This window comes from Pseudomonas sp. GOM7 (genome assembly GCF_026723825.1).
Taxonomy (GTDB): domain Bacteria; phylum Pseudomonadota; class Gammaproteobacteria; order Pseudomonadales; family Pseudomonadaceae; genus Aquipseudomonas.
In genome coordinates, this window is the sequence record NZ_CP113519.1 from 286,063 (window position 1) to 397,267 (window position 111,205).

Genomic DNA, 111,205 nt, shown 5'->3' on the forward strand with positions numbered 1-111,205 from the left:
CGCCTGATCGGCCGTGTATCGATGGACATGCTCACCGTCGACCTCACCGACCTGCCGCAGGCCGGCCTGGGCAGCCGGGTCGAGCTATGGGGCAAGCAGGTGCTGGCCAGTGAGGTGGCCATGGCGGCGGGCAGCATTCCCTACCAGATTTTCTGCAACCTGCGCCGGGCGCCGCTGCACTATGTCGGGGGTTGAGCCCGCCTTCTGTAGGGGAGTCTGCACGCTGCTGTTGTAAATTCCGAACGCTATGCCATGATACGGACACTTTTTCCGTATCCACCTCTTGAGGGAGGGCAACCACATTGGACGTCGGCGTTCGCCTGCAATCGATTCGTAAGCTCAAAGGTCTATCCCAGCGTGAACTCGCCAAGCGTGCGGGCGTCACCAACAGCACCATCTCGATGATCGAGAAGAACAGCGTCAGCCCCTCCATCAGTTCGCTGAAGAAGGTGCTCAGTGGTATCCCCATGTCGCTGGTGGAGTTCTTCTCCCTCGATCTGGAGCAGGAGAACCAGACCCAGGTGGTCTACCGTGCGGCCGAGCTGACCGACATCTGCAGTGGCGCCATCACCATGAAGCTGATCGGCAAGGCCCATCCCAGCCGCGCCATCGCCTTCCTCGACGAAACCTACCCGGCCGGTGCCGACACTGGCGACGACATGTATGCCCACGAAGGCGAAGAAGCCGGCATGCTGGTCGAAGGCCGCCTGGAGCTGACCGTCGGCAACGAGGTGTTCGTGCTGGAGCCGGGCGACAGCTACTACTTCGAGAGCAGCAAGCCACATCGCTTTCGCAATCCCTTCGACGTGCCCGCGCGGCTGATCAGCGCCACCTCGCCGGCGAATTTTTAAAGGCAGCTACAAGCCACAAGCTTCAATCTGCAAGTAGCAGCACTGGGGCGACCCGTTTCGCTAGCGGCTTGAGACTTATGGCTGCTTTCCTGCGACAAATGTGTTGTTTCAGCCAGGCTGGCTAATCGTTATACTGTCGCCCGCTCGCGAAACCGTGGCCGCGGGCGTGACTAGCCACGAAGAGGGTGTACCGTGAATCTGATGAAGAACATGCTGGCAGCTCCGGCTGTCGTATTGGCCCTGTGGGCAGTGACTGCTCAGGCCACGACCGATGAAGCCATTGCCGAACGCCTCAAGCCGGTCGGTGAAGTGTGCGTCATGGGTGAGGAATGCAAGGGCGTGGAAACCGTCGCCGCATCTGCCGGTGGTGGTGCGCGCAGCGCCGATGACATCATCGCCAAGCACTGCAACGCCTGCCATGGCTCCGGCGTGCTGGGCGCACCGAAGATCGGTGACACCGCTGCCTGGAAAGACCGCGCCGACCACCAGGGCGGCCTCGACGGCATCCTGGCCAAGGCCATCTCCGGCATCAACGCCATGCCGCCGAAAGGCACCTGTGCCGATTGCTCGGAAGACGAGCTGCGCGCCGCGATCAAGAAGATGTCTGGCCTGTAAGCCCGACGCTTCCACGAAGAGCCGCCCCAGAGGCGGCTTTTTTCTGCGCGTCGTTCGGGCAGTGTGCGAGTTGATTGTTTAGCCAGTTGCAATCCGAAGGTTTGAAAAACCCGATTTAACGCACGTCAAACCCTGTGCGACGCTGCCAAGCCATGATCTCCCTGGCCTGCCAAGTCCATGTTCCGCTCTACCGCGCCCCGGCGCGCAGGCGTCTGTTGCAGCGGCTCAACCCGCTGCTGAGCATCATCCTCGCCTTCTGGGCCTTGTGGCACTGCCGCCACGCGCGCCCGCCGGACGCCGTCCCCGCCCGCTGAGAACCGATGGCTGCGCCATGTCCGCAGCCGCTGCTATCACCTTGTCTGCCTGTGCAACCCGTTCGCGAAGCGAGCGGGCCGTGCGGACACCGAGCGCCCCACTGGCGCAAGCGAGCGCAACATGACGACTTTCGCTGCTGTGCAGGAAGCCCAGGATTTCCTGGCCAGCAATCCCGATATCGAACTGATCGAGCTGTTCATCCTCGACGCCAATGGCGTGCCGCGCGGCAAGCTGCTGCACCGCGAGGAGCTATTGGCGCTGTACCAGAGCGGCCGGCCGCTGCCGAGCACCATGCTCGGCCTGAGCATCCAGGGTGAGGATGTCGAGGACACTGGCCTGGTCTGGGAGGTGGGCGACATCGACTGCCGCGCCTACCCGCTGCCCGGCAGCCTGGTGCGCCTGCCCTGGCGGCAGATGCCCACCGCCGCCGTGCAGGTGTCCATGCACCCGAGCGAAGGCCTGCCGGCCACCCCGGCCGATCCTCGCCAGTTGCTGATCCGGGTGATCGAGCAGCTCGAAGACGATGGTTACTACCCAGTGATGGCCTGCGAGCTGGAGTTCTACCTGCTCGACCAGAAGCGCGATGCCCAGGGCCGCCCGCAGCCGGCGCTGGATGCCGACGGCGGCCGCCCACGGCAGACCCAGGTCTACGGCCTGCGTGAGCTGGAGCAGATCGAACCCTTCCTGCGCGATCTCTATGCCGCCTGCAAGGCGCAGGGCATTCCGGCGCGCACGGCGATTTCCGAATACGCTCCCGGCCAGGTGGAAATCACCCTGGAGCATGGCCGGGCGCTGGCGGCGATGGATCAGGCGGTGCGCTACAAGCGCCTGGTCAAGGGCGTGGCCCATGCCCATGGCATGCAGGCCTGCTTTATGGCCAAACCTTTCGACCACCTGGCCGGCACTGGCATGCACATGCATGTCAGCCTGGCCGATGGGCAGGGCAACAATCTGTTCGCCAGTGAAGATCCCGCCGGTACGCCGCTGCTGCGCCAGGCTGTGGGCGGCATGCTCGCCTGCCTGCTCGACTCGCTGCTGTTGTTCTGCCCCAACGCCAATTCCTACCGCCGTTTCCAGGCCAACAGCTATGCGCCGCTGGCGCCCACCTGGGGTGTGGATAACCGTACCGTCAGCCTGCGCGTGCCCGGTGGCCCGGCGAACACCCGGCATGTCGAGCACCGCATCTGCGGTGCCGATGCCAACCCCTATCTCGCTGCCGCTGCGATCCTCGCCGGCATTCACCGGGGCATTCGCGAAGGCCTCGACCCCGGCGCACCGGTGGAGGGCAATGGCTATGCCCAGGCCACGGAACATCTGCCGACCCAGTGGTCGGCGGCGATCCAGGCGCTGGAAGATTCAGGCTGGGCGCGCGAAGCCTTTGGCGCCGAGTTCCTCAAGGTTTATCTCGCGGTCAAGCGCGCCGAATACCGCCAGTTCATGGGCGAAGTCGGCGAGCAGGACTGGCGCTGGTATCTGAGTAACGCCTGACATTCGTAGGGCGCCGCGGGGCTGTCTAGGCCGTGCGCACCGACCCCATTTGTGGTGCGCACGGCGCACCCTACGGCGGCAACCGCCACAAGGATTTTGCAATGAACATGATCGAGCAACCCGTCAAACCCGCCGCCGAGCGTGCGCCGTCCTACTACGCGGCCTCGCTCAACTTCGAGAGCGACTACCCGACGCTGCAGGGCAGCGTGACCGTCGACGTGGCCATCATCGGTGGTGGTTTCACCGGTATCGCCACGGCGGTGGAGCTGGCCGAGCGTGGCCTCAAGGTGGCCGTGGTGGAAACCCACAAGGTCGGCTGGGGTGCCAGTGGGCGCAACGGCGGCCAGGTCACCGGCAGCCTCTCCGGCGACGAAGCCATGCGCAAGCAGATGCGCAACACCCTGGGCGAGGAGGTGGACGACTTCATCTGGCACCTGCGCTGGCGCGGCCACGAAATCATCAAGAACCGCGTGGCCAGGTACGGCATCGCCTGTGACCTCAAGCACGGCCACCTGCATACGGCGATGAAGCCCAGCCACATGGACGAGCTCAAGGCCTCCTTTGAGGAAGCGCTGCGTCGTGGCATGGAGGGCGAGGTGAGCCTGCTCGACGCCGCCGGGGTGCGTGCGCAACTGGGCAGCGAGCTGTACTGCGGCGCGCTGAAGAACACCCGCAACATGCACCTGCACCCGCTCAACCTGTGCCTCGGCGAAGCCAGGGCGGCCGAGAGCCTGGGCGTGCTGATCTACGAGCACTCCGAGGTGCTGGATATCGTCCATGGCCCGCGCCCAGCGGTGGTCACCACCGGCGGGCGCATCGAGGCCAAGCAGGTGCTGCTGGCCGGCGACGTCTATCACAAGCTGGAGCGGCGCAAACTCAAGGGCCTGATCTTCCCGGCCATGGGCGGTATCGTCACCACCGCGCCGCTGGGCGCCGAACTGATCGAGGCAATCAACCCCTTCGATCTGGCGGTCTACGACTGCCGCTTCGTGCTCGATTACTACCGCCTTACCGGCGACGGCCGCCTGCTGTTCGGCGGTGGCGCCAACTACTCTGGGCGTGATTCACGGGACATCGCCGGCGAGCTGCGCCCGTGCATCGAGTGCACCTTCCCGCAGCTCAAGGGCGTGCCGATCGACTTCCAGTGGAGCTGCGCCATGGGCATCGTGATGAACCGCATCCCGCAACTGGGCAAGCTGTCGAGCAACGTCTGGTACTGCCAGGGCTACTCCGGCCACGGCGTGGCGACCAGCCATATCATGGGCGAGATCATGGCCAAGGCGATCACTGGCGATCTGGAGCAGTTCGACACCTTTGCCGCCTGCAAGCACATCAAGGTGCCGCTGGGCGACCAGCTCGGCAACCCGATGCTGGCGGCGGGCATGTGGTACTACCAGATGCTGGAGAAGCTGCGCTGAGAAGGGGCGTAGCCTGGGGCGAGCGCAGCGATACCCGGAGCAGCGTGACGGGTATCGCGTGACTCTCCCCATCCTGCGGGTGTGACCTCACTTGTGCGCTTTCGCGCCGCAAGGGCCATTCTATGCGGAGGGTCACCATGCAACCATGACGCTGACGATGCAGTCCAAGCCGCAATTGCCAGGGATGTCCTGAGGAGCGCCAGATGCCGTACACCTGTACCCTCGAGCAAGCCGTCGACTGCGTACTGAGCGAAATCGACGGGCCCATCCACCTCGGCTTGCCGCTGGGGCTGGGCAAGCCCAATCGCTGGGTCAACGCGCTCTATGCGCGGGTGCGGCAGATGCCCGAGCGGCAACTGACCATCTATACGGCGCTGTGCCTGGCGCGTCCGCGCGCTGGTCAGGAGCTGCAGCAACGCTTTCTCGAGCCCTTCGTCGAGCGGGTCTTCGGTGATTACCCCGAGCTGAATTTTCTCGCCGATCTGCACGGCGACAAGCTGCCGGCCAATGTCAGGGTCGAGCAGTTCTTCTTCCAGCCGGGCAGCCTGCTGGAGTGCGAGCCGGCGCAGCAGGATTACATCAGCAGCAACTACAGCCACGTCGCCCGTGACCTGAATGCCAAGGGGTTGAACGTGGTGGCCCAGCTCGTTGCTGCCGATGCTGGGCAGCCCGAGCACTTCAGCCTGAGCTGCAACCCGGACGTGAGCCTCGACCTGCTGCCCCTGCTGGAACGCCGTCGCGCCGCCGGCGAAACCATCCTCAGCGTGGCCCAGATCCACAGTGACCTGCCGTACATGGCGGGCGATGCCGAGGTGCCGCGCGAGACGTTCGACATTCACATAGTCGAGGACGAGCGCACCACGCTGTTCTCCACACCGAACATGCCGGTGTCGCTGCAGGATCATTGCATCGGCCTGCTGGCCAGCACCCTGGTGCGCGATGGCGGCACCCTGCAAATCGGCATTGGTTCGATGGGGGATGCCCTGGCGGCGGCGTTGATGGCGCGGCAGCAGGACAACAGCGGCTATCGCGCCCTGTTACAGGATCTTGGTGCGGAACACTGGGCGCAGGCGATCACCGCCAATGGCGGCCTGCAACCCCTCGACCAGGGCCTGTACGGCTGCAGCGAAATGTTCGTCAACGGCCTGCTGGCCCTGGCCGAGGCCGGTCTGGTGCGGCGCCAGGTCTACGCGGATCTGCGCCTGCAACGTCTGGCCGACAGCGGTGCGCTGGACGAGCAGGGCCGCCTGCGCAGTGTGCAGGCCTTGCTCGATATCGGGCTGCCGGCGCAACTGAGGGCGGACGACCTGCACTGGTTGCGCGGCAGCGGCCTGCTGCAAGGCGATGTGCAGTGGCAGGACGGCTACCTGCACTGGCCAGATGGCAGCCGCGTGGCGGCGGATTTGCGCGACCCGCAGACGCAGGCGCGCCTGCAAGCCTGCCTCGGCAGCGCCGGCGCCGGGGTGGTGTTACATGGTGGTTTCTTCCTCGGCCCGGCAAGCTTCTATCAGCGCTTGCGTGAGCTTGATGACGCCGAGCGCCAACGCTTCGCCATGACCGGCATCCGCTACATCAACGAGCTGTACGGCGAGGAGGCGCTCAAGCGCCTGCAGCGTCGCGATGCCCGCTTCATCAACACCGTGTTCACCATGACCCTGCTCGGTGCCGGCGTGGCCGACCAGTTGGAGGACGGCCGGGTGCTCAGCGGTGTCGGTGGGCAGTACAACTTCGTTGCCCAGGCCCACGCGCTGGAGGATGCGCGCTCGATCCTGCTGCTGCGCAGTTGGCGCGAGTCAGGCGGTGAGCTCAGCTCCAACATCGTCTGGGAGTATGGCCACGCCACCATTCCCCGACACCTGCGCGACATGGTGGTGACCGAGTATGGCATCGCCGACCTGCGCGGCAAGACCGATGCCCAGGTGATCGAGGCACTGCTGAACATCAGCGACTCGCGCTTCCAGCCGCAGTTGATCGAGCAGGCCAAACAGGCCGGCAAGCTGCCTGAGGATTTTTGCCTGGACGAGCGCTTCACCCACAACCTGCCCGAGCGTCTGGAGCAACTGCGCGAACGGCATGGGGCATTGTTGGATGAATATCCTCTGGGCTGCGACTTCAGCCCCGTGGAGCAGGATCTGCTGCGCGCCCTCAACTGGCTCAAGAGCAAACTGCGCCTGAGCGAGGTGCTGGAGCTGGGCAAGGCCACCCTCGATGCCCCGGAGCCGGCGGCCTTCGCCGAGCATCTGCGGCGCATGAGCCTGGAGGCACCGGAAGGTGTGCGCGAGACCCTGTATCAGCGCTTGCTGTTGGCGGGTTTGCAGGCGACCAGCGGGAGCTGGGCCGGCTGACGCTGTTCCCCTGGCCCGGCATTCTGCAGGGCCGATGCAAACCGGGTGGCGGCTCGATCCCGGCATGTGTTCATATCCAGACCTGTTTCAGCACAAGGAAACCCGGATGATCACCTGCTACCTGCGCTACATCATCGACCCCTACAAGCTCAATGCATTCGAGCATTACGCCAAGTTGTGGATTCCCCTGGTGGCAAAGTTCGGCGGCACGCACCACGGTTACTTCCTGCCATCGGAGGGGGCCAACAACGTGGCCCTGGCGCTGTTCAGCTTCCCCAGCCTGGCCGACTACGAGCGCTATCGGCAGGACTCCTTCGCCGATGCCGAATGCCAGGCGGCCTTCCAGTACGCCGAGGAAACCCGCTGTGTGATCAGCTACGAGCGCAGCTTCATGCGCCCGGTGCTTGGCTGAACCGCGTTATCCCACCCGTCGCCACACGCTGGCCAGCCAGGGCTGTTGTTCGCGGGGCAGGCCGGCGGGGCGGTAGTAGTGCTCCAGCTCGACGAAACCGGCAGCGGTGAGCCGGGTGCGCCAGCGTTCGAGGTCGTGATAGCTGCCGTAGCGCGGGCCGTTCCAGCCCTCCTGGTTGTCGCCGCGCGGGTTGGAGCTGAACAGCACGCCGCCGGGTTTCAGCGCCGTGTGCAACTGGCCGAGCACGCGCGGCAGCTCCTGATCCGGCACGTGGAACAGGCTGGCATTGGCGAAAATGCCGTCGAAATGCACAGCCGGCAGCTCCAGTTCGAGAAAACTCTGCTGCCATACCTGGCAGCCGCTGTCGGCACGCGCCATGGCGACGAACTCGGCGCAGCCATCCAGACCGATGGCTTCGTGGCCGAGGCCACTGAAGGTGCGCAGGTCACGCCCCGGCCCGCAGCCGAAATCGAGGATGCGCCAGGGCGTGGCCCCCTCGATATGGCGCAGCAGCGCGGCGATGTTCTGGCTCACGTCATGGTTGCGGGTGCCCTCGCGAAAGTCCTCGGCGCTGCCCTGGTAATGGGCCAGGGTGAGGGCGCTGATCTGGGCGAGTTGCTCAGGGCTCAGGGGCATGGTGGTGTTCCGGCAAAAAGAGACATTAAACCCCTTCACTGCGCCTCAGGGTAGGCCAGGCGTAGGGTGGATCGCGCTCTATCGATCCACCACGGTTCATGAACCGTCATCTCCACGGAGATGACAGATTCCACCGCATATCGGTGCAATCTGTGCAACAGCCTGTTCGTTCGTTTGCTCCGGGCCTGGGCTTTGCCTTAGATTGCCCGGCTCACCTCGACCGGAACCCACCGGTCACGCTTCCGAGATATCTGTCGTGTCCGCTGCCCCTGCCTCCGTATACCGCCTGCCCGGCTTCCTGCCATTTCTCATCGCTCGCATCGTGGTGGTCTTCGCCGTGCAGATCCAGGCCATCGTGGTGGCCTGGCAGGTCTATGACCTGACCCGCGATCCACTGTCGCTGGCCTATGTTGGCCTGGCGCAGTTCATCCCCATGTTGCTGCTGTTGATGCCGGCCGGCGACCTGATCGACCGCTACGACCGCAAGCTAATCCTCATGCTTAGCTGGTTGGTCGAGGGCCTGTGTGCCGGGGCGCTGCTGTGGTTGTCGTTGAGTGGAGCGCCGGTCACCTGGTACTACGCAGTGCTGGTGCTCTACGGCTGCGGGCGTGCCTTCACCGGGCCGGCGCTGTCCAGTCTGCTGCCACAGATCGTGCCGCGCGAGCGGCTGGCGGCGGCCATTGCTGCCAACAGCATGATCATGCGTGGTGCGACCATCTCCGGGCCGGTGATCGGTGGTGGCCTGTATGCCATCGGTGGCGGCGGGCTGACCTACTCGGTGTGCCTGGTCTGCTTCCTCGCCGGCTGCATGCTGCTACAGCGCGTGCCGGTGCTCTATGCCGAGAAGATGCAGGCCCTGGAGTCCAGCGCCTGGGCGCGCTTCACCGCTGGCATTCACTTCATCCGCACGCGGCCGATCATCCTCGGCACCATCTCGCTGGATCTGTTCGCCGTGCTGCTCGGCGGCGTGGTGGCGTTGCTGCCGATCTACGCCCAGGAGGTGCTGGAAGTCGGCCCGACCGGCCTTGGCCTGCTGCGCAGCGCCATGGCCATCGGTGAGGTGTCCGTGGGTCTGTACCTGAGCATGAAGCCGTTCAACCGCCATGTCGGCCTGGTGATGTTCGGCGCAGTGGCGCTGTTCGGTGTGGCCAACCTGGTGTTCGCCCTGTCCAGCCTGTTCTGGCTGTCGTTCGCCGCGCTGGTGGTGGCCGGTGGCGCAGACATGGTGAGCATGTATATCCGCTCATCCTTGGTGCAGTTCTCCACGCCGGACGCCATGCGTGGCCGGGTCAATGCGGTGAACATGCTGTTTATCGGCTCTTCCAACGAACTGGGCGAATTCCGCGCTGGCACCAGCGCCGCCTGGTTCGGCGTGGTGCCGGCGGCGCTGATCGGCTGCGCCTGCACCCTGACGGTGACGGGTGGCTGGATGCTCGGTTTCAAGAGCCTGCGCAAGGTGGATCGCTTCGAGGATGCTTCGCCGGACAAACCATAGTCGCACGGGGCAGGCGGAACAAAAGCATGTAGAATCGGCGCGCAGTCGAGCCAGGTTATGTACGAATACTGCCTGCTCAGCGGTGATGCCTCTTTGCCAACGGCCTGGCCCGCCAGCCCGATTTAGCGCTCGTCAACGCGAGCGCGATGCCGGTGCGATCCTCGCCCGTCCTTGCAGGGCCGCCGCCGATTTCGCCTGACCGTCGCTCGACGAGTTTCGTATAGCTGCCGCGTGGGCGTCATGCCTCGGGCCTTGACCGTGCGATTGCGTGCATATCCAGCGAGCGCCAGGCTTGGCGTTCTTGCGACCACCAGAGAAGACCGGATGACGAGAAACATGATCGCGCACCGCCTTGGCCTGTTATTGATAATGCTTATTGCCAGTGTTCTTTCTAGTCTTTGCCAGGCTCAGCAGGTCGTTGACGTTCTGGGCCGCAGTGTGGAAATGACGCTGCCGGCCAAGCGCGTGGTGCTGGGCTTCAATTTCGAGGATTACATGGCCGTTGGTGGCGAGACGGCGTTCGATGCGGTGGTGGGTATTTCCCGTGGTGCCTGGGAGCGCAAGGTGCCGGAGAACTGGAAGCGACACGTCGCTCAGCGCCCGTCCATCGCGCAACTGGCGGATGTCGGCGAGGTGGAGACGCAGAGTTTCTCGGTCGAGAAGGTGCTGAGCCTCAATCCCGATCTGCTGTTGCTCACCGTCTGGCAATACCAGGCCCTGCCTGATGAGATCGCCCGGCTGGAGAAGGCCGGCGTCCCAGTGCTGGTCATCGATTACAACGCGCAGACGCTGGAGCGACATGTCGCCTCCACCCTGCTGCTGGGCGAAATCACCGGCCAGCAGGCCCGCGCCCGCGAACTGGCCGATCTCTACACCGCCGCCATCGAGGATATCCACAGCCGTATCGCCGCCGCCCATAAGCCCAAGCCGCGCATCTACATCGAGTTCGGCAACAAGGGGCCGGCCGAATACTCCTTCACTTACGGCAAGAACATGTGGGGCGCCATGGCTACCGCTGCCGGTGGTGACAATATCGCCGCGCCCTATGTGGAGTGGTGGGGGCCGATCAACCCCGAGCAGGTATTGGTGGCGCGCCCCGAGGTGATCATCATTTCCGGGCGTGAAGACAACACTAACCCCAGCGCTCTGAGCATGGGGCCGGGCGTCGATCCGGCGGTGGCACGCAAGCAACTGCAGGCGTTCGCCAGCCGTCCCGGCTGGGCGGAACTGCCGGCCATCCGCGAGGGTCGGTTGTATGGTGTCTACCAGGGCGCGTCGCGCAGCCTGGGTGACTTCGCCCTTATTCAGTTCATCGCCAAGCAGCTATACCCGGATCTGTTCGCTGACCTCGACCCGGTGGCCAACTACATGAACTACTTCCGCAAATACCTGCCCATCGCGCCGGAAGGCACCTATGCCATCGGCGTCAACGACTAAGCCCTGCCCATGAGCCTTTCGCAACTCGAAACCAGCGCCATTGCCGAGCACCGCTTGCGTGAGCGCAAGCGCTGGCGCAATTGCCTGTTGTTCGCCTTCTTGTGTGGCGCCTGCCTGGTGCTGGATATCGCCACCGGTCCCTCCATGCTCTCGCCTTGGGATGTGCTGCGTTCGTTGCTGAACATCGGTGAGCGCCAGGCGATGACCGATACCATCGTCCACGACCTGCGCTTGCCGGTGGCGCTCATGGCGCTCGCCGTTGGCGCCGCCTTGGGGGCAGGGGGCTCGCAGATGCAAACCCTGCTCAACAACCCCATGGCCAGCCCCTACACGCTTGGCATGGCGGCCGCTGCTGGTTTCGGCGCCGCGCTGAGCCTGGCCTTCGGCAGCTTCGGGCTGGGGCCGTTGATCGGCGTGCCGCTGGGCGCCTTCGCCTGCTCCATGCTCGCGGTGGCCTTTCTGTTCGCCCTGGCCACGCTGCGCCATGCCGGTAGCCACACCATCATCCTCGGCGGCATTGCCATGCTCTTTCTGTTCCAATCGCTGCTGTCGCTGGTGCAGTTCTTGTCATCGCCAGAGCTCTCGCAGCAGATCCTGTTCTGGTTGTTCGGCAATCTGGGCAAGGCCACCTGGACGACCCTGAGCATCACCGCCGGGGCCACCCTGGTCTGCTGCGCGATCCTCATGGGGGATGCCTGGAAGCTGGCGGCCCTGAGCCTGGGAGAAAGCCGCGCGGTGAGCCTCGGTGTGAACATTCGTTGGCTGCGTCTGAAGATCCTGCTGCTGGTGGCGATCATGACTGCCACGGCCACCAGCTTCGTCGGCGTGATCGGTTTCGTCGGGCTGGTAGCGCCGCATATCGCGCGCATGCTGGTGGGAGAGGATCAGCGCTTTCTGCTGCCGCTTTCTGCCATCTGTGGTGCCTTCATGTTGTCGGCCGCATCGGTTCTGTCCAAATCCATCGTTCCGGGCGCGCTGTTTCCCATCGGCATCGTCACCGCCATCGTCGGCGTGCCATTCCTGCTTTGGCTGATCTTCGCACCGCAGCGAGGCCACGCATGATCCAGCTCGACAGCCTCAGCCTCAACCGCTCTGGGCGCCGTATTCTGCATGGCCTCAGCGCCACCTTGCAGGCGGGCTCCATCCATGTGTTGCTTGGCCCCAACGGCACGGGCAAGACCACCCTGCTGCGCGCCCTGGCTGGCGATCTGCCGTTGGCCGCTGGCTGCATCGAGCACGGCGGGCAGCGCCTCGCCGCCAATGCGCCGCGCCGTGTACTCGATGCCTGGCGGCGTGCGTTCGCCTACATGCCGCAGGATTGCAGCACCGAAGTGACGTTGTCCGTACTCGAAGTGGTGGTGCTGGGCAATCTCGGGCGGATCGGTCTGCGCCTCGATGATGCCGTGCTCGAACGTGCCATGGAGAAGCTTGCTCAGGTCGGCATCGCTCACCTGGCCGGGCGCAGCATCGGCTCGCTCAGCGGTGGCCAGCGGCAGATGGCCTTCTTCGCTCAGGTGCTGATGCGCGAACCCAAGGTGATGCTGCTCGACGAGCCGGTCAGCGCACTCGACCTGCGTCACCAGATCGCCTTGCTCGACCGTGTGCGCCACGAGACTCGTGCGCGCAATCTGGTCACGGTGGTGGTGCTGCATGACCTCAACCTGGCCTGTCAGTACGCCGACAACCTGCTGGTACTGGTCGACGGCACACTGGCCGCCAGCGGCCACCCGCAGAGCATCGTCAATCCAGAATTGCTGCAAAGCACCTATGGCGTGGAGGTGGACATCCTGCATGACCGCCAGGGGCGCCCGGTGGTGCAGCCGCTCGGTGGTCAGGCGAACAGTGCACGGGAAGCGCTCGCCGCACAGCTCTGAGATCAGGCTGCGCCTTCGACGAGCCGAATGAGTGCCGCATCGTCACCCGTAGCGCCTGGCCCCGCACGGTATTGCTCTGCGCCGTAGCCCGGATGAAATCCGGGGGCTTTTTCTGTACGAGGCGTAGGGGGAATGACAAGAATGAAACCGAAACTTTCATTCGCATGAACTGCGCTGATCAATACATGGAGTGGGCATCGATGCCGAGGCATGGGCCGCCTGCTCAGAAAAACAGGGACATCCCCATCCTGCCAATCAGAAACAACAGCAGGATCAGGAAAAAGATACGGATGAACCCGCTGCCATAGCGCAGAGCCAGGAAAACGCCGGTCAGCGATCCTGCGATGTTGCACAGCCCCACGATGCCTCCTGCCAGCCACAATACGTTGCCTGATGGCGCGAAGAACAGTAGCGCCGCGCTGAACGTACCCAGATTGACGAGCTTGGCGGAGGCCGAGGCGTTCAGGAAATCGAAGCCGAAATATTTGACGAACACGAAGAGCAACAGGCTGCCGCTGCCTGGGCCGAATACGCCATCGTAGAAGCCGAGCAGCGCGCCGAAGAATATGCCTAGCAATACTTCTCGCTTGCCGTATCGCAGGTTAGTTTGTAGCTGGCCAAAGTCCTTCTTGGCGAAGGTATAGATGGCCATGGCGATCAAAACCACGAAGACGGCATATTCCATCAGCGCCTTGGGGATCAGCGAGACGGAGAACGCCCCCAGGAAAGAAAATACGAAAGCAGAGAGCATCGTTGGGAGCAGCAGTCTCCAGACGATCTTTATCCTTCTCAGGTAGCTTGAGATGGAAGAGATATTTCCCAACAGAACCGCCAGCTTGTTCGTGCCGAACACGGTGGCGAGGCTGTGTTGAGGCAGCGCATGCAGCAGTGCAGGCACCTGTACCAGGCCGCCGCCGCCGACCGCCGCATCGATCAAACCACCGCAGAAAGCAAAGAAGCCCAGGCTAAAGACGACATGTTCAATGCCCATGGAGCATGTACCGGCTCTGGTATGTTCGTGTGGCGATCATGAGGGCGTTGTGCGTTCTACGGCGGCACTGCTGTGACCATTCCGGTTGGTTGTACATGCGCAATGGCCACATGTTTTCGTGCTTCCTTTCAGTGGGTCAGTTCGCGATAAAGGCTCTGGAAAGCTCTGCCTACACGCTGGTTGTAATCCAGCATCACGCTCTTGAGTTCCGGTATGTCGAAGCCTATCCCCAGGGTACGGGCATAAGCCTGAGCGGCGGCCAATGCATGCAGCCCATGGCGATTCTCTACTTCGCCTGAGTGCCCCATGACGTAGCCCTTGGCATTGCGTAGTGCCTGTTTATCGAGGCCCAAGGAGGGATTGCACGACAAAAGTTTTTCTTCGATGTATTGGGCAACGAAGTTGTACTCTCGCCCGTTCCACAATTCCGAGGCAATCGAGGTCATCATGGCGGTCATGATGGATTGCCTGTGCTCGACAGAGTCCAAGGCGGATTTATGTTCCGCTATACCCACCTTGTAGAGAAACGTGGAAAACGCATTGCACTCGTCGACGACGAACTGACGCTCTACCCAGCGCGAAGCTCCCAACGCATCGGTCATGTAGTGATACATGCCATCGTGGCCTTCATGGCCCAGTCCGAAATCGTCTTTCGCCACCTCGTGCATGTGCGACATGACGTTGCTGTAACTGGTCTTTAGCTCCGCGGGGATGGAAACAGCATCTGCGGCCAGACGCATGATGATCTTTGCGGACACCAAACTGGTGGTCTTGTGAGTTTCATTCCAGCCGTTGAAGAACTTCAGAACGCCAGCATCCACTGCCTTCTTCGCCAGAAACGCCTTGAAACACCGCTCTGCCCAGCCTTGTGCTTCCTGGGTGGTGTCATGGCAAAGCACTTCATGCATTGCTTGCTGGAGGCTGGCTACGTCCTCGATATGGGCGGGAATGGGGGCTCTACGCGAATTGCTGCTGAGCAGGCGGCCAGGTATTTTCAAGGCGCTGATATGCTTGGGCAGGGCCTCGATGAATGCTTCGCCAAATTGCTGCATGGATATACATTGCCGAGAAACTACGGAATGGCTTTTCAGTAAGGGGACGGTCATTGTTTCACCTTTATCCTTAAAGGGGTGACTATTCAATGCGTTGGCTGTGCCAACCACCTGATGGCGGTGGTTTGGCGAACGCTAAGTTGCTTGAGTGCCCCGATCAAGTAACTTATATTCAGTCGTTCATTCACTTTAAATGAGCGATGTTGCAATGGAATTGGCACAGCTAAAGATGTTTAAAGTGGTCGCCGAGCAGGGCAGTATCGTGCAAGCATCAAAAGTGCTGCACTGCGTCCCATCCAATATTACGAATCGGTTGAAACTCCTGGAGCAGGAGTTGGGGGTGGCGCTGTTCATCCGCCATGGGCGAGGTTTGGTCGTCAGTCCGTCGGGTGAGTTGTTCCTAGCTTATGCCAACAAGATACTGGCATTTTGCCAAGAGGCGCGGAGAGCGCTCGATCCTGACGCACCGCCTTCTGGCGTATTGAAAATTGGCGCTATCGAATCGGCTGCAACAGGGCGGCTACCCGCCTTGTTATCCAGGTATCACCACCTTTATCCCGATGTTCAGATGCAATTCAGCACTGGCACCTGGTCGCAATTGATCAGCGATGTGGCCGGGCATGAGCTGGATGGTGCAATCATCGCAGTCAACTCCGGGCATCCCGACATCGTGCAAATAGAGGTGTACAAGGAACCTCTGGTAATAATTGCCTCGCCCTCCGTCGGCGAAATACGTGCACCACAGGATCTGAAGCAGGTGAACATCTTCATGTGGCCCGAGGGGTGCCCCTACCGGCGCGCACTCGAAGTTTGGCTGAGCGAACATGACGTGTCCGCCTCTATCACCAGCATCGCCAGCTATGGAACCATCCTCGGTTGTGTCAGTGCGGGTGCCGGGGTATCCCTGGTGCCGGTTGGAGTCTTCGAGCAGTTCAAGAGAATCGGCAATATCAGTGGTTACACCTTCAGCCAGTTATCGCCGGTACAGAATTATTTCGTCTGGAACAAACATGTGGGCTTCCATCGAGCCAAGGATGCTTTTGCTGAGTTGTTGAGGAATGAATTCAAGGGGCTGTGACTCGGCTACGTGTTGCAGGAGCGCGCGAGGCAAGACAGAGGTGCTCAGATATTGTCTGCATTCTTTGCTGCTGATGCATAGGCGTTCTTACCGTAGGGTGCGCTGCGCGCACCGAAATTCTGAAACTATTTAGGCCGTAAGGACAGTAAATAAATTTGTCCCCGTTTCCGATTAAGCTAACGGGCGGACAAAAGCGCAGCTTTTGGACGTCCAGCGAACGAGGTGAGCGTCAGTTGAGCGACTTGTTAGAGCCGAACGCCTTGGGCTCATATTTTGATTTGTCTTCTTGCTTATATAGCTTGTCAACTGGAAGATTGTCGAAGAGCTCATATTCTGTGACCAAAGGTTTGAATTTTTCTACCCCGTACCTTGCAAGGCAGTTATAGAAGAGAACTAGAAGCTCGTAGTCGGAAAGCTGTGCCCTTACGATGTTTGCATACTGCTTTTTATCTTTAATATCAGAGTCGCTGATGTATTTAAAAATTGTATATAAGGACCTGAAGTAATGGCCGAGTTCTTTGTGCCATTTACTCCAGAAATGATCATATGCATCTTCAAATCTCTTGGCTTCTTCTTTGTCTTTATAACACGTTTCTTGATAATAAAGTGTGCCAGTGAGTTTTTCGTAGAAGAATTTAAAGCAATCGCGTCCCTCGGTTAAGAGTTCGGTTCCATCCTCGTTCTTTTTCTTTAGGTCAATTGAGGCTGTTAAGTCGACATGTAATCTAATCATTTCAAACAATATATTTTCAAAGTGCTGCTGTTTGAATTCATTTTTCTGCTGTGCAATGGTCAGGATTAGCCCGCCTAGTGCAAGGCCGTTGAATAGAGATGTTAGAATGCCGAAGCTATCCCCAAATACGCCAGACTTTGAAACGGAGAACTCCTCTATGGGCCAGATAAATCCTAAAAGAGAGGCAAGAAATCCGAGAAATACGAGTGTAATTGCGCCAAAAACTAGCCATGGATTTGAGAAGTTCATTGCGTTGGCTCTAACTATTAATTAGCGACCATGTATGTCGCGTTTCCGTGCGACACCTATCGCACAACCTTCCTTGTCGCCCTGCAAGTCCTTGTTTCGATTGAGGAGGGTGCGTGAAACGCGACAGCCCCTGGAGAGAAACACGACAGAGATGACGGCAAGCCCAATCTGCTGGATCACTGCATCAGCAGAACCAAGCCAGAAACCTATTCCATCCACCGCTACCCTGTCCACGCTTCGTGGGCAGAATGCCATCTTGATCGTTTTCTCGCGCCAGAGTCGGCAGTCCAGACCTTCCCAAACCCACCCACAAAATCTGTTAACACCACTGTGGATAACCTTTGCAAAAGCGCTCCACGCCTAGCATTCAAGCGGGTCTAGGCAAGCCGTTCAGTTTTTGCCCAATGACGCTTTGCTGGCGTTATTGCCAGGCGGAATATCGCTTTTAATCAATCACTTGGCGCGGGTTTTCAACAGCGGCGCTGGGCGAGGTCTGGTTTCCGGGAGTCGTGCACAGAATCTGGGGAAAGCGTTGTGGATAAGGTCTGGGAAAACCTCTTGGAGCCAGGCGGGGTAAGGGTTGCGCGGGGCTGGTGGTTTTTCGTGCGATGTCGCTCGGCTTCATCTTCTATAGCTAAATTGGCCGGCTGATCGTAGGGCGAACCGGAACGCCAACCGCTGTAGGGCGGCCTCAGGAGCGCCTGCGAACAGCCCGCCGGGCCATGCCGAGTTCGGCACCACGACTCACGGCCAACACTCCCCCCAACGGCGTACTGCTCCGTACGCGCAGCTTGCCATCGCTTGGTGGGTTACGCGGCGTATCGAGTTGGTACGTGGCTTGTTAGTGCGTTGCCCATGCGCCGCCCACCCTACGGGTGCCACGTCCATGCAGCGTAGCGGCCCTGTCGCCGCTGAAGCGCCTCCCACAGGGCTGATCCCTCTGCATCAATACGATTTCTTTACGCCCCGGCAGCGGGGCGGCAATCGAATTTTTACGGCCAGCCTTTCGACAATGCTCGCGAGCGGATTCCCCGCATCGTGGAGCTTTGTAGATGAACGCAATCGATGGTGTGTCGCTGATCCTGGTGGTCGGCCTCTTCGCCTATCTGCTGGTGGCGCTGCTCACCGCAGGGCGTGGTTGAGGAGGCGGCCATGCACGACTACGACTGGCTGCTGCTGGCGGCCTTTTCCCTGCTGGTGCTGGCACCGGCACCCTTTCTCGGGCGCTACTTCTATCGCGTGATGGAGGGCCAGCGCACCTGGCTCAGCCCTGTGCTGCAGCCGCTGGAGCGCCTGTGCTACCGCGGGGCTGGCGTCGACCCTGAGCGAGAGCAAAGCTGGCGCGGCTACACCCTGGCGCTGCTGGTCTTCAGCCTGGTGTGCCTGCTGGGGCTGATGAGCATTCTGCTGCTGCAGGGCGCCTTGCCGCTCAACCCGCAGCAGCTCGCCGGACTGAGCCTGCCGCTGGCGTTCAACACGGCGGTGAGCTTCGTCACCAACACCAACTGGCAGGCCTACAGCGGCGAGGCGCAGCTCAGTTATTTCAGCCAGATGCTCGGCCTTGGCGTGCAGAATTTCGTCAGCCCGGCAGTGGGTTTGGCGGTGCTGGTGGTGCTGTGCCGGGGTTTGGCGCGGCAGTCCAGCGACCGCCTGGGCAACTTCTGGGTCGATATCACCCGCGCTGTGCTCTACGGCCTGTTGCCGCTGTGCTTAGTGCTGGCCGTGCTGCTGGTGTGGCAGGGCGTGCCGCAGAATTTCAGCGACTACCTCTCGGCCACTACCCTGCAGGGCGGCGAGCAGAGCCTGCCGATGGGGCCGGCGGCCAGCCAGATCGCCATCAAGCAGCTAGGCACCAACGGCGGCGGCTTTTTCGGCGTCAACTCGGCGCATCCGTTCGAGAACCCCACGGCGCTGAGCAACCTGCTGGAGCTGGCGTCGATCCTGCTGATCCCGGCGGCGCTGGTGTTCACCTTCGGCCATTACGTGCGTGACCTGCGCCAGAGCCGGGCGATCCTGGCCAGCATGCTGCTGCTGTTCGTCATCGGCCTGGGCGTGTGCGCCTGGGCGGAGCTGCAGCCGAACCCGGCGCTGGCCGGGCTGCCCATCGAGCAGGTGGGCTCGCTGGAGGGCAAGGAAGCGCGCTTCGGCAGCTTCGCTTCGGTGCTCTGGGCGACCACCACCACGGCGGCGTCCAACGGTTCGGTGAACGCCATGCACGACAGCTTCAGCGCCCTTGGTGGGCTGGTGCCGCTGGTCAACATGCTGCTCGGCGAGATCGTCTTCGGCGGCGTTGGCGCCGGCCTCTACGGCATGCTGCTGTTCGTGCTGATCGCGGTGTTCCTCGCCGGCCTGATGATCGGTCGCACCCCGGCCTACCTGGGCAAGAAGCTGGAAGCCCGCGAAGTGCGCCTGATGGTCGCCACACTGCTGGTGATGCCGCTCGGCGTGCTGGTGTTCGGCGCCCTGGCGGTGAGTTTCGCCGGCCCGGCGGCCTCCATCGGCAATCCCGGCCCGCACGGTTTCAGCCAGGCGCTGTACGCCTACGGCTCGGCCACCGGCAACAACGGCTCGGCCTTCGCCGGCTTCACCGCCGACACGCCCTACCACGACCTGATGCTCGGCCTGGCCATGCTGCTCGGGCGCTTCGGCTACATCCTGCCGGTGCTGGCGATTGCCGGCAGCCTGGCGGCCAAGCGCGCTGCGCCGCAGGGGCAGAACAGCTTCCCCACCCATGGGCCGCTGTTCGTCGTGCTGCTGACCCTGACCATCCTCCTGGTGGGTGGCCTGACCTTCATGCCGGCGCTGGCCCTGGGCCCGCTGGCCGAACACCTGGCGTTCTGAAGGAGAAACCGTGATGAATGCCCCCGTAACGGCGCAACGCAGCGCCCAATCGTCCAGCAGCCAGCCGCAGACCGGCCTCGGCGCGCTGTGGCGCCCGGCCCTCAAGCAGGCCTTCGTCAAGCTCGACCCGCGCCAGCTGGTGCGTTCGCCGGTGATGCTGGTGGTGGAGCTGACGGCGCTGGTCACCAGCGTGCTGTGCTTCGTCCCCAACCCTGCGGTCAGCACCGCCCTGGGCGTGCAGATCGCTCTGTGGCTGTGGTTCACCGTGCTCTTCGCCAACTTCGCCGAGGCCCTGGCCGAGGGCCGTGGCAAGGCCCGCGCCGACAGCCTCAAGTCCGGTAGCCAGGGCTTGATGGCGAACAAACAGGTCGGCGCGCAGTTCCAGTCCGTACCGGCCAGCAGCCTGCGCAAGGGCGATGTGGTGCGAGTCGAGGCCGGCGAGCTGATCCCCGGCGACGGCGAGGTGATCGAGGGCGTCGCAGCGGTCAACGAGGCGGCGATTACCGGCGAGTCCGCACCGGTGATTCGTGAGTCCGGCGGCGACCGCTCGGCGGTCACGGGCAATACCCGGCTGGTGTCGGACTGGCTGCTGGTGCGCATCAGCGCCAACCCCGGCGAGTCCACCCTCGACCGCATGATCGCCCTGGTCGAAGGCGCGCGCCGGCAGAAGACGCCCAACGAGGTGGCGCTGGATATCCTGCTGATCGGCCTGACTCTGATCTTCCTGCTGGTGGTGGCCACGCTGCAGCCGTTCGCCCGCTTCGCCGGTGGCGACCTGCCGCTGATCTACCTGGCGGCGCTGCTGGTGACGCTGATCCCCACGACCATCGGCGGCCTGCTCTCGGCCATCGGCATCGCCGGCATGGATCGCCTGGTGCGCCTCAACGTCATCGCCAAGTCCGGCCGCGCCGTGGAGGCCGCCGGCGACGTGCACACCCTGCTGCTGGACAAGACCGGCACCATCACCTTCGGCAACCGCCGCTGCAGCGCCATGCTCAAGGCGCCGGGCGTCACCACGCTGGAGCTGGCCGAGGCGGCGCTGCTGGCCTCGCAGGGTGACGACACGCCCGAGGGCAAGTCCATCGTTGAATACCTGGCGGCGCTGCACCCGATAGAGGTGCCCGAGCGCAGCGGCATGACCCTGATCGCCTTCAGCGCCGAGACGCGGCTGTCCGGCGCCGACGTGAAGGGCGTGGCCTACCGCAAGGGCGCGGTGGACGCCGTGCTGGCCTACCTCGGCCTGGGCCGTGATGAGCTGCCGGCGCCGCTGGCGCGCGAGGTGGAGAAGATCGCCCAGAGCGGTGGTACGCCGCTGCTGGTGGCCGGGGACGGGCGCCTGCTCGGTGCCATCCACCTCAAGGACGTGGTCAAGCCGGGCATCCGCGAGCGTTTCGCCGAGCTGCGCGCCATGGGCATCCGCACCGTGATGGTCACCGGCGACAACCCGCTGACCGCCGCCGCCATCGCTGCCGAAGCGGGTGTCGACGACGTGATCGCCGAGGCCACGCCGGAGAAGAAGCTCTCGCGTATCCGCGCCGAACAGGCCGAAGGCAAGCTGGTGGCGATGTGCGGCGACGGCGCCAACGACGCCCCGGCGCTGGCCCAGGCCGACGTCGGCCTGGCCATGAACGACGGCACCCAGGCCGCCCGCGAGGCCGCCAACCTGGTGGATCTGGACAGCGACCCGACCAAGCTGATCGACGTGGTGCAGGTGGGCAAGGAGCTGCTGGTGACGCGCGGCGCGCTGACCACCTTCTCGGTGGCCAACGACGTGGCCAAGTACTTCGCCATCCTCCCGGCGCTGTTCGCCGGCATCTACCCGCAGCTTGGCGCGCTCAACCTGATGCAGTTGCACAGCCCGCAGAGCGCGATCCTCTCGGCCATCGTGTTCAACGCCCTGATCATCGTCGCGCTGATCCCGCTGGCGCTGCGCGGCGTACGCATCCAGGCGCTGGACGCCGGCCAGTTGTTGCGGCGCAACCTGCTGATCTACGGCCTCGGCGGGCTAGTCGCGCCATTCGTCGGGATCAAGCTGCTCGACCTGTTGCTGGTGGGGTTGGGCTGGGTGTAAGCGCGTTGTTTCGCCCACATGCGGTCTGCTCCCTCTCCCATTTATTGGGGGCACGCCTAGTGGAGAGGGCTGGGGAGAGGGTAGGGCAGGCCACTCGGTATTACCGGATAGACCCTCTCCCCCGGCCCCTCTCCCGCAAGCGGGAGAGGGGAGACAAGCGACGTAGCCCGGATGCAATCCGGGGCCACACGAATCAGGAGATTCAACATGCTCGACCATATCCGTCCCGCCATCGTCACCCTGGCGTTGATGACCTTGCTCACCGGCGTGGCTTACCCGCTGGCCGTCACCGGCGTGGCCCGGGTGGCCTTCCCCGAGCAGGCCGCCGGCAGCCTGGTGCGTGACGACGCCGGCCAGGTGCGTGGCAGCCGCCTGATCGCTCAGGCCTTCACGGGCGATCAGTGGTTCCAGCCGCGCCCTTCGGCCGGCGATTACGCCACCGTGGCCAGCGCTGCCAGCAACCTGTCAGCCGGTAATCCGAAACTGTTCGCCCGCATCGAGCAGGCCAGCGCCGGGCTTACCGGCCAGGCGCCCGTGCCGATGCAACTGGTGACCACCTCGGGCAGCGGCCTCGACCCGCACCTGTCACCCGATGCCGCCGCCTGGCAGATCCCGCGCATCGCCCAGGCCCGTGGCCTGAACGAGGCCGAGTTGCTGCGCCTGGTCGAGGCGCATACCGAGCGCCCGCTGTTCGGCCCGGCGGTGGTCAATGTGCTGGCTCTGAACCTGGCACTGGCCGACAATCCATCCACTTCTTCCCAGTGACGAGTGCTCGATGAACGACAGCCTGCGCGCCGAAGCGCTGCTCGCCGACCTGCCCCGCGAAGGGCGCGGGCGGCTCAAGGTGTTTCTCGGTGCGGCGCCGGGCGTGGGCAAGACCTACGCCATGCTCCAGGCCGCCCATGCGCAACTGCACCAGGGCGTGGCGTTGCGCGCCGGGGTGGTGGAAAGCCACGGCCGCAGCGAGACCGAGGCGCTGCTGGTGGGGCTGCCGCAGCAGCCGCCACTGCGCCTGCCCTATCGCGGCCTGGAGTTGAGCGAGATGGATCTCGACGGGCTGCTGGCCGACCCGCCGAAGCTGGCGCTGGTAGACGAGCTGGCGCACAGCAACGCCCCCGGCAGCCGCCACGCCAAGCGCTGGCAGGACGTGCAGGAACTGCTCACCGCCGGCATCGACGTCTACACCACGGTCAACGTCCAGCACCTGGAAAGCCTCAACGACCGCATCCGCGACATCACCGGCGTGCAGGTGCGCGAGACGGTGCCGGACTGGGTGCTGCAGGAAGCCTACGAAATCCAGCTAGTCGACCTGCCGCCGCGCGAGCTGCTCGAACGCCTGCGCGACGGCAAGGTGTACATGCCCGAGCAGGCGCGCGCAGCCATCGACGCCTTCTTCTCGCCCACCAACCTCACCGCGTTGCGCGAGCTGGCCATGCAGACCGCCGCCGCACGGGTCGACGCCGACCTCGACCAGCGCTACCGCCAGCTCGGCCAGGCTGCGCCCAGCGTGCTCGGCCGCCTGCTGGTGGGGGTGGACGGCGATGGCGAGGCCGAGCGTCTGGTGCGCCACGCCTGCCGGGTCGCCGAGCGCCGTCATCTGCCCTGGTCGGTGGTGCACGTGGACAGCCGCCGGGCCATGGACGAGGAGCAACGCGGGCGTCTGCAAGCGGCGCTGCGCCTGGGCGAGCGCCTCGGCGGCGAGGTGGTGACGCTGCACGGCGACTCGGTGGCGTGCACGCTGCTCGACCATGCCCGTGAGCGCCGTGCCAGCCTGATCCTGGTCGGCAGCAGCACGCCGCGTTTGCGTCGGCGCTGGTTCGGTCGCGGCCTTGGCGAGCGTCTTCTGGCCGCCGGTGCCGGGCTGGAGGTGAGTGTGCTGGATGCCAAGGACGGCCAGCCGAAAGCGCGGCGGCGCCCGCGTATCGCGCCGCGCTGGCGCGACTACCTGCTGGCCGCACTGGCCAGTGCCCTGGCTTCGCTGCTCTGCCTCGGCCTGGCCCAGGTGCTGGAGCTGCCGAACATCTCCCTGGTGTTTCTCGTCGCCGTGCTGCTGGTGGCGGTGCGCAGCAGCCTCGGCCCGGCGTTGCTGTGTGCCGGGCTGTCGTTCCTCAGCTACGACTTTCTGTTTATCTCACCGACCTGGACGCTGCAGATTCATCGCCACGAGGACGTGCTGACCCTGCTGTTCTTCCTGCTGATGGCGGCGCTGACCGGCAACCTGGCCAGCCGCCAGCGTCGCCAGGTGCAGGCGTTGCGCCAGGTGCAGGGCGAGACCACGGCGCTGCTGGAGCTGTCACGCAGGCTTACCGCCGCCGCCGACCGCCAGGCCGTGCTGGCGGTGGCCGAGCAGCAACTGGGCGGCTGGGCGGGCATGCAACTGACCCTGTTGTCGCGCGATGCCGAGGGCCAGTGGCGCCATGAAGGCGCTGCCGAGGTCGAACTGTTCGATGCCGAACGCGCTGCCGCCGACTGGGCCTGGCAGCACGAGCAGCCCGCTGGCCTCGGCACCGACACCCTGCCCGGCAGTCGCTGGTGGTGGTGGCCGCTTTGTGGCGAGGAGGGGCCGTTGTTGCTGATCGGCCTGCAGAGCGCCGACGGCGCGCCGCTGGCGGACGAGCGCCGGCGCCTGGTCGCCGCCCTGGGCCAACCGCTGGCGCAGGCCCTGGCCCGTGCGCAACTGGCCGAGGAGCTGGAGGCCGCGCGCCTGCACGGGCAGACCGAGGAACTGCGCAGCGCGCTGCTGGCCTCGGTATCGCATGACCTGCGCACGCCGCTGACCGCCATGCGCGGCGCCATCGACAGCCTGCTGGCGCTGGGTGATGCCATCCCCGCGGCGGATCGCACCGAGCTGCTGGAGGGCACCCGCGACGAAGCCGAGCGCCTCGACCGCTATATCCAGAACCTGCTCGACATGACCCGCCTCGGCCACGGCGGACTCAAGCTGGCGCGCGACTGGGTGGCGCCCAGCGACATCGTCGCCAGCGCCCTGCAACGCCTGCGCGCGGTGCTCGCGCCGCTGCGGGTCGAGTGCCTGCTGCCGCCGGAGCCACCGCTGCTGCGTGTGCATGCGGCGCTGATCGAGCAGGCGCTGGTCAACGTGCTGGAGAACGCCGCGCGCTTCTCGCCGCCCGGTGGCCGCCTGCGCGTGGCGCTGGAATACGACGAACAGGAGCTGCGCTTCGTCGTCGCCGACCAGGGCCCTGGCATTCCCGAGGCGGAACGGGCGAAGATCTTCGACATGTTCTACACCGCTGCGCGGGGCGATCGCGGCGGCCAGGGCACCGGCCTGGGCCTGGCCATCTGCCAAGGCATGGTTGGCGCTCACGGCGGTCGCGTCACGGTCGGCGAGGGCCTCGATGGCCGTGGCGCCAGCCTGACCCTGCACCTGCCGCTGACCGCGCAACCGCAAGCCGCCGAGGAAGACTGATGAGCCAGGGGCCGAGCATTCTGCTGATCGACGATGAGGCGCAGATCCGCAAGTTCCTGCGTATCGCCCTCAGCGCCCAGGGCTACCGGGTGCTGGAGGCGGCCAACGGCGAAGACGGCCTGGCCCAGGCGGCGTTGCATAACCCCGATCTCGTCGTGCTCGACCTCGGCCTGCCCGACCTCGATGGCCAGCAGGTGCTGCGCGGCCTGCGCGAATGGAGCCAGGTGCCGGTGCTGGTGCTCTCGGTGCGCGCCAGCGAGGGCGAAAAGGTGCTGGCGTTGGACGGCGGCGCCAATGACTACGTGACCAAGCCGTTCGGCATCCAGGAATTCCTCGCCCGGGTGCGCGTGCTGCTGCGCCAGGGCCAGGGCCGCGAAGCGCTGCCGGCGAGCATCGCCTGTGGCGCGCTGAGCATCGACCTGGCCTATCGCCGGGTCAGCCTCGACGGCGCCGAAATCGCCCTGACGCCCAAGGAATACGCGGTGCTGGCGCTGCTCGCCCAGCACCTCGGGCGGGTGGTGACCCAGCAACAGTTGCTGCGTGATATCTGGGGCCCCAGCCATGTCGGCGACAGCCATTACCTGCGCGTGGTGGTCGGCCACCTGCGGCAGAAGCTCGGCGACGACCCGGCCGCGCCGCGCTATCTGATCACCGAGGCCGGTGTCGGTTATCGCCTGCGCGACTCGCAATAAACCACGCACCTGACGGATATCCTCGGCACTGAGCGGATAGAGCGACAGGTTCGTCCGGCGGAAGATCGATCCAACGCAAGCAATCGTTGGAGTCGCCGCCATGCAAGGTCGTTACATTCAAGTTCCCGCGAAGGATGGCCAGTTCGCCGCCTATCTGGCCGTTTCGGTCGACGGCAAAGGGCCGGGCGTCGTGCTCTGCCAGGAGATCTTCGGGGTCAACGAGGCCATGCGCGTGGTGGCCGATCACCTGGCCGAGGAAGGCTACACCGTACTGGTGCCGGATCTGTACTGGCGTCAGCAGGCGGGTGTCGAGCTAGGCTACACCCCGGAAGACTTCGACAAGGCCCTGGCGCTGTACCAGGCCTTCGACGAGCACCTCGGCGTGGCCGATATCGACGCCAGCCTGAGCTTCCTCAAGACCCTGCCCGAATGCAGTGCGGCCGGGCTCGGCGTGGTCGGCTACTGCCTCGGTGGCAAGCTCGCCTACCTGGCCGGCTGTCGCCTGCCGCAGGTGGCTTGCGCCGTGGGCTACTACGGGGTCGGCATCGAGAATGCCCTGCACGAGCTGGAAGGGCTGCAGGGCCGCCTGGTGCTGCACCTCGCCGAGCTCGATGGCTTCTGCCCGGCGCCGGCTCGCGAGGCCATCGTCGCGGCGCTGGCGCAGCGCCCGGGCACCGAGGCCTACGTCTACCCCGGGGTCGATCACGCCTTCGCTCGCCCGGCCGGGCACCACTACCACAAGCCTTCGGCGCTGCTGGCCCACGAGCGCAGCATCGCCGCGCTGCGCCGCACCATCGGCCCGGACTACAACCTCTCCGACCTGTGGGAGGAACACATCCGCCACGAGTTCGACACCCGCGACGTGCCGGCGACCATGGCCACCATGGTGCCCGAGCCCTATGTCAACCATATCCCCACCATGACCGGCGGCGTGGGTTACCGCGAGCTGGCGCGCTTTTACCGCTACCACTTCGTCCACGGCAACCCCAAGGACATGGCGCTGACGCCGATCTCGCGCACCATCGGCGCCTCGCAGATCGTCGACGAATTCATCATGAGCTTCACCCATGACCAGGAGATCGACTGGCTGCTGCCCGGCGTTGCGCCCACCGGTCGCTTCGTCGAGATCCCCATGCTCGGGGTGGTCAAGTTCCGTGGGCCGAAGCTGTATCACGAGCACATCTACTGGGATCAGGCCAGCGTGCTGGTGCAGATCGGTCTGCTCGATCCCGAAGGCCTGCCGGTGGCCGGTGCCGAAACCGCGCACAAGCTGCTCGACGAGAGCCTGCCGTCCAACACCCTGATGCCGAGCTGGGCGACCAGCGCCGGCAAGCCGATCGAGGGCTGAGCCATGAGTCTGCACAGTCTCGACGGCAAGGTCGCCGTGATCAGCGGCGGCGCCACCCTGATCGGCCGCGCGGTGGCCGAGGCGCTGCTCGCCGCCGGTGCCCGCGTAGCCATTCTCGACATCGACCCGCAGGGCGCCGCCGTGGCCGATGAGCTGGGCAATGGCGCGCTGTTCATCGCCCTGGACCTGACCGACGACGCCGCCGTGGCGGCGGCCATCGACCGCATTCACGGGCAGTTCGGCCAGGTCGATCTGCTGGTCAACCTGGCTTGCACCTACCTCGACGACGGCCTGGCCTCGACCCGCGCCGACTGGCTGCGCGCCCTGGACATCAACCTGGTGTCGGCGGTGATGCTGACCCAGGCGCTGTGCGCCGACCTGCAGGCGCGTCGTGGCGCGGTGGTCAACTTCACCTCGATCTCCGCGCAGTGCGCGCAGACCGGGCGCTGGATCTACCCGGTGTCCAAGGCAGCCATGCTGCAACTGACCCGCAGCATGGCGATGGACCTGGCGCCGCTGGGCATCCGCGTCAACTCGGTATCGCCGGGCTGGACCTGGTCGCGGGTGATCGCCGAGGTCAGTGGCGGCGACCGCGCCCATGCCGACCGCGTGGCCGCCGATTTCCACCTGCTCGGGCGCCTGGGCGAGCCGGCGGAGGTGGCCCAGGTGGTCGCCTTCCTCTGCTCGCCGGCGGCCAGCTTCGTCACCGGCGCCGACTACGCGGTGGACGGTGGTTACTCGGTGATGGGCCCGGAACGCAACCAGCCGGCCATCCCGCGTCTCGCCGAACGGGAGTGAGCCTCATGAGCAATCCCTTCTGGCGCCTTTTCAACGGTTTCACCCCCACCCGCCACTCGACTCTCCGGAGGACTCCCATGCGTCGAATCGCCATCGTCGGGGCCGGCCAGGCCGGCCTGCAACTGGGCATCGGCCTGCTCGCCCAGGGCTATCACGTCACCCTCACCACCAATCGCACAGGCGAGCAGGTGCGCAGCGGCAAGGTGATGTCCAGCCAATGCATGTTCAACAACGCCCTGCAGACCGAGCGCGACCTCGGCCTGAACTTCTGGGAGGAGCAATGCCCAGCGGTGGAAGGCATCGGCCTGAGCGTGCCCAACCCCGAGCGTCCGGGCGAGAAGCTGATCGACTGGAGCGCGCGCCTGGATCGTTATGCCCAGGCCGTCGACCAGCGCCTGAAGATGCCGGCCTGGATGGACGAGTTCGAGCGCCGTGGCGGCGAACTGATCATCCAGGACGTCGGCCTGCCCGAGCTGGAGCAACTGACCCAGAGCCATGACCTGACCCTGCTGGCCGCCGGCAAGGGCGAGGTGGTCAACCTGTTCGCCCGCGACACCGAGCGCACCGTGTTCCAGCAGCCGCAACGCGCTCTGGCGCTGACCTACGTGAAGGGCATGACGCCCAAGTCGCCCTATTCGCGGGTGGCCTTCAACCTCATTCCTGGCGTCGGCGAGTACTTCGTGTTCCCCGCCCTGACCCTCAGCGGGCCGTGCGAGATCATGGTCTTCGAGGGCGTGCCCGGTGGCCCCATGGACTGCTGGCAGGACGTCACCTCGCCCGAGCAGCACCTCGAACGCAGCCTAGAGATCGTCCAGCGCTACGCCCCCTGGGAAGCCGAGCGCTGCCGCAATCTGGAACTGACCGATGCCGGTGGCGTGCTCGCCGGGCGCTTCACCCCGATGGTGCGCAAGCCGGTGCTGCGCCTGCCGTCCGGGCGCACGGTGTTCGGCATGGCCGACGCCCTGGTGGTCAATGACCCGATCACCGGCCAGGGCTCCAACAACGCCGCCAAGTGCAGCAAGGTCTACCTCGACGCCATCCTCGCCCAGGGCGACGCCGCCTTCACCCCGGAGTGGATGCAGCAGACCTTCGAGCGCTACTGGGACTACGCCTGCCAGGTGGTCAAGTGGACCAACAGCCTGCTCACCCCACCGCCACCGCACATCCTCGAACTGCTGGGTGCCGCCAGCCAGTCGCAGGCCATCGCCGCGCAGATCGCCAACGCCTTCGACGACCCGCGCCGCTTCGCGCCCTGGTGGTTCGACGCCGCGCAGTGCCAGGACTTCATCCAGAGCCATATGAGCCGTGCCGCCTGATCAGGAGACCGCCATGACCGATTCCACGCTTATCGCAGTCGAGGGTGTCGAGCCGCGCAGCCTGCGCAACCTGCTCGGCCAGTTCGCCACCGGGGTGACGGTGATCACCACCCGCACCGCCGACGGGCGCCGGGTGGGCATGACCGCCAACTCCTTCTCCTCGGTATCGCTCGACCCGCCGCTGGTGCTCTGGAGCCTGGCGCGCACGGCGCCGAGCCTGCCGGACTTCCTCGCCGCCAGCCACTTCGCCATCAACGTGCTGGGCAGCGACCAGCATGGCCTGTCCGGGCACTTCGCTCGACCTGCAGCGGACAAGTTCGCCGGCATCGATTGCGAGGAAGGGCCGGCTGGCGTGCCCCTGCTCAATGGCGCCATCGCCACCCTGGTGTGCCGTAACGGCACGCAGTACGAGGGCGGCGACCACCTGATCTTCCTCGGTGAGATCGAGCACTACCGACACAGCGGCGGAGAACCGCTGGTCTTCCATGCCGGGCAGTACCGGGTCGCCGTCGCGCATCCTGCCACCGCCCTCTGAGCCTGCCGCCAAAACGACAAATACAGGAGCCTTGCATGTCTCAGATCCGCTACCTGCCGCTGGCCTTGGCACTCGCCACCAGCGGCGCCCAGGCCTACGACCTTCCCGTGGTCAACCTGGGGCTGACCAGCTTTCTCGACGGTGGCCTGCCGGCTGGCCCCGGTTGGTACTTGCAGCAGTACTACCAGCGCTACAGCGCCGACCGCCTGCGTGATCGCAACGGTGATCGCATCGGTCTGCCGAAGACTGAACTCGACTATCAGGTAGCGGTGACTCAAGTGAGTTACCTATCCAATCTGCGCCTGGGCAACGCTAGTCTCGGTCTCAACGCCGTACTGCCGATCGTCACCAAGATGGATGTGGATGACGGCCTGAATAACGCCGCGCTGAAGGCACAGGATGGTATGGGCGATCTGCTGGTCGGGCCGTTCATCCAGTTCGACCCGATCATGGGCCCGGACGGCCCGCGCTTCGTGCACCGCATCGAGTGGCAGGTGAACCTGCCGACCGGCGAGTACAGCGACAAGCGCGACATCAACCCAGGCAACAACGCGGTGTCGTTCAACCCCTACTGGGCGGCGACCTACTGGTTCAACCCCAAGTGGTCGGCCTCGGTGCGTGCGCACTACCTGTACAACTTCCGCAATGACGACCCCAGCTATGCCTTCGGCGACGTGTCCGACATCCAGGCCGGGCAGGCGCTGCACGCCAACTTCGCCACCGAGTACGCGGTCACTCCGCAACTGCGCCTGGGCCTCAACGGCTACTGGCTCAAGCAGATCAGCGATACCAAGGTCGACGGCCACGAGGTCTCCGGCCGCCGCGAGAAGGTCTGGGCCATTGGCCCGGGGGCGATGTACAGCTTTTCTCAGGAGGATCACCTGGTGGTCAACGCCTACTTCGAGCAGGACGTGGAAAACCGCCCGGATGGCAGCCGCCTGCAGGTGCGTTACATCCACCACTTCTGATCCCGCTTGCATCGATTGCCTGCCGGCGCCCCTCCGGCAGGCCTTTTCTGCTGCGCCGTGCTGGCGCCTGTGATTGTCCGCTACCGGCCGCGACTCGGGCGTGCCGAGGCTGGCCGGTGGCCCGAACCGGAGAGCCGCGATGGACGACCATCCGCTGATTTGCCGCACCGACCTCCAGGGGCGGATCACTTTCTGCACCCCGGCTTTTGCCGAATACCACGGCTACCGGGTCGACGAACTGCTGCAACGACCCTTCGCCCTGCTGCGCCATGCCGACATGCCGCCGGCACTGTTCGCCCACCTCTGGCGCACCCTTGGCCAGCAGCACACCTGGCTCGGCCCGCTGTGCAACCGCCATCGTGACGGGCAGGCGCTTTGGCTGGAGCTGTATATCAAACCGGTGCATGGCGCACAGGGCATCAGCGGTTATGGCGCGTTGTACCAACCGCTGGACGAGGCCGCGCAACGGCGTGCCGAACGGGGCCTGGCGCGGGTGCGCCGTGGGCGGACACCGGGGCGCGCCCTGCGTGGCTGGTTGCACGGCGCCTGGCCCTGGCTGGCGGCTTCGACCGGTTTGCTGGCAGGCGCGTCGCTGTTGTCCATGGGCTGGGCCGAACAGGGCCTGGCACTGGGCTGCGTATTGGGCGCGGGGCTGATCTCGCAGCGGCGCCAGGCGCGGCGTGTGCAGAGCCTGCTGGAAGGTGGCCGAGTGCTATGCAGCGATCCCTGGCTGTCCGGTTTCTCGACGATGAACCCCTGGCCGGGCGTCTGGCCCTGGCCCTGCGCAGCGAGGCGCGACGCTTGCAGACGGCGCTGCTGCGCATTGGCGCCGCCGGTGGTCAGCTCGAACAGCGCGCCGCCGAGGTCGCCAGCCTGATCCGTCACGAGGCGGCGCGCCTCGATGTGCAGCGCGACAGCAACCACCAGGCTGCCACTGCTCTGCACGAGCTGGCGGCGACCATCCAGGAGGTGACCGGCAACGTGCATGGCGCCAGCCAGGGCACCGCCGATGCCAGTGCGCAGACCATCCACAGTCGGCAGCTCGCCACGCGTGCGCAGGCGGCCCTGAGCCAGCTCGACGCTGCCGTGGCGGGCGCGGCCACGGCAGCGCAGCAGGTGGGCGCGGCGGTCACGGACATCAGCGACTTCACCCGCCTGATCGCCGAGATCGCCGAGCAGACCAACCTGCTCGCGCTCAATGCCGCCATCGAGGCGGCGCGCGCTGGCGAGGCCGGGCGCGGCTTCGGCGTGGTGGCCGACGAGGTGCGCCAACTCGCATCACGCACCCAGGTGGCGACGGCGCAGATCCGCCCGCTGCTGGAGCGCCTGCAACAGGCGGCCGAGCGCAATGGCGAACAGGCCGGGCGCTGCCAGGCGCTGGCGCAGGACACCGGCGGCCAGTTGCGCGAGATGCTGCATGGGTTGGAAGACGTCGATGAACGCCTGCAAGGGGTCAACGCCCTGGGCCAGCAGATCGCCGTGGCCATGCAGGAGCAGGAACAGGTCATCGGCCTGCTCGACGAGCAGGTGCAGGGCGCCGTCGCCGACGTTGCGCAGAGTGCGGACAGGATCCGCGAGGTCGAGCGCCTGGGTGCCAGCCTGCATGAGCAGGCGGCAGCATTGATCCAGTTGGCGCGCTATTTCGATCGTTGAGGTGGCCTGTAGGAGCTTGCGGGCGATCCGCCGATGCCCTGATCGCCGGCAAGCCGGCTCCCCACGCACGTGGCGCAGGTGCCAGTCTTACCCGATCAGCGTCGGGCGCCGGCGCTTTGCAGGAACTTCTCGCTGTACAGGCGGGTGTCGCCCAGCCCCGCCTCGTCGAGCCAACTGCGCACCGCTTCGACCATCGGCGGCGGGCCGCACAGGTACATGTCGAAGGGCTGGGCGGCCAGCGCGCTGCGGTCGAAGTGCTCGGGGATGTAGCCACGCAGGCCTTCCCAAGCCGGTGAGGGCTGGCTGACCACGGGCAGATAGTCGAAGTCGGCGATGCGCCCGCGGTAGCTCTCCAGACGCTCGCGTTCGCATAGGTCGGCGTCCTGGTTCACGCCGTAGAACAGCCGCACGGGTTGGCCGCAGCCGCCGTGCTCGGCCATCTCGTCGAGCATGCCGAGGAACGCCGACAGCCCCGTGCCGCCGGCCACCAGCAGCAGCGGCCGTTCGATCTGGCGCAGGTAGAAGCTGCCCAGGGGCAGTTCCAGCTCCAGGTGCTGGCCGACCTGGCAACGCTCGCGCAGGAAGTTGCTCATCACCCCGTCGGGCAGCAGGCGAATGAGGAACTGCAGGTGGTTCTGCGCGTTGGGCCGGTTGGCGAAGGAGTAGGCGCGCCATTGATCGGTGCCCGGCACTTTCAGGCGCGCGTACTGGCCCGGTAGAAAGCGTAGGGTGCCGCCCTGGGTGAGGGCGTCGAGGTGGAGGATGGCGGTGCTCGGCGACACCTGTTCGAGCGCCGTGACCACGGCCTCGACCCGCTCCAGCGAGTTGGCGTGACAGAGGCTGGAGTCGAGGTCGAAGTAGAAGGCGGCATCGGACTGCACGCGAGTCTGGCAGGCGAGCATCTTGCGCTGCGCCAGGTCACGTTCGCTGAGGGCTTCCTCGTCGACGTAGTCCTGCTGGTAGCGGCCCGCTTCGCAGCGGCCCTGGCAGGTGCCGCAGACGCCTTCGCGGCAGTCCAGCGGCAGGCTGATGCCCTGGCGCAAGGCGGCGTCGAGCAGCAGTTCACCGGGTTTGACCCCGATGAACAGCGTCTTGCCGTCGGCGAAGCTGAGCGCGACGTTATGGCTCATGGCGTGCCTCCTAGAGGTGGTAGAAGTCGAGCACGGAGTTGATGGTGTCGTTGAGCAGCAAGACGTGCTTGCGGCTGATGCGGAAGTCGCCTTCGCCCAGCTCGCGCAGGTGGTAGGTGGCCTGGCCGTAGAACTGCTCGGAAACGCCGTGGCGGGTGTACAGGGTGTTCCAGCCGACCTTCGCCTCGAGCTGGCCGTCGTCGAGCCGGCGCAGGCGCAGGTTGCTGATCTGGTGCAGGGTGCGCGGCAGCGGCGTGGAGGCCGCCGACTTGCCGGTGCGCAGGCGGAACACGCGATCCTCCAGGCCCGAGCGGTCGGCGTAGTAGATGTACGACAGGCCCTGCTGCGGGTCCTGTACGTACTCGTGCTCGCTGATCCACTGCGGCAGGTGGTACTCGCTGTTCTCATCGAACAGGGCGATGTAGGCGTCCCAGTCCTGGGCATCGCAGAGGGCGGCTTTGCGGTAGAGGAACTGCTCCACCGCGTAGTGCAGGTTCGGGTTCATGCGGACACCTCGGCAGGTTGCAGGGCTTTGTGCGCCAGGCCGTCGAGCAGGCGTTGCTGCCAGGCGCGGTGCTGGTTGACGTAGAGGCCTTCGTGGGTGAATTCGGTGCCGGTGAGCACCGGCTGGATGCCCAGGGCCTCGCTGTTTGGCGTCGGCCCTTCGGCCCACAGATGGTGGCCACGGGAGATGTCGCTCCAGCGCTCCAGGCGCGCCTGGAATCCGCGCTGGGCCTCGCGGAACTCCACCAGGTCGTCCGGCGTGCCCATGCCCGAGACGTTGAAGAAATCCTCGAACTGACGGATGCGGCTGGTGCGGTCGGCGGCGGATTCGCCCTTGACGCCGATGCACTGGCTGATGATCTCGGTCTTGTTCCAGGCCACCGGGCGCACGATGCGCAGTTGCGAGCTGATCTGATCCATGAAGAACAGGCTGGGGTAGATGTTCAGGTTGCGCAGGCGGTGCATCATCCACTCGGCGCGGGCCTGGCCGTATTCGGCCACCAGGCGCGGCATCACGCTGGCGTAGCCGGGGCGCACGGTGGGGTTGGGCATGTCGCTGAACAGGACGCTGTGGCCGTGCTTGAAGGAGAACCAGCCGTCGTCGGTCTCGGCATCGCCGGCGCCCAGCTTGCTGTAGTCCAGGGTGCTGCTGGCGCCGCCTTTCTCGGCGTTGACCTGCTGGCGGTGCTGCACGGTGGACACGTAGTTGTAGTGCACGGTGCTGACGTGATAACCGTCCAGGCCGTTCTCGTTCTGCAGCTTCCAGTTGCCGTCGTAGGTGTAGGTGGACTTGCCCGGCAGCACTTCCAACTCGCCGCTGGGCGACTGCGCCACCATCATGTCGAAGAACACCTTGGCATCGCCCAGGTAGTCTTCCAGCGAGTCGCTGCCCTGGGTGTCCAGGCTGACGAAGACGAAGCCCTTGTAGCTCTGGATGCGCGCCTTCTTCAGGCCTCGGGTGGCCTTGTCGAAGCCTTCCGGGTACTCGCCCGGCGCCTTGACCTTCACCAGGCGCCCGTCGCTCTTGTAGCACCAGGCATGGAAGGGGCAGGTGAAGGTGGACTGGTTGCCCTTGCCGACGCGGGTGAGGGTGGCGCCGCGGTGCTGGCAGGCGTTGATCAGCGCGTGCAGCTCGCCATTGCCGTCACGAGTGATGATCAGCGGCTGGCGCCCGGCACGCATGGTGATGAAGTCGTTCGGCTGGGCGATCTCGCTTTCGTGGCAGGCATAGATCCACACCTTCTCGAAGATCAGCTCCATCTCCAGGTCGAACAGCTCGGGTTCGGTGAACAGGTCGCGGGCGACCCGGTAAACGCCCTCGGCAGGGCGGAAGTCGAGGCAGCCACGAATGTAGTCCTGCCATTGGGAAACGCTGCGCATGCTCATCAGGGGTGTCCTCTGTAGGGGAGACTCGCCCCGATTGAAGCCCCGCGCCGGTTCGCGAACTATCCGCTGAATCGTGAAGTGCTATCCGTTTTTTCTGGAACGCGGTCGATAGTTGCCTGCAGCGGGGAAGAACTGCAGGAAATGGATAGTTCTAGCCGGCGCGTGCGTGGAGACTGCTACTCGACCCCTGTTCGAGGAGCTTCGTCATGACCCTCATGGCCGCCGCCCTGCATGCCGCTCACTGCAACCCCGACGCCGCCCAGGCCTGGATGGCCTCGATCTGCGGGCCGCACGAACTGGAGGTGCGGCGCCCGGCGCGGCTGAGCTTCGAGCACGATGGCCTGCGCCTGCCGGGCCTGGGCACGGTGCTCGGGCGCGTGGCCTATGGCACCGACGTGACCATCGGCGTGGGCACGCTCAGCCGTCTGGATGGCTACAGCATCAGCCTGCCGATCAGTGGCCGGCAGATGCTGCATGGGCCACAGGGCAGCCTGCGTTCCGACCGGCGCCAAGGGCTGGTCGTATCGCCGAGCGTGCCCCAGGCCCTGGAGCTGGCCGGCAATTGCCGCAAATGGCAGGTTGTGTTCCGCCGCGAGGCCGTGCAGCAGGTGGCCGAGCAGTGGTTGCAGCGCCCCGTGTCGGGCGCGGTGGAGTTCGCCCCGCGCATGGATCTGAACGACCCGCAGGTGGCCGCCTGGTGGCAGATGGTGGCGCAGCTCTGCCGCGATTTCGCCGCCGGGCGCCTGCTGTTCGCCCAGGGTGCGCTGGCGCATGAGTTGGAGACGTTGCTGATCCGTGGCCTGCTGCTGGCGCAGCCGAACGATCTGTCGCCGCTGCTCGCGGCGCAGGGCTCGGACGAACGCCCGGCCTATCTGCAGCGTGCCTGTCGCTACATCGCCGAACATGCCCGTGATGAGATTGGCCTGGGCGATCTGGAGGCCGCCGCCGGGGTATCGCGGCAGCGCCTCTACGACGCCTTTCACCGCCACCTGGGCAACACGCCCATGGGCTACCTGCGCCAGCAGCGCCTGCTGGCCGTGCGCGCCGCACTGCTGGCGCCACGGCCAGCGGCCAGTGTTTCGGCGGCGGCGCTGGAGTGGGGGTTTTCACACCTCGGCCGCTTCGCCGCCGATTACCGCAAGGCCTTCGGTGAAAGTCCCTCGAAGACGTTGGAGAACGCTCGTCGTTAGGTGCGGATTTATCCGCGATAGGGATGGGCACCGATGCTCGGATGAGTGCACCGCGCAACATCCCTGTAGGAGCCCGCTTGCGGGCGATCCTTCCAGGCCACTGATCGCCGGCAAGCCGGCTCCTACAACTGCCCCTACCTGCGCTTTATCAGCCGTTGCGGTAACGCAGGGTGGCCGACGGCAGCTCGCCGTAGCGCCGCTTGTACTCCTGGGCGAAGCGGCCGAGGTGGGCGAAGCCCCATTTGAAGGCGACTTCGGTGACCGAACTCTGCTGCTCCTGGGTCAGCTCCTGGTGTACCCGCTCCAGGCGCAGGTCGCGCAGGTAGGCCATCGGGCTGGTATTGCGGAAGTTGCGAAAGCCGGCATACAGGGTGCGTACGCTGACGCCGGCCTGCTCGGCCAGGCACTCGATGCTCAGCGGCTCGTGCAGGTGGCTGCGGATGTATTCCTCGGTGCGCTTGACGAAGTAGGGCGAGACGCTCTTCACGTTGCATTCGTGCAACTGCTGCTGCACATCGTGCTGCACGCCGTAGAGCAGGGCGTTGAGCAATGCCGACTCGAACTGGCGCAGTACCAGCGGCTGGTGAATGGGGTGTTGCTCGTCGGCCATGGCCTCCAGCAGCACCCCGAGCAATTGCAGGAAATAGGCACCGCCGGTGCTGTTCAGATCCAGGCGCGGATCGAAGGCCGGCAGGTGCTCGGGGCTTTGTGCCAGGTGCTGGCGGCAGTGGTGGGCCATGTCGTCGCTGTCGATGCGGATGGCCAGTTGCGCCGCGCCGCCTTGCCAGCGCATCTGCGCTGGTAGCTGCGGCGACAGCACCGAGGCGACCTGTGGCGTCGAATCGAAGCGATGGTTACCGCAGCGCACCTCGGCGTTACCGGCCATGGGAATCTGAATCAGATAGAAACGTTCCAGGCGGCCCGGATCGATCATCACATCGGTGGAATATTCCAGGCGATTGAGCGACAGCCGGCCCCGACTGACATGGTGCATGCAGGCGCTGACGCCCTCTCCTGAGTGCGTCGGCTGCAGGTCGTGGGGTTTGAACACGCGGCTGACGTTCTCGCGCACCTTGTCGGTATCGCTCAAGAGAAACAACTGGTTTTCCGGCGAAAAGATGCGGGTAGATTGGAAACGCTCGCCGCCTCCGGGCACGCTCTGACTCAGGTTCATCACGGTCTCCTGCACTCATACAAGGCATCTGTGCACCAACGGTCTTCCAGAACGCTGCAGTATTCGGATAGTGGCTGCAGGCAGTGGATAGCCGTGGCGTTTTTTCTGGGCCGCTACCAAGCGGTGCGGCCTTTGCCTGGGGATCGAGCAAGCGTCGGGCCAAGTCGGAGGGCTTGGGCGAATAACGCCCTTTATATTTTTGGAATAAATAAATCGTTATTTATTCTTTTTAATATTTTTCTAGTCTGAGCATAGTGAGTTCCACGTCAACCGCTGCCGAGGAACACCACCATGACCATCCGCTTGGGCGATATCGCCCCCGATTTCGAGCAGGATTCCAGCGAAGGCCGCATTCGCTTCCATGAATGGCTGGGCGAAAGTTGGGGCATCCTCTTCTCCCACCCGGCCGACTTCACCCCGGTGTGCACCACCGAGCTGGGCTTCACCGCCAAGCTCAAGGACGAATTCGCCAAGCGCGGCGTCAAGGCCATCGCGCTGTCCGTCGACCCGGTGGACTCGCACCTGAAGTGGATCGACGACATCAACCAGACGCAGAACACCGTGGTCAACTTCCCGATCATCGCCGACGCCGACCGCAAGGTGTCCGACCTCTATGACCTGATCCACCCGAACGCCAACGACACCCTGACCGTGCGTTCGCTGTTCATCATCGACCCGCAGAAGAAGGTGCGCCTGACCATCACTTATCCGGCCAGTACCGGGCGCAACTTCCACGAGATTCTGCGCGTGGTCGACTCGCTGCAACTGACCGACAACTACAAGGTGGCCACGCCGGCCAACTGGCAGGACGGTGAAGACGTGGTGATCGTGCCGTCGCTCAAGGACGAGGCCGAGCTCAAGCAGCGCTTCCCCAAAGGCTATCGCGCGGTGAAGCCCTATCTGCGCCTGACCCCGCAGCCCAACAAGTAAGGATCGAGCATGCACGTCGTATTGCTCTCCGGCAGTCCTGCGGCGCGTTCGCGCACCGAGGTGCTGCTGGATCATGTGCGTCATCGTCTCGAGGTGCAGCAGGTGGAAGTGAGCCTGCTCAAGGTGCGTGATTTTCCCGCCGAGGATCTGCTGCATGCTCGCTTCGATAGCCCGGCCGTGCAGCATTTGCAGGCCGTGGTGGCCAGTGCTGACGGCCTGGTGATCGGCACGCCAGTGTACAAGGCGTCGTTCACTGGTGCGCTTAAGGTGCTGCTGGATCTGCTGCCCGAGCGCGTCCTGGCGCACAAGGTGGTACTGCCCCTGGCCAGTGGCGGCAGCCCGGCGCACCTGCTGGCGGTGGACTATGCGCTCAAGCCGGTGCTGGCGGCGCTGAAGGCGCAGGAAATGCTCTCCGGCGTGTTCGCCGTGGACAAGCAGATCGCCTACCCGGAAGGGGACAGGCCCGCGCAGATCGATGATGAATTACGCGAACGTCTCGACGAAGCACTGGAACAACTGGGCGCAGCCCTGGCACGACGGCCAAAGCCAATCGATCCGAAGCTATTGAATGACCGGCTGGTGAACGCCCGCTGGAGCATCTGAAAGAGCAGCGATGAGCTGCAAGCTACAAGCTGCAAGTAGAAGCCAGAGCAACAGCGGGTGCACCCGCTTGCGACTTGAGGCTTGAAGCTTGCGGCTGCTTCCCCGCCTTACTCGCCCGCCAACGGGCAAGCAGGCCCACACTCAACTCGCAAAGGAGGTCGCCATGGGCGCCAATACTTTGCGTCGGAGTCTGGTCGCCCTGTTTGCCGCGACCCTTGCCTTCGGCGCCATCACTCAAGCTCAAGCCGAGACACTGCGTATCGGTTACCAGAAATACGGCCCGTTGGTGCTGCTCAAGTCCAGCGGTGCCCTGGAAAAACGCCTCGCCGCCCAGGGCGTGAACGTGCAATGGACGGAGTTTCCCGCCGGCCCGCAGTTGCTCGAAGGGCTCAATGTCGGTTCCATCGACTTCGGCACCACAGGTGAGACGCCGCCGGTATTTGCCCAGGCGGCGGGTGCCGACTTGCTATACGTGGCCTTCGAGCCGCCTGCGCCACTGAGCGAAGCGATTCTGCTGCCCAAGGATTCGCCGATCACTTCCGTCGCCGAACTCAAGGGCAAGAAGGTCGCCCTGAACAAGGGCTCCAACGTGCACTACCTGCTGGTGCGCGCGCTGGAGGAGGCCGGTCTGAGCATTACCGATATCACACCCGTGTACCTGCCGCCCGCCGATGCCCGCGCTGCTTTCGAGCGCGGCAGCGTCGATGCCTGGGTGATCTGGGATCCGTTCCAGGCCGCCGCCGAGCAGCAACTGCAGGCGCGCAGCCTGCGCGATGGCAGCGGTCTGGTGAGCAATCACCAGTTCTATCTGGCCGCACGCCCCTTCGCCGAGAAGCATCCTGAGGTGGTAGCCGCGCTGGTTGAGGAAATTCGCCAGATCGGTGAATGGACGCGTGCTCACCTCGACGAAGCCACCGCGCAGGTCGCACCGCTACTGGGGTTGTCCCCCGAGATCACCCGTGCTGCCGTCGAGCGGCAGAACTACGGGGCGCAGTTGCTCACCCCCGAGGTGGCGAGTGCGCAGCAGAAAATCGCCGACACCTTCAGCGATCTCAGGCTGATCCCCAGACGCCTGAGCATTGCCGAGGTGGTCTGGCAACCACCGGCCAAGATTGCCCAGGCCCAGTAATCCGTAACCCGGATTGCATCCGGGCTAGGTCAACGCTTTCGCAAAAGGAAACCTCTCCATGAGCCTCAATATCTTCTGGTTCCTGCCCACCCATGGCGATGGTCAGTACCTCGGCACCGCCGAAGGCGCGCGCGCCGTCGACCACGGCTATCTCACGCAAATCGCTCAGGCCGCCGACCGCCTCGGCTATGGCGGCGTGCTGATCCCCACCGGGCGTTCCTGCGAGGACTCCTGGCTGGTGGCGGCATCCTTGATCCCGGTCACGCAGAACCTCAAGTTCCTCGTCGCCCTGCGCCCCGGGATCATTTCGCCCACGGTGGCGGCGCGCCAGGCAGCGACCCTGGATCGTCTGTCCAATGGCCGGGCGCTGTTCAACCTGGTGACCGGTGGTGACCCGGACGAACTGGCCGGCGATGGCCTGCACCTGTCCCATGCCGAACGTTATGAAGCCTCCGTCGAATTCACCCGCATCTGGCGCCGCGTGCTGGAGGGTGAAACCGTCGACTACGACGGCAAGCACATCCAGGTGAAGGGTGCCAAGTTGCTTTATCCGCCAATCCAGCAGCCGCGTCCGCCGCTGTATTTCGGTGGTTCATCCGACGCGGCGCAGGATCTGGCCGCCGAGCAGGTTGAGCTGTACCTGACCTGGGGCGAGCCGCCGGCCGCAGTGGCCGAGAAGATCGCCCAGGTGCGCGAGAAGGCGGCCAAGCAAGGCCGCGAAGTGCGCTTCGGCATTCGTCTGCACCTGATCGTGCGCGAGACCAACGAGGAGGCCTGGGCCGCGGCGGATCGGCTGATCAGCCACCTGGATCAGGCCACCATCGACCGTGCCCAGGCGTCGCTGGCGCGTTTCGATTCCGTCGGCCAGCAACGCATGGCCGCGCTGCATGGCGGCAAGAGGGACAACCTGGAAGTGTCGCCGAACCTCTGGGCCGGTGTCGGTTTGGTGCGCGGCGGCGCCGGCACCGCGCTGGTCGGCGATGGCCCGAGCGTGGCGGCGCGGGTCAAGGAATACGCGGAGCTGGGCATCGACACCTTCATTTTCTCTGGCTACCCGCATCTGGAGGAGTCGTATCGAGTCGCCGAACTGCTGTTCCCGCACCTGGACGTGGCCCAGCCGCAACGTCCGGAGAGTCGCGGCTATGTCAGCCCGTTCGGCGAAATGATCGCCAGCGACATTTTGCCGAAGGCGGTTTCGGCGAGCTGAGGTAAGCGCAGGTACGGGTTTTCCCGGATTGCATCCGGGCTACGGACTGAAAAGCCCCTCTCCCCAGCCCTCTCCCATGAATGGGAGAGGGGGCTGATCGTCGCCGCTGGGTTGCCCTGTGGTACGGCTCGGCTCCCCTCTCCCGCTTGCGGGGCGTAAGCGGAAAGAGCGAAGCACCGCTTCGCCCGCTGGAGCGCCCTGAGCTCTGCGAAGGGCTGGGGCGCAAAGCGGGGGCTGGGGGAGAGGGCCGATGTAGCCCGGATGCAATCCGGGGACACGGGTACGGCTAAATAGAATTCTTCGAGGCAAGCATGAGCAACACGACCCTTCACAAACTGGCCCTGCGCGCCGCGCCCTGGGCCTTGCCGCTGGGGCTGTTGGCCGCCTGGCAACTGGCGGTGGCCAGTGGCTGGCTGTCCAGCCGTATCCTGCCGGCACCCAGCGCCGTGCTCGCCGCCGGCTGGGAGTTGCTGGCCTCCGGTGAAATCTGGCGGCACCTGGCGATCAGCGGCCAGCGCGCCGGCATCGGCTTCGCCATCGGCGGTGGTATCGGCCTGCTGCTGGGCTTTATCACTGGCCTGTCGAAATGGGGCGAGCGCCTGCTCGACAGCTCGGTGCAGATGATCCGCAACGTGCCGCACCTGGCGCTGATCCCACTGGTGATCCTCTGGTTCGGCATCGACGAGGCGGCCAAGGTGTTCCTGGTCGCACTCGGCACGTTGTTCCCCATCTACCTCAATACCTACCACGGCATCCGCAACGTCGATCCGGCGCTAGTGGAGATGGCGCGCAGTTATGGCCTGAAGGGTTTCGCCCTGTTCTGGCAGGTGATCCTGCCCGGCGCGCTGCCATCGATCCTGGTCGGCGTGCGTTTCGCTCTCGGCTTCATGTGGCTGACCCTGATCGTCGCTGAAACCATCTCGGCCAGCGCCGGCATCGGCTACCTGGCGATGAACGCCCGTGAATTCCTGCAGACCGACGTGGTGGTGCTGGCGATCCTGGTCTATGCAGTGCTTGGCAAGCTGGCCGATGTTGCCGCCCGTGGCCTCGAACGTGTGTGGCTGCGCTGGCACCCGGCTTATCAGGCCAAGGCAGGTGCTCAATGACGGCGCTGCACAGCATTCGCCAAGGCATCCCCTTGGCCATCGAGAAGATCGAGAAAACCTTCGGCGAGCGCCAGGTGCTCAAGGGCATCGACCTGCATATCCCGGCTGGCCAGTTCGTCGCCGTGGTTGGCCGTAGCGGCTGTGGCAAGAGCACCTTGCTGCGCCTGCTGGCCGGGCTGGATCAGCCCAGCGTCGGCCAGTTGCTGGCTGGCAATGGCACGCTCGACGCCGTGCGTGAGGATATCCGCCTGATGTTCCAGGACTCGCGCCTGCTGCCCTGGAAGCGGGTCATCGACAACGTCGGCCTGGGCCTTGCCGGCGACTGGCGTCAGCAGGCTGAGGACGCGCTGGCAGCAGTCGGCCTGGCGGATCGCTCCCAGGAGTGGCCGGCGGCGTTGTCCGGCGGGCAGAAGCAGCGCGTGGCTCTGGCTCGGGCGCTGATCCACCGGCCGCGCCTGCTGCTGCTCGACGAGCCGCTGGGGGCGCTGGATGCGCTGACCCGCATCGAGATGCAGCGCCTGATCGAGCGCCTGTGGCAGCAGCATGGCTTCACTGTGCTGCTGGTCACCCACGATGTCGCCGAGGCGGTGGCCGTGGCGGATCGGGTGATCCTCATTGAGGACGGCCAGATCGGTCTCGATCTGGACGTGCAACTGCTACGCCCGCGTGCATACGGCTCGCCGCTGCTGGCGGCACTGGAAGCGCGAGTGCTCGACCGCGTGCTGGCGCAGCCGGAATTACCCACACCACCAGAACCCGTATCACCCCTGCCCACGCAACTGCGCTGGGCGCTTTAACGCAGCTACAAGCCACAAGCCACAAGCTTCAAGTAAGGGCTGCGTGCTTTTACTTGTGGCTTGCAGCTTGAAGCTTGCCGCTGATTTCGACCCCAGGAGAAAATCCCATGACCATCAAAGCCATCAACGTGCGCAACCAGTTCAAAGGCAGCATCAAGAACATCGTCATCGGTGACGTACTGTCGGAAATCGACGTGCAGACTGCCGCCGGCATCGTCACGTCGGTCATCACCACCCGTTCCGTGCGCGAGCTGGAGCTGCAGGTGGGCAGCGAGGTGATTGCCTTCGTCAAATCCACCGAGGTGTCCATCGCCAAGCTCTGACGCTCCTCCATGGCCCCGGCCGCAATGGCCGGGGCAAGCTTCCTGGCGCCTTCGGTTCGCCTGGCCGGGCGACATGCCTTATCCTTGTCGGCCCTTGTGGCTGATCGTCTTCTGCAAGTCTTGTTATAAAGAGATAAGAAAAAGATATTTTTCAGCTATATGATTTTTCTGCAGAATCGCGCCATCAAATAGCCTGCCTGCAGGTTCCTCTCTCGATAAGAAGGACGCCATAGATGCTGAAGAAGATCGTTCTGGCCACCGTGGCCAGTGCCACCCTGCTCACTGGTTCGCTGAGCCATGCTGCTGCCGACACGCCGTTCCACAACGCCTCCTACGACATCGCCCGCGAACTGTTCGGCGAGATCAACCCGCTGTTCGTCGAGCACTGGAAACAGCAGACCGGCAAGGAAGTGAAGATCATCCAGTCCTTCGCCGGCACCTCGCGCCAGGCACAGGACATCATTCAGGGCAAGAAGGTCGACGTGGTCACCTTCAACCAGGTGCCGGACGTGGACATCCTGGCCAAGCGCGGCCTGCTGCGCAAAGACTGGGCCGAGCAGTTCCCCAACAACGCCTCGCCGTACTACAGCACCACGGCCTTCCTGGTGCGTGAAGGCAACCCGAAGAACATCAAGGGCTGGGACGACCTGATTCGCGATGACGTGAAGCTGGTGTTCCCCAACCCCAAGACCTCCGGTAATGCCCGCTACAGCTACCTGGGCGCCTGGCTGTTCGCCAACGAGAAATTCAACGGCGACCAGGAGAAGGTGAAAGCCTTCGTCGGCAAGCTGCTGAAGAACGTCGAGAACTTCCCCACCGGCGGCCGTGGCGCCACCGTGGCTTTTGCCCAGAACGGCCAGGGCGACGTGCTGCTGACCTTCGAGTCGGAAGTGATCAACATTGCCAAGGGTGACGAGTTCAAGTCCGCTAACCTGCAGGTGGTGGTACCGGAGGTCAGCGTTCTGGCCGAATTTCCGGTAGCCATCGTCGACAAGGTGGCCGATGAGCGCGGTACCCGCGAGCAGGCCAAGGCCTTCCTCGACTTCCAGTACAGCAAGGACATCCAGCAACTGCTGACCCGCTACAACTACCGCGTGCACAACCCGGAAGTGGTCGAGGCGACCAAGGCCCAGTTCGCCCCGGTGCGCCTGATCAACCCGACCGAGGTGCTGGGTAGCTGGGACGAGATCACCGCCAAGCATTTCGACAACGGTGGTATTCTTGACCAACTTCTGGCGGCCGGTCGCTGACCTGGACGCAGGGTGGGTGTAACCCGCCCTGGTGTTACACCACGGATCAACTGTCGGTCGGACGGCTTTTCGTAGGGTGCGCAGTGCGCACCAAGCACGCACTGCGGTCTTCACGGTGCGCACGGCGCACCCTACCCCAAAGCACCCGAGCACATGCCGACATGTGATCCGTGTTGTGACACTGGGCAAGCATCGTATTGGTCTATTGGCCGCCTTATTGGCGGCCAACTGCATTTGTAGAGCCGAGCTTTTTCGTGAGCAAACCGACGCTGTTCTTCCGACAGACCCCGCTGCTGCCTGGCTTTGGCCTGAGCTTCGGCGTCAGCGTGTTGTATCTCTCCCTGGTGATTCTGCTGCCGCTGTCGGCGCTGCTTCTGTACGTCAGCGACATGACCTGGGCGCAGTACTGGTTCGCCATCAGCGACCCGCGCGTGGTGCAGAGCTACAAAGTGACCGTCTCGGCGGCGTTCTACTCGACCCTGGCGGTGTTGGTGATCGGCCTGCTGCTGGCCTGGATCATCACCCGCTACGACTTTCCCGGGCGGCGCCTGGTGGATGCGCTGATCGACCTGCCGTTCGCCCTGCCCACCTCGGTGGCCGGCCTGACCCTGGCCACCTTGCTGGTGCCCAACGGCTGGATCGGTCAGTGGCTGGGCTTCAAGGTGGCCTATGCCTACACCGGTATCGTCGTGGCCATGGTGTTCACCAGCATTCCCTTCGTGGTGCGCACGGTGCAGCCGGTGCTGCAGGATCTCGGCTCGGAATACGAGGAAGCCGCGCGCACCCTCGGCGCCAGCCGTGTGCAGACCTTCCGCAAGGTGATCCTGCCGACCCTGGCGCCGGCACTGGTCACCGGCGGTTCGCAGGCATTTATCCGCAGCCTCGGTGAGTTCGGCGCGGTGATCATGATCGCTGGCAACATTCCTTATCAGACGGAGGTCAGCTCGCTGATGATTTTCGTCCGTCTGCAGGAATTCAATTACCCGGCGGCCGCAGCCATCGCTTCGGTGATTCTGCTCGCGTCGCTGGCTCTTCTGTTCCTCCTGCAGGTCGTGCAGGGGCGTCTGTTCGCATGGCAACGGCAAGGTCGATGAAAAAGCCTCAGGATTGGCGCCAATGGGCGCTGGTAACACTCGGTCTGACGCTGGTGGCACTGATTCTGCTGCTGCCGCTGGCACTGATCTTCACCAAGGCCCTGGCCGGTGGGCTCGACCTGCTGTGGCGCAACCTGAACGAAGACTACATGCTCCATGCAATCGGCCTGACCCTGCTGGTGGCGGCGATCACCGTGCCGCTGAACCTGTGCTTCGGCATCTGCCTGGCCTGGTGCGTGACCCACTACGACTTCCGTGGGCGCAAGCTGCTGACCACGCTGATCGACATTCCCTACGCGGTGTCGCCGGTGGTCGCCGGCCTCTGCTACCTGGTGGTCTACGGCCTGGAAAGCTTCATCGGCCGCTGGTTCTATGATCAGGGCCTGCAACTGATGTTCGCCTGGCCGGGTATCGTCATGGTCACTGTGTTCGTCACCGCGCCCTATGTGGCGCGCATTCTTATTCCGGTGATGCAGGCCCAGGGGCAGGACGAGGAAACCGCCGCCATGTGCCTGGGCGCCAGCGGCTGGCAGATCTTCCGCCGCATCAGCCTGCCGAAGATCAAATGGGCGCTGCTGTACGGCGTGGTGGTGACCAACGCCCGCGCGGTGGGCGAGTTCGGCGCGGTGTCGGTGGTGTCCGGCACCATCATCAACCAGACCCTGACCCTGCCGCTGCTGGTCGATCAACTCAACAACGACTACAAGCCAGCGGCGGCTTTCACCGCGGCCGGGCTGCTGGCGTGCATGGCGCTGCTCACACTGTTCCTCAAGACCTTCATGGAGTGGCGTCAGCGCCGCCTGCTGCAACGCGCCGAGGCCTGATCCCTCAATTACCCGCAGCAGGCGGCTGCGCTGCCTGAATGCGCTGCGCCGCCCTTGCCTGGTCATGCACGGCGGCGGGCTGTGGATGGCCGAAGTGATAGCCCTGGCCATAGTCGCAGCCCAGTTCTCGCAGGAAGTCGGCCTGGGCCGCTTCCTCGATGCCTTCGGCCAGCACCTTGAGGCCCAGGCTGTGGCCGAGGGCGATCACCGCGCGGGCGATGGCGGCGTCTTCCGGGTCGTCCGGCAGGCCGCGCACGAAGCTCTGGTCGAGTTTGAGCTTGTGCACCGGCAGGCGCTTGAGGCGGGCCAGCGAGCTATAGCCGGTGCCGAAGTCATCGATGGCCAGACGCACGCCCAATGCGCGCAGGCGGGTCAGCAGGGTCAGCGCTGCTGCGGGGTCTTCCATCACCGCGCTCTCCGTCACCTCCAGCTCCAGTTGCGCCGGGTTCAGGTTCGTCTTGGCCAGCACCTGAGCGACGTGCAGATCCAGCTCGACACGACCGAACAGGCGGCTGGATACGTTCACCGCGACGAACTGCGGGCCGTTGCGCTCCAGGTTCCAGCGCACCATCTGCGCGCAGGCCTGTTCGAGCACCCAGGCGTCGATGGCGCCGATCATGCCGTTTTCCTCGGCCACCGGGATGAACTCCACCGGTGACACCAGGCCGCGTTCGGGGTGCTGCCAGCGCACCAGGGCCTCCATGCCCACCAGGTTGCCGTTATGCAGGTCGTGTAGGGGCTGGTAGAACACGCGCAGTTCGCCGTTTTCCAGGGCATGGCGCAGGCTGCTGGCCAGTTCCACCCGTTGCCGGGCGTAATCGGTCAGCTCCTGAGCGTAGAAGGCGAAGCTTTCGCGGCCCGTGCTCTTGGCCTTGAACAGCGCCGAGTCGGCATTGCGCAGCACCTGTTCGACGCCCTCGGCATCGTTGGGAAACAGGCTGATGCCAATGCTGGCGCTGATGTAGAGCTCGTTGCCATCGAGGCGGAAGGGCGCATGCAGGCTGTTGAGCAGGATTTGCGCCAGTTCGGCAGCCTGCGCCGCTTCATTGCATTGCTCGTGCAGCAGGCCGAACTCGTCGCCGCCCAGGCGAGCCAGGGTCACGCCGCTGGGAATGACTTCTTGCAGACGTTCGCCGACGGTTTTGAGCAGCAGGTCGCCGACGTTATGCCCGAGGCTTTCGTTGATGTGCTTGAAGTGATCCAGATCGAGCAGCAGCACGGCGCCGCAGCGTGACTCCTGGCTGCGCTCCATGGCATGCGCCACCCGTTCGGTGAACAGCAGGCGGTTGGGCAGGTTGCTCAGCGGGTCGTGGTGGGCCAGGTAGTCCAGCTCGCGCTGCGAACGCTTGAGGGCGGTGATGTCGGAGAACACCGCCACGTAATGGCTGATCGCGCCCTGGGCATCGTGAATCACCCGGATGCATTGCCATTGCGGGTAGATCTCGCCGCTCTTGCGCCGGTTCCACACCTCTCCGGCCCAGGCGCCGTGGCGCTCCAAGGCATGCCACATGTCGTGGTAGAAGGCACTGTCGTGACGCCCGGACTTGAGTAGGGTTGGAGCCTGGCCGAGGATTTCTTCGCGGCTGTAGCCGGTGATGCGCGAGAACGCTGGGTTGACGTGCACGATGCATTGCCTGGCATCGGTGACCAGCACGCCTTCCTGAGTGGCGTCGAACACCGCGGCCGCCTGGCGCAGGCTGTCTTCGTCTGCGCGGCGCTGGGTGATATCGCTGGCAATACCGATGAAGCGCATGGGCTGACCAGCGGCGTTACACAGCAACCGGCCACGCGAATGGATCCAGCGGTAGCTGCCGTCGGCATGGCGCAGGCGGTAGACGTTCTCGTACTGGGTGCCTTGCAGGTTGAGGTCGATCTTCTCCAGCACGCGCTGACGGTCATCGGGGTGCAGGTACTCGGCCCATTGCTCGCGGGTGTCGCCGAGGGCGGCCTTGTCGATGCCAAGCAGGGCCGCGTAGCTATCCGAATAGAACACCCGCTGGCTGCTCATATCCAGATCCCACAGACCATCACGGGTGGCATCCAGCGCCAGGCGCAGACGCTCTTCGCTGGTGCTCATGGTCCGCTGCGCGCGGCGGTAGTGAATAGCATGCCGACGCAGCAGGGCATACAGCAGGAAGGCGCTGAAGGTGACGAACAGCAGTCCCTTGAGTGTTTGCAGGTGCTTGTACTGGGCGGGAGCGAGCAGGTCGAGCAACTGGTCACTGAGCAGCACCCACAGCGAGGCGACCAGCAGGTAAGCCAGGGTCAGACGCAAGGTGGTTCTATCGATACGCATGGCGAGCAAGGTCGCTCCTGTTATTGTGTGTACATGCCGGCTGTCCTTGGCGATGGGCCTGGCTGAAACATTCTTATCTAAAAGTCCATCTGGTTTTCTGACATGGCTCGGGGATAATGCAGAAAGGTTGGCCCTTGTAGGGCAAACCGCTTACACCTATCAAGAGGCAACAGCGCTCATGTGGTACAACGGTCTACTCGATCTTTCGGTCTGGCAACTGGTGGCAGTCACTCTGCTGATGACGCACGTCACCATCGTCAGCGTCACCGTCTACCTGCACCGCTACTCCGCGCACCGTGCGCTGGAGTTGCATCCTGCTCTCAAGCACTTCTTCCGTTTCTGGCTGTGGCTGACCACGGGCCAGAACACCCGCGAGTGGACGGCCATCCACCGCAAGCACCACGCCAAATGTGAAACCGAGGACGACCCGCACAGTCCGGTGATCAAGGGGCTGGGCACGGTCATGCGCAAGGGCGCGGAACTCTACCGCGCCGAAGCCAAGAACCAGGACACCCTGCGCATCTATGGCAAGAACTGCCCGGATGACTGGATCGAACGCAACGTCTACAGTCGTTATCCCATCGGCGGCGTGACCCTCATGGCGATCATCGACCTGGCCCTGTTCGGTGTGCTCGGCATGACCGTCTGGGCGGTGCAGATGATGTGGATTCCGTTCTGGGCCGCTGGTGTGATCAACGGCCTGGGCCATGCTGTTGGCTACCGCAACTTCGAGTGCCGCGACGCCGCCACCAACCTGGTGCCCTGGGGCATCATCGTCGGCGGCGAGGAATTGCACAACAACCACCACACCTACCCCAACAGCGCCAAGCTGTCGGTGCGCAAGTGGGAGTTCGACATGGGGTGGGCCTGGATCAAGCTGTTCAGCTTCCTGGGCCTGGCGCAGGTGCAGCGTGTCGCGCCTATCGCCCATCAGGTCGAAGGCAAGCGCAACCTGGACATGGACACCGCCATGGCCATCCTCAACAACCGCTTCCAGATCATGGCGCAGTATCGCAAGCTGGTGATCGCGCCGCTGGTGAAACAGGAAGTGGCCAAGGCCGACGAGTCCGTTCGTCACCTTTTCCACCGCGCCAAGCGCCTGCTGTCCCGTGAACCGAGCCTGCTGCATGACCAGCATCATGCGCGCATCGCCGACCTGCTGGCGCAGAGCCAGGCGCTCAAGGTGATCTACGAGAAGCGCCTGGCGCTGCAGCAGATCTGGGTCAAGACCAGCAGCAACGGCCACGACATGCTCGAGGCGATGAAGCAATGGGTGCACGAGGCCGAGGCCAGTGGCATCCAGTCGCTGCGCGAGTTCGCCGATCAGCTCAAGACCTACTCGCTGCGTCCGGCGGCTGCATTGGCCTGAAGCCCTTGCACTGCTGGCAAAAGGCCTGCCGAACGGCAGGCCTTTGTCTTTGTCCAAAACCCACTACGCTCAATTTCAGGGTCAGAGGGGTTCTATGGCGGCAGTGATGGACGAACAGGATAGTGCGGTAAGCAAGCGTGAGGAGCTGACATTGGCGCTGCTGCACAGTCGTGCCGAAGTGGAGCGGCTGCGTGAGCGCGAACAACTGTTCAGCAGCTTGCTCGGCAGCGTCAATGCTGTGCTCTGGGCTTTCGACTGGGATGAGCAGCGGATCATCTACGTCAGCCCTGCCTATGAGCGGATATTCGGGCGCTCCGCCGCCTTGCTGCTGGCCGACTACGACGAGTGGCGCAACAGCATCTACCCCGACGACCTCGATTACGCTGCCGAAAGCCTGGCTAAGGTGCTGGAAACCGGCGCGGTGGAGCAGCGCGAGTACCGCATCCTGCGCAGTGATGGGCAATTACGCTGGATCAGCGACAAATGCTTCGTCAGTCCCAGGCAGGAGCTTGGGGGCGGCACCGTCATCGTCGGCATCGCCGAAGACATCACCGAGAAGAAACGCCTGGAAGGCGAGCTGCACCGCCTGGCCACTACCGATGTGCTGACCCAGAGCAGCAACCGTCGGTACTTCTTCGAGTGCGCTCGGAGCGAGTTCGAGCGAGCCCGCCAATCCGGTACGCCCATGGCGTTCCTGCTGCTGGATGTGGATGACTTCAAGCAGATCAATGACCGCTATGGTCATCAGGTCGGCGATCAGGTATTGCAGCGTCTGGCGCACTGCGGGGCCACCGCGCTGCGTCGCGATGACCTGTTCGGACGTATCGGCGGGGAAGAGTTCGCCGCCTTGTTCCCCGGTTGCGAGCAGGCCGTGGCGCTGCAGGTGGCCGAGCGCTTGCAGCGAGAGGTGCAGCGCCTGAGCTTCCAGCACGAAGGCAAGAGTTTCGGCGTGACCCTGAGTCAGGGGCTGACCGTGCTCACCCCCAAGGATGCCAACCTGGAAGCGCTCTATGCCCGTGCCGATGAGGCCATGTACCGGGCCAAGCGGCAGGGCAAGAACCAGATCGTCCTGGGTTGATATGGCGGTTTTTCGCCATTGATGAGCTTCTCATAGGCGAAAAACTGCCTGTGCCAGGGAGTTAAGAAAAGATTCATCGTGCAGCTAGAAAAATGTAACCTTGCACGGTGGGCTTTACCTTGGCACAGGGATCGATTGGCACGCTATCTGCCTAGGCATTCGCATCCAAGCCCGGCCAATGGAAGCTGGCGCACAATAACAACGATGTGAGTGCTGACTATGAACCAAGTTCCCTGTTTCTGCCTGCCCGCTCACTTGGGCTTTCCATCGTTGTTTCCTTCCTGAATTCGAGCGCATGCCAATGAACATCCGACAGGGATCGTTCGTGCCCGCGCGCACCCCATTCGCTCCGAGCCTGCCTCTTCGTGCTGAAGCCAGTGTTCGGGGGCGATGTGTCACCTTAAACACACTGGAGAGAAACATAATGAGAAAGACCTCCCTGGCACTGGCCGTAGCCGCCGGCACCCTGGGTCTGAGCCAAGTGGCCTTCGCCGATCTGGTCGGTGATACCAAAGTCAGCCTGGAAGCCCGTAACTTCTACTTCAACCGTGATTTCCGTCAGGGACATACCGATGTTCCGGTGCCGACTCGATCCAAGTCCGAAGAGTGGGCTCAGGGTTTCATCCTGCGCATGAACTCCGGTTTCACCGAAGGCACCGTGGGCTTCGGCGCCGACGCCATCGGCATGTTCGGCTTCAAGCTGGATTCGGGTGATGGTACTGCCGGTAGTGGTCTGCTGGTTCCGGATCGTTCTTCGGGCGGCTCTCAAGACAACTACTCGGATCTGGCCGTAGCGGCCAAGGCCAAGATTTCCAACAGCACCCTGCGTGTTGGTCAGATGCAATTCAAGAACGCCGCTATCGCTTCCAGCGACGGCCGTCTGCTGCCCCAGGTCTTCGAGGCTGGTCACATCGTCTCCCAGGAAATCGACGGCCTGATGCTGGAAGCCGCACATGTCCGTGAAGTCAATAACCGTGATTCGGGCGACTATCAGGACATCTCGATCGCCACTGGTGGCCGTCGCGCGGTTACCACTACTGGCGGCTCCACCACCGACTCCTTCGACTTCATTGGCGGCACCTACAAGCTGACCAAGGAGCTGACCGGCGGTTACTACTATTCCAACCTGGACGAGCTGTACAAGCAGCACTCCTTCAACCTCGTGCACGTCCTGCCGCTGGGCGACAAGCAGAGCCTGAAGACCGACGTGCGTTACGCCCGCTCCACCGACGACGGCAACCGCAGCAACGTCGACAACAAGGCCTTCGGCGCCATGGTTACCTACGGTCTGGACGGCCATGCCTTCGGCCTGGGCTACCAGAAGATGAGCGGCGACACCGGCTTCGCCTATATCAACGGTACCGATCCGTTCCTGGTCAACTACGTTCAAATCAGTGACTTCGCCAACAAGGACGAGAAGTCCTACCAGGCTCGTTATGATTTCAACTTCGCCTCCATCGGCATTCCGGGCCTGACCTTCATGACCCGTTACTTGACCGGTGACAACGTCGATCGTGGTCGTACCGCTTCCGAAGGCCGCGAGTGGGAGCGCAACACCGAGCTGATGTACGTCTTCCAGGAAGGCGCGCTGAAGAACCTGGGTGTGCGCTGGCGTAACGCGACCGTGCGTTCCAACTTCGCCAACGACATCGACGAGAACCGTCTGATCGTCAGCTACACCTTGCCGCTGATGTAAGTGGGCTGGCAGGGGCGATGCCTCTGCCTGTGGTGTTGTTGAAAAGCTCGCCTTCCAGGAGGCGGGCTTTTTTTGCGGTTGGGTTTTGCCGAACTGGCAAGTTTGTGTGTCGAACTGTTTGGGTGTGGCTTGTTAGGTGTTCTGAGCGCCGCTGCGATGGGGGGCAGGGATGGCCCACCGCGGCGGGCCTCTGGAGCGGCGATGGAGCGAACGAACCCTCGCGCAGCAGGGCGGGTCGCCTAGTTCGGATGACCGGGCGGAGGGTTTTGGTGGGGCTGCCATCCGGGGCAAAAGTGACTCGCCCAGAGGGCGAAACCAAAAGCATCGGCAAAAACGCGGCAATGCGGAACAAGCACCCGAACAGCCAACACAAACTTGCCAGCCCGATTTCAACCAAGCATTTCCCCCTAAAGGGCAAAAAGCTCTTCTATGGCTTCCTGATAAGGGTTAGCGCAGCCAGCTATCCAGCAGTCCCGGCAGTTCGGCCAGGCTGCTGATCTGCGCATCCGGCGTGCCATGGCCATCCCAGGTTAGCCCTTGCGGGTTGAACCAGATAGCGCGCATCCCGGCCGCCTGGGCACCGGCGATGTCGTCGCTGGGGTGGTCGCCGATATGCACGGCGCGCTCGGCCGCCACGCCGCCGGCGCGGCTGAGCGCTTCGCGGAAGGGTTTCGGGTCGGGCTTGCCGATACCCAGCTCTTCGGCGCACAGAGCGAACCGGAAATACTCGGACAGGCCCAGGCGGCGCACATCGGCATTGCCATTGGTGATCACCCCCAGCATGAAGCGTTCGGCCAGCGCCTCCAGGGTGGGGTGTACTTCGCTGAACAGTTCCACCTGATGGCGCGCATTGAGAAAGACCTGAAAACCGGCCTCGGCCAGGGTCTGCGCTTCGCCGTGTGGATAGCCGGCGTCTTCCAGTGCATGGAAGAGAATGCGTCGACGTAGCTCGCTCAAGCGGTGCTTGAGCAGCGGCTCGGCCTCGAGCAAACGGCTGCGTACGGCCCACAGGTGTTCGATGGGCACCGCCCCCAGACGCGGTGCGTGCAGGGCCAGCCAGTTGCGCAGGGCAGCTTCGGCGTCCTGCATGACCGGGGTGACGTCCCACAGGGTGTCGTCGAGGTCGAAGGTGATCAATTCGATGCTCATTCGCTACCGCCTTTGCGCTTGGCGCGTGGATGGGCCTGGTCATAGACCTTGGCCAGATGCTGAAAGTCGAGGTGGGTATAGATCTGTGTGGTGGCGATGTCGGCGTGGCCAAGCAGCTCCTGCACTGCACGCAGATCCTGCGAGGACTCCAGCATATGGCTGGCGAAGCTGTGGCGCAGCATGTGCGGGTGCAGGTGCTGGCCCAGTTCACGTACGCCAGCCTGGCGCACGCGCAGTTGCACCGCACGCGCCCCCAGGCGCCGCCCTTGCTGGCTAATGAACACCGCGCCGTCGTTCGGATTGGCCAGTTTGCGCAGCGGCAGCCATTGCTCCAAGGTCTGGCGTGCCATCCTGCCGACCGGCAATTCGCGCACCTTGTTGCCCTTGCCGCGCACGCGCACCAGGCCGGCAGCCAGGTCGAGGCCATCGAGATCGAGCCCGACCAGCTCCGACAGGCGCAGGCCGGAGGAGTAGAAGAGTTCGAGCATGGCCTGATCGCGGCGGGCGATGAAGTCGTCCTCCACGGCGCCGTCGAGCAGTTGTGCGCTGCGGTCGGCATCCAGGGTGCGCGGCAGGCGGCGTTCACGTTTCGGCGGGCTCAGGCCGGTGGCCGGGTCGTGGCGGCACAGGCCTTCACGTAGCAAATATTGGTACAGGCCGCGGGTGGCCGAAAGCAGGCGCGCCAGGCTGCGGCTGGATAGGCCCTGCTGATGCAGGCGGGCGACCAGGCGGCGCAGGTTGCGTGTATCCAGCTCGCTCCAGTCGCCCAGCCCTTCGGCCTCGCAGAACGCCTGCACCTTGGCCAGGTCGCGGCGGTAGCCATCGAGGGTGTGCACCGACACCTGACGCTCACGGCGCAGGTGTTCGAGGTAGGCGTCGAGGGCAGCGGCAAGCTTCAAGCTTCAAGCTCCAAGTAAAAGCGTTCGGTCTGCCTGTTCTTGCAGCTTGAGGCTTGAAGCTTGTAGCTGCTTCTAACGTACCGAGCGCAGCGGTGTGGCGAAGCCCGGCAGTACGCGCGCCAGCACTTCGGCGATGTAGCCGAGGAACAGGGTGCCCAGCGAGCTCTTGTAGTGTTGCGGGTCGGCACTGCCAATGGCCAGCACGCCATGCAGGCCTTGGTGGTTGAGGCCGACCACGGCTGCCGAACCGACCTGCGCGGCTTCGTCCTTGCCGAACAGGAATTCCAGCTCGTGCGGGCGCAGCACGCCACAGACGGTCTTGCCGCCGCCGAGCAGGCCGCCGATCTGCTGATGGGCTTCGGCCGAGCTGACCGAGCGGCCGACCGGCAGCTTGTTGTCGCTGAACAGGATCAGGCCGACGAAGGGCACCTGAAATTCGTGGCGCAGGCTGTCCTCGACCACGCCGACCACTTCTTCCAGGCTGCCGGCATCGAGCAGGTCGAGCACCAGGCGGCGGGTCTTGTCGAACAGGCGGTCGTTGTCGCGGGCCACATCCATCAACTGGCCGAGGCGGTGGCGCATTTCGATGTTGCGCTCGCGCAGCAGCTTGACCTGGCGTTCCACCAGCGACACGGCATTGCCGGGCTGGTGCGGAATGCGCAGTTCAGGGATCAGCTCTTCATGGTCGATGAAGAACTCCGGATGCAGGCGCAGATAGGCCGCGACCGTTTCCGAGTCGAGCGGTTTGGGCGAATCCTGCTGGTCGGTCATAGGCGAACCTGTCCTTCGTACACGCGGGCGGCTGGCCCGGTCATCATAACCGGCTGACCTTCGCCTGCCCATTCGATGGACAGTTTGCCGCCTGGCAGTTCCAGTTGCACGGGCGAATCCATCCAGCCCTGACGAATCGCCGCTACGGCCGCAGCGCAGGCGCCGGTGCCGCAGGCCTGGGTTTCCCCGGCGCCGCGCTCCCATACGCGCAGGCGCGCATGCTTGCGATCCAGCACCTGCAGGAAGCCGACGTTGACCCGCTGCGGGAAGCGCGGATGGTGTTCCAGCTTCGGCCCGAGCGCATGTACCGGGGCATCATCGACGTTGTCGACGCGCAACACCGCATGCGGGTTGCCCATCGACAGCGCGGCCAGCTCGACGCTCTGGCCGTCGACCTCGACGCGATAGCTGAGCGCGGCCTGTTCGGCCTGGAAGGGCACCTGTTCCGGCTGCAGACGCGGTGCGCCCATGTTGACGCAGACCTGGCCATCGTTCTGCACGCGCAGCTCGATGATGCCGCTCTTGGTCTCGACGCGAATGACTTTCTTGGTGGTCAGGCGCTTGTCCAGCACGAAGCGGGCGAAGCAGCGCGCGCCGTTGCCGCATTGCTCCACTTCCGAACCGTCGGCGTTGAAGATGCGGTAGCGAAAGTCGACGTCCGGGTGGCTCGGTGGCTCGACGATCAACAACTGGTCGAAGCCGACGCCGGTGTGGCGGTCGCCCCACTGCTTGGCATGCTTGGGCTGCACGTGGGCATGCTGACTGATCAGGTCGAGAACCATGAAGTCATTGCCCAGGCCGTGCATCTTGGTAAAGCGCAATAGCATGGCTCTACCCTCAGCCTGGCAGCAGGCTTTCGCCGGCATAGAGCTCTTGAATTGTTTCGCGACGACGCACCTCGAAGGCCTGCTCGCCATCGACCAGCACCTCGGCGGCGCGGCCACGGGTGTTGTAGTTGGAGCTCATGACGAAGCCATAGGCACCGGCCGAGCGCACGGCCAACAGGTCGCCTTCTTCCAGCACCAACTGGCGATTCTTGGCCAGGAAGTCGCCTGTTTCGCAGATCGGCCCGACCAGGTCGTAGTTGCGCGCCTCGCCGTCACGTGGCTGCACTGGCGACACGTCCATCCATGCCTGATAAAGAGCGGGGCGGATCAGGTCGTTCATCGCCGCATCGACGATGGCGAAGTCCTTGTGCTCGGTGTGCTTGAGATACTCCACCTGGGTCAGCAACACGCCGGCGTTGGCCACGATGAAGCGCCCCGGCTCGAACACCAGCGACAGATCACGGCCGGCCAGACGCTTGCGCACGGCGGCGATGTAGTCGCCGGCCAGCGGTGGCTGCTCGTCGCGGTACTGCACGCCGAGGCCGCCGCCGAGATCCAGATGCTGGATGGCGATGCCACGCGCGGCCAGCTTGTCGACCAGCAGCAGCAGGCGATCCAGGGCATCGAGGAAGGGCTCGAGCGTGGTCAGTTGCGAACCGATGTGGCAATCGACGCCGATCACGTCCAGGTTCGGCAGCTCGGCGGCGCGGGCGTAGACTGCCTCGGCCTGCTCGATGTCGATGCCGAACTTGTTTTCCTTGAGGCCGGTGGAGATGTACGGGTGAGTGCCAGCGTCCACGTCCGGGTTGACCCGCAGCGACACAGGCGCCTTGACGCCCAGCTCAGCTGCGACTTTCTGCAGGCGCTCCAGCTCGACGCTGGACTCGACGTTGAAGCAGTGCACGCCGACTTCCAGGGCGCGGCGCATGTCATCGCGGCTCTTGCCGACGCCGGAGAAGACGATGCGGCTCGGCTCGCCGCCAGCGGCCAGGACGCGCTCCAGCTCGCCGCTGGAGACGATGTCGAAACCGGCACCGAGGCGCGCCAGCACGTTCAGCACGCCGATGTTGGAGTTGGCCTTGACCGCGAAGCAGACCAGGTGCGGCATGCCGGCCAGGGCATCGGCATAGGCCCGGTACTGCCCCTCGATATGGGCACGGGAATAGACGTAGGTGGGCGTGCCGAAGCGCTGGGCCAGCGCAGACAAGGCAACGCCTTCCGCGAACAGCTCACCGTCGCGGTAGTTGAAGGCTTCCATGGTGGGCTCCTGTCAGAGTTCGAAACGGTCTCGGCTGTTGCCGGCTTTTTCGTCGCCCGGCATGTACAGCGGGCCTTTCTGGCCGCAGCCGGCCACTAGGCAGACAACGGCGAGGAGCGCGAGGGTCAGTCGCTTCATGGGACAGTCCTTGAAAAAAGCGTGAATTGCGCTGGAGTATACCGACCCCCCGCCACCTTGCCTATGCGCCCAGCGCCCGTCCGGCGCGGGCTGGCCGAATCGGCACGGCAGGCAGATTGCGATCGAGGAGAGCTGATGGAACACCCTGTGCTACTGGCCGGCTCGGTTTCGGCCGCCTATCTGCAAGGCCTGATCGCCTATCTGCAGCGCCAGGGCGTGGAGCCGGCGGTGCTGCTCGCCCGCGCCCGCTTGCCCAGCGAACTGCTCGGCCAGCACCCGCAGCGCATGGCCGCCAGTGCCTACCTGCGTCTGCTGGAGGAGGGCATGCGCCTGACCGGCGACGATTGCCTGGGGCTGCACCTGGGCGAAGCAGTGAGGCCGGGTGACTACGGTGTGCTCGGCCATCTGCTGATGAGTTGTGCGACCTTGGCCGATGCCCTGCACCGCCAGGCGCGCTATGCCGCGCTGGTGGGCAGCCTGGGGCAGGTCGGGCTGGACGACGAGCCGACGTGTGACGGCGGCGAGGCCCTGGTCGCCCATAGCTGGCAGCCACTGTTGGTACAACAGCAACGGCAGTTGAGTGAGGAAACCCTGGCCGGCTGGGTCAGCTTCGGGCGCTGGATCAGCGGCCTGGACATCGCGCCGGTGCAGGTACGCTTCCAGCATGCGGCACCAGTCGATATCCGCGAACACCAGCGTATCTTCCGCTGCCCGGTGTTGTTCGAGCAGCCCGACAACGCCCTGGTCTTTCCCAAGCGCCTGTTGAGCGTGGCGCTGGGCCAGGCCGACGCGCAGGTCAGCGGCATGCTCGACGCCTACGCCGATCGTCTGCTGGGAGAATTGCGTCAGGGTGCTAGCCTGCTTGAACGGGCGCGGCGGATTCTGCTGGCGCAACTCGCCGAGCAGCGTCCGGAGCTGCATGCCATCGCCGAGGCGCTGGCGCTGAGCCCACGCACCCTGCAGCGGCGTCTGGGCGAAGCGGGGGTGTCGTTCAACCAGTTCGTCGACGAGACGCGTCAATTGCTGACGCTGCACTACCTGCGCGAGACCTCGCTGGCGCTGGAGGACATCGCCTTGAGGGTCGGTTTCAGCGAGCCAGCTTCGCTGTTGCGGGCCTTTCGCCGCTGGACGGGAAGGAGCCCGGGCGAGTACCGTCGCCACCTGCCCGGCTGAGTGCCGGGTAGCGTTTACCCATTTTTCTGCAGTCGCTGCACCTTGTGAGGACACCCCGATGAGCCTGAGCGAAGCCCGCTTCCACGATCTGGTCGATGCCACCCAGCAGGCGGTGGAGGATATCTTCGACGACAGTGATCTGGACGTCGACCTGGAGAACAGCGGCGGTGTGCTGACCGTGCGCTTCGACAACGGCACGCAACTGATCTTCAGTCGCCAGGCGCCGATCCGTCAGCTCTGGGTGGCGGCGCGTTCCGGTGGCTTCCATTACGACTACGACGAGGACGAGCAGCGCTGGGTCTGCGACAGCAGCGACGAACTGCTGGGGGAAATGCTCGCGCGCTTCGTGACCGAGCAGGCGGGTGTCGAACTGGAGTTCGATGAGCTCTGAAAGCGCGGCGCCGGCCTCGCCCTGCCAGCGCAAGTGCTGCCTGGACGAGCAGAACATCTGCCTGGGTTGTGGCCGCAGCATGCAGGAGATTCTCGACTGGGGCGCTGCCGATGCGCAGCGCCGCCGGCAGATCTGTGAAGCGGCCGAAGCGCGTCTGCGGGCGCGCAAGTCGCCGAGCTGACCTGCTGGTCTTGTTTATTCGGCCAGCTATGTTAGGGTCGGTTGACGTTTCGGCTCCGTCGCGGACGCGAGCGAAACATTAACCGACCCTAGGGTCGACAAAACGCTGCAAAACCCCGCCTTCGGGCGGGGTTTTGCTTTTTGAGTCTCACGCAAGGAGTCTGCCCGGCATCATGAACAGCGCACCCGCCATCACCATCACCCGTCTCGATCTGCAGCGCCTGGAGCGCCTGCTGGATTCCCTGGAGGATTTCGGCCCTGGCGCCGAGGCGCTGGAGAAAGAGCTGGCACGCGCGCAGGTGGTCGGTCATGACGAGATCCCTGCTGGCGTGGTGACCATGAACTCGCGCGTGCATTGCCGCGAGGAAAGCAGCGGCAAGGACTACCACCTGACCCTGGTCTACCCGCAGGATGCCGGGGGTGAGGGCAAGGTCAGCATTCTCGCGCCAGTGGGCAGCGCCTTGCTCGGCCTCTCCGTTGGCCAGCACATCGACTGGCCGGTACCGAGCGGCAAGCAGCTCAAGCTGACCCTGTTGGAAGTGGAATATCAGCCGGAAGCGGCGGGCGAATACGACCGTTGAGTGCAGGGGCATCAAGGCTGGGCTAGCAGGCCGTTGAAAAACGTAGGCGACGACTGCATGGATGCAGGAGGTAGAGCGAAGCAGGAGGCCCGAGCCGAGGCAGGCTGACCTATACCGATGGCGGCCCCGCAAAAACAGCCGAAACGACCAACGCGAGTAACAGCCGAAGGCTGGCCCGAAGGGCGAACGCAGTGAGTCAAAACGCTCGGAGTCGCGCTCGACTTTACGTGTTGTAAATGAGCATTTTTGACGGGGGCGCCTAGCCTGGGCTCGCACGCGAGGCTGTTTTTAACGACGGGCAGACAACGCAGGTAGTTTTTCGACAGTCTGCTAGAGTCAGATGTCAATGATCAGCAAGGAAGCTCCGCCATGCCCAGTCTCCCTCTGTACTTCCCACCCACCTATTCGCAACCGCGTGGCCTGCTCTGCGCCGAGCTGGTGCTCGACGCTTATGACCAGTACGCGCAATGGCTGAAGCAGCAGCGCCCGCGCGTTGCCCAGCACTTCCACTGGCAGCCGCCGCAGCGTCCCGGTTGGCAGTTTTCCGCGCCGATCTGGAGCATCCTCAGCGAGTGGCATCTGTTCAACGAGTCGGAACCCTTCGGCTTTGCCGCGCGTGATCCGCAGGGCGACTGCTATCTGGTGTTCCGCGGTACCGAGTCGGTGCAGGACTGGCTCGACGACCTGGATCTGGATCAGCGCGACTATCCCTGGCAGGGCAGTGCCGGCCTGGTGCACGACGGTTTCCTCAAGCTCTACACCTCGCTGCGCGATCAGGCCCTTCTGGCGCTGGAGGATCTGCAGCCCCAAGCGCAGTTGTGGGCTTGTGCCCACAGCCTGGGCAGTGCCCTGAGCAGCCTGGCGGTGCCGGATCTGCGCCGGCGCTGGCCCTTCCTGCCGTTGCAGCACTACAACTTCGCCAGCCCACGCTTGGCCTCGCCGGCCTTCGCCAGCTACTACAACGCGCTGGCAGTGCCCACTTACCGCCTGGTTAACGACAGCGATCTAGTGCCCGAGGTGCCGCCCGCCGACAGCGATCGCTGGTGGTATCAGCATCTCGGTCTGCCGGTGACCTTCACCGCCAGCTATGGTGGCGTCGCCGACAATCACAGCATGAGTGGTTGCTACCTCTATGCGCTGAACAATCCCCAATCCCCCATGCGCTAGGCCTGTTGCAGTGCGGCATTGAGGGCGTCTTCCAGCTCGCTCTTGTAGCGCAGGTAATGCACGGTCTGCGCCTGTTGTTCGGCGAGCACGGCGGACAGATCCAGGTCGGTGATGTAGCAGGGGTAGCGCTCGCCGCCGGCGCGCTGGGCGAGGATGTGCTGGGCCACGGCGCGGTAGAGGTCGCGGCCGTATTCCAGTTCGGAGAATTCGCGATGGTTGCAGTACAGGGTAACGTGGCGCTGGCGTCCGTCACCCGGCTCGATGATGGCTTGCACGTCATAGAAGGGATGGCTGATCGGCGCCTGTGGCGCGACCCGACGTTCGACGCTCTGAGCGCGCAGCGGCGCATCGGGCAGTAGCTGGTGGTAGAGCACTTCCAGCGGCATATCGCTGCTCAGGTCATCCAGCGGTAGTTGCGCGTTGCGTCGGTACAGCAGCGACTGCAGGAAGCGCTGCAGCGGGGTGAGCAGGCTTTGCTCGTCGCGGTATGGCAGGCGCCGGCGCCACAGGGCATTGTGCTCGTCGAGCACGGTCAGCTCGGCTTCGCTGCTCTGTTCGTTGAGGCGGTAGAACACCTGGATGGTCTGCGGCTTGCCCAGCGGTAGAATCAACGCCAGGTCGCTGCCCTCCAGGGCGTAACGGTCGAGGCTCAGTGGGCTGAACAGCGCCTGTTCGGCGCCCAGGTGCTCGAGCAGCGCCGGCAGGTCGCCCAGGGCGGTATGGCTGACCTGGCCGGGAGTCAGTTGCAGTACGTGGTAATGCTGGCGCACCTGCAGCAGGTAACGCGAGGCCTTGCCACTGGTGTAGTTGTCGAGCAGGTCGCGCAATAGCTCCTCGACCCGGCTGGCGATGGCCGGGGCGCGGTTGCGGCAGTAGCAGCGCACCTGCACCTCGGGGTATGGGCCTGCGGGCGGCAGGCCGTTGAGCAGGTCGCTGAGGCAATCGAGCAGGGCATCCTCGCCGTCATAACGCGCCACCTGCAGCTCGTTCCAACTGTTGAGGCTGACCTGATCCAGGGTCAGCACCAGGTTCTCGCGCACGCCCGAATAACCCAGGGCATCGGTGCGCCCGCTGGTCATGTGCAGGTTCATCTGGCTGTGCTGCTTGAGCGGGTCGAGGCCGACGTTCACCAGCAGCAATATTCGGCTCGGTGTGCTGCTGCGCAGCAGAGCCGCTTCTTCCACCAGGGGCAGGGGCAGGGCGAACATCTGCTGCAGGCTGGTGATCAGGTTGGCCAGCTCGAAGTCGCTCAGGTCGCTGCTGCCGGGGTGCAACGAGAGCCTTGTGCTGGCGTCGATCACGCCGTTGCGGTGGCACCAGGCGAGCAGTTCGATCAGCTCGCGGGAGCGCTTGATCGGGGCGAAGTCCGGCCATTCCTGCGCGCCCAGGCTGCCGCTGAACAGCTCCCACTGGTAGTCGACCGATGTCTCGCTGCTGGGGCGCTGCACCAGGGTGAGGGTGTCTTCGGCCAGATCCGGGGCGATGCCGGGGTTGATGAACTCCACCTTGCCGGCCTTGCGCTCGAAGGCCGCATACAGGCGCCGGCCGAGCACGTTGAGGTCGCGGTTGCTCAGCGAGCTGCCGACCTGGGCACTGCGGGCGAACTGGGTGAGGAAGCGATAGCTGTAGGTCAGCTCGTTGACCAGCAGGCGTCGTTCGGCAGCCACCTGGCGAACCTTCCACTGGCTGCGACTGTCGAGCAGGTTGAGTTGGCGCGTCTGCCAACCCCACTCGCCGGTCAGGCGTTCGAGCAGCAGGCGCTGCCAGCTCTTGGGCCGGCCACGGGTCGGCGGGCGGCTGATCTTCTTGTTCACCTTGAGGTACAGGCAGCGGCGGATCAGTTCCAGGCGTTCCTGGTCGCCTCTGGCGCTGAGGTATTCCTCCAGGCGGCGGTAGACGACGATATAGGGGTCGAGCTCGTCCAGGTCCATGCGCCCCTCGAACACCGCCTGCTTGAAGCGCAGCGCCAGGCACTCGACCTTGGGGTGCTCGCTGGCGTAAACCTCGGTGAGCAGCAGCTTGAGCGCGGACTTGTAGGGCGATTCGATGCCCTTGTAGAGCTGCCACATGCCGGCGCCGAGAAATTCCTGCGGGGGTATCTGCGCCAGGTGGCCGAGGTCGAGCACGTCTTCTTCACGCACGAAGCGCTTGCTCAGCAGGGTGCGGCAATAGTCTTCGTAGCGGTTTTCCTCGTAGACCGGCACCAGCCACCAGATCGGCGTGCGCCCGCCGAGCCAGATGGCAGTGCGATAGAACTCGTCGAGCAGCAGGTAGTGCTGGGTGGTACCGCAGTCATCGGAGGTGAGCTGGGTGTCACGCATGCCGCGGGCAAAACGCAGGGGCTCGATGAGAAAGACATGCACCTCGGCGCCCTGGCCTGCGGCCCAGCTTTCCAGTTGGTCGCATTTCTTGCGCAGCTCCTGCAGCGCCTGTTCACTCAGGTTGGCGGCATGGCACAGCCACAGATCCATGTCGCTCTGCTCGGCCTGTGCCACGGTACCCAGGCTGCCCATCATGAATAGGCCATGCAGCGGTGCGGCGCCCTGGCCGCGGCGCGGTTTGTAACTGAAGGAGCGGGTCAGACGCTGCACTTCGGCCAGGCTGGCATCGTCCGGCTCGAAGCCGCTGAGCCCCGCCGGGGTGCTGGCTGAGACGTAGCCCGGTAGCAGCGGATGATTGACGTGCAACAGCAGCGGCAGCAGCTTGAGCACCAGCTGCTGGCGTGTCGACAGGGCCTGGGTGGCGCGTTGCAGGCGGCCCTGACTGATCTGCAGAAAGCGTGCGCGCAGTTGCGCCAGCACCTTGCGATCGATGCCGTCGTCGATATCGGGGCGGATTTCCTGGCTGCGCGTCATGCTCTAACTCTACTGGCGGGTGGTGCAAGCCTATCAGCGGCGTGCTCGCCAGTGCAGTGCCTTGACGCTATATCGCCCGCCGCGCCTTTCCCTTGAGGGCGGCCGGCGGGCAACTGAGATTAAGCGGGAGTGGTCTGGCGGGCCGAAAGAATGGTCAGCAGTGCTTGTGCGTGTTCGGCGGCATCGATGCCCAGGCTGGTGAGGTAACCGCCATCGGCCTGGCTCACCAGGCCTTTTTCGTAGAGGCGGGTGATGGCGCCTTGCGCCTTGAAGGAGGCGTTGTTGTGCACCTTGAGCCCTTCCTGATGGTTGTCCAGGTTGTACAGGGCGAGGATTTCCAGCTCGTCTATCAGTTCAGCAGTGAAGGACTTCATGGTGACTCCGTCTTGTCGTTATGGCGTTCCTGCAGTGTAGAGCCTAGAACCGTGCTCTGCCCGGTGCGTGTCTGCCAGGTTTCGAGGATGCGCTGATAGGTGCCGTCACGCCTGATCCGGCGCATGCCTTCGTCGAAACGCTGCAGCAGCTCAGGCGCCTGCGGGTGGTGGCGGGAGAAGCTCAGATAGAGCTGCGGGCGATGTACCCGGGCCAGGGGGACGAACTGCCCGGCCAGCTCCGGGTGTTCGCGTAGCAAGGCCTCGGTGGTGGCGCGAAAGGCGATGACGTAGTCGACGCGCTGGTGCTGCAGCATGAGGAAACCGTTGAGGTCGCGCCTTACCGGAACGCGCCGAATGCCGGAGTAGCTATCGAAGTACTCGCCATAGGTGTAGCCGCTGGTCACTGCGACACGCTTGCCCTTGAGCGCTTCGAGGTCGTCGATCGGTGCCGAGCCGGCTGGCCCCCAGAGCTGTATGTCGTCGCTGAACAGCGTTTGCTCGGGGAGCAGGAAGTGGTCGCGAATATAGGTATCGGGCGTGGTGTTGAAGCAAGCCACCAGGCTGCCGGTGCGTGCCAGCTCCATGCAGCGCGAGTAGGGGTAGGGGGCCAGTTCGAGCTCGGTATCGGTGGCGGCGAAGGCCGCGCGCACGATATCGGCCGACATGCCTTCGATACGCTCGTTGCGCCAGGCCGTATAGGGGTACCAGTCATCCTCGGCGCCGATGCGCAGGCTATCGGCCATGGCCATGTGAGCGGACGGCAGGCTCAATGCCAGCCCTATGGCGAAGCGGAAGCGTCGGTGCAGCATTGCACAGGCACCTTGAACGGCAAGAGACAGGAATGACCCTAGCAGTCTATTGGCCGCTACGCCCATTGGCATGAGTCAAACCTGCTTCAGTTTTCCTCTGGCAGCTCGGGCAGGGCACGCAGGGCCTGTTCATACCAGGCGCCGTCGAAGGGGCGATCATCGCGCAGCATGGCATCGACCTCGTGGGCCAGCACCAGAGCCATGAGTTCGAGAATCTCCTCGCGCTCGTAGCCCACCAGGCTCAGCTTGTTGTACACCGCCTTGGCGGCGGCCGGCTCGCCGCTTTCCAGTTGGTTTTCGATGGCCTGGATCAGGGTGGCCTGGGCGAAATCTTCGTCGTTGTCGTCGTGTTCGCTCATCTGTGGTTCCTCATGCTGTGCCAGCGGCGAAGTCCAGCAGGGCCTTGCCGGTCAGGCGGTACGTGGTCCACTCGCTCTGCGGGCGGGCGCCAAAGGATTCGTAGAAGTCGATGGCCGGGGTGTTCCAGTCCAGCACCGACCACTCGAAGCGGCCGCAGCCACGGGTCACGGCCAGTTGCGCCAGGTGACGCAACAGCGCCTTGCCGGCGCCCAGGCCGCGCGCTTCGGGGCTGACGTAGAGGTCTTCCAGATAGAGACCGTGCTTGCCCAGCCAGGTGGAGTAGTTGAAGAAGTACACCGCATAGCCGATGGCCTGGCCGTCGCGCTCGCAGACCAGGCCATGGGCGGTGCTGCCCTCGGCGAACAGGCTGTCGCGGATACCGGCGGCGTCGGTCTTCACCTCGTGCTCGGCCTTCTCGTAGACGGCCAGCTCGGTGATGAAGCGCAGGATCAGTTCGGCGTCGTCAGCGGTGGCGGGGCGGATGGTCATGGACATGGCATATCTCGTTGTAAATCAGCCTTGGTTGAGGGCTAGCCAGGTCACTGGCAGGCCTACGAGGCAAAAGAAACCGAACGCTGCGACCCAGGCGGTGCGTGAGCCCATCGGGTCATCCACGCGCAGTGGCAGGCCTGGGTAGCGGCCCAGTGTCAGCAGGCGCAGGGCGAGCCAGCCGGTGCAATAGAAGAGATAGCCGAGAACGACTTCGGCCAGCAATTCGCCCAGAAACAGCAGGCCACGCAGCAGTAGCTCGAACATGGGGACATCCTTTTCCCGCCTTGGGTTTAGCGGCTGGCCAGCAACTCGCGACCGCGCAGCACCGCAGCGCGCACCTGATTCGGTGCGGTACCGCCGATATGGTCGCGGGCACTCACCGAGCCTTCCAGGGTCAGTACGGCGAATACATCGTCAGCGATCTGATCGCTGAACTGACGCAGTTCGTCCAGGCTCATCTCGGCCAGATCCTTGCCGCTCTGCACGCCGTATTTCACCGCGTGGCCGACGATCTCGTGGCAGTCGCGGAAGGGCAGGCCCTTGCGCACCAGGTAGTCGGCCAGATCGGTGGCGGTGGAGAAGCCGCGCAGCGCCGCCTCGCGCATGATCTCGCGCTTGGGCTTGATCGCCGGCACCATGTCGGCGAAGGCGCGCAGGCTGTCGCGCAGGGTGTCGGCGGCGTCGAACAGCGGTTCCTTGTCTTCTTGGTTGTCCTTGTTGTAGGCCAGTGGCTGGCCCTTCATCAGGGTCAGCAGGCCGGTCAGGGCGCCGAACACGCGGCCGGTCTTGCCGCGTACCAGCTCGGGCACGTCGGGGTTCTTCTTCTGCGGCATGATCGAGCTGCCGGTGCAGAAACGATCCGGTAGGTCGATGAACTGGAACTGCGCAGATGTCCACAGCACCAGCTCTTCGGAAAAGCGCGACAGGTGCATCATCGCCAGCGACGCGGCGGCGCAGAATTCGATGGCGAAGTCGCGATCCGATACGCCGTCCAGCGAGTTGCCGCCCACGGCATCGAAACCCAGCAGCTCGGCGGTGATCTCGCGCTGGATCGGGTAGGTGGTGCCAGCCAGCGCAGCGCTGCCCAGCGGCATGCGGTTGGTGCGCTTGCGGCAGTCGACCAGGCGCTCGTAATCGCGTGAGAGCATCTCGAACCAGGCCAGCAGATGGTGGCCGAAGGTCACCGGCTGGGCGGTCTGCAGATGGGTGAAACCGGGCATGATGGTGTCCGCCTCGGCTTCGGCCAGCCCCAGCAGGCCCTGCTGCAGGCGGGTGATCTCGGCCAGGATGGTGTCGATCTCGTCACGCAGCCACAGGCGGATGTCGGTGGCCACCTGGTCGTTGCGGCTACGGCCGGTGTGCAGTTTCTTGCCGGTGACACCGATGCGGTCGGTCAGGCGCGCCTCAATGTTCATATGCACGTCTTCCAGGTCGACGCGCCAGTCGAACTGGCCGGCTTCGATCTCGCCCTGAATCTGTTTCAGGCCATCGATGATGGCGTCACGCTCGGCCTCCGTCAGCACGCCGACCTTGGCCAGCATGCTGGCGTGGGCGATGGAGCCCATGATGTCGTGGCGATAGAGGCGCTTGTCGAATTCGACCGAGGCGGTGAAACGGGCGACGAAGGCGTCGACGGGCTCGCTGAAGCGGCCGCCCCAGGATTGGTTGGTTTTTTCGCTGCTCATGGTTAGGGCTCTGGATCGGGCAGACCATGGGGCCTGCATGACGGAAAAGTGCAGCGATGATAACAGGGGTATGACCCGCTGCCGATCAGATAAGCCCATACGGTTGCAGGTGGCGCAGGCTAGGCGAGTGCATGAATTTGTCGCCTGGTCTGCATTTCGGTGCTTTATTTGCCTTGCTCGGGTCGCTCTGGCTTGCCGCCGTGCGAAGCGCCACGGAAACTGCTGCCATGTCTAGCCAAACCCACGTCAACCATCCCAAGCCTTCGCCGGTGGATGACTTCTTCGTGCCCGAACTGTGCCAGCCCGAGGCGCTGCTGAGCATGGTGCTGCTGGCCGAGCTGCTGGTACTGGTATTGGTGCTGGCCGAACCCATGGTGCCGAACTTCGATTGGGTGCGCCTGGCGCTGACCTCGCTGTTCGTGCAGTGGATCGTGCTGCTGTCGGCGGCCTTGCTGTGCCGGCTGCGGCCCTTGCTGGCGCGCTTGCGTCCGGCCCTGGCCGGCGTGCTGTGCTGCCTGCTGGTGGTGCTGCTGACCCTGGGCTGCACCGCCGTCGCCGATTACTACGACCTTGGCGGGCCCTTGCCGCGCAGTGGTGAAACGCGACTTTACCTGCGTCATGCACTGATCAGCCTGATCATGTCGGCACTGCTGCTACGCTACTTCTATCTGCAGAGCCAATGGCGCAGGCAGGAGCAGGCTGAGTTGCGCGCGCGCATCGAGTCGTTGCAGGCGCGGATTCGCCCGCACTTCCTGTTCAACAGCCTCAACAGCATCGCCAGTCTGGTGGCGGTCGACCCAGCCAAGGCCGAGCAGGCAGTACTGGATCTGTCCGATCTGTTTCGCGCCAGCCTGGCCAAGCCGGGCACGCTGGTTTCCTGGGGAGAGGAACTCGAATTGGCGAAACGTTATCTATCGATCGAGCACTATAGGCTCGGCGAACGGCTACAGTTGCAATGGGAGGTCGATAATGTGCCCGAGGATCTGCCGATTCCTCAGCTCACCTTGCAACCTCTTTTGGAAAACGCCTTGATCTATGGCATCCAGCCACGCATAGCAGGTGGCCTGGTGCGCATCGAGGCGGATTACCAGGACGGTGTGTTCAGTTTGTGTGTCAGCAATCCGTATGAAGAGCGTGGCGAGCAGCAGCACCCGTCGCGGGGTACGCGCCAAGCGCTGAGCAACATCGACGCGCGTTTGACGGCACTTTTCGGGCCGCGCGCCAGTCTCAGCGTGGAGCGTCGTGACGGCCGTCATTACAGCTGTCTACGCTATCCTTGTGCGAGACTCACGCAGGAAGCCAGAGCAATATGAATGTCCTGATAGTCGATGACGAACCCCTTGCCCGCGAGCGCCTCAGCCGCATGGTCGGCGAGCTCGAGGGTTACCGAGTATTGGAGCCCGCCGCCAGCAATGGCGAGGAGGCCCTTACCCTGATCGACAGCCTGAAACCGGATGTCGTGCTGCTGGACATCCGCATGCCCGGGCTGGACGGGCTGCAGGTGGCCGCCAAGCTTTGCGAGCGCGAAGCGCCGCCGGCAGTGATCTTCTGCACCGCCCATGATGAATTCGCCCTGGAAGCCTTTCAGGTCAGCGCGGTCGGCTACCTGGTCAAGCCAGTGCGTGCCGAAAACCTGCGCGAGGCATTGAAGAAGGCCGAGCGTCCCAACCGCGTGCAACTGGCGGCCCTGACCCGTCCGGCTGCGGAGAGCGGTACCGGCCCACGCAGCCATATCAGCGCCCGCACGCGCAAGGGCATCGAGCTGATTCCCCTGGATCAGGTGGTCTACTTCATCGCCGATCACAAATACGTGACCCTGCGTCACGAGGGCGGTGAAGTGCTGCTGGACGAGCCGCTCAAGTCGCTGGAAGACGAATTCGGCGAGCGTTTCGTGCGTATCCATCGCAACGCCCTGGTGGCCCGCGAGCGCATCGAGCGCCTGCAGCGCACTCCGCTGGGGCATTTTCAACTCTACCTCAAGGGCCTTGGCGGGGACGCGCTGGTGGTGAGCCGGCGCCATGTGGCCGGCGTGCGCAAGCTGATGCAGAACCTTTAGAGCAGCTACAAGCGGCAAGCTGCAAGCAGCAAGTAAAAGCAAGGTGCGGCGCTTGGTCGCTCGGGGTTGCCCTTACACGGATTGGCTTGGGGCTTGGGGCTTGGAGGGGGCGGCCAATCGGTATTGGAGCTTGCTATCATGGCGGCAATCCGTTTTCTGGAATTGCCCCATGCCCCGCGAAATCCGCATCGCCACCCGCAAGAGCGCCCTGGCCCTTTGGCAGGCCGAATACGTCAAAACCCGCCTGGAACAGGCTCATCCCGGCCTGAAAGTCAGTCTGGTGCCCATGGTCAGTCGGGGCGACAAACTGCTCGACGCGCCGCTGGCGAAGATCGGCGGCAAGGGTCTGTTCGTCAAGGAGCTGGAAACCGCGCTACTGGAGAACGACGCCGACATCGCCGTGCATTCGATGAAGGACGTGCCCATGGACTTCCCCGAAGGCCTGGGCCTGTACTGCATCTGCGAGCGCGAAGATCCGCGTGATGCCTTCGTCTCCAACACCCATGACAGCCTCGATGCGCTGCCGGCCGGCAGCGTGGTCGGCACCTCCAGTCTGCGTCGGCAGGCCCAGTTGCTGGCGCGCCGGCCCGATCTGCAGATCCGTTTCCTGCGCGGCAACGTCAACACCCGCCTGGCCAAGCTCGATGCCGGTGAGTACGACGCCATCATCCTCGCCGCAGCCGGGCTGATCCGCCTGGGCTTCGAGGAGCGCATTCGCAGCTCGATCAGTGCCGAGGACAGCCTGCCAGCCGGTGGCCAGGGCGCCGTGGGCATCGAGTGCCGCAGCGCTGACAGCGACGTGCAGGCCCTGCTGGCGCCGCTGCACCACCGCGAAACCGCCCTGCGCGTCACCGCCGAGCGGGCGCTGAACAAGCGCCTCAATGGTGGCTGCCAGGTGCCCATCGCCTGTTATGCCCTGCTCGAAGACGATCAGCTCTGGCTGCGTGGCTTGGTCGGCCAACCGGACGGTGGCCTGCTGCTACGCGCCGAAGAGCGTGCCGCCAGCGGCGATGCCGAGGCCCTCGGCGTGCGCGTGGCCGAGGCGCTGCTGGCGCAGGGAGCAGAAGATATTCTCAAGGCGGTGTACGGCGAGGCCGGCCACCCGTGAGCGCCTGGCGCCTGCTGCTGACCCGCCCCGCCGAGGAGTGCGCGGCGCTGGCGCAGACGCTGGCCGCGCAGGGCATCGCCAGCCATTGCCTGCCCCTGCTGGCCATCGAGTCACTGCCTGAATGCGCCGAGCAGCACGAAACCTTCGCCGGCCTGCGGCGCTATTGCGCGGTGATCGTGGTCAGCAAGCCGGCGGCCCGCCTGAGCCTGCAATGGCTCGCGCGCTACTGGCCGCAAGCACCGGCGACGCCCGCCTGGTTCAGCGTTGGCGCGGCCACCGCCGATGTGCTCGCCGAGCAGGGGCTGCAGGTGCATTTTCCCGCCAGCGGTGATGACAGCGAAGCGCTGCTGGAGTTACCGGCCCTGCAGCAGGCCATCGCCACCGCCGAGGCACCACGGGTGCTGATCCTGCGTGGCGAAGGTGGCCGAGAATTTCTCGCCGAGCGCTTGCGCGGCCAAGGCGTGACGGTCGACTATCTGCCACTTTACCGGCGCACGCTGCCTTCATACCCTGCCGGTGAGCTGATGCGCTGCGTGCTGGCGGAACGCCTGAACGCCCTGATGGTCAGCAGTGGGCAGGGGCTCGAACATCTGCTGCAGCTCGCCGGGGCCGACTGGCCGAGGCTGGCTCGGCTACCCTTGTTCGTACCCAGCCCGCGTGTGGCCGAGCAAGCGCGCCGTGCGGGCGCCGAAATCGTTGTGGACTGTCGCGGTGCCAGTGCCGCGGCCTTGCAGGCAGCTCTGGAGCATTTTCCGGCTGCCACCCTCTAGAAGGATGGATACGTGAGCGAAGCAGCCACCCCGAAACAACAAGATAAAACCTCGGCCAGCGCAGCCGCGAACACGCCCAGCAAACCGCCGGTGAAGGCGCCACGCAGTGGCGGCACGGGTCTCGCCGCCCTGGCCTTGCTGATCGGTCTGGGCGGAGCGGCTGCAGGTGGTTGGAGCCTGTGGCAACTGCAGCAGATGCAGGGGCTGGAGCAACAGCAGGCGCAGGCGCTGCAACGCATCGCCGATGACAGTGAGCAGCAGGTGCGTGGTGTGGCCCAGCGCCTCGATGCGCGCCTGGCCGAGCTGCCCAGTGCCACCGAGCTGGATGAGCGCCGGCGGCTGCTGGCCAATCTGCAGAGCGATCAGCAGCGCCTCAGCCAGCGCCTGGAGTCCGTGCTCGATGGCAGTCGTCAGGACTGGCGCCTGGACGAGGCCGAGCACCTGCTGCGCCTGGCCACGCTGCGTCTGAGCGCCCTGCAGGACGTTGACAGTGCCGAGACGCTGGTGCAGACCGCCGATGACATCCTGCGGGATCAGAACGACCCGGCTGCCTTCGCCGCCCGCGAACAGCTTAGCCGTAGCCTGGAAGCCCTGCGCACCACGCAGCGCCCGGATCGGGTCGGCCTGTTCCTGCAACTGGCTGCCCTGCGTGAGCAGGCGGCCACCCTCAATCCGCTGGCGCCGACCCTGGAAGGGCAGGGCGACGTGCTCTCCGACCTGGCTGCCGAAGGTGACGGCAGTGCCTGGTGGAGCGAGTGGCTGAAAAAACTCTCCGACTACTTCCGCATCGAGTTCGACGCTGATCGCAACGTGCGCCCGCTGCTCTCCGGGCAGAGCCTGGCGCAGGTGCGTCTGAGCCTGTCGCTGGCCCTGGAACAGGCGCAATGGGCCGCGCTGCATGGGCAGAGCGGGGTATACCGGCAGGCGCTGAAGCAGGCCGAGGAGATCCTCGACGCCCACTTCAACTTGGACAATCCTGACAGCCGTGCCCTGCTTCAGCGCTTCGCCGAACTGGCCGACGCCCCCGTCGAGGTCAAGGTGCCGGATCTGAGCGAATCGGTCGATGCACTGCAAGCCTATCTGCAGCGCAAGCACGCCCAGCGTCGGCAGGGGGCCGCAGCGGCCGGGGAGGTGCAATGAAACGCCTGCTCTGGCTGCTCGTTCTGCTCGCCGTTGGCGCGGCGCTCTATCTGCTCAGCCTGGCCATCGAGGCCGACCCTGGCTACGTGCTGTTCGCCTACAAGGGCTTCCGCTACCAGTCCAGCCTGTGGGCTTTCCTCGGGCTGCTGGTGGTTGTGGTGCTGCTGTACTACCTGACCAAGGCCCTGCTGCGCCTGTTGCTCAGCTCCACGCGCCTGGCCAACCCCTGGTCGCGCCTGCATCGTGAACGGCGCGCTCGCCTGGCCTCCGAGCAAGGCATGCTGGATTTGGCCGAAGGGCGCTGGGCGCGTGCGCAGCGGCAACTGAGCCGTGCTGCCGAGGCCTCCAGCCAGCCCTTGATGTACTACCTTGGGGCAGCGCGGGCAGCCGGCAAGCTCGGCCAGCACGAACAGAGCGATGCGCTGCTGGAAAAGGCGCTGCAACAGCAACCTCGAGCCGAGCTGGCGATTGCCCTGACCCATGCCGAACTGCAGCGCAAACGGGGCGACAGCGATGCCGCGCTGGAGACCCTGCAGGCCATGCGCGAGCGCCACCCAGGGCACCACCTGGTGCTGCGTCAGTTGCAGCGCCTGTATCTTCAGCGTCAGGACTGGTCGGCCCTGCTGGGCCTGTTGCCGGAGCTGCGCAAGGAGAAGGCGCTGCCAGCCGCCGAGTTGGACGAGCTGGAGCGTGAAACCTGGCGTGGACGTCTGGCCGAGGTTGGCGAGCAGGGTCTGGAGCAGGGCGAGACCGCCCTGCAACCGCTGACCCAGGCCTGGAACCAGCTCTCCGCTGGCCTGCGCCATGACCCGGAACTGATCGCCACCTACGTCGAGCAACTGCGCCGTCTCGGTGCTCAGGAGGAGGCCGAGCAGGTGCTGCGTAGCGCGCTCAAACGCAGTTACGACAGCCGCCTGGCGCGTTTCTACGGGGTGCTGCGCGGCAGCGATCCGGCGCGCCAGCTAGAGTACGCCGAGGGCTGGCTGAAACAGCACCCGGACGATGCCGCGCTGCAACTGACCCTCGGCCGGCTGTGCCTGCAGAACCAGTTGTGGGGCAAGGCGCGCGACTATTTCGAGAGCAGCCTGCGTCTGCAGCGCCATCCGGAGACCTGCGCCGAGCTGGCTCGCCTGCTGGCGCAGCTCGGCGACGTGGAGCGCAGCAATCAACTGCTGCTGGAAAGCCATGACCTGCTCCACCACGGCTTGCCCAACCTGCCACAGCCACGAGGTGCGGCGAGCTAACGGACGGAACGCTACCATCGTCTGACCAGCAGTGTTCTACCATGCATGGGCGCCTTGAAAGGCGCCCATGCTTTCCTCTACCGTACGCGCTCGATTTTCCTCTTCGGAGTCACCATGCACTTGGCCAGTCCGCGTCCTCTGTTCTTCCTGGCGTTTCTCGGTTGCGTACTGCTCATGGCAGCGGCTCTGTATCTGGAGCATGTGGTGGGGCTCGAGCCCTGCCCGCTGTGCATCGTCCAGCGCATCTGCGTGATCGCCTTCGGCCTGGTGTGCCTGGTGGCGGCACTGCATGGGCCGGGGCGTTTCGGGCAGCGCGTGTATGCGCTGCTGGCGCTGTTCTTCGCCCTCGCCGGGGCGGCCACGGCTGGTCGGCAGATCTGGCTGCAGAGCGTACCGCCGGAGCAACTGGAGGCTTGTCTACCAGGGCTGGAGTACATGATCGAGGCCTTCCCCTTGCAGGAGATCGTCAGCAAGGTCTTCCGTGGTACGGCCGATTGCGCCGAGGTCAACTGGACACTGTTCGGCATGAGCATCCCGGAGTGGAGCCTGCTGGGTTTCATCGGCATGCTGGGGTTTGCCCTGTTCCAGTCGTTGCGCCGTAGCTGAGTGTGGGCATGAGTCAAACGGGCGTATGAATTTTTCTCCCTGGGCGCCTTGAAGGCTGTCACTTTGCGGGCATAATCTGGCACGCGTGTACCGCAGGAGCGACGACCTGTTGCGTCGTCCCCTCAATGCCATTTGCCGACAGACACAACGTCTCGGGAACGGGCGTACGACAGGCATTCGCGATAAGGGAAGTGAGGCTCACCATGCTCGAAAGTTGCCGCAACGCCCAGGAGCGCTGGGGAGGTGTGCACCAGTTGATCGACCGCTGGCTGCATGAGCGCCATGAACTGGTAAAGGCCTACAAGGGGCTGGTCGACACGCCGCCGAGTTCGGCTGTCACGGCAGAGCGCCTGCACGGCTTCTGTGAATTGCTGGTCGATTATGTCTCGGCCGGGCATTTCGAGGTCTACGAACAGCTCACCAGCGAAGCCAAGGCCTTCAATGACCGACGCGGCCTGGAGCTGGCCAAGCAGATCTACCCCCGTATCGAAGCCATCACCGAAGTCGCGCTGGCCTTCAATGATCGCTGCGATGGCAGCGGTGGCGAGGGTACCAGCGAGCTGCTGACCGAGTTGCAGCGTCTGGGGCCCTTGCTGCACGAGCGTTTCGAGCTGGAAGACTGCCTGATCGAGGTGCTGCACAACTCGCATCAGCAACAGGCCGCCGCACTGGCCTGAGGCTCGTGGGAGTGGCTCAGTTGGCCACGCCGAGCAGCTCCAGGTCGAAAACCAGCGGCGAATAGGGCGGTATCAGATCCCCCGCGCCTTCTGCCCCATAGGCCTGGGCCGATGGCACCACCAGGCGCCAGTGCGCGCCGACCGGCATCTGCAGCAGGGCGCTGCGCCAGCCCGCGATCAGGCTGTCGAGCCTGAACCACTGCGGCGTCTGGCTCTCGTCGAACAGGCTGCCATCGGCCAGATGGCCACTGTAACGCACCTGCACACGGCTACGTGCAGTCGGCTTGGCGCCGCTGCCGGGCCGTACCTCGCTGATCAGCACGCCCCCCTCCAATACCCGTACACCAGGTTTGGCTCGCTCCTCGGCGAGAAAGCGCTGTTCGTCCTGCTGGGCCTTGGCATGGCGCTGCGGGTCTTGCGCCATGCGCGCTTCATGCTCTTCCAGCAGTCGTTCGATGCGCGCCTCGTCCAGCCTCAGCGGCTGGCCCGCGTAAGCCTGGCGCAGGCCTTCGATCAGCTCCGGCAGCGCCAGATCCGGCACCTCCTCGCGCAGGCGTTCACCCAGGCGGGCACCCAGGCTGTATGCCAGGTCGTCTTGTGGCGTGGCGAAGGCGAGTGGGCTGATGCACAGGCAAAATGCGGCAGCTAGGGCGCGGCTCATGACGGGGTCTCCAATCCGATTGCGGCGATTATGCCAGCGCCGGATGCAGCCCGATGCCCCGTCGGTGAAAAGTGCTATGGCAGGGGCAAACGCCTGAGTCTAGTATGGGCGCTTCTACATCCGCCCGGAGGCGCGTCATGTCGGCCAAGAAGAAGTCCATCAGCACCCCTTTGCACCTGCTTCATCAGTTGTCCGGTAGCTTACTCGAGCATTTGGAAAATGCTTGCTCGCAAGCCCTGATCGATGCCGAGAAACTCCTCGCCAAACTCGAGAAGCAGCGCGGCAAGGCCCAGGAAAAATTACACAAGGCGCGCGGCAAGCTGCAGGATGCCGCCGTGGCCGGCAAAGCCAAGGCGCAAGCCAAGGCCAAGGATGCAGTTGCCGAGCTTGAAGAGCTGCTCGACACCCTCAAGGTTCGTCAGAGCGAGACCCGTGCCTATATCGCCGAGCTCAAGCGTGACGCACAGGAAAGCCTGAAGCTGGCTCAGGGCGTGGGCAAGGTGAAGGAAGCTGCCGGCAAGGCGCTCGAAGCACGTGACGAGTCGGCAGCCAAACCAGCTACGGCGAAGAAGCCGGCTGCTGCCAAGGCGCCTGCCGCCCGTAAGCCTGCAGCCAAACCAGCAGCGGCCAAGGCCGCCGCCAAACCGGCCCCGGCTAAAGCACCTGCCAAGCCGGCCGCGAGCAAGCCTGCAGCCAAACCAGCTACGAGCAAGCCCGCAACAGCCAAGGCTCCGGCCAAGCCGGCCGCCAGCAAGCCGGCGGCAGCCAAGCCAGCTACGAGCCAACCCGTGGCAGCCAAGGCCTCGGCCAAACCGGCTGCAAGCAAGCCTGCTGCCAAACCGGCAGCAGCCAAACCAGCGGCTGCCAAGCCGGCTACTGCTGCCAAGCCGGCTGCGGCGAAGAAGCCGGCCGCTGCGAAAGCGCCGGTGAAGAAGGCTCCGGCCAAGCCTGCTGCCGCACCGGCCGCGCCCGTAGCGCCTGCCGCTGATAACGGAGCCGCTGCGAATACGCCCAGCGCGTCCTAAGGCGAGCCTGCAGCGCCGCGTAGCATCTGCAGCGCGGCGCTGCCTTTCCCAACCAGGCGAGCGAGCCAATCGTCTTCGCCTGCCTCTTCGGGCCATTTTTCTGCCAGCGCCTGCAAGCGTTCGAGCAGCACCCGCTCGGCCTGCAATTCCAGTCTCTTGAGCTGTTCGCGCAGAGCGTCCAACTCTGCATCCTCACGGGCGGCGGATCGCCATTGATGACGTGTTTGCCGCAGCGGGGCGACCACGTCGCGCTGCCAGGGGCCGGCCAACTCGCGTAATGCTGCCAGGCGCTCGTCCAGGCAGCGCACGCCGCGCTTTTGCAGCCAGGCGCCTGTAAGCAGCAGGCAGACGTCGCTGCCTGCTTCCTGCAATTGCAGGCAGGCCTGTTCCACGCCGGGTCTGGCGTAGAGTTCGAGGGCGAAATTCCACAGATCCTGCACGCGGCCTCCAGGGCGATTTGCTAGACTCCGCCGCCATTATGATCCGACTCCAGAACCTCACTCTACAGCGTGGTCCGCAACGCCTGCTCGAAGGCGCCGAGCTGACCCTGCACGCCGGCCAGAAGGTCGGCCTGATCGGTGCCAATGGCGCCGGCAAATCCAGCCTGTTCGCCCTGCTGCGTGGCGAGCTCGGCCCCGATGCCGGCGACTGCCAGTTGCCGCCAGACTGGCGCATCGCCCATATGCGTCAGGAAGTGGACGACCTCGAACGCCTGGCGGTGGACTACGTGCTCGACGGCGACGTGCACCTGCGCTCGATCCAGGCCGAGCTGGCCAAGGCCGAAGCCGCACACGACGGCAGCGCCATCGCCCGTCTGCACAACGAACTGGACAACGCCCAGGGCTACAGCGCCGACTCACGTGCGCGCAAGCTGCTGGCCGGGCTGGGTTTCACCAGCGAGCAGATGGACAGGCGCGTCGGCGACTTCTCCGGCGGCTGGCGCATGCGCCTTAACCTGGCCCAGGCGCTGATGTGCCCGTCCGAGCTGCTGCTGCTCGACGAGCCGACCAACCACCTCGACCTCGACGCCATCCTCTGGCTGGAGGAGTGGCTCAAAGGCTACCCCGGCACGCTGCTGCTGATTTCCCACGACCGTGACTTCCTCGATGCCGTGGTCGATCACATCGCGCATCTGGAACAGCAGAAGCTGACCCTCTATCGCGGCGGCTATTCGGCCTTCGAGCGCACCCGCGCCGAACGCTTGGCGCAGCAGCAGCAGGCCTTCGAGAAGCAGCAGGCGCAGCGCGCGCACATGGAAGACTTCATCCGCCGCTTCAAGGCCAAGGCCACCAAGGCGCGCCAGGCGCAGAGCCGCATCAAGGCGCTGGAGCGCCTGGAGGAGCTGGCTCCGGCACACGTCGACTCGCCCTTCGATTTCGTTTTTCGCGAGGCGGACAAGGTGTCCAGCCCGCTGCTGAATCTGTCTGAGGCGCGCCTGGGCTATGGCGACAAGGCCGTGCTGGAGAAGGTCAAGCTGAGCCTGGCGCCCGGCGCGCGCATCGGCCTGCTCGGCCCCAACGGTGCGGGCAAGTCGACCCTGATCAAGACCCTGGCCGGTGACCTTGCCGTGCTCGGCGGCGAACTGGCCCGTGGCGAGAACCTGGCCATCGGCTACTTCGCCCAGCATCAGCTCGATGCTCTGGATCCCAAGGCCAGCCCGCTGTTGCACCTGCAACGCCTGGCACCGAGCGAGCGCGAGCAGACGTTGCGTGACTTCATCGGCGGCTTCGATTTCCGTGGCGACCGTTGTGACGAGCCGGTGCTCAATTTCTCCGGTGGCGAGAAGGCGCGCCTGGCCCTGGCGTTGATCGCCTGGCAGAAGCCCAACCTGCTGCTGCTGGACGAGCCGACCAACCACCTCGACCTGGAAATGCGCCTGGCCCTGACCCTGGCGCTGCAGGAGTTTGCCGGTGCGGTACTGGTGGTCTCTCACGATCGTCACCTGCTCAAGAGCACCACCGACGAGTTCCTGCTGGTGGCCGATGGGCGCATCCAGCCATTTGAAGGCGACCTGGACGACTACGCGCGCTGGTTGATCGATTTTCGCGCCCGTCAGCAGCCGGTCAGCGCCCCGCTTGCCGGTGCCGAGAAGACCGACAAGCGCGCCCAGCGCCAGGCCGCCGCCGCGCTGCGCCAGCAACTGGCGCCGCACAAGAAGCAGGCCGACAAGCTCGAACAGGAGCTGGGCAAGGTGCAGGAAAAGCTTGCCTCCGTGGAAGCCCAGTTGGGCGATAGTGGTCTGTACGAGTCCGCGCGCAAGGACGAGCTGCGCCAGCGCCTGTCCGAACAGGCGCAGCTCAAGGCGCGCGAAGCCGAACTGGAGGAAGCCTGGCTGCTGGCGCTGGAAACCCTGGAGGCACTGCAGCAACAGCTAGAGGAGGCCGAATGATCGAGCAAGTGGATCTGCTGCAATGGCTCGCCACCTGGCGCGAGCCGCTGATACGAACCGGGCAGGTGCTGCTGATCATCCTGCTGGCATGGATCGCGCAGCGCATCCTTACCCGCGCCATCAGTCGCCTGGGCGCACGTTACAGCCTGCTGCCGCAGGAGGTGCTGCTGCCACTGCGCGGGTTGGTGCGCTGGCTGATCATGGGCAGCGCACTGCTCATGGTGCTGGAGCGTCTGGGGGTGTCGGCGACGGTACTTTGGACGGCGCTGACCGGCTTCACCGCCGTCGCTGCGGTGGCTTTCTTTGCCATCTGGAGCGTGCTGTCGAACATGTTCTGCGCATTGCTGATCTTCACCATGGGGCCGTTCCGCATGGGCGACACCGTGGAGGTCATCGAGAGCGCCGACAAGCCCGGCGTGAAGGGCCGAGTCATCGCCATCAACCTCTTCTACACCACCCTGCAGGACGTCAGCGAAGAGGGTGCCGGAGCCTTGTTGCAGGTGCCCAACAGCCTGTTCTTCCAGAAGTCGGTACGGCGCTGGCGTTGAACGCGGGGGCAGGAGTAGGCTGTAGCGCTCTTCCCCTGATTCGAGTCATTCGAGGTACGCACCATGGCCATGGAAACCTGGCTCGCTTTCTTCGTCGCCTGCTGGGTGATCAGCCTGTCGCCGGGTGCCGGCGCGGTCGCCTCGATGTCCGCTGGCCTGCAGTATGGCTTCTGGCGTGGATACTGGAATGCCCTGGGCCTGCAACTGGGCCTGGCCCTGCAAATCGCCATCGTCGCCGCTGGCGTGGGCGCCATTCTCGCCACCTCGGCTTTGGCCTTCAGCGTGATCAAGTGGTTCGGTGTGGTCTATCTGCTGTTTCTCGCCTACAAGCAGTGGGTCGCCTTGCCCAGCGAGCTGGATGCCGGTGCCACCGAGCGTAGCATCGGCCGGCCGCTGACCCTGGTGCTGCGTGGCTTCCTGGTCAATGCCAGCAACCCCAAGGCCATCGTCTTCATGCTCGCCGTACTGCCGCAGTTCCTCGATCCCCATGCACCGCTGCTGGCGCAGTATCTGGTGATGGGCGTGACCATGATCGTCGTCGACCTGATCGTCATGGCGGGCTATACCGGCCTCGCCTCGCGTGTGCTGCGGGCGCTGCGCACGCCGCGTCAGCAACGGGTGATGAACCGCAGCTTCGCCGCCCTGTTCGCAGCAGCGGCCGGTCTGCTGGCAACGGTCAAGCGCGCCGCCGTCTGACGCCAGGTCTGTTACCAAATATTTCAGATTTTCCTTGTCTGCGCAGGGCAGGCCGGCAACAATTTAATGCCATCCATTCGCGTTTCGGAATGCATTGATGAGCCGTTATCGTTCCCTGTTGTCCTGCCTGTTGCTCTCCATGCTGGCGTTGAGCAGCCTGTCCGTTCAGGCCGAGTCGTCCGATGGGGCCGCCCAGGCTCTGCACCTGCTTGGCTATATCGGTGCCGACTATCCGGCCACGGTGGCTGAAGGGCAGGTGGTCGACGCGGGCGAATACCGCGAGCAACTGGAGTTCCTCGGCGTGCTGCAAGGCCTGGTGGCCGAATTGCCGGCCAAGGCCGAGCGCGGTGAGCTGGAGCAGGGCATCGCCGCGCTGCAGCAGGCGGTGCAGCAGCATCAGCCCGGCGAGCAGGTGGCCCAGCAGGCGCGCCAGCTCAGCGCGCGCCTGGCCGAGCTGTATCAGGTGGCGCAGACCCCGGCCATTACCCCCGACCCCGAACGCGGCGCGCCGCTCTATGCCCAGCATTGCTCGGTGTGCCATGGCGATAGCGGCGCCGGCGACGGCCCGGCTGGCATCGGCCTGGAGCCGCCGCCCTCCAACCTGCGCGATGCCGCGCGGATGGATCGGCTGAGCCTGTACGACCTCTACAACACCCTGGGCCTGGGTATCGAAGGCACCGACATGCCGTCCTTCGCCGATCAGCTCGACGATCGCCAGCGCTGGGATCTGGCCACCTATATCGCCGGCTTCAGCGCTACCCAGGCACAAGGTGAGAAGCATTTCAGCATGGCCGAGCTGGCCGGGCGCACACCGGCGGAAATCGCCGCTGCCGATGGCGATGTCGCCACATTCCGCGCCCAGCGCGCTCATCCGACCGTGCAACAGCGTGGCCCGCAGCAGTTGATCGGGCACACTCGCAGTACCCTCGAACGCAGCCTGCAGGCCTATCGTGACGGCCATGTCGAGCAGGCCTACGACCTGTCTGTCGGCGCCTATCTGGAAGGGTTCGAGCTGGTCGAGGGCGCGCTGGACAACCTCGATGCGGCACAACGCAAGACTACCGAGAAGGCGCTGATGGCCTACCGCCAGACCATCCAGGACGGTGCCAGTGTCGCTCAGGCCGCCCAAGCGCTGGAGCTGGCGCGGGTGCAGCTGGACAAGTCGGCGGCCCTGCTCGAAGGCGGTGCGATGAACGCCTCGCTGAGCTTCTTCTCCAGTCTGCTGATCCTGCTGCGTGAGGGGCTGGAAGCCATTCTGGTGCTGGCGGCGATTCTCGCCTTCCTGCGCAACACCGGGCAGCAGCAGGCGGTGCGCAGCGTGCACATCGGTTGGGGCCTGGCGTTGCTGGCCGGGGTCGCTACCTGGGCGGTGGCGGCCTATGTCATCGATGTCAGCGGTGCGCAGCGCGAATTGCTCGAAGGCGTGACCGCGCTGTTCGCCAGCGTGGTGCTGCTGTGGGTCGGGGTGTGGATGCACGATCGTCGTCATGCCGCTGCCTGGCAGGACTACATCAAGAGCAGCCTGGTCGGCGGCGGTGGTCGCTTCGGCTTCGCCGTGCTGGCGTTCTTCTCGGTGTACCGCGAGCTGTTCGAGGTCATCCTGTTCTACGAAACCCTCTGGCTGCAGGCCGGCCCGGCCGGACACGGTGCGGTGCTGGCCGGTGCCGGCGCTGCACTGGTGGCGCTGCTCGGCCTGGCCTGGGTGATCCTGCGCGGCTCGCGCAAGCTGCCGCTGGCCACCTTCTTCGGCGCCAATGCCGTGCTGCTGTGCGTGCTCTCGGTGGTGTTCGCCGGCCATGGCGTGGCCGCCTTGCAGGAGGCCGGCGTGCTGGGCACGCGGCCAGTGCCGTTCTTCGACTTCGATTGGCTGGGCATTCATGCCGATGCCTGGAGCCTCTCGGCCCAGGGCCTGGCCCTGCTGGGTATCGCGCTGCTCTACGGGCGTAGCCGCCTGAACGAGCGGCGCCGTCTGATCGCCCAGGGCTGACCGAGGAAAGGTTCCGCTGGGGCGAATTCGCAGCTCGTGAATTCGCCCCGCTGGCAAGGCGCTGGGTTTTGGTACTATCGTTGCAAAAGATCGTGAACCGGCTCCGCGACAACTTGTCTGATAGCGCTTAGGCTGATTCCAATTCTTCTGCCGAGTGCCCGCATGTCCTCCACGAGTTCCTCCACTCACTACGCCGACAGTCCCGATCTGGCGGTTGCCCCCCTGCGTCATCCCACTCTGGAGCAGGCGCTGTCCAGTGCCTGTGCCCAGCTCAAGGTTCGGCAAGCCTACCTGGCCGCCTTGCGCGATCCGGCCATCGGCCCGCAGCCCCGACTGCTGCTGGCGGTTTCCGGTGCCGACGTACGGGGCCAGCGGCGTCTGGCTGCGCAGGTGGCCGAGCTGCTGCCGGATGAAGTCGAGCTGGATCTGATCGAGCTGAGCGAGGACAACCTGTCGCGCGCTGTGCGCGAGCGCTGCCAGCCGTTCTACAGCGCCTGAGCTGGCATACTGGCCACTGGTTTTGCTGTCGAAGGTGCTCCATGCGCGTATGGATAGATGCCGATGCCTGCCCCCGGGCGGCGCGGGATCAGGTGGTCAAGTTCGCCCTCAAACGTGGTTTCGAGGTGGTGCTGGTGGCCGGGCAGGCCGTGGCCCGGCCCAACTTCGCCTGCGTGAAACTGGTGGTGGTACCGAGCGGCCCGGATGCGGCGGACGATCATCTGGTCGAGCATGCCGTGCCTGGCGAGCTGGTGATCTGCAGCGACGTACCGCTGGCCGACCGCCTGGTGAAGAAGGGCGTGGCGGCACTGGATCCGCGCGGCCGCGAATTCGACGAGCGCAACATGGGCGAGCGTCTGGCGGTGCGCAACCTGTTCACCGATCTGCGTGAGCAGGGGCAGGTCGGTGGTGGTCAGGCGCCCTACTCGGAAAAGGATCGCCAGGCCTTCGCCAATGCACTGGATCGGATTCTCACGCGGCTGAGTCGCTAGGCCGTAGTTTTGATGAGCTCGCTCCTACAACCCCATCTCAGCTACACAGATAGGTGCCGGTGCCCACCGCCACCAGCACGCCTTCGTCGTTGTGCAACTCCATGCGGATCACCGCCACCTTGTTGCCGGCGCGCAACGGCATGGCGGTGGCAATGAAACGCTGGCCACGGCCAGGGCGTAAGTAGTCGATGCGTAGATCGATGGTACCCAGTTTGGACAGCTTGCTCATGCGCTCGGCTGGCGGCAGGTGCTGGTGGTTGGCGAAGGCGCCGATCAGCGCCATGGCGCCGCCGCAGACATCCAGCAGTGACGAGATCACTCCGCCATGCAGGATGCCGTGAACGAAGTTGCCTATCAGCTCGGGCTTCATCGGCAGGTGCATGACCACCTGTTCCTCGCTCAGCCTGTCGATCTCGATGCCGAGCAACTGGTTGAAGGGGATGCGCTGGAAGAAGGCGATCACCGCCTGCTGCAGGTCGGCATCGAGGGTGAAGGCATGGGGCATTGTCGTCGCTCCGCGAATTGCTCCCTCGCACGCTGCCGTAGCCTGGCAGCTTTGGCCAGGGGCGCTGCAGGAGCGCCCTGGCCAATGGCCGGATCGTCGTATCCGGTTCGGCGCAGGCGCTGCTCGGAGGGGCCTTTGTGGGAGCGAATCCATTCGCGATGGGATCAGCAGCAGGCTGACCTGAAACACGAATGAATTCGTTACAGCCATGGCCCAATCAGTGGTGGGTCAGCTCCAGCACGCGGTCGACCAGCTTGTTGATGCCGGAGGCCGCCTCACTGATGGACTGGGCGAGCATGTAGGCAGGGGTGGTGACTAGCTTGCGCGCTGTGTCTTCGACGATCTCGTCCACGGCGCACTCATGGTGTTCGGCGCCCATTTGGGTCATGGCGGCTGCGGTGTCGTGGTCATTGCCGATGGTGCAGACCACACCGGCACCGAAGATCTTCGCCGCCAGGGCCGGGGCAATGCAGATCAGGCCGACTGGCTTGCCGGCGTCGACGAAGGCCTTGCAGGCGGCTAGTACGTCAGGCTGCACGCTGCAACCGGCACCATGGGTAGCGAAGTCGGAGAGGTTTTTCGCCACGCCGAAGCCGCCCGGCAGGATCAGCGCGTCGAAGTCGGCGACGTGCAGCGCCTTGACATCCTTGATGTTGCCACGGGCGATGCGCGCCGATTCCACCAGCACGTTGCGTGTCTCGTCCATCTCGTCGCCGCTGTAGTGATCGACCACGTGCAATTGCGCTACGTTGGGTGCGAAGCATTGCACCTGGGCGCCGCGCTGATCGAGGCGCAGCAGGGTGATCACGCTTTCGTGGATCTCGGCGCCATCGTAGACGCCGCAGCCGGACAGAATCACTGCCACTTTCTTGCTCATGGTCGAACTCCTGAAGGTCGCGCGCCTGACGCAGGCGCGCTGGTTGTCGGTCAAAGGGTGCGCTGTCGCCAAATGCCACTCGTACTGTCACGTGGCGACGCGAACCCGCACGGCAGGTCGCATAGGATGAATATCAGCCCAATCCCGGCACAAGTACAACAACGTGGCGCAGTCATGAATTACATCCTCTATGCAGTGCCTTTCTTCTTCCTGCTCATTGCCCTGGAATTGCTGGCCGACCGCTGGCGCGGTCTGCGTACCTATCGGCTGGCCGACGCCCTGAGCAGCCTCGGCGCCGGCGTGCTGTCCCAGGCTACGGGGTTGTTGACCAAGGTGGTGGGCCTGCTCACTTACGCCTTCGCCTGGGAGCACCTGGCGCTGCTCCCACTCGCCGAAAACAGCCTGTGGGTGTGGATCTTCGCCTTCGTCTTCTACGACTTCTGCTACTACTGGAACCATCGCCTGGGCCACGAGCGCAACGTGCTCTGGGCCGCCCATGCGGTGCACCACCAGAGCGAGGACTACAACCTCTCCACCGCCTTGCGCCAGACCAGCACGGGCTTTCTCTTCAGTTGGCTGTTCTATCTGCCGCTGGCCGTGGTCGGCGTGCCGCCGTTGGTGTTCGTCTCGGTGGCGGCGCTGAACCTGCTCTATCAGTTCTGGGTGCATACCCGCCATATCCCCAAGCTGGGCTGGTTCGAGTGGCTGTTCATCACACCCTCGAACCACCGGGTTCATCATGCGCAGAATCCTATCTACATGGATCGTAATTACGGCGGAGTGTTCATTGTCTGGGATCGTCTGTTCGGCACCTTCCAAGAGGAACTGGACGAGCATCCGGTGGTATTCGGCGTGACCGTGCCATTGGCTAGCTGGAATCCGCTGTGGGCCAATCTGCAGGTGTATGCCGGGCTTTGGCACGACGCGCGGCGAGCGCAGTCCTGGTGGGATCGGTTGCGCATCTGGTTCATGCCCACCGGCTGGCGACCAGCCGATGTGGCGGCCCGCTATCCACAGGCCAAGCCCGACCTCGGCCAGTTCCGCAAGTACGAGGTGCCGCTGAGCACTGGCGCGCAGGTTTATGCCCTGCTGCAGTTCGCCTGCTACCTGCTGGCGGGCGTCTGGCTGCTGGCCCAAGGTGACGTGCTATCGCTGAGCGCCGCGCTGCTGGGCTGTGCATGGATTGCCCTGGGCCTGTACAGCATGGGCGTCTGGTTGGAAAACCGTGGCTGGGCGCTGCGTCTGGAATGCCTGCGCCTGGCGCTCAACCTGCCAGCCCTGTGGCTGGCCGAGCGTCTGGCCATGCTGACGCCGAATGTCACTGCCTGGGGCTGGCTGGTCGTCTACAGCCTGGCCAGTCTGTTTGGTATCTGGCTGGCGCGTCGTTCAGCCGCGCCGGCGCTGACGCCATCGGTATAGCCAGGCCAGGGCGAGCAGCAGCACCACGGCGGCCAGCAGCAGAACCTGATAGTGGCGCAGCTCTTCCAGCAGGCCTCCCATGGCATTGCCCAGGCTGTAGGCCAGCAGGCTGATGCCGCCAGCCCAGGCGCCCGCGCCGATGGCGTCGAGCAGCAGGTAGCGGCGCCAGGAATAGCCGGACAGGCCGATGGTCAGCGGCATCACCGTGCGCAGGCCATAGAGAAAGCGAAAGGACAGCACCCACAGATCCGGGTAGCGCTGGATCAACGCGCTGGCACGATCGCCCAGCGGCTGCCAGCGAGGCTTGCGCGCCAGCAGGGCGCGGCCATGGCGACGCCCCAGGTAGTACCAGAGCTGATCGCTGGCGAAGGCGCCGAGGAAGGCGCACAGCGCCACCCATTGGATTTCCAGCAGGTCGCGCACGGCCATGTAAGCGGCCAGCAGCAACGAGACCTCACCCTCGAGAAAGGTGCCAAGTACCAGCGCCGGGTAACCGAACTGCTGTATCAGGTCATGTAGCATGTGCTGCGCTCATGGAGGGGGTGATGCAGACTACTCCGACCGCGAAGAGCCCGGAAGGTGGCGTGACGTGCCACAATGGGCCACTGCCCGTGCGACGCGCCGTCGCATGCGGTCATTCGACCGTCATCAAATGGTCATAATGCTCGTAGAACCTATTCACGATCTGCTGCGCGTCGGCTCTGCTGCGTCAAGGACAGGCTGGAATGCTCCTGCATCAGGGCTCCGCCGTCCGGCTCGCTGACGCTCGTCCTTCGCGCCAGCCTCTGGCTGTGCCTTGCGTTGGTCGTTGCGTCCTGCATAGTGCTAGCTCGCGAAATCGTGAACAGGGTCTATAACCTGTCACACTGGCCCGCTGTTGCGGGCTCTGGAGTCTGCCGTGAGTGTTACCCCCGCCAACCGCCTGTTCCCTGCCACTCGCCTGCGTCGCAACCGTCGCGATGAGTTTTCCCGCCGCCTGGTGCGTGAGAACCGTCTGAGCGTTGACGACCTGATCCTGCCGGTCTTCGTCCTCGACGGCGACAATCGCCGCGAGAGCGTGCCGTCGATGCCGGGCGTGGAGCGTCTGTCCATCGACCTGCTGCTCAAGGAAGCCGAGCACTGGGTGGAGCTGGGCATTCCGGCGCTGGCGTTGTTTCCGGTCACGCCGCTGGAGAAGAAATCCCTCGATGGCAGTGAGGCCTGGAACCCAGACGGCATCGCCCAGCGCGCGATCCGTGCGCTGCGGGCGAAATTCCCCGAATTGGGGGTGATCAGCGATGTGGCCCTCGATCCCTTCACCACCCACGGTCAGGACGGCATCCTCGATGCCGACGGCTACGTGCAGAACGACATCACCGTCGATGCCCTGGTCAAGCAAGCACTGTCCCATGCCGAGGCCGGTGCTCAGGTGGTGGCGCCATCGGACATGATGGACGGGCGCATCCAGGCCATCCGCGAGGCCCTGGAGCTGGCCGACCACGTCAACGTGCGCATCATGGCCTACTCGGCCAAATACGCCAGCGCCTACTATGGCCCGTTCCGCGATGCCGTCGGCTCGGCCGCCAATCTCGGCAAGGGCAGCAAGAACACCTATCAGATGGATCCGGCCAATGGTGACGAGGCGCTGCATGAAGTGGCCGCCGACCTCGCCGAAGGCGCCGACATGGTCATGGTCAAACCGGGCATGCCCTACCTGGACATCGTCTGGCGTGTTAAGGAGGCCTACAAGGTGCCGACCTTCGCCTATCAGGTCAGTGGCGAATACGCCATGCACATGGCCGCCATCGGCAACGGCTGGTTGAGCGAGGCGGTGATCCTCGAGTCGCTCACCGCCTTCAAACGTGCCGGTGCCGATGGCATCCTCACCTATTTCGCCGTGCGTGCGGCAGAACTGTTACAACAGGGGCGATGACGCCCCCCCAGGAACCGGAACCCAGCCGATGAATACCGAAGGACTCAACAGCGAAGCACTCGACAGCAGCAACCCGGCTCCCGTGGAAGTGGTCGCCGAACCACCCGTGGTGGAAACCCCGCCGCCAGCGCCCGTGCCTGGCCTGGATGACAGCAGCTTGTACATCCATCGCGAGCTGTCGCAACTGCAGTTCAACATCCGCGTGCTGGAGCAGGCGCTGGATGAGTCCTACCCCTTGCTGGAGCGCCTGAAGTTCCTGCTGATCTTCTCCAGCAACCTCGACGAGTTCTTCGAGATCCGCGTCGCCGGCCTGAAGAAGCAGATCAACTTCGCCCGCGAGCAGGCCGGCGCCGACGGCCTGCAGCCGCACCAGGCGCTGGCGCGCATCAGCGAGATCGTCCATGAGCAGGTGGATCGCCAGTACGCCATTCTCAACGATACCCTGTTCCCGGCGCTGGCCAAGCAGGGCATCACCTTCATCCGCCGGCGTTACTGGACGACCAAGCTCAAGACCTGGGTACGGCGTTACTTCCGTGACGAGATCGCGCCGATCATCACCCCCATCGGTCTCGACCCGACTCACCCCTTCCCGCTGCTGGTGAACAAGAGCCTGAACTTCATCGTCGAGCTGGAAGGCGTCGATGCCTTCGGCCGTGACTCGGGTCTGGCCATCATCCCGGCGCCGCGCCTGCTGCCGCGGGTGATCCGCGTGCCGGAGGAAGTGGGTGGCCCGGGTGACAACTTCATCTTCCTGTCGTCGATGATCCACGCCCATGCCGACGACCTGTTCCCCGGCATGAAGGTCAAGGGCTGCTACCAGTTCCGCCTGACCCGCAACGCCGACCTGTCGGTGGACGCCGAGGATGTCGAGGATCTGGCCCGCGCCCTGCGTGGCGAACTGTTCTCGCGGCGTTATGGCGATGCGGTGCGTCTGGAGGTGGTCGACACCTGCCCGAAGCACCTGAGCGACCACCTGCTCAAGCAGTTCGGCCTGACCGAGAACGAGCTGTATCAGGTCAACGGCCCGGTCAACCTGACCCGCCTGTTCTCCATCACCGGCCTCGACAGTCATCCGGAGCTGCAGTACACGCCGTTCACTCCGGTGATCCCCAAACCGCTGCAGAACGCCGAGAACATCTTCAGCGTGGTCAGCAAGCAGGACATCCTCCTGCTGCACCCCTTCGAGTCCTTCACCCCGGTGGTCGACCTGTTGCGCCAGGCCGCCAAGGATCCGCATGTCCTGGCGATCAAGCAGACCCTGTACCGCTCCGGGGCCAACTCGGAAATCGTCGACGCCCTGGTGGAAGCGGCGCGTAACGGCAAGGAGGTCACCGCAGTGATCGAGCTGCGTGCGCGCTTCGACGAAGAGTCCAACCTGGCCCTGGCCAGCCGCCTGCAGGCCGCCGGTGCCGTGGTGATCTACGGGGTGGTGGGGCTCAAGACCCACTCCAAGATGATGCTGATCCTGCGCCGCGAGAATGGTGAAATTCGCCGCTACGCCCACCTCGGCACCGGCAACTACCACGCCGGCAACGCGCGCCTGTACACCGACTACAGCCTGCTCACCGCCGACGTGGCCCTGGGCGAGGACGTGGCCAAGCTGTTCAGTCAGCTCATCGGCATGGGCAAGACCCTGCGCATGAAGAAGTTGCTGCACGCGCCCTTCACCCTGAAGAAGACCCTGCTCGACCTGATCGCCAAGGAAACCGCCGCCGCAGCCGAAGGCAAGCCGGCGCACATCATCGCCAAGTTCAACTCGCTGACCGACCCCAAGGTGATCCGCGCGCTTTACAAGGCCAGCCAGACCGGGGTGAAGATCGAACTGGTGGTGCGTGGCATGTGCTGCCTGCGTCCGGGGGTGCCGGGGGTGTCGCACAATATCCAGGTGCGCTCGATCATCGGCCGCTTCCTCGAACACACGCGGGTCTACTACTTCCTCAATGGCGGTGACGAGCTGGTCTATCTGTCCAGTGCCGATTGGATGGAGCGTAACCTCGACAAGCGCGTTGAGACCTGCTTCCCGGTGGAAGGCAAGAAGCTCATCACCCGTGTCAAGAAGGAATTGGAGGCCTACCTGACCGACAACACCCAGGCCTGGGTGCTGCAGTCGGACGGCCGCTACGTGCGCCAGCAACCCACCGGCAACCAGAACTCGCGCAATGCCCAGGCGAGCCTGATGGAAAAGCTCACCGCGCCGGTGCTGGTGACGCGATAAAAAGGCCGCTAGCGGCCATCTGATGACCCTCTCCCATTCATGGGAGAGGGTGCCCGAAGGGCGGGAGAGGGTGTGAAAGGCCACGTGCTATGGCTCTTTGAAGATGCGCGTTTTTGGAAGCACTGCTTCCTGCGCCGATGAGCGCCTGATCGCTGGCGATCAGGCTGGGGCGCGGAGCGGGGTGCCCGAAGGCGGGAGAGGGTGTGAAAGGGCGTGTGCTGTGGCTCTTTGAAGACGCGCGGCTTCCTGCGCTAATGCTCGATAGCTCACCAAGCTGCGTGTCATCAGCTTGCTGATAACGGTGGACGGCGGGTTTCCCCCGTCCTACGCTTGCTGCCCGAGTCCCGGTGCGCGCGGCGCACCCTACGGGGACTGATGGCGGAGTGTGTTGTCTGACTCAGAAGGTGATCAGCACACGCTCAGCGTCAGGTCGATGCGCTTGAGCCACTCCGCCTCGGCCTCGAAGTCCGCCTGGGTCAGCGGGTTGGCTGTCAGCCAGCCTTCGGGGAAGCGAATCTCCAGACCGTTTTCCGTTGCCTTGAACTGCACCTGCGGCATGTCCTGGGTACCCCGGATGTGGTGGAACAGGATGGCGAAGCGCAGCAGTACGCACAGGCGCATCAGCTTCACGCCTTCCTCGCCGAACTCGGCGAACTTGTCCTTGGGGATATTGCGCCGATGGCCGCGCACCAGCAGGGCGAGCATTTGCTGATCCTGGCGGGAGAAACCGGCCAGGTCGGAGTGTTCGATCAGGTAGGCGCCGTGCTTGTGGTACTGGTAGTGGGCGATGTCCAGGCCCACCTCGTGCACCTTGGCGCCCCAGCTCAGTAGCTCGCGGTGCCAGTCGTCGTTCAGGCCCCAGTCGGCAGCTACCTTGTCCAGTGCCGAGAGCGCCTTGGCTTCGACCCGTGCGGCCTGATCCACGTCGACGTGGTAGCGCTCCATGAAGGCCGCCAGGGTGCGCTCGCGCACGTCCTCGTGCTGATGACGGCCGAGCAGGTCGTAGAGCACGCCTTCGCGCAGGGCGCCTTCGGAATGGCTCATGCGCTGGATTTCGCAGGCATCGAAGATGGCTTCGAGAATCGCCAGGCCGGCGGGGAAGATGCTGCGTCGATCCGGCTTGATGCCGTCCAGCTCGATCTTTTCCACTTCGCCCAGCTTGAACAGCTTGCGCTTGAGCCAGGCCAGGCCCTCGACCGTGACCTCGCCATTACCCAGGCCCGCCGCCTTGATCGCCAGGCCGATGGCCTTGATGGTGCCGGAGGCGCCCACGGCGTCTTCCCAGCCGAGACGGCGAAGGCCCTGCTCGATGCCCATGAGCTCCAGGCGGGCGGCGGTATAGGCCTGGGCATAGCGTGCCGGAGTGATCTTGCCGTCCTTGAAGTAGCGCTGGGTGAAGCTCACGCAGCCCATCTGCAGGCTCTCACGCAGCAGCGGCTCGAAGCGTTGGCCGATGATGAACTCGGTGCTGCCGCCGCCGATGTCGGCGACCAGGCGCTTGCCGGGAGTGTCGGCGATGCTGTGGGACACCCCGAGATAGATCAGGCGTGCTTCCTCGCGACCGGAAATCACCTCGACCTGGTGGCCGAGAATCTCCTCGGCGCGGCGGATGAACTCGGCGCGGTTGCGCGCTTCGCGCAGGGCGTTGGTGCCAACGATGCGCACCGCGCCTTCCGGCAGGCTGTTGGTGAACTGGGCGAAACGGCGCAGACAGTCGAGGCCGCGCTGCATGGCCTCCTCGCTGAGCTGACGCTCATCGTCCAGGCCGGCAGCCAGTTGCACCTTGTCGCCGAGGCGTTCGAGGATACGAATCTCGTGGTTGTCGGCCTTGGCCAGCACCATGTGAAAACTGTTCGAGCCCAGGTCGATGGCGGCGATCAGAGGGAAATTCTCGGCAGGGGCTTGGGGCATGATTACGGCATCTCGGTCGATAACGGCGCCATCCTGCCACGACTGAGCGCATGAGCCAACGCATTCGGATGTCGCAGGAATCTGGTCTAGACCTGTAATTACCGGAGGTTCAGTGCTTGAAGAGGCTGCTTGAGCACCCGTTCGTCGCAATTGTTGCCGTCGCCGCCACGGTCGACCACGAGGAAGCGGCCGGGGTATTCCAGGCACAGCAGCGGGTGGTGCCAGGTGCCACGGGCGTAGTTGACGCCCTGATCCGGTGCGCTGATGAAGGCGCGGATTCGCGACTCGTCCAGTTCGCCGGGCGGCGCTACGACGATCAGCATGCGGCTGCCATCCACCGGATAGAAGGCCTGGCTGCCCAGCGGGTGGCGTTCGAGCATGGCGATGGTGATGGGCGCGTGCCAGGCCTTGCCCTCGAAGATATTCACCAGGGTTCTTGGCGATTCGCCGGCCAACTCCACCTGTACCAGGTCGTGGTAGCGCGTGGTGGTGCCGGCGTTGATCGGGAAGGTGTTGGCGCCTGCCGTTTCGATCACGTCACCGAAAGGCGCGAAGGCTTCGCGGGTCAGTGGCTCGACCTGCAGCGGCAGGGTCGCTGGCGCGTTCACAGGTCCACCGAGCCAATGAAGTTGCGCAGCTCCTCGGTTTGCGGGGCGGCGAACAGTTCCTTGGGATCGCCGATCTCATGCACCTTGCCCTGGTGCATGAATACCAGCTTGTCGCCGACTTCGCGGGCGAAGCGCATCTCGTGGGTGACCATGATCAGGGTCATGCCCTCGCTGGCCAGTTGCTTGACCACCGCCAGCACCTCGTTGACCAGCTCCGGATCGAGCGCCGAGGTGATCTCGTCGCACAGCAGCACCTTGGGCGACATGGCCAGGGCGCGGGCGATGGCCACGCGTTGCTGTTGGCCGCCAGACAGTCGCTCGGGGTAGGCGTCGAACTTTTCCGCCAGGCCGACGCGTTCGAGCATTTGCCGGGCAATTTTCTCGGCCTCGGCGCGTGGGGTCTTCTTCACCACCTGCGGCGCCAGCATGACGTTCTCGCCGACGGTCAGGTGCGGGAACAGGTTGAACTGCTGGAACACCATGCCGACTTTCTGCCGCAGGCTGCGCAGGTCGGCGCGGGCGGCGTCGATGTACTCGCCGTCGACTTCGATGACGCCATCGTTGATCGACTCCAGGCCGTTGAGGGTGCGCAGGAAGGTACTCTTGCCCGAGCCGCTGCGGCCGATGATGGCGACCACCTCGCCTTCCTCGACCTTGAGGTCGATGCCCTTGAGCACATGGTTGTCGCCGTAATACTTGTGCAGGGCGGTGACGTTAAGCAGTGACATTCAGCCTCCTTTCCAGGCGGTATGCAGCGAGCGAGAGCGGGTAGCAAAGCAGGAAGTAACCGAGGGCGACGAAGCCGTAGACCATGAAGGGCTCGAAGGTGGCGTTGGCCAGCATGCTGCCGGTCTTGGTCAGCTCGGTGAAACCGATGATCGAAGTCACCGCAGTGCCCTTGACCACCTGCACGGAGAAGCCGACGGTGGGTGCCACGGCGATGCGCAATGCCTGTGGCAGCACGACGTGGCGCAGGGTTTCCAGGCGGCTCATGGCCAGGCTTTCGGCGGCCTCCCACTGACCGCGACTGATCGACTCGACGCAGCCGCGCCAGATCTCGGCGAGAAAGGCGCTGGTGAACAGGGTCAGCGCCGTGGCGGCTGCCAGCCAGGGCGACACGTCGACGCCGAGCAGGGCGATGCCGAAGAACACCAGAAACAGTTGCATCAACAGCGGCGTGCCCTGGAACAGTTCGATATAGCCGCGTGCCAGAACCCGTGGCGCCGATAGCGGCGACAGGCGCGCCAGCAACGCCAGCAGGCCGGCGATACCACCACAGACGAAGGCCACCAATGACAGCAGCAGCGTCCACTGCAGGCCGGTGAGCAGGTTGCGCAGGATGTCCCAGAGGGTGAAGTCCATCAACGGGCTCCCATGATGAAGCGACGGCCGAACCAGGCCAGCAACTGGCGAATCAGGATGGCCATGAGCAGGTACAGCGCCGTGGTCAGCAGATAGGTCTCGAAGGCGCGGAAGTTACGCGACTGGATGAAGTTGGCGGCGAACGACAGCTCTTCGGTGGAAATCTGCGAGCACACCGCCGAGCCCAGCATGACGATGATGATCTGGCTCGACAGGGCCGGCCACACCTTGCCCAGGGCCGGGCGCAACACCACGTGGCGGAAGGTCTCGAAGCGGCTCATGGCCAGCGCGGCGGCGGCTTCGAGCTGGCCATGCGGAATCGCCTGGATCCCGGCGCGGATGATCTCGGTGGAGTAGGCGCCGAGGTTGATCACCATGGCCAGCACCGCGGCTTCCCATTCGCTCAGGCGGACGCCGAGCGAGGGCAGGCCGAAGAAAATGAAGAATAGCTGGACGATGAACGGCGTGTTGCGGATCAGCTCCACGTACACGCCGAAAATCCGGTCGAACGGGCGGATGCGCCAGGCGCGCAGTATCGCTCCGACGATGCCGAGACCGACCCCCAGCAGGGTGCCGATCGCCGTCAGGCCGAGGGTGAAAGCCGCGCCCTGCAGCAGCAGATCGCTGTGCTGCAGGACGGCGGCGAAGTCGAACTGGTACGCCATGGCTCAGATCCCCACGCAGCTCAGAGGTCGGCCGGCAGTGGTTGCTTCAGCCACTTCTGGCTGATTGCGTCGAGGCTGCCGTCGGCCTTGGCGGCGGCGATGATGGCGTTGACCTTGGCCAGCAGGGTGGCCTGATCCTTGTTCACGCCGACGTATACCGGTGAATCCTTGAGCTTGAGTTTCATGCTCGGGATGCGCTTGGGATTTTTCTCGGCGATGGCCACCATCACCACGTTACCGCTGGCGATCAGGTCGACCTGGCCGGACAGGTAGGCGGCGATGGTCGAGTTGTTGTCCTCGAAGCGCTTGATGGTGGCGCCTTGCGGGGCAACCTTGGTCAGTTCGATGTCTTCGATCGAGCCACGGGTGACGCTGATGGTCTTGCCGGCCAGGTCGTCGAGGCTGGCGATGGCGGCGTCTTGCGGGCCGAACACGCCGAGGTAGAAGGGCGCGTAGGGCGCGGAGAAGTCGATCACCGCTTCACGCTCGGGGTTCTTGCCCAGGCTGGAGATCACCAGATCCACCTTGCCCGTGGTAAGGAAGGGGATGCGGTTGGTGCTGTTGACCGGCGTCAGCTCCAGCTTTACCGCCAGCTTGTCGGCCAACAGTTGCGCGGTGTCGATATCCAGGCCGCGCGGCTTGAGATCCGGGCCGACCGAGCCGAAAGGCGGAAAATCCTGCGGTACGGCGACTTTCAGTACGCCGGCCTTGCCGATGTCTTCGAGGGCATCGGCGTGAACGGTGCTGGCGCCGAAGGCCAGTGCGGCGAACAAGGTGCCCAGCAGTGTGCGGTGGAATAAGCGCATGTCGATCTCCCCAGGTATGAACTGAAAATTCAGCATTTCGGTTTGCTGAAGCTTTGCATCGCCTGTGCCAAGTCCAGTGAAAATGCGGGTTGGGTCGACCTCCATGCGTAGAAACAAGGTCTTACTGGTCTGAACAGTTGGCAAAATTGATCGAGTGGTCAGGTGTCATTCTGGGTCATCTTGGTGCATGGCCTCTCGGCGCTGATCCATAAGGGCGCGTCGCTTGCCTGGCATGGGCTTATGGCCTTACAAAGGCGGCACGACTGGACTGACCGGCCCGAACAGCCATGCATGCTTCTGCTCCCCGCGCGGTACCCGAATATGCCCTGCAGGCGATCCGCCGTCTGATCGAGGAGGGCGGCTATCGCCCTGGTGATGCGCTGCCGTCGCAGCGTGATCTGGCCGAGCGCCTGGGCGTGAGCCGCGCGTCCTTGCGTGAGGCGTTGTCGTCGCTCAGTGCCCTGGGGCTGATCAGTGTGCAGGCCGGCAAGGGGGTATTCGTTCAGGCGGCGCCCAAGGTGGAGGCCGGTGCGGGCTTCGTCTGGCCCTTCGCCGCGCAGGTGTCGGCGGCCGATACCTTCCAGCTACGCTTCGCTCTGGAAGGTTTCGCCTGTGGCCTGGCCGCCGGCACCATGACCGCCGAGGAGCTGGATCTGCTCGAAGACAACGTCGAGCAGATGCGTCGCGAGCTGCGTGCCGAGGATTTCGAGCAGGCCACGCGGCTGGATTTCGAGTTCCATCAGCGCATTCTGGCGGCCAGTGGTAATCAGGCGATGTTCGCCCTGGTCACCTCCAGTGCGGATATCTTCCTGGAAAGCCAGAAGCTGCCGTTCATCCGCCCGGAACGAGCCATGGAAACCTGGCAGGAGCACCGCAAGATCCTCAAGGCCCTGGCGCGGCATGCCGCCGGCTCGGCGCAGAAGGCCATGCAGCAGCACATCCGCGCCGCGGCGCTACGCACCGGCATTGCCTTCATCACGCTGGGTGATTGAAACTATTGAGTGGCTCAATCGCCAGTGCCTTTCGGTGCCAGGCAAGCCGGGCTATGATGTCGCCACTTTTGGTTGCCTGCCATTCTTGGCGGCAATCCTTCGGGCCGTCGCACGCGACGTCAAAAATTTCTCCCGGCATTTTTTGCTTCCGAACATACGGAGATTTCCAATGAGTGAATTCATCACCAACGTCAGCGATGCCAGCTTCGACCAGGACGTCATCCAGGCTGAAGGTCCGGTTCTGGTCGACTACTGGGCTGAGTGGTGCGGCCCGTGCAAGATGATCGCGCCGGTGCTCGACGAGATCGCCAAGGACTACCAGGGCAAACTGAAGATCTGCAAGCTGAACATCGACGAGAATCAGGAAACTCCGCCCAAGTACGGCGTGCGTGGTATCCCCACCCTGATGCTGTTCAAGAACGGCAACGTCGAGGCCACCAAGGTGGGTGCCCTGTCCAAGTCGCAACTGGCGGCCTTCCTCGACAGCAACATCTGAGCCGTAGGCGGTAGGGGGGATCACGCTTCATCGATCCACCATGGCACCGCAAGTGGTGGATAAGAAAAGCGTCATCCACCCTACGCAGCCTTGAAGCCCCGAATTTCGCGGGGCTTTTTCGTTTTTCGGGCTAGACGCTGTTTTTTCACGGTGTTACATTCGGCCTCGCTGCTTCCTCTAGGCAGCCCTCTGCATGCCGTCGCCGATTCATTCCAATACGAATTCGTTCGCGATCCTGTCGCCTTCCTTGCGGCGCGGCCTCTCAAGCTAACAGCTTCTTTCCTCTCTTAAATGATTACGTCATTCCTATGAATCTGACCGAACTCAAGCAAAAACCGATTGCCGAACTGCTGGACATGGCCGAACAGATGGGCCTGGAAAACATGGCCCGTTCGCGCAAGCAGGACATCATCTTCGCCCTGCTGAAAAAGCACGCCAAAGGCGGCGAAGAGATCGGCGGCGACGGTGTGCTGGAGATTCTCCAGGACGGTTTCGGCTTCCTCCGCTCCGCCGACTCCTCCTACCTGGCCGGCCCGGACGACATCTACGTCTCGCCCAGCCAGATCCGCCGCTTCAACCTGCGTACCGGTGACACCATCGTCGGCAAGATCCGCCCGCCGAAGGAAGGCGAGCGTTACTTCGCCCTGCTCAAGGTCGACAGCATCAACTTCGACCGCCCGGAAAATGCCAAGAACAAGATCCTGTTCGAGAACCTCACGCCGCTGTTCCCGAACGAGCGCCTGACCATGGAGGCCGGAAACGGCTCCACCGAGGACATCACCGGCCGCGTGATCGACCTCTGCTCGCCGATTGGCAAGGGCCAGCGCGGCCTGATCGTCGCCCCGCCGAAAGCGGGCAAGACCATCATGCTGCAGAACATCGCTAGCAACATCACCCGCAATAACCCCGAGTGCCACCTGATCGTTCTGCTGATCGACGAGCGCCCGGAAGAAGTGACCGAAATGCAGCGCACCGTGCGCGGCGAAGTGGTCGCCTCCACCTTCGACGAGCCGCCGACCCGCCACGTACAGGTCGCGGAAATGGTGATCGAGAAAGCCAAGCGCCTGGTCGAGCACAAGAAGGATGTGGTCATCCTGCTCGACTCCATCACCCGCCTGGCGCGCGCCTACAACACCGTCATCCCCAGCTCCGGCAAGGTACTGACTGGTGGTGTCGACGCCCACGCCCTGGAGAAGCCCAAGCGCTTCTTCGGCGCCGCACGTAACATCGAGGAAGGCGGCTCGCTGACCATCATCGCTACTGCGCTGGTGGAAACCGGCTCGAAGATGGATGAAGTGATCTACGAGGAATTCAAAGGCACCGGCAACATGGAGCTGATCCTCGATCGCCGTGTTTCCGAGAAGCGTGTGTTCCCCGCCATCAACATCAACAAGTCAGGCACCCGCCGTGAAGAACTGCTGACCGGCGAGGAAGAGCTGTCGCGTATGTGGATCCTGCGCAAGCTGCTGCACCCGATGGACGAGATCGCCGCCATCGAGTTCCTCATCGACAAACTCAAGGTCACCAAGACCAACGATGAGTTCTTCCTGTCGATGAAGCGCAAGTAAGCCGCAAGCTACAGGCCACAAGCTGCAAGCGGTTTTGCGCTTGAGGCTTGTAGTCAACTTGCTACGAGGCCGGGGAAACCCGGCCTTGTCGTATCTGGAGGCTTTCAAGCCTTCTGAAAGCCCGACTTCGGCGCTAAACTTTGCGGTCACTCAAGCCTGTCCGACACGAGGCTCCTGCATGCAGTATCGCGACCTGCGCGACTTCATCCGTGAACTGGAAAAGCGCGGCGAACTCAAGCGTATCCAGACCCCGGTTTCGCCCATTCTGGAAATGACCGAAATCTGTGACCGCACCCTGCGCAAGGGCGGCCCGGCGCTGTTGTTCGACAAGCCCACGGGGTTCGACGTGCCGGTGCTCGGCAATCTGTTCGGCACGCCCAAGCGGGTGGCGCTGGGCATGGGGGCCGAGGACGTGGCCGAGCTGCGCGAGATCGGCAAGCTGCTGGCCTTCCTCAAGGAGCCGGAGCCGCCGAAAGGCCTCAAGGACGCCTGGAGCAAGCTGCCGATCTTCAAGAAGGTCATTTCCATGGCGCCCAAGGTGGTCAAGGACGCGCCCTGCCATGAAGTGATCGAGGAGGGCGACGACGTCGACCTGGGCAAGCTGCCGATCCAGCATTGCTGGCCGGGTGATGTGGCGCCGCTGATCACCTGGGGCCTGACCATCACCAAGGGGCCGAACAAGGAACGGCAGAACCTCGGCATCTATCGCCAGCAGGTGATTGGTCGCAACAAGGTGATCATGCGCTGGCTCAGCCACCGTGGCGGCGCACTGGACTTTCGCGACTGGTGCCAGAAGCACCCGGACAAGCCCTATCCGGTCTGCGTCGCGCTTGGCGCCGACCCGGCGACCATTCTCGGTGCCGTTACCCCCGTGCCCGACACCCTCTCCGAATACGCCTTCGCCGGCCTCTTGCGCGGTCATCGCACCGAGCTGATCAAGGCCCGTGGCAGCGACCTGCAGGTGCCGGCCAGTGCCGAGATCGTCCTCGAGGGCGTGATCCATCCGGGCGAGACCGCGCCGGAAGGCCCCTACGGCGACCACACCGGCTACTACAACGAAGTGGACAGCTTCCCGGTGTTCACCGTCGAGCGCATCACCCGCCGTCGCGAGCCGATCTACCACAGCACCTACACCGGCCGGCCGCCAGATGAGCCGGCGATTCTCGGCGTGGCGCTGAACGAAGTGTTCGTGCCGATCCTGCAGAAGCAGTTCCCCGAGATCACCGACTTCTACCTGCCGCCGGAAGGCTGTTCCTACCGCATGGCGGTGGTGACCATGAAGAAGCAGTACCCGGGCCACGCCAAGCGCGTAATGCTGGGTGTGTGGTCGTTCTTGCGACAGTTCATGTACACCAAGTTCGTTATCGTCACCGACGACGACATCAACGCACGGGACTGGAACGACGTGATCTGGGCGATTACCACGCGCATGGATCCCAAGCGCGACACGGTGATGATCGACAATACGCCGATCGACTACCTCGACTTCGCCTCGCCGGTCTCCGGTCTGGGCTCGAAGATGGGCCTGGACGCCACCCACAAGTGGCCGGGCGAAACCAGCCGCGAATGGGGCCGCGCCATCGAGAAGGATCCGACCGTGGTGGCGCGCGTCGACGCGCTGTGGAGCGAGCTGGGAATCGATTGATGAACGTCACCCTGCAACCCTCCGGCATCACCCTTGCCCTGCAGCCGGGCGAGCGCATCCTCGATGGTGCTCGCCGTCTGGGCTACGACTGCCCGCAGAGCTGCCGAAATGGCAACTGCCATATCTGCGCTGCCTTGCTGGTGGAGGGGCGGGTGCGGCAGAACGGTGTGGATCTGGATCATGGCGAACTGTTCACCTGCCTGGCCGAGCCGCTGGAGGACTGCGTGCTGCACTGGGATGGCGTGCTGGCGCCGGGGGAGTTGCCGGTGCGCGAGCTGAGCTGCCAGGTGGTCGAATGCCAGGCCGTGGGCGGCGACGTATTCCGCGTGCGCCTGCGTGCGCCGGCCGGCAAGGCGCCGCGCTACCATGCCGGGCAGTATCTGCTGCTGCTGCGCCCGGACGGTGAGATGGCGGCCTTTTCCCTGGCCTCAGCGCCGCATGCCGGGCGTGAGCTGGAACTGCACATCCTCGCCCGCGAGGACAGCAGCATCGCGCTGCTGGAACACCTGCGCAGCACCGGCATGGCTCGGGTGCAGATGCCCTATGGCGACACCCATCTGGCCGAGCTGCCGGATGGCCCGCTGGTGCTGATCGCCGCCGGCACTGGCATGGGCCAGATGCACAGCCTGATCGAGCACTGCCGCGCCGCCGGTTTCGCCCATCCGGTGCACCTGTACTGGGGCGCGCGCCGGCCCGAGGACTTCTATGAGCTGCCGCACTGGGCCGAGTGGCTGCAGTTGGACAATCTGCACCTGCATCAGGTGGTCAGCGACCAGTGTGGCTGGCAGGGCCGTTGTGGCCTGCTGCACGAGGCGGTGCGCGAAGACTTCCCCGACCTCAAGGCGCTGCACGTCTACGCCAGCGGCTCACCGGCCATGGTCTACGCCACGCTCGATGCGCTGGTCGAAGCCGGCATGGACGCCCACCAGATGCGTGCCGATGTGTTTGCCTACGCGCCTCGTGGCTAACGGCTGATGCTTACCTGCCGGGGCTGCGGCGCCTCGCGTTCGGCGCCGAATGCCACCGGCGGCGAGCCATCGGCATTGAGCTGAAGAATGCGTCTGGGCCGGCCTTGTTCATCGAAGAACACCTGACCCAGGCCGGCGCCGTTCCACAGGCGTTCCCCCGAGCGGCTACGGTCGGGAATCAGGGGGGCGACCCGCATACGGCGGCGTTTGGTCAGCCAGTTCAGTGGTGACCAGGGCGCGTAGAGCCAGCGGTTGAAGCGGTCGAACCAGCCCAGCAGCCTGTGTGGAAACTCGTTCTTGATGCCGCTGCTGGTGATCTGCCAGATGGTCGGGCTGGCGCGCTTGTGGCGAATGCTCACGCGGTAGACGAAGGAGTAGTGCACGTCACCGGAGAGAATCACGAAGTCACCCGGCGTGCGCGAATGGCGGAAGATGTTCAGCATCACGCTGGCCGCGCCGCGATGGGCCATCCAGTTCTCGGCATCCACCAGTAGCGGATGGCCGGCCAGGGTGAACAGTTTCTGGATGCCCTCGATCAATTTGACCCCGAACATCGGCGCCGGCGAGACGATGATGCAGCTAGGGTGGTCGAGCAGTGCCTGCTGGAATTCGCACAGTGCTTCCCAGTCCATCAGCCCCGATGGCCGTGACAGCCGGCTTTCACTGCGCCAGCGGCGGGTGCGGGTGTCCAGCACCAGCAGTGCCGGGGTGCTGGGCAGCACGTAATGCCAGTGCTCGAAGTGCAGCAACTGGTCGATCAGCGCGTCCTGCGCCCTGGCCTCGAGGTGGTTGTCCTGGCGCTCGGTCAGCAGCTTGCGGCAGGCCTGCAAGGGTTCCTCGAAGGCGTCCGGGTGGTTGCCCCAGCCCTGGCACAGCAGGTAGGCGAGCAGGGCGTTGCCGATGATGCGCTTGGAGAAGGGGTGACCGTAGGCGGTCTGCTCCCAGCGCGCCGAGAGGTTCCAGTCGTCGGTGACATCGTGATCGTCGAAGATCATCAACGTTGGCAGGTGGGCGAATACGCGGGCAGCCTGGCCGAGGCTCTGGCGGAAGGCGTCGATGCGCTGGCGTTCGTCGGCGTAGCGTTGCTGGCGTTCCTCGTTCAGCGTCGGTTGGCTTTCCTCGATCAATGTCCAGGGCACGGGTGACCAGACCAGCAGGTACATGGCGATCATCTCGGCGAAGGTCACCAGATGATTGTCGGCATTGCTGCTGGTGAAGATGGGCTTCTCCACGCCGCCGAAGAACTTGTCGCGCAGGGTCTGGTTGCTCTTCAGGGCCGGCAGCAGGTCGGCGCGCTGGTAGTAGCCCACCGGGGTGGCGTAGAGCGCCTGGCTGTCCTCGACCACGGCGCCTTCGAGCCACTCGTCGAACAGGCCGAGGCGGGCGATCAACTGGTGGATGGCGCACAGCATCGGCCCGGCGACGTCATCCACGTACACCTGGTCGCCGCTCATCAGCAGCAGGGCCGGGCGTTGTCTGGCGTCGTGCGGTTCGGCCAGCAGGCGGTCGGCGCAGAGCAGGCCGTCGTCGGCAGCATGGTGCGGCTTGCGGCAGGAGCCATGGAGCAACTGGTCGATCCGCGAGCGCAGGACGAAGTCGGCCCGTTCGCGCCCCTCATGCAGCAGATGCGGTGCCCAGTCGGTCAGGCCGCGTTGCGCGCCGTTCTCGACGATCTGCAGGTCATAGGCGATGCGCACGTCCTGCGGCAGCGCCTGTTCCAGCGTCAGGTCGATCAGATGCAATACGGCGTGTCGGCCCAATGGCAGGTACTGGCAATGGGCGTCGAGCTTCAGGATGCGGTCTGCCTCGTCTTCGGGCTGCAGGCACAGTTGTAGCGGCAGCTCCCGACTGGCCACCAGCCACAGCACCAGGCGTCCGGTCTCCAGGCGGCGCAATAGCGGGCCGGCGAGGACATCGGGCAAGAGCGTGTGCTGGTTGTCGGTCATCGAAGCGGTAAATCCTCAGGGAAAAGATTGAAATTCGACAGTAGCAGGGCGCCAGCAGTTCACCAGGCGGCCTGGCGCAGGCGTTGCAAGTCGAGTATCTCGATCTCGCCGTAGGTCAGGCGCACGATGCCTTGCGCCTCCAGCTCCTTGAGAATCTGGTTGGTGGTCTGGCGCGACAGCGACAGCATCAGCGCCAGTTGTTCCTGCGCCAGGTGCAGCAACCGGCGCGGCTCACCCTCGCCGTAGTTCTCGGCCATCAGCAACAGGCGCCTGGCCAACCTTGGCGCGGCGGGCAGCAGGCTCATGTCCTCCAGGATGAGGAAGGCCAGGCGCAGCTTGTGGCTCATCAGCAGGGCGAAGTCGCGCCAGTGCTGTGGCTGGCGTTCGAGCAGGGCGAGCAGTTCGCCCTGTGGCAACAGCAGCAGGGTGCTGGTGCTCTCGGCGAAGGCGTCGTGGGTGCGCGGCAGGCCGTCGAACAGGGAAATCTCGCCGAACCAGTAGGGTGGCTCGACCAGGGTCAGCAGCGCTTCCTTGCCGCTCTCGCTGACGGCACCGATGCGTACCGCCCCCTCGACCACGGCATACAGGCCGCCGGGTCTGTCGCCGCGGCGAAACAGCCGTTGCCCGGCGTCCAGGTGCTGCACCTGGGCCATGGCCAGCAGGTCGTCGCGCAGCGTCTGCGGCAGTGCGGCGAACCAATGCCCCTGCAGCAGGCAGGCGAGGTGGTGTTGGGGATCGGGCATCGTGGCTCCTGCGATGACGGCATTGTCGGCTAGCTGACAGAGCGGCGGTAAAGGCCAGGGCGATGATGCCAGGGCCTGTTCCACTGCTGAGGACGATAACAATGAAAACCCTCGTCGAACATCTGGCCCAGTATGCGGCCTATCACCGTGACCGCCGCAATATCGTCAGCCACTTCGTCGGCATTCCCATGATAGTGCTGGCCGTCGCTGTGCTGCTGTCGCGCCCCGGCTTCGCCCTGGCCGGCCTGTGGCTGGCGCCTGCGACCTTGGTGGCGTTGGCGGCTGCAACTTTCTACCTGCGCCTGGATCGCGGTTTCGGCCTGCTCATGAGTGTCCTGCTACTGCTGTGCCTGTGGTGTGCCGCCAAGCTGGCGGTGGCCAGCACGGCAGTCTGGCTGTTGGCGGGGCTCGGCCTGTTCGTGATCGGCTGGATCATCCAGTTCGTCGGCCATTATTACGAAGGACGCAAGCCAGCCTTCGTCGACGATGTGATGGGGCTGGTCATCGGCCCCTTGTTCGTCGTCGCCGAAGCCGCCTTCCTGCTCGGCCTGCGCAAGGAGGTCGAACACGCCGTGGTAGAGATCGCCGGCCCCACCTGCATTCGTGAGAAGAAGGCCCTGGCCTGAACCAGGGCTTCAGGGGGACATCGCCATCCACTGCGTGCTCAATGCGCGGGTATGGCGATCCACCGTGATCGGCGCGAAGGGCCGGCCGGAAACGCTGACCAGGGCGTTGCTCCTGCTGTTCATGTCGGCCAGGGCGGTGCGCAGATAGCTCCAGCGCATCTTGAGCTTGGTCACCTGCGGGGCGCCCGTTTCGTCCAGCAGTTGCAGTTGCGCATCGATGGCCGGCAGCAGCAGGCGTTCATCCTGGCCCAGGTAGGTTTCCGGGTGTTCGCGGGCGATCTCGAAGTTACCCATGTAGGCACGTGCCAGGTACTGCACGCCGAGGTATTCGACCTTGGCCGCCAGCTCGCTGCCGTCGGTCTCGGCCCCCGGCAGGGCGCGGGCCACGACAAGGAAGTCGCGCAGCGAGCGGCCCAGGTCTTCCGGGTAGCGCCAGGGCACCTGCTCCTCACCCGGGCCATAGCTCACGCCGTTGCGTAGCTGGGTAACCAAAGCCTGGTGGGCCTGCTGCAGCTCGGCGTTGCTTGGCTGCGCCTGCATCACAGTGGCCAGGGCATCGAGATCCATTTCCAGACGCTGCAGATGCACCTTCTGGAAGCCTTCGCCACGCAACAGCAGCAGGCTGCTGGTGGCGCGGCTGGCATGAACCTGTAGCTGTTGTGGTGGGCTGATGGCTTCGGCGAAGGAAAAGGGGACGAGACTGGCGATCAGGCCGAGCGACCAGAGGAAAGCATGACGCAACAGTGCTTTGCAGCGCATCCGGGGTGCTCCTTGTTATTGTTTTGAGCAGGTATGCATGGGGCAGCGTCAAGACTACTGCGCCAGGCGCTACGGAGCATGACCCTAAAGAGTGATTTCGTCGGAATTCGACGCCGCTCAATCGTTTCCCGTAGGTTGGCACAGGTGCTTGAGAACGGTGGCTGGGTTTCAGAACAGCCCGCGCAACGCCAGCTCGGCACCAAGCAGCAATAGACCGATGAAGAACCAGCGCTTGAAGTGCTCCGCGCTGATGCGCTTGCGCAGCCACTGGCCGGCCACCATACCCAGCAGAGCCGGCACCAGGGCCAGGGCAGACAGCCCGAGCACCGCCGGTTGCAGCAGGTCACCGCTATGACCGAGCGCTGCTGCCAGAGCCAGAGTCGAGACGCTGAACGACAGCCCCAGGGCCTGGATCAGGTCGTCCTTTTCCAGGCCGATGGCCTGCAAGTAAGGCACGGCGGGGATCACGAACACTCCGGTAACCGCGGTGATTGCGCCGGTGATCGCGCCGATCACCGGGCCCAGCCAGGCTTCCCTGGCCCGCTCCACACGAAACTGTACCCTGGCCAGGCCGAGCAGTGCGTAAAGCACCAGGGCGGCGCCCAGCCAACGAGTAGCGCCGGGCAGCTCGAGACGCTGCAGCAGGCCGGCGACCAGCAGCGTGCCGCAGAGGATTCCCAACAGCATCGGCCATAGTCGGCGCAGCATCGGCAACGGGCTGCGACCGTCACACAGTTGCCAGATATTGCTCACCATCGAGGGGATGATCAGCAGCGCGGCTGCTTGCAGCGGCGCCATTACCAAGCCGAGCAGACCGACGGCGATGGTTGGCAGACCGAGGCCGACCACGCCCTTGACCATGCCGGCGAGCAGGAAGGTGGCGAGAATCAACGGCAGGTATTCAGTCATCGCGTCGTTCCCTGCTGCTGGCCAGACTTGGCCTCGACTTTGAATATCACTGCGAGCATCGGGGTTCTCCTGGGCTGGCTCTGGCTGAAGTTGCCTGCCAGTATCCATAGTTCCTGCACGCCATGTTTCGTCATGAGGTGAACTATGGAATACGCACCGGGTTTCAGTTCGATCGCTGCTCTGCTTGCCGATGCCGGGCGCGCCGCCATGGTCTGGGCACTGATGGATGGCAGCGCGCGCCCGGCCGGTGAGCTGGCCTTGCTGGCGGGGCTGTCGTCATCGTCCACCAGTGCGCACCTGGCCAAGCTGGTGGAGGGCGGCCTGCTGGTGCAGCAGCGGCACGGGCGCAATCGTTACTACCGCCTGGCCGGGCCGGAAGTCGGGCAACTGGTCGAGGCGCTGGCCAGTGCCGCGCTCGCTGCGCAGCCACGGCAACCCCGTGCTGTACCGACCTCACGCGGCACGCCGCTGGCCATGCGTGAAGCACGTACCTGCTACGACCACCTTGCTGGTGAGCTGGCGGTGGGTGTGTTCGCACGCATGCGCGCGGCTGACTGGCTGAGCGAGGAGGGCGGTGCGCTGCAGTTGAGCGCAATTGGCGAGCAGGGGCTGCAGGCATTGGGCATCGACCTGCAACAGGTCAATCGTCAGCGCCGCCAGCGACTGTGCGCCTGCCCGGACTGGAGCGAGCGCAAACCGCATCTGGGCGGTGCGCTGGGCGCGGCGTTGCTGAATCTGTGCGAAGGCGAGGGCTGGCTGCGGCGCAGCCAGGGTTCGCGTGCGCTGCAGGTTTCACCGCAGGGACGCAGGGCGATCATGGCGATCGCCCTGGAGTAGAGATCAAGCCGATGTGCTGACCGGCTTGCCGCCCTTGGGCTTGAAGTACAGGGTGGTGCCACGGGCGAGGTTATCCAGGCTGGCGTGATCCTTGGCCACCTCGGCCTCGATCAGCTCGTCCTGGCCTTCGACCTTGAGGGTGATGCGGGTGATGGCGCCGAGCAGGCGGATGTCGCGCACCTCGCCGCTCTGGTGACCGGCTGCCGGTTGCAGCGACAGGTCGACCTCGTGCGGGCGGAACAGCACGTGGTGATCATTGCCGACGTACAGACGGTTGGCGTCGCCGAGGAAGTGATAGACGAAGTCGCTGGCCGGATATTCATAGACCTCTGCCGGCGAGCCGATCTGTTCGATCACACCCTTGTTCATCACCACGATGCGGTCGGCCACTTCCATGGCTTCTTCCTGATCGTGGGTGACGAATACGCTGGTCAGGTGCACCTCTTCATGCAAGCGCGCCAGCCAGCGGCGCAGTTCCTTGCGCACCTTGGCATCCAGCGCCCCGAAAGGCTCGTCGAGCAGCAGCACCTTGGGCTCCACCGCCAGGGCGCGGGCCAGGGCGATACGCTGGCGCTGGCCGCCGGAGAGCTGCTCCGGGTAACGGTCGCCGAGCCAGTCGAGCTGCACCAGGTTGAGCAGCTCGTGCACTTTTTCGGCGATCTGCGTTTCGCTCGGGCGCTCGCGCTTGGGCTTCATGCGCAGGCCGAAGGCGACGTTGTCGAACACCGTCATATGGCGGAACAGGGCGTAGTGCTGGAAGACGAAGCCGACGTTGCGATCACGCACGTCGTGCTCGGACACGTCCTCGCCGTGGAAGCCGATGCTGCCGCTGTCCGGGGTTTCCAGGCCGGCGATGATGCGCAGCAGGGTGGTCTTGCCGCAGCCGGACGGGCCGAGCAGGGCGACCAGCTCGCCGCTCTGGATGCTCAGGTTGATGTCTTGCAGCGCCTTGAACTGGCCGAACTGCTTGTTGACGCCTTTGACTTCGATACTCATGGCTTATTCCTGGTGGTTCCGTGGGCCGTGCCTCACGGCTGTCAGTCTTCTCGGTTGGCTTGTAGTTGGCGGCTTAGACGCGCTTCGCTCCATTGGCGAAGCAGCAGCACCACCAGGGCCATGACGAGCAACAGGATCGCCACGCTGAAGGCAGCGACGATGTTGTACTCGTTGTAGAGAATTTCGATGTGCAGCGGCAGGGTGTTGGTGTATCCACGGATATGTCCGGAAACCACCGAAACTGCGCCGAATTCGCCCATCGCACGGGCGGTGCACAGCACCACACCGTAGATCAGCGCCCATTTTACGTTAGGCAGCGTGACATGCCAGAACATCTGCCAACCGTTGGCACCAAGCAGGCGCGCGGCCTCTTCCTCGGTGGTGCCCTGCTCCTCCATCAGCGGGATCAGTTCACGGGCGACGAAGGGGAAGGTGACGAAGATCGTGGCCAGCACGATGCCGGGCACGGCGTAGACGATCTGCAGGTTCTGCGAGTCGAGATACGGCGCGAGAAAACTCTGCGAGCCGAACAGCAGTACGTAGATCAGGCCGGCGACCACCGGCGACACCGAGAAGGGCATGTCGATCAGGGTGATCAGGATGCTCTTGCCGCGGAACTCGAACTTGGTCACCGCCCAGGCCGCTGCAACGCCGAACACCAGGTTCAGTGGCACCGAGATGGCAGTGGCCAGCAGGGTCAGCTTGAAGGCGGAAATGGCATCCGGTTCGCGAATCGCCGCCCAGAAGAACTCCAGGCCACGACTGAGGCCTTGAGTCACCACCATGTACAGCGGCAACACGAGAATCGCGGCGAACACCGCCCAGGCTATGACGATCAGGATGATGGCGCCGACGGAGCGGCTGGCCGGGCGCGCAGCCGCGCGCTGACCAAGGGTTGCAAGGCTCATGACGGGCTCCTCAGGTGTTGGGCTGGATGCGCCGCTGCAGCAGGTTGATCAACAGCAGCAGGAGGAAGGACACCACCAGCATGATCACGCCGATGGCCGTGGCGCCGGGGTAGTCGTACTGATCCAGCTTGGAGACGATCAGCAGCGGCAGAATCTCGGTCTTCAGCGGGATGTTGCCGGCGATGAACACCACCGAGCCGTACTCGCCGACGCCACGGGCGAAGGCCAGGGCGAAGCCGGTGATCCAAGCGGGCAGCAGGCTCGGCAGCAGCACGTGGCGGAACACCTGCAACGGCTTGGCGCCCAGGCAGGCGGCGGCTTCCTCGACTTCCTTGGGGATGTCGGCCAGCACCGGCTGCAAGGTGCGCACCACGAACGGCAGGGTGACGAACACCAGCGCCAGGGTGATGCCCAGCGGGGTGTAGGCAATCTTGAAGGGGAACAGCGAGCCGATCAGGCCGCTGGGAGCGTACAGCGCGGTCAGGGCGATGCCGGCCACGGCGGTGGGCAGGGCGAACGGCATGTCGACCATCGCGTCGATGATGCGACGGCCGGGGAAGCTGTAGCGCACCAGCACCCAGGCGATGACAGTGCCGAGAATGCCATTGAGCAGGGCGGCGGCCAGCGCGGTGCCGAACGAGAGTTTCAGCGAGAACTGCAGTTGGCGATTGTTCAGCAATGCCCACCACTGTTCGCCGGTCAGTTGCAGGGAGAAGAGGAACATCGCCCCCAGCGGAATCAGCACGATCAACGCCAGGTAGGTGATGGTGTAGCCCAGGGTCAGCCCGAAGCCGGGTATGACC

Annotated in this window: 109 protein-coding genes (2 of these 109 running past the window's edge); 69 read left to right on the forward strand and 40 right to left on the reverse strand. The window is 64.5% G+C overall.

What is annotated here, in order from left to right; translation table 11 throughout:
- The 7 genes from alr to OU800_RS01270 form a co-directional block, all read left to right on the forward strand.
- On the forward strand, positions 1–195 hold the 3' end of the coding sequence (gene alr / locus OU800_RS01240; RefSeq protein ID WP_268180553.1) for an alanine racemase. It extends 879 nt beyond the left edge of the window; the window shows 195 of its 1,074 coding nt (coding positions 880–1,074); its start codon lies beyond the left edge, outside the window; it ends in the stop codon at positions 193–195.
- Positions 196–302: 107 nt separating this feature from the next.
- On the forward strand, positions 303–851 hold the full coding sequence (locus OU800_RS01245) for a cupin domain-containing protein (RefSeq protein WP_268180555.1): 549 nt from the start codon (positions 303–305) through the stop codon (positions 849–851).
- Positions 852–1,043: 192 nt separating this feature from the next.
- Positions 1,044–1,466 (forward strand): c-type cytochrome, encoded by a 423-nt coding sequence (locus OU800_RS01250; RefSeq protein WP_330221399.1) that lies wholly within the window; start codon positions 1,044–1,046, stop codon positions 1,464–1,466.
- Between the two features lie 435 nt (positions 1,467–1,901).
- A complete protein-coding gene (locus OU800_RS01255) occupies positions 1,902–3,269 on the forward strand; it encodes a glutamine synthetase family protein (RefSeq protein ID WP_268180557.1) in 1,368 nt (455 codons plus the stop codon).
- Between the two features lie 107 nt (positions 3,270–3,376).
- Positions 3,377–4,687: an NAD(P)/FAD-dependent oxidoreductase gene (locus OU800_RS01260; protein ID WP_268184440.1), complete on the forward strand. Its 1,311-nt coding sequence runs from the start codon at positions 3,377–3,379 to the stop codon at positions 4,685–4,687.
- Between the two features lie 203 nt (positions 4,688–4,890).
- Entirely contained in the window at positions 4,891–7,032 is a 2,142-nt protein-coding gene (locus OU800_RS01265; RefSeq protein WP_268180559.1) for an acetyl-CoA hydrolase/transferase C-terminal domain-containing protein, read from the forward strand.
- A 106-nt stretch (positions 7,033–7,138) separates the two neighbouring features.
- A complete protein-coding gene (locus OU800_RS01270; protein WP_268180560.1) occupies positions 7,139–7,444 on the forward strand; it encodes an NIPSNAP family protein in 306 nt (101 codons plus the stop codon).
- Between the two features lie 6 nt (positions 7,445–7,450).
- Here the strand turns inward: OU800_RS01270 and OU800_RS01275 are convergent, their stop codons facing one another.
- Entirely contained in the window at positions 7,451–8,080 is a 630-nt protein-coding gene (locus OU800_RS01275) for a class I SAM-dependent methyltransferase (protein WP_268180561.1), read from the reverse strand.
- 256 nt (positions 8,081–8,336) lie between these two features.
- On the opposite strand from OU800_RS01275, the gene OU800_RS01280 reads away from it, so the two are divergent.
- The 4 genes from OU800_RS01280 (at position 8,337) to OU800_RS01295 (ending at position 12,886) form a co-directional block, all read left to right on the forward strand.
- A complete protein-coding gene (locus OU800_RS01280) occupies positions 8,337–9,575 on the forward strand; it encodes an MFS transporter (protein WP_268180563.1) in 1,239 nt (412 codons plus the stop codon).
- Between the two features lie 444 nt (positions 9,576–10,019).
- The gene (locus OU800_RS01285) at positions 10,020–11,012 is read left to right on the forward strand and encodes an ABC transporter substrate-binding protein (RefSeq protein WP_268180565.1); all 993 of its coding nucleotides are present in this window, start codon (positions 10,020–10,022) and stop codon (positions 11,010–11,012) included.
- Between the two features lie 9 nt (positions 11,013–11,021).
- A complete protein-coding gene (locus OU800_RS01290) occupies positions 11,022–12,074 on the forward strand; it encodes a FecCD family ABC transporter permease (protein ID WP_268180567.1) in 1,053 nt (350 codons plus the stop codon).
- The gene (locus OU800_RS01295) at positions 12,071–12,886 is read left to right on the forward strand and encodes an ABC transporter ATP-binding protein (protein ID WP_268180569.1); all 816 of its coding nucleotides are present in this window, start codon (positions 12,071–12,073) and stop codon (positions 12,884–12,886) included. Before OU800_RS01290 ends, OU800_RS01295 begins: the two co-directional genes overlap by 4 nt.
- A 223-nt stretch (positions 12,887–13,109) precedes the next feature.
- On the opposite strand, the gene OU800_RS01300 is transcribed toward OU800_RS01295, so the two are convergent.
- Positions 13,110–13,877, reverse strand: a complete 768-nt coding sequence (locus OU800_RS01300) for a sulfite exporter TauE/SafE family protein (protein ID WP_268180570.1) — start codon at positions 13,875–13,877, stop codon at positions 13,110–13,112.
- 128 nt (positions 13,878–14,005) lie between these two features.
- Complete coding sequence (locus tag OU800_RS01305; protein ID WP_268180572.1) at positions 14,006–14,983, reverse strand: hypothetical protein; 978 nt, start codon at positions 14,981–14,983, stop codon at positions 14,006–14,008.
- A gap of 154 nt (positions 14,984–15,137) precedes the next feature.
- Between OU800_RS01305 and OU800_RS01310 the strand changes: the two genes are divergently transcribed.
- Entirely contained in the window at positions 15,138–16,007 is an 870-nt protein-coding gene (locus OU800_RS01310) for a LysR family transcriptional regulator (RefSeq protein WP_268180573.1), read from the forward strand.
- Between the two features lie 229 nt (positions 16,008–16,236).
- Here OU800_RS01310 and OU800_RS01315 read toward each other — a convergent pair whose 3' ends face one another.
- Positions 16,237–16,989 (reverse strand): putative phage abortive infection protein, encoded by a 753-nt coding sequence (locus OU800_RS01315; protein WP_268180575.1) that lies wholly within the window; start codon positions 16,987–16,989, stop codon positions 16,237–16,239.
- 1,052 nt (positions 16,990–18,041) lie between these two features.
- Here OU800_RS01315 and kdpF point away from each other — a divergent pair.
- From kdpF to OU800_RS01380, 13 genes are all read left to right on the forward strand, one after another.
- Positions 18,042–18,131, forward strand: coding sequence for a K(+)-transporting ATPase subunit F (gene kdpF / locus OU800_RS01320; protein WP_017676012.1), 90 nt, complete (start codon positions 18,042–18,044; stop codon positions 18,129–18,131).
- Between the two features lie 10 nt (positions 18,132–18,141).
- Complete coding sequence (kdpA, locus tag OU800_RS01325; protein ID WP_268180577.1) at positions 18,142–19,830, forward strand: potassium-transporting ATPase subunit KdpA; 1,689 nt, start codon at positions 18,142–18,144, stop codon at positions 19,828–19,830.
- Between the two features lie 13 nt (positions 19,831–19,843).
- Entirely contained in the window at positions 19,844–21,901 is a 2,058-nt protein-coding gene (gene kdpB / locus OU800_RS01330; protein ID WP_268180579.1) for a potassium-transporting ATPase subunit KdpB, read from the forward strand.
- A 207-nt stretch (positions 21,902–22,108) separates the two neighbouring features.
- Entirely contained in the window at positions 22,109–22,666 is a 558-nt protein-coding gene (gene kdpC, locus OU800_RS01335; RefSeq protein ID WP_268180580.1) for a potassium-transporting ATPase subunit KdpC, read from the forward strand.
- A 10-nt stretch (positions 22,667–22,676) separates the two neighbouring features.
- On the forward strand, positions 22,677–25,328 hold the full coding sequence (locus OU800_RS01340) for a sensor histidine kinase (protein ID WP_268180581.1): 2,652 nt from the start codon (positions 22,677–22,679) through the stop codon (positions 25,326–25,328).
- Positions 25,328–26,020: a response regulator gene (locus tag OU800_RS01345; RefSeq protein ID WP_268180583.1), complete on the forward strand. Its 693-nt coding sequence runs from the start codon at positions 25,328–25,330 to the stop codon at positions 26,018–26,020. The genes OU800_RS01340 and OU800_RS01345 overlap by 1 nt, the downstream gene beginning before the upstream one ends.
- A gap of 100 nt (positions 26,021–26,120) precedes the next feature.
- The gene (locus OU800_RS01350) at positions 26,121–27,368 is read left to right on the forward strand and encodes a dienelactone hydrolase family protein (protein WP_268180585.1); all 1,248 of its coding nucleotides are present in this window, start codon (positions 26,121–26,123) and stop codon (positions 27,366–27,368) included.
- Positions 27,369–27,371: 3 nt separating this feature from the next.
- Positions 27,372–28,166, forward strand: coding sequence for an SDR family oxidoreductase (locus OU800_RS01355; protein ID WP_268180587.1), 795 nt, complete (start codon positions 27,372–27,374; stop codon positions 28,164–28,166).
- Positions 28,167–28,243: 77 nt separating this feature from the next.
- Complete coding sequence (locus OU800_RS01360; protein WP_268180588.1) at positions 28,244–29,482, forward strand: styrene monooxygenase/indole monooxygenase family protein; 1,239 nt, start codon at positions 28,244–28,246, stop codon at positions 29,480–29,482.
- Between the two features lie 13 nt (positions 29,483–29,495).
- The gene (locus OU800_RS01365; protein WP_268180589.1) at positions 29,496–30,017 is read left to right on the forward strand and encodes a flavin reductase family protein; all 522 of its coding nucleotides are present in this window, start codon (positions 29,496–29,498) and stop codon (positions 30,015–30,017) included.
- Between the two features lie 35 nt (positions 30,018–30,052).
- Complete coding sequence (locus OU800_RS01370; protein ID WP_268180591.1) at positions 30,053–30,985, forward strand: SphA family protein; 933 nt, start codon at positions 30,053–30,055, stop codon at positions 30,983–30,985.
- A 139-nt stretch (positions 30,986–31,124) separates the two neighbouring features.
- The gene (locus OU800_RS01375; protein ID WP_268180593.1) at positions 31,125–31,862 is read left to right on the forward strand and encodes a PAS domain-containing protein; all 738 of its coding nucleotides are present in this window, start codon (positions 31,125–31,127) and stop codon (positions 31,860–31,862) included.
- Positions 31,863–32,071: 209 nt separating this feature from the next.
- Complete coding sequence (locus OU800_RS01380; RefSeq protein WP_268184442.1) at positions 32,072–32,638, forward strand: methyl-accepting chemotaxis protein; 567 nt, start codon at positions 32,072–32,074, stop codon at positions 32,636–32,638.
- Between the two features lie 95 nt (positions 32,639–32,733).
- Here the strand turns inward: OU800_RS01380 and antC are convergent, their stop codons facing one another.
- The 3 genes from antC to antA are packed head-to-tail and all read right to left on the reverse strand — an operon-like array spanning position 32,734 to position 35,658.
- A complete protein-coding gene (gene antC / locus OU800_RS01385; RefSeq protein WP_268180595.1) occupies positions 32,734–33,768 on the reverse strand; it encodes an anthranilate 1,2-dioxygenase electron transfer component AntC in 1,035 nt (344 codons plus the stop codon).
- Positions 33,769–33,778: 10 nt separating this feature from the next.
- Positions 33,779–34,273, reverse strand: a complete 495-nt coding sequence (gene antB / locus OU800_RS01390) for an anthranilate 1,2-dioxygenase small subunit (RefSeq protein WP_268180597.1) — start codon at positions 34,271–34,273, stop codon at positions 33,779–33,781.
- Entirely contained in the window at positions 34,270–35,658 is a 1,389-nt protein-coding gene (antA, locus tag OU800_RS01395; protein ID WP_268180599.1) for an anthranilate 1,2-dioxygenase large subunit, read from the reverse strand. The genes antB and antA overlap by 4 nt, the downstream gene beginning before the upstream one ends.
- A gap of 206 nt (positions 35,659–35,864) precedes the next feature.
- Between antA and OU800_RS01400 the strand changes: the two genes are divergently transcribed.
- Entirely contained in the window at positions 35,865–36,848 is a 984-nt protein-coding gene (locus OU800_RS01400) for an AraC family transcriptional regulator (RefSeq protein WP_268180600.1), read from the forward strand.
- A 148-nt stretch (positions 36,849–36,996) separates the two neighbouring features.
- On the opposite strand, the gene OU800_RS01405 is transcribed toward OU800_RS01400, so the two are convergent.
- Positions 36,997–38,022 carry an AraC family transcriptional regulator gene (locus OU800_RS01405; RefSeq protein ID WP_268180601.1) on the reverse strand — a complete coding sequence of 342 codons (1,026 nt, stop codon included), beginning with the start codon at positions 38,020–38,022 and terminating at the stop codon, positions 36,997–36,999.
- 291 nt (positions 38,023–38,313) lie between these two features.
- Here OU800_RS01405 and OU800_RS01410 point away from each other — a divergent pair, with 291 nt between their 5' ends.
- The 10 genes from OU800_RS01410 (at position 38,314) to cysW (OU800_RS01455) (ending at position 47,285) form a co-directional block, all read left to right on the forward strand.
- Entirely contained in the window at positions 38,314–38,952 is a 639-nt protein-coding gene (locus OU800_RS01410; protein ID WP_268180602.1) for a peroxiredoxin, read from the forward strand.
- Between the two features lie 9 nt (positions 38,953–38,961).
- Positions 38,962–39,555 carry an NADPH-dependent FMN reductase gene (gene ssuE / locus OU800_RS01415; RefSeq protein WP_268180603.1) on the forward strand — a complete coding sequence of 198 codons (594 nt, stop codon included), beginning with the start codon at positions 38,962–38,964 and terminating at the stop codon, positions 39,553–39,555.
- 163 nt (positions 39,556–39,718) lie between these two features.
- Positions 39,719–40,684 carry a sulfonate ABC transporter substrate-binding protein gene (locus OU800_RS01420; RefSeq protein WP_268180604.1) on the forward strand — a complete coding sequence of 322 codons (966 nt, stop codon included), beginning with the start codon at positions 39,719–39,721 and terminating at the stop codon, positions 40,682–40,684.
- A gap of 58 nt (positions 40,685–40,742) precedes the next feature.
- A complete protein-coding gene (gene ssuD / locus OU800_RS01425; protein WP_268180605.1) occupies positions 40,743–41,891 on the forward strand; it encodes an FMNH2-dependent alkanesulfonate monooxygenase in 1,149 nt (382 codons plus the stop codon).
- A 311-nt stretch (positions 41,892–42,202) separates the two neighbouring features.
- Positions 42,203–42,997, forward strand: coding sequence for an aliphatic sulfonate ABC transporter permease SsuC (gene ssuC / locus OU800_RS01430; protein ID WP_268180606.1), 795 nt, complete (start codon positions 42,203–42,205; stop codon positions 42,995–42,997).
- Positions 42,994–43,794: an aliphatic sulfonates ABC transporter ATP-binding protein gene (gene ssuB / locus OU800_RS01435; RefSeq protein WP_268180607.1), complete on the forward strand. Its 801-nt coding sequence runs from the start codon at positions 42,994–42,996 to the stop codon at positions 43,792–43,794. The genes ssuC and ssuB overlap by 4 nt, the downstream gene beginning before the upstream one ends.
- Before the next feature lie 107 nt (positions 43,795–43,901).
- Positions 43,902–44,117 (forward strand): TOBE domain-containing protein, encoded by a 216-nt coding sequence (locus tag OU800_RS01440; protein ID WP_268180608.1) that lies wholly within the window; start codon positions 43,902–43,904, stop codon positions 44,115–44,117.
- Positions 44,118–44,350: 233 nt separating this feature from the next.
- Positions 44,351–45,367, forward strand: a complete 1,017-nt coding sequence (gene cysP / locus OU800_RS01445; protein ID WP_268180609.1) for a thiosulfate ABC transporter substrate-binding protein CysP — start codon at positions 44,351–44,353, stop codon at positions 45,365–45,367.
- A gap of 254 nt (positions 45,368–45,621) precedes the next feature.
- Entirely contained in the window at positions 45,622–46,461 is an 840-nt protein-coding gene (cysT, locus tag OU800_RS01450; RefSeq protein ID WP_268180610.1) for a sulfate ABC transporter permease subunit CysT, read from the forward strand.
- Positions 46,458–47,285, forward strand: coding sequence for a sulfate ABC transporter permease subunit CysW (gene cysW / locus OU800_RS01455; protein WP_268180612.1), 828 nt, complete (start codon positions 46,458–46,460; stop codon positions 47,283–47,285). Before cysT (OU800_RS01450) ends, cysW (OU800_RS01455) begins: the two co-directional genes overlap by 4 nt.
- A 4-nt stretch (positions 47,286–47,289) precedes the next feature.
- On the opposite strand, the gene OU800_RS01460 is transcribed toward cysW (OU800_RS01455), so the two are convergent.
- Positions 47,290–49,581 (reverse strand): putative bifunctional diguanylate cyclase/phosphodiesterase, encoded by a 2,292-nt coding sequence (locus OU800_RS01460; RefSeq protein ID WP_268180613.1) that lies wholly within the window; start codon positions 49,579–49,581, stop codon positions 47,290–47,292.
- Positions 49,582–49,759: 178 nt separating this feature from the next.
- Between OU800_RS01460 and desA the strand changes: the two genes are divergently transcribed.
- From desA to OU800_RS01475, 3 genes are all read left to right on the forward strand, one after another.
- Positions 49,760–50,950 (forward strand): delta-9 fatty acid desaturase DesA, encoded by a 1,191-nt coding sequence (gene desA, locus OU800_RS01465; protein WP_268180614.1) that lies wholly within the window; start codon positions 49,760–49,762, stop codon positions 50,948–50,950.
- 106 nt (positions 50,951–51,056) lie between these two features.
- Positions 51,057–52,028, forward strand: coding sequence for a GGDEF domain-containing protein (locus OU800_RS01470; protein WP_268180615.1), 972 nt, complete (start codon positions 51,057–51,059; stop codon positions 52,026–52,028).
- Positions 52,029–52,452: 424 nt separating this feature from the next.
- Positions 52,453–53,724: an OprD family porin gene (locus OU800_RS01475; protein WP_268180617.1), complete on the forward strand. Its 1,272-nt coding sequence runs from the start codon at positions 52,453–52,455 to the stop codon at positions 53,722–53,724.
- 447 nt (positions 53,725–54,171) lie between these two features.
- On the opposite strand, the gene OU800_RS01480 is transcribed toward OU800_RS01475, so the two are convergent.
- The 6 genes from OU800_RS01480 to lptM form a co-directional block, all read right to left on the reverse strand.
- Positions 54,172–54,873: an HAD family hydrolase gene (locus tag OU800_RS01480; RefSeq protein ID WP_268180618.1), complete on the reverse strand. Its 702-nt coding sequence runs from the start codon at positions 54,871–54,873 to the stop codon at positions 54,172–54,174.
- Positions 54,870–55,772, reverse strand: coding sequence for a tyrosine recombinase XerC (gene xerC / locus OU800_RS01485; protein ID WP_268180619.1), 903 nt, complete (start codon positions 55,770–55,772; stop codon positions 54,870–54,872). Before xerC ends, OU800_RS01480 begins: the two co-directional genes overlap by 4 nt.
- A gap of 72 nt (positions 55,773–55,844) precedes the next feature.
- Positions 55,845–56,543 carry a DUF484 family protein gene (locus tag OU800_RS01490; protein WP_268180620.1) on the reverse strand — a complete coding sequence of 233 codons (699 nt, stop codon included), beginning with the start codon at positions 56,541–56,543 and terminating at the stop codon, positions 55,845–55,847.
- Positions 56,540–57,370, reverse strand: coding sequence for a diaminopimelate epimerase (dapF, locus tag OU800_RS01495; RefSeq protein WP_268180621.1), 831 nt, complete (start codon positions 57,368–57,370; stop codon positions 56,540–56,542). Before dapF ends, OU800_RS01490 begins: the two co-directional genes overlap by 4 nt.
- A 10-nt stretch (positions 57,371–57,380) precedes the next feature.
- Entirely contained in the window at positions 57,381–58,628 is a 1,248-nt protein-coding gene (gene lysA / locus OU800_RS01500; protein WP_268180622.1) for a diaminopimelate decarboxylase, read from the reverse strand.
- 12 nt (positions 58,629–58,640) lie between these two features.
- Positions 58,641–58,766 (reverse strand): LPS translocon maturation chaperone LptM, encoded by a 126-nt coding sequence (lptM, locus tag OU800_RS01505; protein WP_268180623.1) that lies wholly within the window; start codon positions 58,764–58,766, stop codon positions 58,641–58,643.
- A gap of 135 nt (positions 58,767–58,901) precedes the next feature.
- On the opposite strand from lptM, the gene OU800_RS01510 reads away from it, so the two are divergent.
- From OU800_RS01510 to OU800_RS01530, 5 genes are all read left to right on the forward strand, one after another.
- Positions 58,902–59,939, forward strand: coding sequence for an AraC family transcriptional regulator (locus tag OU800_RS01510; protein WP_268180624.1), 1,038 nt, complete (start codon positions 58,902–58,904; stop codon positions 59,937–59,939).
- A 58-nt stretch (positions 59,940–59,997) separates the two neighbouring features.
- On the forward strand, positions 59,998–60,330 hold the full coding sequence (gene cyaY, locus OU800_RS01515; protein WP_268180625.1) for an iron donor protein CyaY: 333 nt from the start codon (positions 59,998–60,000) through the stop codon (positions 60,328–60,330).
- On the forward strand, positions 60,320–60,511 hold the full coding sequence (locus OU800_RS01520; RefSeq protein WP_268180626.1) for a DUF1289 domain-containing protein: 192 nt from the start codon (positions 60,320–60,322) through the stop codon (positions 60,509–60,511). Before cyaY ends, OU800_RS01520 begins: the two co-directional genes overlap by 11 nt.
- Before the next feature lie 172 nt (positions 60,512–60,683).
- Entirely contained in the window at positions 60,684–61,091 is a 408-nt protein-coding gene (rnk, locus tag OU800_RS01525; protein ID WP_268180627.1) for a nucleoside diphosphate kinase regulator, read from the forward strand.
- Between the two features lie 369 nt (positions 61,092–61,460).
- Positions 61,461–62,258 carry a lipase family protein gene (locus OU800_RS01530; RefSeq protein WP_268180628.1) on the forward strand — a complete coding sequence of 266 codons (798 nt, stop codon included), beginning with the start codon at positions 61,461–61,463 and terminating at the stop codon, positions 62,256–62,258.
- Here the strand turns inward: OU800_RS01530 and OU800_RS01535 are convergent.
- From OU800_RS01535 to argH, 7 genes are all read right to left on the reverse strand, one after another.
- Positions 62,255–65,113 (reverse strand): class I adenylate cyclase, encoded by a 2,859-nt coding sequence (locus OU800_RS01535; RefSeq protein ID WP_268180629.1) that lies wholly within the window; start codon positions 65,111–65,113, stop codon positions 62,255–62,257. The genes OU800_RS01530 and OU800_RS01535 overlap by 4 nt on opposite strands.
- 119 nt (positions 65,114–65,232) lie before the next feature.
- Positions 65,233–65,487 carry a TIGR02647 family protein gene (locus OU800_RS01540; protein ID WP_268180630.1) on the reverse strand — a complete coding sequence of 85 codons (255 nt, stop codon included), beginning with the start codon at positions 65,485–65,487 and terminating at the stop codon, positions 65,233–65,235.
- A complete protein-coding gene (locus OU800_RS01545) occupies positions 65,484–66,296 on the reverse strand; it encodes a substrate-binding periplasmic protein (protein ID WP_268180631.1) in 813 nt (270 codons plus the stop codon). The genes OU800_RS01540 and OU800_RS01545 overlap by 4 nt, the downstream gene beginning before the upstream one ends.
- Before the next feature lie 86 nt (positions 66,297–66,382).
- On the reverse strand, positions 66,383–66,655 hold the full coding sequence (locus OU800_RS01550; protein WP_268180632.1) for a hypothetical protein: 273 nt from the start codon (positions 66,653–66,655) through the stop codon (positions 66,383–66,385).
- Between the two features lie 10 nt (positions 66,656–66,665).
- The gene (locus tag OU800_RS01555; RefSeq protein ID WP_268180633.1) at positions 66,666–67,151 is read right to left on the reverse strand and encodes a GNAT family N-acetyltransferase; all 486 of its coding nucleotides are present in this window, start codon (positions 67,149–67,151) and stop codon (positions 66,666–66,668) included.
- Positions 67,152–67,169: 18 nt separating this feature from the next.
- Positions 67,170–67,412 (reverse strand): hypothetical protein, encoded by a 243-nt coding sequence (locus tag OU800_RS01560; RefSeq protein ID WP_268180634.1) that lies wholly within the window; start codon positions 67,410–67,412, stop codon positions 67,170–67,172.
- Positions 67,413–67,438: 26 nt separating this feature from the next.
- The gene (gene argH, locus OU800_RS01565; protein WP_268180635.1) at positions 67,439–68,833 is read right to left on the reverse strand and encodes an argininosuccinate lyase; all 1,395 of its coding nucleotides are present in this window, start codon (positions 68,831–68,833) and stop codon (positions 67,439–67,441) included.
- Between the two features lie 227 nt (positions 68,834–69,060).
- Here argH and OU800_RS01570 point away from each other — a divergent pair, with 227 nt between their 5' ends.
- The 8 genes from OU800_RS01570 (at position 69,061) to rsd (ending at position 76,434) form a co-directional block, all read left to right on the forward strand.
- On the forward strand, positions 69,061–70,146 hold the full coding sequence (locus OU800_RS01570; RefSeq protein WP_268180636.1) for a sensor histidine kinase: 1,086 nt from the start codon (positions 69,061–69,063) through the stop codon (positions 70,144–70,146).
- Positions 70,143–70,889 carry a LytR/AlgR family response regulator transcription factor gene (locus OU800_RS01575; protein ID WP_268180638.1) on the forward strand — a complete coding sequence of 249 codons (747 nt, stop codon included), beginning with the start codon at positions 70,143–70,145 and terminating at the stop codon, positions 70,887–70,889. Before OU800_RS01570 ends, OU800_RS01575 begins: the two co-directional genes overlap by 4 nt.
- Positions 70,890–71,058: 169 nt before the next feature.
- Positions 71,059–71,997, forward strand: a complete 939-nt coding sequence (gene hemC / locus OU800_RS01580; RefSeq protein WP_268180640.1) for a hydroxymethylbilane synthase — start codon at positions 71,059–71,061, stop codon at positions 71,995–71,997.
- Complete coding sequence (locus OU800_RS01585) at positions 71,994–72,767, forward strand: uroporphyrinogen-III synthase (RefSeq protein ID WP_268180642.1); 774 nt, start codon at positions 71,994–71,996, stop codon at positions 72,765–72,767. Before hemC ends, OU800_RS01585 begins: the two co-directional genes overlap by 4 nt.
- Before the next feature lie 12 nt (positions 72,768–72,779).
- Positions 72,780–73,907, forward strand: a complete 1,128-nt coding sequence (locus OU800_RS01590) for a uroporphyrinogen-III C-methyltransferase (protein WP_268180644.1) — start codon at positions 72,780–72,782, stop codon at positions 73,905–73,907.
- Entirely contained in the window at positions 73,904–75,151 is a 1,248-nt protein-coding gene (locus OU800_RS01595) for a heme biosynthesis HemY N-terminal domain-containing protein (protein ID WP_268180646.1), read from the forward strand. The genes OU800_RS01590 and OU800_RS01595 overlap by 4 nt, the downstream gene beginning before the upstream one ends.
- A gap of 114 nt (positions 75,152–75,265) precedes the next feature.
- On the forward strand, positions 75,266–75,757 hold the full coding sequence (locus tag OU800_RS01600) for a disulfide bond formation protein B (RefSeq protein WP_268180648.1): 492 nt from the start codon (positions 75,266–75,268) through the stop codon (positions 75,755–75,757).
- Positions 75,758–75,960: 203 nt separating this feature from the next.
- Positions 75,961–76,434: a sigma D regulator gene (rsd, locus tag OU800_RS01605; RefSeq protein ID WP_268180649.1), complete on the forward strand. Its 474-nt coding sequence runs from the start codon at positions 75,961–75,963 to the stop codon at positions 76,432–76,434.
- Between the two features lie 16 nt (positions 76,435–76,450).
- Here the strand turns inward: rsd and OU800_RS01610 are convergent, their stop codons facing one another.
- Positions 76,451–77,095, reverse strand: a complete 645-nt coding sequence (locus OU800_RS01610) for an FKBP-type peptidyl-prolyl cis-trans isomerase (protein ID WP_268180651.1) — start codon at positions 77,093–77,095, stop codon at positions 76,451–76,453.
- A 137-nt stretch (positions 77,096–77,232) separates the two neighbouring features.
- On the opposite strand from OU800_RS01610, the gene OU800_RS01615 reads away from it, so the two are divergent.
- Complete coding sequence (locus OU800_RS01615) at positions 77,233–78,120, forward strand: AlgP family protein (RefSeq protein ID WP_268180652.1); 888 nt, start codon at positions 77,233–77,235, stop codon at positions 78,118–78,120.
- Here the strand turns inward: OU800_RS01615 and OU800_RS01620 are convergent.
- Positions 78,117–78,560, reverse strand: a complete 444-nt coding sequence (locus tag OU800_RS01620; RefSeq protein ID WP_268180654.1) for a TIGR02444 family protein — start codon at positions 78,558–78,560, stop codon at positions 78,117–78,119. The two genes, OU800_RS01615 and OU800_RS01620, sit on opposite strands and share 4 nt — an antisense overlap.
- 38 nt (positions 78,561–78,598) lie before the next feature.
- Between OU800_RS01620 and abc-f the strand changes: the two genes are divergently transcribed.
- The 6 genes from abc-f to OU800_RS01650 all read left to right on the forward strand — a co-directional run bounded on the left by abc-f (position 78,599) and on the right by OU800_RS01650 (position 84,729).
- Positions 78,599–80,509, forward strand: coding sequence for a ribosomal protection-like ABC-F family protein (gene abc-f / locus OU800_RS01625; protein WP_268180655.1), 1,911 nt, complete (start codon positions 78,599–78,601; stop codon positions 80,507–80,509).
- On the forward strand, positions 80,506–81,057 hold the full coding sequence (locus OU800_RS01630) for a mechanosensitive ion channel domain-containing protein (protein ID WP_442964734.1): 552 nt from the start codon (positions 80,506–80,508) through the stop codon (positions 81,055–81,057). The genes abc-f and OU800_RS01630 overlap by 4 nt, the downstream gene beginning before the upstream one ends.
- Before the next feature lie 63 nt (positions 81,058–81,120).
- Positions 81,121–81,753: a LysE family transporter gene (locus tag OU800_RS01635; protein WP_268180657.1), complete on the forward strand. Its 633-nt coding sequence runs from the start codon at positions 81,121–81,123 to the stop codon at positions 81,751–81,753.
- A gap of 97 nt (positions 81,754–81,850) precedes the next feature.
- Positions 81,851–83,740 (forward strand): cytochrome c/FTR1 family iron permease, encoded by a 1,890-nt coding sequence (locus OU800_RS01640; RefSeq protein ID WP_268180659.1) that lies wholly within the window; start codon positions 81,851–81,853, stop codon positions 83,738–83,740.
- A 162-nt stretch (positions 83,741–83,902) separates the two neighbouring features.
- Positions 83,903–84,238 (forward strand): enhanced serine sensitivity protein SseB C-terminal domain-containing protein, encoded by a 336-nt coding sequence (locus OU800_RS01645; protein ID WP_268180660.1) that lies wholly within the window; start codon positions 83,903–83,905, stop codon positions 84,236–84,238.
- Positions 84,239–84,279: 41 nt separating this feature from the next.
- Positions 84,280–84,729, forward strand: a complete 450-nt coding sequence (locus OU800_RS01650; protein WP_061237351.1) for a YaiI/YqxD family protein — start codon at positions 84,280–84,282, stop codon at positions 84,727–84,729.
- 37 nt (positions 84,730–84,766) lie between these two features.
- On the opposite strand, the gene OU800_RS01655 is transcribed toward OU800_RS01650, so the two are convergent.
- Together OU800_RS01655 and elbB are read right to left on the reverse strand one after the other, a co-directional pair.
- The gene (locus OU800_RS01655; RefSeq protein WP_268180663.1) at positions 84,767–85,234 is read right to left on the reverse strand and encodes a thioesterase family protein; all 468 of its coding nucleotides are present in this window, start codon (positions 85,232–85,234) and stop codon (positions 84,767–84,769) included.
- Positions 85,235–85,451: 217 nt separating this feature from the next.
- Entirely contained in the window at positions 85,452–86,111 is a 660-nt protein-coding gene (gene elbB / locus OU800_RS01660; protein WP_268180664.1) for an isoprenoid biosynthesis glyoxalase ElbB, read from the reverse strand.
- Between the two features lie 174 nt (positions 86,112–86,285).
- On the opposite strand from elbB, the gene OU800_RS01665 reads away from it, so the two are divergent.
- Positions 86,286–87,530, forward strand: coding sequence for a sterol desaturase family protein (locus tag OU800_RS01665; protein WP_268180666.1), 1,245 nt, complete (start codon positions 86,286–86,288; stop codon positions 87,528–87,530).
- Here OU800_RS01665 and OU800_RS01670 read toward each other — a convergent pair.
- Positions 87,498–88,052 carry a DedA family protein gene (locus OU800_RS01670; RefSeq protein WP_268180668.1) on the reverse strand — a complete coding sequence of 185 codons (555 nt, stop codon included), beginning with the start codon at positions 88,050–88,052 and terminating at the stop codon, positions 87,498–87,500. The genes OU800_RS01665 and OU800_RS01670 overlap by 33 nt on opposite strands.
- Positions 88,053–88,428: 376 nt before the next feature.
- Here OU800_RS01670 and hemB point away from each other — a divergent pair, with 376 nt between their 5' ends.
- Positions 88,429–89,442 carry a porphobilinogen synthase gene (gene hemB, locus OU800_RS01675; protein WP_268180669.1) on the forward strand — a complete coding sequence of 338 codons (1,014 nt, stop codon included), beginning with the start codon at positions 88,429–88,431 and terminating at the stop codon, positions 89,440–89,442.
- Positions 89,443–89,470: 28 nt separating this feature from the next.
- Positions 89,471–91,657, forward strand: a complete 2,187-nt coding sequence (gene ppk1 / locus OU800_RS01680) for a polyphosphate kinase 1 (protein ID WP_268180671.1) — start codon at positions 89,471–89,473, stop codon at positions 91,655–91,657.
- A gap of 408 nt (positions 91,658–92,065) precedes the next feature.
- Here the strand turns inward: ppk1 and ppx are convergent, their stop codons facing one another.
- From ppx to OU800_RS01710, 6 genes are all read right to left on the reverse strand, one after another.
- Entirely contained in the window at positions 92,066–93,568 is a 1,503-nt protein-coding gene (gene ppx, locus OU800_RS01685) for an exopolyphosphatase (RefSeq protein WP_268180673.1), read from the reverse strand.
- Between the two features lie 98 nt (positions 93,569–93,666).
- On the reverse strand, positions 93,667–94,176 hold the full coding sequence (locus tag OU800_RS01690) for an ureidoglycolate lyase (protein WP_268180674.1): 510 nt from the start codon (positions 94,174–94,176) through the stop codon (positions 93,667–93,669).
- Positions 94,173–94,904 carry an amino acid ABC transporter ATP-binding protein gene (locus OU800_RS01695; protein ID WP_268180676.1) on the reverse strand — a complete coding sequence of 244 codons (732 nt, stop codon included), beginning with the start codon at positions 94,902–94,904 and terminating at the stop codon, positions 94,173–94,175. The genes OU800_RS01690 and OU800_RS01695 overlap by 4 nt, the downstream gene beginning before the upstream one ends.
- Positions 94,891–95,541, reverse strand: coding sequence for an amino acid ABC transporter permease (locus tag OU800_RS01700; protein WP_268180678.1), 651 nt, complete (start codon positions 95,539–95,541; stop codon positions 94,891–94,893). The genes OU800_RS01695 and OU800_RS01700 overlap by 14 nt, the downstream gene beginning before the upstream one ends.
- Positions 95,538–96,203, reverse strand: a complete 666-nt coding sequence (locus tag OU800_RS01705; RefSeq protein WP_268180679.1) for an amino acid ABC transporter permease — start codon at positions 96,201–96,203, stop codon at positions 95,538–95,540. The genes OU800_RS01700 and OU800_RS01705 overlap by 4 nt, the downstream gene beginning before the upstream one ends.
- Before the next feature lie 20 nt (positions 96,204–96,223).
- Entirely contained in the window at positions 96,224–97,009 is a 786-nt protein-coding gene (locus OU800_RS01710) for a transporter substrate-binding domain-containing protein (RefSeq protein WP_268180680.1), read from the reverse strand.
- 287 nt (positions 97,010–97,296) lie between these two features.
- Here OU800_RS01710 and OU800_RS01715 point away from each other — a divergent pair, with 287 nt between their 5' ends.
- From OU800_RS01715 to OU800_RS01735, 5 genes are all read left to right on the forward strand, one after another.
- A complete protein-coding gene (locus tag OU800_RS01715) occupies positions 97,297–98,001 on the forward strand; it encodes a FadR/GntR family transcriptional regulator (protein ID WP_268180683.1) in 705 nt (234 codons plus the stop codon).
- A 169-nt stretch (positions 98,002–98,170) separates the two neighbouring features.
- The gene (gene trxA, locus OU800_RS01720) at positions 98,171–98,497 is read left to right on the forward strand and encodes a thioredoxin TrxA (RefSeq protein ID WP_004373332.1); all 327 of its coding nucleotides are present in this window, start codon (positions 98,171–98,173) and stop codon (positions 98,495–98,497) included.
- A 308-nt stretch (positions 98,498–98,805) separates the two neighbouring features.
- Positions 98,806–100,065, forward strand: a complete 1,260-nt coding sequence (gene rho, locus OU800_RS01725) for a transcription termination factor Rho (protein ID WP_268180685.1) — start codon at positions 98,806–98,808, stop codon at positions 100,063–100,065.
- Between the two features lie 178 nt (positions 100,066–100,243).
- The gene (ubiD, locus tag OU800_RS01730; RefSeq protein ID WP_268180687.1) at positions 100,244–101,710 is read left to right on the forward strand and encodes a 4-hydroxy-3-polyprenylbenzoate decarboxylase; all 1,467 of its coding nucleotides are present in this window, start codon (positions 100,244–100,246) and stop codon (positions 101,708–101,710) included.
- The gene (locus OU800_RS01735; RefSeq protein WP_268180689.1) at positions 101,710–102,678 is read left to right on the forward strand and encodes a CDP-6-deoxy-delta-3,4-glucoseen reductase; all 969 of its coding nucleotides are present in this window, start codon (positions 101,710–101,712) and stop codon (positions 102,676–102,678) included. The genes ubiD and OU800_RS01735 overlap by 1 nt, the downstream gene beginning before the upstream one ends.
- On the opposite strand, the gene OU800_RS01740 is transcribed toward OU800_RS01735, so the two are convergent.
- Complete coding sequence (locus OU800_RS01740; protein ID WP_268180691.1) at positions 102,675–104,624, reverse strand: alkaline phosphatase family protein; 1,950 nt, start codon at positions 104,622–104,624, stop codon at positions 102,675–102,677. The two genes, OU800_RS01735 and OU800_RS01740, sit on opposite strands and share 4 nt — an antisense overlap.
- 59 nt (positions 104,625–104,683) lie before the next feature.
- The gene (locus OU800_RS01745) at positions 104,684–105,367 is read right to left on the reverse strand and encodes a Crp/Fnr family transcriptional regulator (RefSeq protein WP_268180693.1); all 684 of its coding nucleotides are present in this window, start codon (positions 105,365–105,367) and stop codon (positions 104,684–104,686) included.
- A gap of 101 nt (positions 105,368–105,468) precedes the next feature.
- Here OU800_RS01745 and OU800_RS01750 point away from each other — a divergent pair, with 101 nt between their 5' ends.
- A complete protein-coding gene (locus OU800_RS01750; RefSeq protein ID WP_268180695.1) occupies positions 105,469–105,993 on the forward strand; it encodes an Mpo1 family 2-hydroxy fatty acid dioxygenase in 525 nt (174 codons plus the stop codon).
- Positions 105,994–106,002: 9 nt separating this feature from the next.
- Here OU800_RS01750 and OU800_RS01755 read toward each other — a convergent pair whose 3' ends face one another.
- Together OU800_RS01755 and OU800_RS01760 are read right to left on the reverse strand one after the other, a co-directional pair.
- Positions 106,003–106,752, reverse strand: a complete 750-nt coding sequence (locus OU800_RS01755) for a hypothetical protein (RefSeq protein WP_268180697.1) — start codon at positions 106,750–106,752, stop codon at positions 106,003–106,005.
- A gap of 168 nt (positions 106,753–106,920) precedes the next feature.
- Entirely contained in the window at positions 106,921–107,661 is a 741-nt protein-coding gene (locus tag OU800_RS01760) for a sulfite exporter TauE/SafE family protein (RefSeq protein WP_268180699.1), read from the reverse strand.
- A 144-nt stretch (positions 107,662–107,805) separates the two neighbouring features.
- On the opposite strand from OU800_RS01760, the gene OU800_RS01765 reads away from it, so the two are divergent.
- Positions 107,806–108,498: an ArsR/SmtB family transcription factor gene (locus OU800_RS01765; protein ID WP_268180701.1), complete on the forward strand. Its 693-nt coding sequence runs from the start codon at positions 107,806–107,808 to the stop codon at positions 108,496–108,498.
- A 3-nt stretch (positions 108,499–108,501) separates the two neighbouring features.
- Here the strand turns inward: OU800_RS01765 and OU800_RS01770 are convergent, their stop codons facing one another.
- The 3 genes in view from OU800_RS01770 to cysT (OU800_RS01780) are tightly spaced (at most 41 nt apart) and all read right to left on the reverse strand, a layout consistent with a single transcriptional unit that may run on beyond the window.
- Positions 108,502–109,494, reverse strand: coding sequence for a sulfate/molybdate ABC transporter ATP-binding protein (locus OU800_RS01770; protein ID WP_268180703.1), 993 nt, complete (start codon positions 109,492–109,494; stop codon positions 108,502–108,504).
- A gap of 41 nt (positions 109,495–109,535) precedes the next feature.
- Entirely contained in the window at positions 109,536–110,402 is an 867-nt protein-coding gene (gene cysW / locus OU800_RS01775) for a sulfate ABC transporter permease subunit CysW (protein WP_268180705.1), read from the reverse strand.
- A gap of 10 nt (positions 110,403–110,412) precedes the next feature.
- Positions 110,413–111,205 carry the 3' portion of a sulfate ABC transporter permease subunit CysT gene (cysT, locus tag OU800_RS01780; protein WP_268180707.1) on the reverse strand. Its footprint extends 20 nt past the window's final position, so the window shows 793 of its 813 coding nt (coding positions 21–813); the start codon falls outside the window, past its right edge; its stop codon occupies positions 110,413–110,415.

Coding starts and splice junctions, on each gene's coding strand:
- OU800_RS01770 (WP_268180703.1), bottom strand. CDS start 109,494: ATGAGTATCGAAGTCAAAGGCGTCAACAAGCAGTTCGGCCAGTTCAAG.
- OU800_RS01535 (WP_268180629.1), bottom strand. CDS start 65,113: ATGACGCGCAGCCAGGAAATCCGCCCCGATATCGACGACGGCATCGAT.
- OU800_RS01290 (WP_268180567.1), top strand. CDS start 11,022: ATGAGCCTTTCGCAACTCGAAACCAGCGCCATTGCCGAGCACCGCTTG.
- OU800_RS01350 (WP_268180585.1), top strand. CDS start 26,121: ATGCAAGGTCGTTACATTCAAGTTCCCGCGAAGGATGGCCAGTTCGCC.
- OU800_RS01265 (WP_268180559.1), top strand. CDS start 4,891: ATGCCGTACACCTGTACCCTCGAGCAAGCCGTCGACTGCGTACTGAGC.
- kdpB (WP_268180579.1), top strand. CDS start 19,844: ATGAATGCCCCCGTAACGGCGCAACGCAGCGCCCAATCGTCCAGCAGC.
- OU800_RS01360 (WP_268180588.1), top strand. CDS start 28,244: ATGCGTCGAATCGCCATCGTCGGGGCCGGCCAGGCCGGCCTGCAACTG.
- OU800_RS01600 (WP_268180648.1), top strand. CDS start 75,266: ATGCACTTGGCCAGTCCGCGTCCTCTGTTCTTCCTGGCGTTTCTCGGT.
- antA (WP_268180599.1), bottom strand. CDS start 35,658: ATGAGCATGCGCAGCGTTTCCCAATGGCAGGACTACATTCGTGGCTGC.
- cysW (WP_268180612.1), top strand. CDS start 46,458: ATGAAAAAGCCTCAGGATTGGCGCCAATGGGCGCTGGTAACACTCGGT.
- antB (WP_268180597.1), bottom strand. CDS start 34,273: ATGAACCCGAACCTGCACTACGCGGTGGAGCAGTTCCTCTACCGCAAA.
- OU800_RS01300 (WP_268180570.1), bottom strand. CDS start 13,877: ATGGGCATTGAACATGTCGTCTTTAGCCTGGGCTTCTTTGCTTTCTGC.
- OU800_RS01560 (WP_268180634.1), bottom strand. CDS start 67,412: ATGTTCGAGCTACTGCTGCGTGGCCTGCTGTTTCTGGGCGAATTGCTG.
- OU800_RS01595 (WP_268180646.1), top strand. CDS start 73,904: ATGAAACGCCTGCTCTGGCTGCTCGTTCTGCTCGCCGTTGGCGCGGCG.
- OU800_RS01635 (WP_268180657.1), top strand. CDS start 81,121: ATGGCCATGGAAACCTGGCTCGCTTTCTTCGTCGCCTGCTGGGTGATC.
- OU800_RS01405 (WP_268180601.1), bottom strand. CDS start 38,022: ATGAACCTGAGTCAGAGCGTGCCCGGAGGCGGCGAGCGTTTCCAATCT.
- OU800_RS01480 (WP_268180618.1), bottom strand. CDS start 54,873: ATGAGCATCGAATTGATCACCTTCGACCTCGACGACACCCTGTGGGAC.
- abc-f (WP_268180655.1), top strand. CDS start 78,599: ATGATCCGACTCCAGAACCTCACTCTACAGCGTGGTCCGCAACGCCTG.
- OU800_RS01520 (WP_268180626.1), top strand. CDS start 60,320: ATGAGCTCTGAAAGCGCGGCGCCGGCCTCGCCCTGCCAGCGCAAGTGC.
- OU800_RS01670 (WP_268180668.1), bottom strand. CDS start 88,052: ATGCTACATGACCTGATACAGCAGTTCGGTTACCCGGCGCTGGTACTT.
- OU800_RS01275 (WP_268180561.1), bottom strand. CDS start 8,080: ATGCCCCTGAGCCCTGAGCAACTCGCCCAGATCAGCGCCCTCACCCTG.
- OU800_RS01510 (WP_268180624.1), top strand. CDS start 58,902: ATGGAACACCCTGTGCTACTGGCCGGCTCGGTTTCGGCCGCCTATCTG.
- OU800_RS01305 (WP_268180572.1), bottom strand. CDS start 14,983: ATGACCGTCCCCTTACTGAAAAGCCATTCCGTAGTTTCTCGGCAATGT.
- OU800_RS01570 (WP_268180636.1), top strand. CDS start 69,061: ATGTCTAGCCAAACCCACGTCAACCATCCCAAGCCTTCGCCGGTGGAT.
- rsd (WP_268180649.1), top strand. CDS start 75,961: ATGCTCGAAAGTTGCCGCAACGCCCAGGAGCGCTGGGGAGGTGTGCAC.
- ubiD (WP_268180687.1), top strand. CDS start 100,244: ATGCAGTATCGCGACCTGCGCGACTTCATCCGTGAACTGGAAAAGCGC.
- cyaY (WP_268180625.1), top strand. CDS start 59,998: ATGAGCCTGAGCGAAGCCCGCTTCCACGATCTGGTCGATGCCACCCAG.
- OU800_RS01475 (WP_268180617.1), top strand. CDS start 52,453: ATGAGAAAGACCTCCCTGGCACTGGCCGTAGCCGCCGGCACCCTGGGT.
- OU800_RS01375 (WP_268180593.1), top strand. CDS start 31,125: ATGGACGACCATCCGCTGATTTGCCGCACCGACCTCCAGGGGCGGATC.
- kdpF (WP_017676012.1), top strand. CDS start 18,042: ATGAACGCAATCGATGGTGTGTCGCTGATCCTGGTGGTCGGCCTCTTC.
- ppk1 (WP_268180671.1), top strand. CDS start 89,471: ATGAATACCGAAGGACTCAACAGCGAAGCACTCGACAGCAGCAACCCG.
- ssuC (WP_268180606.1), top strand. CDS start 42,203: ATGAGCAACACGACCCTTCACAAACTGGCCCTGCGCGCCGCGCCCTGG.
- OU800_RS01760 (WP_268180699.1), bottom strand. CDS start 107,661: ATGACTGAATACCTGCCGTTGATTCTCGCCACCTTCCTGCTCGCCGGC.
- OU800_RS01655 (WP_268180663.1), bottom strand. CDS start 85,234: ATGCCCCATGCCTTCACCCTCGATGCCGACCTGCAGCAGGCGGTGATC.
- OU800_RS01715 (WP_268180683.1), top strand. CDS start 97,297: ATGCATGCTTCTGCTCCCCGCGCGGTACCCGAATATGCCCTGCAGGCG.
- antC (WP_268180595.1), bottom strand. CDS start 33,768: ATGAGCCATAACGTCGCGCTCAGCTTCGCCGACGGCAAGACGCTGTTC.
- OU800_RS01650 (WP_061237351.1), top strand. CDS start 84,280: ATGCGCGTATGGATAGATGCCGATGCCTGCCCCCGGGCGGCGCGGGAT.
- cysP (WP_268180609.1), top strand. CDS start 44,351: ATGCTGAAGAAGATCGTTCTGGCCACCGTGGCCAGTGCCACCCTGCTC.
- OU800_RS01460 (WP_268180613.1), bottom strand. CDS start 49,581: ATGCGTATCGATAGAACCACCTTGCGTCTGACCCTGGCTTACCTGCTG.
- elbB (WP_268180664.1), bottom strand. CDS start 86,111: ATGAGCAAGAAAGTGGCAGTGATTCTGTCCGGCTGCGGCGTCTACGAT.
- ssuD (WP_268180605.1), top strand. CDS start 40,743: ATGAGCCTCAATATCTTCTGGTTCCTGCCCACCCATGGCGATGGTCAG.
- OU800_RS01260 (WP_268184440.1), top strand. CDS start 3,377: ATGATCGAGCAACCCGTCAAACCCGCCGCCGAGCGTGCGCCGTCCTAC.
- OU800_RS01270 (WP_268180560.1), top strand. CDS start 7,139: ATGATCACCTGCTACCTGCGCTACATCATCGACCCCTACAAGCTCAAT.
- trxA (WP_004373332.1), top strand. CDS start 98,171: ATGAGTGAATTCATCACCAACGTCAGCGATGCCAGCTTCGACCAGGAC.
- kdpA (WP_268180577.1), top strand. CDS start 18,142: ATGCACGACTACGACTGGCTGCTGCTGGCGGCCTTTTCCCTGCTGGTG.
- OU800_RS01365 (WP_268180589.1), top strand. CDS start 29,496: ATGACCGATTCCACGCTTATCGCAGTCGAGGGTGTCGAGCCGCGCAGC.
- desA (WP_268180614.1), top strand. CDS start 49,760: ATGTGGTACAACGGTCTACTCGATCTTTCGGTCTGGCAACTGGTGGCA.
- OU800_RS01615 (WP_268180652.1), top strand. CDS start 77,233: ATGTCGGCCAAGAAGAAGTCCATCAGCACCCCTTTGCACCTGCTTCAT.
- OU800_RS01355 (WP_268180587.1), top strand. CDS start 27,372: ATGAGTCTGCACAGTCTCGACGGCAAGGTCGCCGTGATCAGCGGCGGC.
- ssuE (WP_268180603.1), top strand. CDS start 38,962: ATGCACGTCGTATTGCTCTCCGGCAGTCCTGCGGCGCGTTCGCGCACC.
- dapF (WP_268180621.1), bottom strand. CDS start 57,370: ATGCTATTGCGCTTTACCAAGATGCACGGCCTGGGCAATGACTTCATG.
- OU800_RS01345 (WP_268180583.1), top strand. CDS start 25,328: ATGAGCCAGGGGCCGAGCATTCTGCTGATCGACGATGAGGCGCAGATC.
- OU800_RS01740 (WP_268180691.1), bottom strand. CDS start 104,624: ATGACCGACAACCAGCACACGCTCTTGCCCGATGTCCTCGCCGGCCCG.
- OU800_RS01555 (WP_268180633.1), bottom strand. CDS start 67,151: ATGTCCATGACCATCCGCCCCGCCACCGCTGACGACGCCGAACTGATC.
- OU800_RS01315 (WP_268180575.1), bottom strand. CDS start 16,989: ATGAACTTCTCAAATCCATGGCTAGTTTTTGGCGCAATTACACTCGTA.
- argH (WP_268180635.1), bottom strand. CDS start 68,833: ATGAGCAGCGAAAAAACCAACCAATCCTGGGGCGGCCGCTTCAGCGAG.
- ssuB (WP_268180607.1), top strand. CDS start 42,994: ATGACGGCGCTGCACAGCATTCGCCAAGGCATCCCCTTGGCCATCGAG.
- OU800_RS01490 (WP_268180620.1), bottom strand. CDS start 56,543: ATGACCGACCAGCAGGATTCGCCCAAACCGCTCGACTCGGAAACGGTC.
- lysA (WP_268180622.1), bottom strand. CDS start 58,628: ATGGAAGCCTTCAACTACCGCGACGGTGAGCTGTTCGCGGAAGGCGTT.
- OU800_RS01575 (WP_268180638.1), top strand. CDS start 70,143: ATGAATGTCCTGATAGTCGATGACGAACCCCTTGCCCGCGAGCGCCTC.
- OU800_RS01545 (WP_268180631.1), bottom strand. CDS start 66,296: ATGCTGCACCGACGCTTCCGCTTCGCCATAGGGCTGGCATTGAGCCTG.
- OU800_RS01705 (WP_268180679.1), bottom strand. CDS start 96,203: ATGGCGTACCAGTTCGACTTCGCCGCCGTCCTGCAGCACAGCGATCTG.
- OU800_RS01540 (WP_268180630.1), bottom strand. CDS start 65,487: ATGAAGTCCTTCACTGCTGAACTGATAGACGAGCTGGAAATCCTCGCC.
- lptM (WP_268180623.1), bottom strand. CDS start 58,766: ATGAAGCGACTGACCCTCGCGCTCCTCGCCGTTGTCTGCCTAGTGGCC.
- ppx (WP_268180673.1), bottom strand. CDS start 93,568: ATGCCCCAAGCCCCTGCCGAGAATTTCCCTCTGATCGCCGCCATCGAC.
- OU800_RS01550 (WP_268180632.1), bottom strand. CDS start 66,655: ATGAGCGAACACGACGACAACGACGAAGATTTCGCCCAGGCCACCCTG.
- OU800_RS01640 (WP_268180659.1), top strand. CDS start 81,851: ATGAGCCGTTATCGTTCCCTGTTGTCCTGCCTGTTGCTCTCCATGCTG.
- OU800_RS01530 (WP_268180628.1), top strand. CDS start 61,461: ATGCCCAGTCTCCCTCTGTACTTCCCACCCACCTATTCGCAACCGCGT.
- OU800_RS01695 (WP_268180676.1), bottom strand. CDS start 94,904: ATGTCACTGCTTAACGTCACCGCCCTGCACAAGTATTACGGCGACAAC.
- OU800_RS01340 (WP_268180581.1), top strand. CDS start 22,677: ATGAACGACAGCCTGCGCGCCGAAGCGCTGCTCGCCGACCTGCCCCGC.
- OU800_RS01440 (WP_268180608.1), top strand. CDS start 43,902: ATGACCATCAAAGCCATCAACGTGCGCAACCAGTTCAAAGGCAGCATC.
- OU800_RS01400 (WP_268180600.1), top strand. CDS start 35,865: ATGACCCTCATGGCCGCCGCCCTGCATGCCGCTCACTGCAACCCCGAC.
- OU800_RS01370 (WP_268180591.1), top strand. CDS start 30,053: ATGTCTCAGATCCGCTACCTGCCGCTGGCCTTGGCACTCGCCACCAGC.
- OU800_RS01630 (WP_442964734.1), top strand. CDS start 80,506: ATGATCGAGCAAGTGGATCTGCTGCAATGGCTCGCCACCTGGCGCGAG.
- cysW (WP_268180705.1), bottom strand. CDS start 110,402: ATGAGCCTTGCAACCCTTGGTCAGCGCGCGGCTGCGCGCCCGGCCAGC.
- OU800_RS01420 (WP_268180604.1), top strand. CDS start 39,719: ATGGGCGCCAATACTTTGCGTCGGAGTCTGGTCGCCCTGTTTGCCGCG.
- OU800_RS01410 (WP_268180602.1), top strand. CDS start 38,314: ATGACCATCCGCTTGGGCGATATCGCCCCCGATTTCGAGCAGGATTCC.
- OU800_RS01295 (WP_268180569.1), top strand. CDS start 12,071: ATGATCCAGCTCGACAGCCTCAGCCTCAACCGCTCTGGGCGCCGTATT.
- OU800_RS01285 (WP_268180565.1), top strand. CDS start 10,020: ATGACGCTGCCGGCCAAGCGCGTGGTGCTGGGCTTCAATTTCGAGGAT.
- OU800_RS01750 (WP_268180695.1), top strand. CDS start 105,469: ATGAAAACCCTCGTCGAACATCTGGCCCAGTATGCGGCCTATCACCGT.
- kdpC (WP_268180580.1), top strand. CDS start 22,109: ATGCTCGACCATATCCGTCCCGCCATCGTCACCCTGGCGTTGATGACC.
- rho (WP_268180685.1), top strand. CDS start 98,806: ATGAATCTGACCGAACTCAAGCAAAAACCGATTGCCGAACTGCTGGAC.
- OU800_RS01255 (WP_268180557.1), top strand. CDS start 1,902: ATGACGACTTTCGCTGCTGTGCAGGAAGCCCAGGATTTCCTGGCCAGC.
- OU800_RS01610 (WP_268180651.1), bottom strand. CDS start 77,095: ATGAGCCGCGCCCTAGCTGCCGCATTTTGCCTGTGCATCAGCCCACTC.
- OU800_RS01470 (WP_268180615.1), top strand. CDS start 51,057: ATGGACGAACAGGATAGTGCGGTAAGCAAGCGTGAGGAGCTGACATTG.
- OU800_RS01755 (WP_268180697.1), bottom strand. CDS start 106,752: ATGCGCTGCAAAGCACTGTTGCGTCATGCTTTCCTCTGGTCGCTCGGC.
- OU800_RS01665 (WP_268180666.1), top strand. CDS start 86,286: ATGAATTACATCCTCTATGCAGTGCCTTTCTTCTTCCTGCTCATTGCC.
- OU800_RS01735 (WP_268180689.1), top strand. CDS start 101,710: ATGAACGTCACCCTGCAACCCTCCGGCATCACCCTTGCCCTGCAGCCG.
- OU800_RS01765 (WP_268180701.1), top strand. CDS start 107,806: ATGGAATACGCACCGGGTTTCAGTTCGATCGCTGCTCTGCTTGCCGAT.
- hemC (WP_268180640.1), top strand. CDS start 71,059: ATGCCCCGCGAAATCCGCATCGCCACCCGCAAGAGCGCCCTGGCCCTT.
- OU800_RS01645 (WP_268180660.1), top strand. CDS start 83,903: ATGTCCTCCACGAGTTCCTCCACTCACTACGCCGACAGTCCCGATCTG.
- OU800_RS01710 (WP_268180680.1), bottom strand. CDS start 97,009: ATGCGCTTATTCCACCGCACACTGCTGGGCACCTTGTTCGCCGCACTG.
- rnk (WP_268180627.1), top strand. CDS start 60,684: ATGAACAGCGCACCCGCCATCACCATCACCCGTCTCGATCTGCAGCGC.
- OU800_RS01310 (WP_268180573.1), top strand. CDS start 15,138: ATGGAATTGGCACAGCTAAAGATGTTTAAAGTGGTCGCCGAGCAGGGC.
- OU800_RS01745 (WP_268180693.1), bottom strand. CDS start 105,367: ATGCCCGATCCCCAACACCACCTCGCCTGCCTGCTGCAGGGGCATTGG.